The organism is Ensifer sp. Root1252, assembly GCF_001425885.1.
Classification (GTDB): domain Bacteria; phylum Pseudomonadota; class Alphaproteobacteria; order Rhizobiales; family Rhizobiaceae; genus Ensifer; species Ensifer canadensis.
In genome coordinates, this window is the sequence record NZ_LMDT01000059.1 from 1 (window position 1) to 114,201 (window position 114,201).

Annotated in this window: 102 protein-coding genes and 2 pseudogenes; 51 read left to right on the forward strand and 53 right to left on the reverse strand. The window is 62.4% G+C overall.

Annotated features, from left to right (window positions below; all coding sequences use genetic code 11):
• Both ASD02_RS39455 and ASD02_RS35750 read left to right on the forward strand, forming a co-directional pair.
• Positions 1-187, forward strand: a pseudogene (locus ASD02_RS39455) (sulfate ABC transporter ATP-binding protein); the annotation flags it as partial.
• Positions 188-292: 105 nt separating this feature from the next.
• Positions 293-1,657: an FAD-binding oxidoreductase gene (locus ASD02_RS35750; RefSeq protein ID WP_057220147.1), complete on the forward strand. Its 1,365-nt coding sequence runs from the start codon at positions 293-295 to the stop codon at positions 1,655-1,657.
• Between the two features lie 51 nt (positions 1,658-1,708).
• On the opposite strand, the gene ASD02_RS35755 is transcribed toward ASD02_RS35750, so the two are convergent.
• The 11 genes from ASD02_RS35755 to bcsN form a co-directional block, all read right to left on the reverse strand.
• Complete coding sequence (locus ASD02_RS35755; protein ID WP_057220148.1) at positions 1,709-2,506, reverse strand: crotonase/enoyl-CoA hydratase family protein; 798 nt, start codon at positions 2,504-2,506, stop codon at positions 1,709-1,711.
• The gene (locus tag ASD02_RS35760) at positions 2,503-3,372 is read right to left on the reverse strand and encodes a hydroxymethylglutaryl-CoA lyase (RefSeq protein WP_057220149.1); all 870 of its coding nucleotides are present in this window, start codon (positions 3,370-3,372) and stop codon (positions 2,503-2,505) included. The genes ASD02_RS35755 and ASD02_RS35760 overlap by 4 nt, the downstream gene beginning before the upstream one ends.
• Positions 3,369-5,357, reverse strand: a complete 1,989-nt coding sequence (locus ASD02_RS35765; protein ID WP_057220189.1) for an acetyl/propionyl/methylcrotonyl-CoA carboxylase subunit alpha — start codon at positions 5,355-5,357, stop codon at positions 3,369-3,371. Before ASD02_RS35765 ends, ASD02_RS35760 begins: the two co-directional genes overlap by 4 nt.
• Positions 5,358-5,373: 16 nt before the next feature.
• On the reverse strand, positions 5,374-5,757 hold the full coding sequence (locus ASD02_RS35770) for a RidA family protein (protein ID WP_057216170.1): 384 nt from the start codon (positions 5,755-5,757) through the stop codon (positions 5,374-5,376).
• A 10-nt stretch (positions 5,758-5,767) separates the two neighbouring features.
• Positions 5,768-7,375 (reverse strand): carboxyl transferase domain-containing protein, encoded by a 1,608-nt coding sequence (locus ASD02_RS35775; RefSeq protein ID WP_057216173.1) that lies wholly within the window; start codon positions 7,373-7,375, stop codon positions 5,768-5,770.
• Between the two features lie 53 nt (positions 7,376-7,428).
• Positions 7,429-8,592, reverse strand: coding sequence for an isovaleryl-CoA dehydrogenase (locus tag ASD02_RS35780; RefSeq protein WP_025428458.1), 1,164 nt, complete (start codon positions 8,590-8,592; stop codon positions 7,429-7,431).
• A gap of 283 nt (positions 8,593-8,875) precedes the next feature.
• Complete coding sequence (locus ASD02_RS35785; protein WP_057220150.1) at positions 8,876-11,083, reverse strand: hypothetical protein; 2,208 nt, start codon at positions 11,081-11,083, stop codon at positions 8,876-8,878.
• Entirely contained in the window at positions 11,080-12,135 is a 1,056-nt protein-coding gene (locus ASD02_RS35790; protein ID WP_082555723.1) for a glycosyl hydrolase family 8, read from the reverse strand. The genes ASD02_RS35785 and ASD02_RS35790 overlap by 4 nt, the downstream gene beginning before the upstream one ends.
• Complete coding sequence (locus ASD02_RS35795; RefSeq protein WP_057220151.1) at positions 12,132-14,480, reverse strand: cellulose biosynthesis cyclic di-GMP-binding regulatory protein BcsB; 2,349 nt, start codon at positions 14,478-14,480, stop codon at positions 12,132-12,134. The genes ASD02_RS35790 and ASD02_RS35795 overlap by 4 nt, the downstream gene beginning before the upstream one ends.
• A complete protein-coding gene (gene bcsA / locus ASD02_RS35800; RefSeq protein ID WP_057220152.1) occupies positions 14,477-16,657 on the reverse strand; it encodes a UDP-forming cellulose synthase catalytic subunit in 2,181 nt (726 codons plus the stop codon). Before bcsA ends, ASD02_RS35795 begins: the two co-directional genes overlap by 4 nt.
• Before the next feature lie 112 nt (positions 16,658-16,769).
• Positions 16,770-17,747: a cellulose biosynthesis protein BcsN gene (bcsN, locus tag ASD02_RS35805; protein WP_082555724.1), complete on the reverse strand. Its 978-nt coding sequence runs from the start codon at positions 17,745-17,747 to the stop codon at positions 16,770-16,772.
• Positions 17,748-18,115: 368 nt separating this feature from the next.
• On the opposite strand from bcsN, the gene ASD02_RS38880 reads away from it, so the two are divergent.
• Genes ASD02_RS38880 through ASD02_RS38885 form a run of 3 tightly spaced genes read left to right on the forward strand, consistent with a single transcriptional unit; the run spans position 18,116 to position 18,712 of the window.
• Positions 18,116-18,373, forward strand: coding sequence for a hypothetical protein (locus ASD02_RS38880; protein WP_156408546.1), 258 nt, complete (start codon positions 18,116-18,118; stop codon positions 18,371-18,373).
• Positions 18,370-18,492, forward strand: coding sequence for a hypothetical protein (locus ASD02_RS40495; RefSeq protein WP_277996373.1), 123 nt, complete (start codon positions 18,370-18,372; stop codon positions 18,490-18,492). The genes ASD02_RS38880 and ASD02_RS40495 overlap by 4 nt, the downstream gene beginning before the upstream one ends.
• Entirely contained in the window at positions 18,476-18,712 is a 237-nt protein-coding gene (locus ASD02_RS38885; protein ID WP_156408547.1) for a hypothetical protein, read from the forward strand. Before ASD02_RS40495 ends, ASD02_RS38885 begins: the two co-directional genes overlap by 17 nt.
• Here ASD02_RS38885 and ASD02_RS35810 read toward each other — a convergent pair.
• From ASD02_RS35810 to ASD02_RS35845, 8 genes are all read right to left on the reverse strand, one after another.
• Positions 18,709-19,296 (reverse strand): gluconokinase, encoded by a 588-nt coding sequence (locus ASD02_RS35810; protein ID WP_057220153.1) that lies wholly within the window; start codon positions 19,294-19,296, stop codon positions 18,709-18,711. The genes ASD02_RS38885 and ASD02_RS35810 overlap by 4 nt on opposite strands.
• 236 nt (positions 19,297-19,532) lie before the next feature.
• Positions 19,533-20,228, reverse strand: a complete 696-nt coding sequence (locus ASD02_RS35815) for a class II aldolase/adducin family protein (protein ID WP_057216187.1) — start codon at positions 20,226-20,228, stop codon at positions 19,533-19,535.
• 20 nt (positions 20,229-20,248) lie between these two features.
• Complete coding sequence (locus ASD02_RS35820; protein ID WP_057220191.1) at positions 20,249-21,694, reverse strand: FGGY family carbohydrate kinase; 1,446 nt, start codon at positions 21,692-21,694, stop codon at positions 20,249-20,251.
• 93 nt (positions 21,695-21,787) lie between these two features.
• Entirely contained in the window at positions 21,788-22,636 is an 849-nt protein-coding gene (locus ASD02_RS35825; protein WP_057220154.1) for a sugar phosphate isomerase/epimerase, read from the reverse strand.
• Positions 22,637-22,638: 2 nt separating this feature from the next.
• On the reverse strand, positions 22,639-23,637 hold the full coding sequence (locus tag ASD02_RS35830; protein WP_057220155.1) for an ABC transporter permease: 999 nt from the start codon (positions 23,635-23,637) through the stop codon (positions 22,639-22,641).
• Entirely contained in the window at positions 23,634-24,635 is a 1,002-nt protein-coding gene (locus ASD02_RS35835) for an ABC transporter permease (RefSeq protein WP_057220156.1), read from the reverse strand. The genes ASD02_RS35830 and ASD02_RS35835 overlap by 4 nt, the downstream gene beginning before the upstream one ends.
• Complete coding sequence (locus tag ASD02_RS35840) at positions 24,628-26,142, reverse strand: sugar ABC transporter ATP-binding protein (RefSeq protein WP_057220157.1); 1,515 nt, start codon at positions 26,140-26,142, stop codon at positions 24,628-24,630. The genes ASD02_RS35835 and ASD02_RS35840 overlap by 8 nt, the downstream gene beginning before the upstream one ends.
• Before the next feature lie 183 nt (positions 26,143-26,325).
• Positions 26,326-27,318, reverse strand: coding sequence for an autoinducer 2 ABC transporter substrate-binding protein (locus ASD02_RS35845; protein ID WP_025428444.1), 993 nt, complete (start codon positions 27,316-27,318; stop codon positions 26,326-26,328).
• 243 nt (positions 27,319-27,561) lie between these two features.
• On the opposite strand from ASD02_RS35845, the gene ASD02_RS35850 reads away from it, so the two are divergent.
• The 3 genes from ASD02_RS35850 (at position 27,562) to ASD02_RS35860 (ending at position 29,792) form a co-directional block, all read left to right on the forward strand.
• Positions 27,562-28,620, forward strand: coding sequence for a LacI family DNA-binding transcriptional regulator (locus tag ASD02_RS35850; protein WP_057220158.1), 1,059 nt, complete (start codon positions 27,562-27,564; stop codon positions 28,618-28,620).
• An 89-nt stretch (positions 28,621-28,709) separates the two neighbouring features.
• Positions 28,710-29,159 (forward strand): Lrp/AsnC family transcriptional regulator, encoded by a 450-nt coding sequence (locus tag ASD02_RS35855; RefSeq protein ID WP_057216269.1) that lies wholly within the window; start codon positions 28,710-28,712, stop codon positions 29,157-29,159.
• A gap of 3 nt (positions 29,160-29,162) precedes the next feature.
• Positions 29,163-29,792: a LysE family transporter gene (locus ASD02_RS35860; protein WP_025428441.1), complete on the forward strand. Its 630-nt coding sequence runs from the start codon at positions 29,163-29,165 to the stop codon at positions 29,790-29,792.
• A 25-nt stretch (positions 29,793-29,817) separates the two neighbouring features.
• On the opposite strand, the gene ASD02_RS35865 is transcribed toward ASD02_RS35860, so the two are convergent.
• The 4 genes from ASD02_RS35865 to ASD02_RS35880 form a co-directional block, all read right to left on the reverse strand.
• On the reverse strand, positions 29,818-30,210 hold the full coding sequence (locus ASD02_RS35865) for a GFA family protein (RefSeq protein ID WP_057216210.1): 393 nt from the start codon (positions 30,208-30,210) through the stop codon (positions 29,818-29,820).
• A 144-nt stretch (positions 30,211-30,354) separates the two neighbouring features.
• The gene (locus tag ASD02_RS35870; RefSeq protein ID WP_234908102.1) at positions 30,355-31,359 is read right to left on the reverse strand and encodes a DUF535 family protein; all 1,005 of its coding nucleotides are present in this window, start codon (positions 31,357-31,359) and stop codon (positions 30,355-30,357) included.
• 216 nt (positions 31,360-31,575) lie between these two features.
• Positions 31,576-32,748, reverse strand: a complete 1,173-nt coding sequence (locus ASD02_RS35875; RefSeq protein ID WP_200951741.1) for an ATP-binding protein — start codon at positions 32,746-32,748, stop codon at positions 31,576-31,578.
• Positions 32,745-33,440, reverse strand: coding sequence for a response regulator (locus tag ASD02_RS35880; protein ID WP_057216216.1), 696 nt, complete (start codon positions 33,438-33,440; stop codon positions 32,745-32,747). The genes ASD02_RS35875 and ASD02_RS35880 overlap by 4 nt, the downstream gene beginning before the upstream one ends.
• Before the next feature lie 342 nt (positions 33,441-33,782).
• Here ASD02_RS35880 and fabZ point away from each other — a divergent pair, with 342 nt between their 5' ends.
• Positions 33,783-34,271, forward strand: a complete 489-nt coding sequence (gene fabZ / locus ASD02_RS35885) for a 3-hydroxyacyl-ACP dehydratase FabZ (protein WP_057220159.1) — start codon at positions 33,783-33,785, stop codon at positions 34,269-34,271.
• A 277-nt stretch (positions 34,272-34,548) separates the two neighbouring features.
• Positions 34,549-35,346, forward strand: coding sequence for a phosphatase PAP2 family protein (locus ASD02_RS35890; RefSeq protein WP_057220160.1), 798 nt, complete (start codon positions 34,549-34,551; stop codon positions 35,344-35,346).
• Between the two features lie 39 nt (positions 35,347-35,385).
• Here ASD02_RS35890 and ASD02_RS35895 read toward each other — a convergent pair whose 3' ends face one another.
• A complete protein-coding gene (locus ASD02_RS35895) occupies positions 35,386-36,387 on the reverse strand; it encodes a substrate-binding domain-containing protein (protein ID WP_057216274.1) in 1,002 nt (333 codons plus the stop codon).
• Between the two features lie 192 nt (positions 36,388-36,579).
• Between ASD02_RS35895 and ASD02_RS35900 the strand changes: the two genes are divergently transcribed.
• From ASD02_RS35900 to ASD02_RS35915, 4 genes are all read left to right on the forward strand, one after another.
• Positions 36,580-37,608 carry an ABC transporter substrate-binding protein gene (locus tag ASD02_RS35900; protein WP_057220161.1) on the forward strand — a complete coding sequence of 343 codons (1,029 nt, stop codon included), beginning with the start codon at positions 36,580-36,582 and terminating at the stop codon, positions 37,606-37,608.
• Between the two features lie 136 nt (positions 37,609-37,744).
• Positions 37,745-39,982, forward strand: a complete 2,238-nt coding sequence (locus ASD02_RS35905) for an iron ABC transporter permease (RefSeq protein ID WP_057220162.1) — start codon at positions 37,745-37,747, stop codon at positions 39,980-39,982.
• Complete coding sequence (locus tag ASD02_RS35910) at positions 39,979-41,040, forward strand: ABC transporter ATP-binding protein (protein WP_025428431.1); 1,062 nt, start codon at positions 39,979-39,981, stop codon at positions 41,038-41,040. The genes ASD02_RS35905 and ASD02_RS35910 overlap by 4 nt, the downstream gene beginning before the upstream one ends.
• Before the next feature lie 122 nt (positions 41,041-41,162).
• Entirely contained in the window at positions 41,163-41,975 is an 813-nt protein-coding gene (locus tag ASD02_RS35915; protein WP_025428430.1) for an inositol monophosphatase family protein, read from the forward strand.
• A gap of 22 nt (positions 41,976-41,997) precedes the next feature.
• Here ASD02_RS35915 and ASD02_RS35920 read toward each other — a convergent pair whose 3' ends face one another.
• Positions 41,998-42,771, reverse strand: coding sequence for a slipin family protein (locus tag ASD02_RS35920; protein WP_025428429.1), 774 nt, complete (start codon positions 42,769-42,771; stop codon positions 41,998-42,000).
• Positions 42,772-42,797: 26 nt separating this feature from the next.
• Positions 42,798-44,162 carry a nodulation protein NfeD gene (locus ASD02_RS35925; protein WP_057220163.1) on the reverse strand — a complete coding sequence of 455 codons (1,365 nt, stop codon included), beginning with the start codon at positions 44,160-44,162 and terminating at the stop codon, positions 42,798-42,800.
• Positions 44,163-44,406: 244 nt separating this feature from the next.
• On the opposite strand from ASD02_RS35925, the gene ASD02_RS35930 reads away from it, so the two are divergent.
• Together ASD02_RS35930 and ASD02_RS35935 are read left to right on the forward strand one after the other, a co-directional pair.
• The gene (locus ASD02_RS35930; protein ID WP_057208940.1) at positions 44,407-45,108 is read left to right on the forward strand and encodes a DUF2161 family putative PD-(D/E)XK-type phosphodiesterase; all 702 of its coding nucleotides are present in this window, start codon (positions 44,407-44,409) and stop codon (positions 45,106-45,108) included.
• Positions 45,109-45,127: 19 nt separating this feature from the next.
• On the forward strand, positions 45,128-45,496 hold the full coding sequence (locus tag ASD02_RS35935) for a YbaN family protein (RefSeq protein WP_025428426.1): 369 nt from the start codon (positions 45,128-45,130) through the stop codon (positions 45,494-45,496).
• 40 nt (positions 45,497-45,536) lie between these two features.
• On the opposite strand, the gene ASD02_RS35940 is transcribed toward ASD02_RS35935, so the two are convergent.
• The 6 genes from ASD02_RS35940 to napE are packed head-to-tail and all read right to left on the reverse strand — an operon-like array spanning position 45,537 to position 50,136.
• Positions 45,537-46,232, reverse strand: coding sequence for a NapC/NirT family cytochrome c (locus ASD02_RS35940; protein ID WP_057220164.1), 696 nt, complete (start codon positions 46,230-46,232; stop codon positions 45,537-45,539).
• Between the two features lie 4 nt (positions 46,233-46,236).
• Positions 46,237-46,737 (reverse strand): nitrate reductase cytochrome c-type subunit, encoded by a 501-nt coding sequence (locus tag ASD02_RS35945; protein WP_038577799.1) that lies wholly within the window; start codon positions 46,735-46,737, stop codon positions 46,237-46,239.
• A complete protein-coding gene (napA, locus tag ASD02_RS35950) occupies positions 46,707-49,211 on the reverse strand; it encodes a periplasmic nitrate reductase subunit alpha (protein WP_025428423.1) in 2,505 nt (834 codons plus the stop codon). Before napA ends, ASD02_RS35945 begins: the two co-directional genes overlap by 31 nt.
• Positions 49,186-49,473 (reverse strand): chaperone NapD, encoded by a 288-nt coding sequence (locus ASD02_RS35955; protein ID WP_057220165.1) that lies wholly within the window; start codon positions 49,471-49,473, stop codon positions 49,186-49,188. Before ASD02_RS35955 ends, napA begins: the two co-directional genes overlap by 26 nt.
• Positions 49,466-49,951: a ferredoxin-type protein NapF gene (napF, locus tag ASD02_RS37880; protein ID WP_244494345.1), complete on the reverse strand. Its 486-nt coding sequence runs from the start codon at positions 49,949-49,951 to the stop codon at positions 49,466-49,468. Before napF ends, ASD02_RS35955 begins: the two co-directional genes overlap by 8 nt.
• 17 nt (positions 49,952-49,968) lie before the next feature.
• Positions 49,969-50,136, reverse strand: coding sequence for a periplasmic nitrate reductase, NapE protein (napE, locus tag ASD02_RS35965; RefSeq protein WP_038577795.1), 168 nt, complete (start codon positions 50,134-50,136; stop codon positions 49,969-49,971).
• A gap of 529 nt (positions 50,137-50,665) precedes the next feature.
• Here napE and ASD02_RS35970 point away from each other — a divergent pair.
• The 7 genes from ASD02_RS35970 to ASD02_RS36000 all read left to right on the forward strand — a co-directional run bounded on the left by ASD02_RS35970 (position 50,666) and on the right by ASD02_RS36000 (position 57,613).
• A complete protein-coding gene (locus tag ASD02_RS35970) occupies positions 50,666-51,145 on the forward strand; it encodes a GNAT family N-acetyltransferase (protein ID WP_057208907.1) in 480 nt (159 codons plus the stop codon).
• Positions 51,146-51,169: 24 nt separating this feature from the next.
• Positions 51,170-52,192, forward strand: coding sequence for a glycoside hydrolase family 3 N-terminal domain-containing protein (locus ASD02_RS35975; protein WP_057208905.1), 1,023 nt, complete (start codon positions 51,170-51,172; stop codon positions 52,190-52,192).
• A gap of 35 nt (positions 52,193-52,227) precedes the next feature.
• Positions 52,228-53,874, forward strand: a complete 1,647-nt coding sequence (locus ASD02_RS35980) for an ABC transporter substrate-binding protein (RefSeq protein ID WP_057220167.1) — start codon at positions 52,228-52,230, stop codon at positions 53,872-53,874.
• 164 nt (positions 53,875-54,038) lie between these two features.
• A complete protein-coding gene (locus ASD02_RS35985) occupies positions 54,039-55,016 on the forward strand; it encodes an ABC transporter permease (protein WP_025428416.1) in 978 nt (325 codons plus the stop codon).
• 1 nt (position 55,017) lies between these two features.
• Positions 55,018-55,908, forward strand: coding sequence for an ABC transporter permease (locus ASD02_RS35990; protein ID WP_057220168.1), 891 nt, complete (start codon positions 55,018-55,020; stop codon positions 55,906-55,908).
• Positions 55,905-56,708, forward strand: a complete 804-nt coding sequence (locus tag ASD02_RS35995; protein ID WP_057220169.1) for an ABC transporter ATP-binding protein — start codon at positions 55,905-55,907, stop codon at positions 56,706-56,708. The genes ASD02_RS35990 and ASD02_RS35995 overlap by 4 nt, the downstream gene beginning before the upstream one ends.
• The gene (locus ASD02_RS36000) at positions 56,705-57,613 is read left to right on the forward strand and encodes an ABC transporter ATP-binding protein (protein WP_057220170.1); all 909 of its coding nucleotides are present in this window, start codon (positions 56,705-56,707) and stop codon (positions 57,611-57,613) included. The genes ASD02_RS35995 and ASD02_RS36000 overlap by 4 nt, the downstream gene beginning before the upstream one ends.
• Before the next feature lie 185 nt (positions 57,614-57,798).
• Here ASD02_RS36000 and ASD02_RS36005 read toward each other — a convergent pair whose 3' ends face one another.
• Positions 57,799-58,842 (reverse strand): glutamine synthetase beta-grasp domain-containing protein, encoded by a 1,044-nt coding sequence (locus ASD02_RS36005; RefSeq protein ID WP_057216256.1) that lies wholly within the window; start codon positions 58,840-58,842, stop codon positions 57,799-57,801.
• A gap of 383 nt (positions 58,843-59,225) precedes the next feature.
• Entirely contained in the window at positions 59,226-60,623 is a 1,398-nt protein-coding gene (locus ASD02_RS36010) for a PLP-dependent aminotransferase family protein (protein ID WP_057220171.1), read from the reverse strand.
• A gap of 229 nt (positions 60,624-60,852) precedes the next feature.
• On the opposite strand from ASD02_RS36010, the gene ASD02_RS36015 reads away from it, so the two are divergent.
• Positions 60,853-61,920: an IS110 family transposase gene (locus ASD02_RS36015; RefSeq protein ID WP_025428410.1), complete on the forward strand. Its 1,068-nt coding sequence runs from the start codon at positions 60,853-60,855 to the stop codon at positions 61,918-61,920.
• Between the two features lie 268 nt (positions 61,921-62,188).
• A complete protein-coding gene (locus ASD02_RS36020) occupies positions 62,189-63,052 on the forward strand; it encodes a DMT family transporter (RefSeq protein WP_025428409.1) in 864 nt (287 codons plus the stop codon).
• A gap of 21 nt (positions 63,053-63,073) precedes the next feature.
• Here ASD02_RS36020 and ASD02_RS36025 read toward each other — a convergent pair whose 3' ends face one another.
• A complete protein-coding gene (locus ASD02_RS36025) occupies positions 63,074-63,967 on the reverse strand; it encodes a LysR family transcriptional regulator (RefSeq protein ID WP_057220172.1) in 894 nt (297 codons plus the stop codon).
• Between the two features lie 115 nt (positions 63,968-64,082).
• Here ASD02_RS36025 and ASD02_RS36030 point away from each other — a divergent pair, with 115 nt between their 5' ends.
• The 9 genes from ASD02_RS36030 (at position 64,083) to ASD02_RS36070 (ending at position 72,134) form a co-directional block, all read left to right on the forward strand.
• Positions 64,083-64,994 (forward strand): NmrA/HSCARG family protein, encoded by a 912-nt coding sequence (locus ASD02_RS36030; RefSeq protein WP_057220173.1) that lies wholly within the window; start codon positions 64,083-64,085, stop codon positions 64,992-64,994.
• Positions 64,995-65,019: 25 nt separating this feature from the next.
• Positions 65,020-65,268, forward strand: a complete 249-nt coding sequence (locus ASD02_RS36035) for a DUF2798 domain-containing protein (protein WP_198956878.1) — start codon at positions 65,020-65,022, stop codon at positions 65,266-65,268.
• 129 nt (positions 65,269-65,397) lie between these two features.
• The gene (locus ASD02_RS36040; protein WP_025428406.1) at positions 65,398-66,144 is read left to right on the forward strand and encodes a GntR family transcriptional regulator; all 747 of its coding nucleotides are present in this window, start codon (positions 65,398-65,400) and stop codon (positions 66,142-66,144) included.
• A 173-nt stretch (positions 66,145-66,317) separates the two neighbouring features.
• Positions 66,318-67,004 carry a putative N-acetylmannosamine-6-phosphate 2-epimerase gene (locus ASD02_RS40280; protein WP_038577785.1) on the forward strand — a complete coding sequence of 229 codons (687 nt, stop codon included), beginning with the start codon at positions 66,318-66,320 and terminating at the stop codon, positions 67,002-67,004.
• Positions 67,001-67,867, forward strand: coding sequence for an ROK family protein (locus tag ASD02_RS40285; protein WP_244445456.1), 867 nt, complete (start codon positions 67,001-67,003; stop codon positions 67,865-67,867). The genes ASD02_RS40280 and ASD02_RS40285 overlap by 4 nt, the downstream gene beginning before the upstream one ends.
• A gap of 28 nt (positions 67,868-67,895) precedes the next feature.
• The gene (locus tag ASD02_RS36055) at positions 67,896-69,209 is read left to right on the forward strand and encodes an extracellular solute-binding protein (protein WP_025428405.1); all 1,314 of its coding nucleotides are present in this window, start codon (positions 67,896-67,898) and stop codon (positions 69,207-69,209) included.
• A gap of 137 nt (positions 69,210-69,346) precedes the next feature.
• A complete protein-coding gene (locus tag ASD02_RS36060; protein ID WP_025428404.1) occupies positions 69,347-70,234 on the forward strand; it encodes a sugar ABC transporter permease in 888 nt (295 codons plus the stop codon).
• Complete coding sequence (locus tag ASD02_RS36065) at positions 70,231-71,052, forward strand: carbohydrate ABC transporter permease (RefSeq protein WP_025428403.1); 822 nt, start codon at positions 70,231-70,233, stop codon at positions 71,050-71,052. The genes ASD02_RS36060 and ASD02_RS36065 overlap by 4 nt, the downstream gene beginning before the upstream one ends.
• 20 nt (positions 71,053-71,072) lie before the next feature.
• Positions 71,073-72,134, forward strand: coding sequence for an ABC transporter ATP-binding protein (locus ASD02_RS36070; RefSeq protein WP_057220174.1), 1,062 nt, complete (start codon positions 71,073-71,075; stop codon positions 72,132-72,134).
• A gap of 23 nt (positions 72,135-72,157) precedes the next feature.
• Here the strand turns inward: ASD02_RS36070 and ASD02_RS36075 are convergent, their stop codons facing one another.
• Positions 72,158-73,198, reverse strand: a complete 1,041-nt coding sequence (locus ASD02_RS36075) for a dipeptidase (protein WP_057220175.1) — start codon at positions 73,196-73,198, stop codon at positions 72,158-72,160.
• 287 nt (positions 73,199-73,485) lie between these two features.
• On the opposite strand from ASD02_RS36075, the gene ASD02_RS36080 reads away from it, so the two are divergent.
• The 7 genes from ASD02_RS36080 to ASD02_RS36110 all read left to right on the forward strand — a co-directional run bounded on the left by ASD02_RS36080 (position 73,486) and on the right by ASD02_RS36110 (position 81,109).
• The gene (locus tag ASD02_RS36080) at positions 73,486-75,084 is read left to right on the forward strand and encodes an ABC transporter substrate-binding protein (RefSeq protein WP_057220176.1); all 1,599 of its coding nucleotides are present in this window, start codon (positions 73,486-73,488) and stop codon (positions 75,082-75,084) included.
• A complete protein-coding gene (locus ASD02_RS36085; protein WP_057207565.1) occupies positions 75,081-76,094 on the forward strand; it encodes an ABC transporter permease in 1,014 nt (337 codons plus the stop codon). Before ASD02_RS36080 ends, ASD02_RS36085 begins: the two co-directional genes overlap by 4 nt.
• Positions 76,091-76,993 carry a nickel transporter permease gene (nikC, locus tag ASD02_RS36090; protein ID WP_025428398.1) on the forward strand — a complete coding sequence of 301 codons (903 nt, stop codon included), beginning with the start codon at positions 76,091-76,093 and terminating at the stop codon, positions 76,991-76,993. Before ASD02_RS36085 ends, nikC begins: the two co-directional genes overlap by 4 nt.
• A 4-nt stretch (positions 76,994-76,997) precedes the next feature.
• Positions 76,998-77,828 (forward strand): ABC transporter ATP-binding protein, encoded by an 831-nt coding sequence (locus ASD02_RS36095; protein ID WP_057220177.1) that lies wholly within the window; start codon positions 76,998-77,000, stop codon positions 77,826-77,828.
• Positions 77,825-78,565, forward strand: a complete 741-nt coding sequence (locus tag ASD02_RS36100) for an ABC transporter ATP-binding protein (RefSeq protein WP_025428396.1) — start codon at positions 77,825-77,827, stop codon at positions 78,563-78,565. Before ASD02_RS36095 ends, ASD02_RS36100 begins: the two co-directional genes overlap by 4 nt.
• Before the next feature lie 39 nt (positions 78,566-78,604).
• Positions 78,605-80,119 (forward strand): serine hydrolase domain-containing protein, encoded by a 1,515-nt coding sequence (locus ASD02_RS36105; protein WP_025428395.1) that lies wholly within the window; start codon positions 78,605-78,607, stop codon positions 80,117-80,119.
• Between the two features lie 87 nt (positions 80,120-80,206).
• On the forward strand, positions 80,207-81,109 hold the full coding sequence (locus ASD02_RS36110) for a LysR substrate-binding domain-containing protein (protein WP_057220178.1): 903 nt from the start codon (positions 80,207-80,209) through the stop codon (positions 81,107-81,109).
• A 77-nt stretch (positions 81,110-81,186) separates the two neighbouring features.
• Here the strand turns inward: ASD02_RS36110 and ASD02_RS36115 are convergent, their stop codons facing one another.
• The 3 genes from ASD02_RS36115 to ASD02_RS36125 form a co-directional block, all read right to left on the reverse strand.
• Positions 81,187-82,053 (reverse strand): D-amino-acid transaminase, encoded by an 867-nt coding sequence (locus tag ASD02_RS36115; protein ID WP_025428393.1) that lies wholly within the window; start codon positions 82,051-82,053, stop codon positions 81,187-81,189.
• A 25-nt stretch (positions 82,054-82,078) separates the two neighbouring features.
• Entirely contained in the window at positions 82,079-83,134 is a 1,056-nt protein-coding gene (locus tag ASD02_RS36120) for a P1 family peptidase (protein WP_025428392.1), read from the reverse strand.
• Between the two features lie 179 nt (positions 83,135-83,313).
• On the reverse strand, positions 83,314-84,333 hold the full coding sequence (locus ASD02_RS36125) for a DUF930 domain-containing protein (protein ID WP_063963278.1): 1,020 nt from the start codon (positions 84,331-84,333) through the stop codon (positions 83,314-83,316).
• A gap of 413 nt (positions 84,334-84,746) precedes the next feature.
• Between ASD02_RS36125 and ASD02_RS36130 the strand changes: the two genes are divergently transcribed.
• From ASD02_RS36130 to ASD02_RS36145, 4 genes are all read left to right on the forward strand, one after another.
• Positions 84,747-85,790: an amino acid ABC transporter substrate-binding protein gene (locus ASD02_RS36130; RefSeq protein WP_057220179.1), complete on the forward strand. Its 1,044-nt coding sequence runs from the start codon at positions 84,747-84,749 to the stop codon at positions 85,788-85,790.
• 19 nt (positions 85,791-85,809) lie between these two features.
• Positions 85,810-87,000: an ABC transporter permease subunit gene (locus ASD02_RS36135; RefSeq protein WP_057213059.1), complete on the forward strand. Its 1,191-nt coding sequence runs from the start codon at positions 85,810-85,812 to the stop codon at positions 86,998-87,000.
• Positions 86,997-88,070, forward strand: coding sequence for an amino acid ABC transporter permease (locus tag ASD02_RS36140; RefSeq protein WP_057207556.1), 1,074 nt, complete (start codon positions 86,997-86,999; stop codon positions 88,068-88,070). The genes ASD02_RS36135 and ASD02_RS36140 overlap by 4 nt, the downstream gene beginning before the upstream one ends.
• An 82-nt stretch (positions 88,071-88,152) precedes the next feature.
• Positions 88,153-89,361: a TIGR03862 family flavoprotein gene (locus ASD02_RS36145; RefSeq protein ID WP_057213058.1), complete on the forward strand. Its 1,209-nt coding sequence runs from the start codon at positions 88,153-88,155 to the stop codon at positions 89,359-89,361.
• A 127-nt stretch (positions 89,362-89,488) separates the two neighbouring features.
• On the opposite strand, the gene ASD02_RS36150 is transcribed toward ASD02_RS36145, so the two are convergent.
• Positions 89,489-91,303: an ABC transporter ATP-binding protein gene (locus tag ASD02_RS36150; RefSeq protein WP_025428386.1), complete on the reverse strand. Its 1,815-nt coding sequence runs from the start codon at positions 91,301-91,303 to the stop codon at positions 89,489-89,491.
• A 443-nt stretch (positions 91,304-91,746) separates the two neighbouring features.
• Between ASD02_RS36150 and ASD02_RS36155 the strand changes: the two are divergent.
• Positions 91,747-92,016, forward strand: a pseudogene (locus tag ASD02_RS36155) (glycerol-3-phosphate transcriptional regulator protein); the annotation flags it as partial.
• 183 nt (positions 92,017-92,199) lie between these two features.
• Here ASD02_RS36155 and ASD02_RS36160 read toward each other — a convergent pair.
• The 3 genes from ASD02_RS36160 to ASD02_RS36170 form a co-directional block, all read right to left on the reverse strand.
• Positions 92,200-93,984 (reverse strand): diguanylate cyclase, encoded by a 1,785-nt coding sequence (locus ASD02_RS36160; RefSeq protein WP_057207553.1) that lies wholly within the window; start codon positions 93,982-93,984, stop codon positions 92,200-92,202.
• Between the two features lie 146 nt (positions 93,985-94,130).
• The gene (locus ASD02_RS36165) at positions 94,131-96,341 is read right to left on the reverse strand and encodes a TonB-dependent siderophore receptor (RefSeq protein WP_057220192.1); all 2,211 of its coding nucleotides are present in this window, start codon (positions 96,339-96,341) and stop codon (positions 94,131-94,133) included.
• A 179-nt stretch (positions 96,342-96,520) separates the two neighbouring features.
• Positions 96,521-97,405 (reverse strand): AraC family transcriptional regulator, encoded by an 885-nt coding sequence (locus tag ASD02_RS36170; protein ID WP_057213056.1) that lies wholly within the window; start codon positions 97,403-97,405, stop codon positions 96,521-96,523.
• Positions 97,406-97,655: 250 nt separating this feature from the next.
• On the opposite strand from ASD02_RS36170, the gene ASD02_RS36175 reads away from it, so the two are divergent.
• A complete protein-coding gene (locus ASD02_RS36175) occupies positions 97,656-97,862 on the forward strand; it encodes a hypothetical protein (protein WP_057207551.1) in 207 nt (68 codons plus the stop codon).
• Between the two features lie 53 nt (positions 97,863-97,915).
• On the opposite strand, the gene bla is transcribed toward ASD02_RS36175, so the two are convergent.
• A complete protein-coding gene (bla, locus tag ASD02_RS36180) occupies positions 97,916-98,776 on the reverse strand; it encodes a subclass B3 metallo-beta-lactamase (protein ID WP_057213055.1) in 861 nt (286 codons plus the stop codon).
• Between the two features lie 329 nt (positions 98,777-99,105).
• On the opposite strand from bla, the gene ASD02_RS36185 reads away from it, so the two are divergent.
• On the forward strand, positions 99,106-100,062 hold the full coding sequence (locus tag ASD02_RS36185) for a polysaccharide deacetylase family protein (RefSeq protein ID WP_057213053.1): 957 nt from the start codon (positions 99,106-99,108) through the stop codon (positions 100,060-100,062).
• Positions 100,063-100,156: 94 nt separating this feature from the next.
• Here ASD02_RS36185 and ASD02_RS36190 read toward each other — a convergent pair whose 3' ends face one another.
• Positions 100,157-101,074 (reverse strand): LysR family transcriptional regulator, encoded by a 918-nt coding sequence (locus ASD02_RS36190; protein ID WP_057213051.1) that lies wholly within the window; start codon positions 101,072-101,074, stop codon positions 100,157-100,159.
• A 449-nt stretch (positions 101,075-101,523) separates the two neighbouring features.
• Here ASD02_RS36190 and ASD02_RS36195 point away from each other — a divergent pair, with 449 nt between their 5' ends.
• Together ASD02_RS36195 and ASD02_RS36200 are read left to right on the forward strand one after the other, a co-directional pair.
• A complete protein-coding gene (locus ASD02_RS36195; protein WP_057220180.1) occupies positions 101,524-103,977 on the forward strand; it encodes a penicillin-binding protein 1A in 2,454 nt (817 codons plus the stop codon).
• Between the two features lies 1 nt (position 103,978).
• A complete protein-coding gene (locus ASD02_RS36200) occupies positions 103,979-105,718 on the forward strand; it encodes a penicillin-binding protein 2 (RefSeq protein WP_057220181.1) in 1,740 nt (579 codons plus the stop codon).
• Between the two features lie 83 nt (positions 105,719-105,801).
• Here ASD02_RS36200 and ASD02_RS36205 read toward each other — a convergent pair whose 3' ends face one another.
• A complete protein-coding gene (locus tag ASD02_RS36205) occupies positions 105,802-106,404 on the reverse strand; it encodes a nitroreductase family protein (RefSeq protein ID WP_025428369.1) in 603 nt (200 codons plus the stop codon).
• Between ASD02_RS36205 and ASD02_RS40690 the strand changes: the two genes are divergently transcribed.
• Positions 106,397-106,864, forward strand: a complete 468-nt coding sequence (locus ASD02_RS40690; protein ID WP_156407918.1) for a hypothetical protein — start codon at positions 106,397-106,399, stop codon at positions 106,862-106,864. The two genes, ASD02_RS36205 and ASD02_RS40690, sit on opposite strands and share 8 nt — an antisense overlap.
• Here the strand turns inward: ASD02_RS40690 and ASD02_RS36215 are convergent.
• The 7 genes from ASD02_RS36215 to ASD02_RS36250 all read right to left on the reverse strand — a co-directional run bounded on the left by ASD02_RS36215 (position 106,861) and on the right by ASD02_RS36250 (position 114,199).
• On the reverse strand, positions 106,861-107,457 hold the full coding sequence (locus tag ASD02_RS36215) for a DsbA family protein (RefSeq protein ID WP_057213045.1): 597 nt from the start codon (positions 107,455-107,457) through the stop codon (positions 106,861-106,863). The genes ASD02_RS40690 and ASD02_RS36215 overlap by 4 nt on opposite strands.
• A gap of 48 nt (positions 107,458-107,505) precedes the next feature.
• The gene (locus tag ASD02_RS36220) at positions 107,506-108,567 is read right to left on the reverse strand and encodes an LLM class flavin-dependent oxidoreductase (protein ID WP_057213042.1); all 1,062 of its coding nucleotides are present in this window, start codon (positions 108,565-108,567) and stop codon (positions 107,506-107,508) included.
• Between the two features lie 11 nt (positions 108,568-108,578).
• Complete coding sequence (locus tag ASD02_RS36225; RefSeq protein WP_057213038.1) at positions 108,579-109,517, reverse strand: ABC transporter substrate-binding protein; 939 nt, start codon at positions 109,515-109,517, stop codon at positions 108,579-108,581.
• A gap of 76 nt (positions 109,518-109,593) precedes the next feature.
• Positions 109,594-110,538, reverse strand: a complete 945-nt coding sequence (locus ASD02_RS36230; protein ID WP_057213034.1) for an ABC transporter substrate-binding protein — start codon at positions 110,536-110,538, stop codon at positions 109,594-109,596.
• A gap of 77 nt (positions 110,539-110,615) precedes the next feature.
• Positions 110,616-112,391, reverse strand: coding sequence for an amino acid ABC transporter permease/ATP-binding protein (locus ASD02_RS40500; RefSeq protein WP_082555727.1), 1,776 nt, complete (start codon positions 112,389-112,391; stop codon positions 110,616-110,618).
• 43 nt (positions 112,392-112,434) lie between these two features.
• Entirely contained in the window at positions 112,435-112,986 is a 552-nt protein-coding gene (locus tag ASD02_RS36245) for a GNAT family N-acetyltransferase (protein ID WP_057207543.1), read from the reverse strand.
• 25 nt (positions 112,987-113,011) lie between these two features.
• Complete coding sequence (locus tag ASD02_RS36250; RefSeq protein ID WP_057213073.1) at positions 113,012-114,199, reverse strand: M20 aminoacylase family protein; 1,188 nt, start codon at positions 114,197-114,199, stop codon at positions 113,012-113,014.
• Between the last annotated feature and the right edge of the window lie 2 nt (positions 114,200-114,201).

The window sequence follows — 114,201 nt, forward strand, 5'->3', positions numbered from 1 at the left end:
CCACCCACATGCCGAAATCGAACTGCCACCCGAGAGAACCACAACACAGGACCGCGCAAGGGTCGCATTCCGACCAACCAAGTGGAAGCTGTTCAGGGACGAGAAGGCAGTCGGCGAGCTGGCGAGCGCAGACGTCGACGCGGAAACGCAGGTCCAACAATTTGAACTGGCGCGTACCGGCACCTGACGGCTTCTCAACCGTCCGATCCCACCCTGGTTTCAAGCCGTTTCCCGTTTCTGCCGAGATGCGCTACAGCACCTCATGCGGTGAGAGAAGCGGGAGACGAGGCGCATGTCCGTTATTGAAGATCTGAAACAGGCACTCGGCGATGCCGTGCTGACCGGCACTGACATCGGCGAGCGCTATCGCAGCGACGCCAGCCTCACCGGACGTTATCTTCCGAAGGCCGTCATCCGCCCTTCCAACACAGAGGAAGTCGCAGCGACCCTCCGCATATGCAACGCCCATGGCCAGGCGGTCGTCGTACAAGGTGGGCTGACCGGCCTTGCCGGCGGCGCGAACCCGGACGAGGACGCGATTTCCATCTCGCTCGAACGCCTGACCGGCGTTGAGGAAATCGATCCGCTTTCCGCAACCATGACCGTCCTTGCCGGCACGCCGCTCGAGGTCGCCCAGCGCGCCGCCGACGATGCAGGCTTCCTGTTGCCGATCGACCTCGGCGCACGCGGCTCGTGCCAGATCGGAGGCAATCTCGCCACCAATGCCGGCGGCATCCGCGTCATCGGCCATGGCGTCACGCGTGACAACGTCCTGGGGCTTGAAACCGTGCTTGCCGATGGCACGATCCTCTCGTCGCTCAGCAAGATGATCAAGAACAACACCGGCTATGATCTGCGCCAGTATTTCATCGGTTCGGAGGGCACGCTCGGCGTCATCACGCGCGCCGTCCTGCGGTTGAAGCCGCGGCCGTTCGGACGGCTGACGGCGCTCTGCGCGCTTCAGACCTATGACCAGGTCGTCGCCTTCCTGACGCGAGCGCAAAGAGGACTTCCTGGCCTCTCGGCCTTCGAGGCCATGTGGGAAGACTATTTTCACTTCAACTGTGAGGCGGAGGGACAGAGCTTTTTCGAGACGTCCCCCGCCTTTGCGGTGATCCTGGAACAGGATGTCCAAGGCCACGAGACCGACAGCGAGGAATTTGAGACCTTCCTCGGCGCCGCACTGGAAGACGATGTCATCGTCAATGCTCTGATCGCCCAGTCGGACAAAGAAAGCCGGCTGTTCTGGCAGGTGCGCGAGGGCCACGCGATGGACCGTCTGCTGCCGGCGCTGATCAATCTCGACGTCAGCCTGCCGATCGGCGAAATCGGCCGCTTCGCAGCGGAATGCGGGCCGGCGCTCGCCGCCCGTTTCCCGCAGGCGCACATCTCCTTCTTCGGTCATGTTGCCGACAGCAATCTGCATATCGCCTTTTCCACGCCGGGAAGCGACGAGCACACACAGCACGCGGTCGACGGCATCGTCTATGACATCGTTCGCCGTTATCGCGGCTCGATCTCCGCCGAACATGGCATCGGCACCTTGAAGCGGGAGTTCCTCGGCCATTCTCGAAGTGCGGCTGAGCTTGAAGTCATGCGCCGGATCAAGCACGCGCTTGACCCGAAGGGCATCCTGAACCCCGGTAAGGTTCTTTGACGCACGCGAATCGGCTTTAAAGCCAGGACGCCGGTGTCCTCGGCTAACGGCTCACGGAAGCGGTACCTGTCGCCAGGAGGGCTCGCGCCGCTCGAAGAAGGCGGCAACGCCTTCGCGCGCCTCATCGGACTCCCAGCAATCGGCAAGCTGCTCGATCGTCGCGGCAATAGTCTCTTCGGTGATCGGCTGTCCGAGCGAACGGGCAAGCCGTTTCGCCCGTCCGGTCGCACCGGGCGCCGTCTGGAGATAGGGTTCGACCTCGGCCGCAATTGCCGCATCAAGCGCATCGGGGGCAGCAATGGCCGTCACCAGACCGGCGTCCCTTGCCTCTTCGGCGCTGAACAGGCGTGCGGACATGAACAGAGGCCGCGCCCTGCCCTCGCCGATGCGGGCAACGACGTAGGGGCTGATGGTCGCCGGAATGAGGCCGAGCCGGGTTTCGGTCAGGCCGAAGCGCGCATCGGACGACGCAATGACGGCATCGCAGATGCTCATGAGGCCGACGCCGCCGCCGAAGGCATTGCCGTGCACCCGTGCGATGACCGGCTTGGCGATCTCGTTCAGCGCCTTGAACATCAACGCCAGACGGGTCGCCTCGGCGATCCGGGTCGGCCGGCCCGCGTCGAACTGCTCGCGCATCCAGCCAAGATCGCCGCCGGCGCAGAAACTGCGGCCTTCGGCATCGAGCACCACGACGCGGACGGTGACATCCGCTGACAGTCGCTCCGCCGCCTCAGTCAGTTCACCGATCATGATTGCGGAAAGCGCGTTGTGCTTCTGCGGCTGTGCCAGCGTCAGCCGGGCGACGCCCTTCGCATCGACGGCGTATCGGATCGATTCGAACATCAGCCAGCACTCCTCAGCGATCGTGCGAAAGCGGCGGCATCTTCAAGCCTTGCCGCATCCAGCCCCGTCGAAAACCCGCGCCCGGTGACAAAGGCGTTGACATCAAGCGTATCGACATTCCCTGCCGCACCCGGCGCATAGGGGCAGCCGCCAAGGCCACCGGCCGAAGCGTCGAAGACACGCAAGCCGCGCTCGAGCGCGACCCCGATATTGTCGAGCGCCCGCCCGGAGGTGTCGTGAAAATGGCCCGCTAGTCGCGCGGCTGGCACATGAGCCAGCACGGCCGCCAACATCGCGTCGACCGCCTCGGGCGTGCCGCGCCCGATCGTGTCGCCAAGGCTGATCTCGTAACAACCAAGCACCATCAAGGCGGCGGCCACTTGGGCAGCGCTCTCCGGCGCGATCGCGCCTTCATAGGGGCACTCGACGACGCAGCTGACATAGCCTCGCAACGGCACCGCGTTGGCGCGGCAGGCTTCGGCGACCGGGCGAAAGCGCTCGATGCTTTCGGCGATCGAACAATTGATGTTCTTCTGCGAGAAGGTCTCGGACGCCGAGGCGAAGATCGCAACCTCGTCGGCCTTGGCCGCCAGAGCCGCATCGAAGCCCTGCATGTTCGGCGTCAGCGCCGCGTAGCGTGTACCCGGTCGACGCTTTATCCCGGCCATCACCGCCGACGCATCCGCCATTTGCGGCACCCATTTCGGGCTGACGAAGCTCGTGACCTCTATGCGCTGATAACTACAGTCCGACAGCAGATCGACAAGGTGGATCTTGTCCGTCGTGTCGACAAGCCGCTTCTCGTTCTGCAGGCCGTCGCGTGGCGCCATTTCGACAAGTGTGACATGTTCTGACGCCAGCACGCTCATTCGCTGCGCTCCGGTTGCAACACGACGAGGATCGCGCCGGCGCTTACCTGTTCGCCTGGCGTTACCAGCGCGCTCTCGATGACGCCCGCACGCGACGCTGCCAGCGTCAGCTCCATTTTCATCGCTTCCATCACCACGAGCGGTTGGCCCTTCGTGACCACGTCGCCGGCGCGAACATGGATGAGCTTGACGATGCCGGGCATCGGAGCGGCAAGCTCGTCCTCCGCCGCCTCACCGGCGTGGGCGGTGGCGAGCGCATCGGGAAGGCGAAGAACGAAGGTCTCGCCACTGACGAAGAGCGTGATGGTTTCATGCTCGCGCAGGAAGCGGAAGACGCGTTGCTCGCCGGAGATCTCCACACGGGCGCCATCGTCGAACCGATCGAGCACAAGCACCGGAAAGGTGCTTTCGCCAGCCCGCACTGCGAACTGATCGCGCCCGCGCGCGGCAAGCGTGACGACCGATCGCCCGCCGGCGTGGTCGACGGCAATGCTTCTATGAGCATCCCCCCAGATCTGCCAGTGACCGAGCGACGACCAGGGATCGTCGGATTTCATCGGCTGCAGCACGCCGGTGGCGGCGATCGCCGCCAGTGCCAGCGCCTCGTCACTCGGCACCACAGGCGTCGTCAATTGATCGATTGCCCGGTCGATAAGGCCGGTATCCGGCCGCCCGGCGCGAAACTCGGGCTCTGCAGCGAGGCGGGCCAAGAAATCGAGATTGGTGATGGTACCGCCGATACGGCAGGCTTTGAGGGCGCTCTCCAGCCGCGCCAGCGCCGACGAGCGGCTCGGCCCGTGTACGATCAGCTTGGCGATCAGCGGGTCGTAGTAGGGGGCGATGACGTCGCCCTGCCGGACGCCGGCATCGACGCGGACGCCGTCTACAGGAAAATCGAGCGTTGCGAGCCGCCCGGTTGCCGGCAGGAAGCCGCGCGCCGGATCCTCGGCATAGATCCGTGCCTCGAACGCCCAGCCATCAATGGCGATTTCATTCTGTCGCTTTGGCAGGGCCTCGCCGACAGCGGCGCGCAACTGCCACTCGACGAGGTCAATGCCGGTGATCGCCTCGGTGACCGGATGCTCCACCTGAAGCCGGGTGTTCATTTCCATGAAATAGAACTGGTCCGGCCAGAGCCCGTTGGTGACATCGGCGATGAATTCGACCGTGCCCGCACCGACATAGCCGATGGCGCGCGCAGCCTTGACCGCGGCCTCGCCCATGGCGCGGCGAACCTCCGCCGTCATGCCGGGCGCCGGCGCCTCCTCGATCACTTTCTGATGGCGGCGCTGCAGCGAGCAGTCGCGCTCGAACAGATGCAGGATATTGCCGTGGCGGTCGCCGAAGACCTGGACTTCGATGTGACGCGGCTTGGTCAGGTATTTCTCGATGAGCACCGCGCCGTCGCCGAAGGCGGCTTCGGCTTCGCGGCGCGCTGCTTCAAGGGCCGCAGCAAACTCGTGCGGCTGCTCGACCTTGCGCATCCCCTTGCCGCCGCCACCGGCGCGCGCCTTGATGAGTACGGGAAAGCCGACGTCAGCCGCCCGGTCCGCCAGGAAGGATGGCTCCTGCTCGTCGCCGTGATAACCGGGGACAACAGGCACGCCGGCCTGTTGCATCAGCGCCTTGGCCGCATCCTTCAGCCCCATCGCGCGAATTGCTTCCGGCGACGGGCCGACGAAAGTCATGCCCGCGGCCTCGACCGCCTCGGCAAAATTGGCGTTTTCCGACAGGAAACCGTAGCCCGGGTGAATGGCATCCGCGTTGACGGACCGGGCCGCAGCCACGATCCGCTCGATCGAAAGATAGCTCTCGGAGGCCGTTGGCGGTCCGATGCGGATCGCCTCGTCAGCCAACGTCACATGTAAAGCGTCGACATCGGCATCGGAATAAACGGCGACAGTGCGGATGCCCAGGCGCCGGGCCGTGCGGATGACGCGGCAGGCGATCTCACCGCGGTTGGCAATCAGAAGCTTTGAAAACATCGGCATATGGCCCGCCCTATTGTGCCGCGATCACTTCGACTTCGAGCAACCAGCCAGAATCGAAGATGCCGGCAATCACCACGGTCATCGCCGGCGCGAGCGGACCGAGATATTCGGCACGGGCCGCGCGGTTGGCCATGGTGTGGTTGCGATCGGCGAGAAAGGTCGTCACCTTGACGATATCGGCCTTGCTCATGCCGGCGGCCTTCAATTGGGCGTCAATGTTCAGCCAGACCTGGCGCGCCTGTGCCTCGAAGCCGTCGGGCAGCACGTCGTCGGAATTGAGCGGCACCTGGCCGCTCACGAAAACCAGCCGCTCGAAACTCTCGAGCCGCACGGCTTGCGAATAGCCGCCGCGCGGTTGCGGCGCATTCTTGGCGTTGACGTTTTCGCGCTTCATCGCGATCTCCCTACATTCTGAACAGGCCGAAACGCGTATCTTCTATTGGCGCATTGAGCGCCGCCGACAGGGACAACCCGAGAACGTCGCGGCTCTTGCGCGGGTCGATGACGCCGTCGTCCCAGAGCCGGGCCGAGGCATAAAGCGGATGGCTCTGGCGCTCGAAGAGATCGAGAACCGGCTGCCGGAACTTGGCTTCCTCTTCCTCGTTCCAGGGCGTTCCGGCGCGCTTCAGCGCCTCGCCGCGCACCGTCGACAACACGCCGGCCGCCTGTTCGCCGCCCATTACAGAAATCCGGCTGTTGGGCCAGGTCCAGAGGAACCGCGGCGAGAAGGCGCGACCGCACATGCCGTAGTTGCCGGCACCGAACGATCCGCCGACCAGCATGGTGACTTTCGGTACCTGCGCCGTCGCCACGGCCGTGACCAGCTTGGCGCCATGCTTGGCGATGCCTTCGGTCTCATATTTGCGGCCGACCATGAAGCCGGTGATATTTTGCAGGAACACCAGCGGGATCTTGCGCTGGGCGCAAAGCTCGACGAAGTGCGCACCCTTCAGCGCCGATTCCGAAAAAAGCACGCCATTGTTGGCGATGATGCCGACTGGAACGCCGTGGACATGCGCGAAACCGCAGACCAGCGTGGTGCCGTAGCGCGCCTTGAACTCATCGAAGCGGGAGCCATCGACAAGACGGGCGATGACTTCGCGGATGTCATAGGGCGTGCGCAGGTCCGCCGGCACGATGCCGGCGATCTCCTGCGGATCGTAAAGCGGCGGCTCCGGGCTCTGCAATTCCACCGACGTCGGTTTGCGGCGGTTGAGTGCGGCGACCGCACGGCGGGCAAGCGCCAGCGCATGCGCATCATCGCGCGCCATATGGTCGGCAACACCGGAGAGACGCGTGTGCACGTCGGCGCCGCCAAGGTCCTCGGCCGAGACCACTTCACCGGTCGCTGCGCGCACCAACGGCGGGCCGGCCAGGAAGATCGTGCCCTGCCCCTCGACGATGATCGTCTCGTCCGACATGGCCGGCACATAGGCGCCGCCTGCGGTGCACGATCCCATGACAACGGCGATCTGCGGAATTCCGGCCGCCGACATATTGGCCTGGTTGTAAAAGATCCGACCGAAATGCTCACGGTCGGGGAAGACCTCGTCCTGGTTCGGCAGGTTGGCGCCGCCGGAATCGACCAGGTAGATGCACGGCAACTGGTTCTCGGCGGCAATCTCCTGCGCACGCAGATGCTTCTTGACCGTCATGGGATAATAGGTCCCGCCTTTGACGGTCGGGTCGTTGCAAACGATCATGCATTCGCGGCCGGACACCCGGCCGATACCGGTGATGAGACCCGCTGCCGGCGCATCGCCGTTATACATGCCGTGTGCGGCCGTCGAGCAGATTTCGAGGAAGGGCGTTGCCGGGTCGATCAGCGAGGCGACGCGGTCGCGCGGCAGCAGTTTGCCGCGGCTGACATGGCGCTCGCGCGCCGTCTCGCCTCCACCGCCGGCCGCCATCTTGACGGCGTCCTCCACAGTCGTAATCGCCTCCGCCATCGCCGCCTGATTGGCCTTGAACACGTCGGACGAGGGCGAGATGTGAGATTTCAGAACAGTCATGAAGTCCTCATTCGATCGAGCCTGATTGTGGCTTCGGAGGTCTACCCTGGCGTCTATCTGGTCTCGGTGAACAGCTCGCGGCCGATCAGCATGCGGCGGATTTCACTGGTTCCGGCACCGATCTCGTAGAGCTTGGCGTCACGCAACAGCCGCCCGGCCGGATAGTCGTTGGTGTAGCCGTTGCCGCCGAGCGCCTGGATGGCTTCGAGCGCCAGCGCCGTTGCCTTCTCGGCCGCATAAAGAATACAGCCGGCCGCGTCCTTGCGGGTGGTCTCACCACGATCGCAGGCTGCAGCCACCGCATAGACATAGGCCCGCGCCGCGTTCGCCGTCACATACATGTCGGCGAGCTTGCCCTGCATGAGCTGGAACTCGCCGATCGCCTGGCCAAACTGCTTGCGCTCGTGGAGATAGGGGACGACGACGTCAAGGCAAGCGGACATGATGCCGAGCGGTCCGGCGGACAGGACGACACGCTCATAGTCGAGGCCCGACATCAGCACGCGGACACCGCCGCCTTCGTTGCCGAGAATATTTTCGGCCGGCACCTCGCAATCCCGGAAGATCAACTCGCAGGTGTTAGAGCCGCGCATGCCGAGCTTGTCGAGCTTCTGGCCGGTGGAAAAGCCAGCAAAGTCTTTTTCGACGAGGAAGGCGGTAATCCCGCGCGGACCGGCACTTGGGTCCGTCTTGGCGTAGACGACCAGCACGTCCGCATCCGGGCCGTTGGTAATCCACATCTTGCCACCGTTGAGAACGTAGCGGTCGCCGCGCTTCTCGGCCCGAAGCGTCATGGAAACGACGTCGGAGCCCGCGCCCGGTTCGGACATGGCGAGTGCGCCGACATGTTCGCCGGAGATCAGCTTCGGCAGATAGCGCGCCTTCTGCGCCTCGTTGCCGTTGCGGCTGATCTGGTTGACGCAGAGATTGGAATGGGCGCCGTAGCTCAAGCCCACGGAGGCGGAGGCGCGGCTGATCTCTTCCATGGCGACGCAATGGGCGACATATCCCATGCCCGCACCGCCATAGGCCTCGTCGGCGGTGATGCCGAGCAGCCCGAGATCTCCCATCTCACGCCAGAGTGGCGTCGGGAAAGCGTTGTTGCGATCGGTTTCCGCCGCCAGCGGCGCGATACGCTCAGTCGCAAAACGGCGCACGCTATCGCGCAACGCGTCAATGTCCTCGCCGAGCGCGAAGCTCAATCCGCCCTGAAACATCTCTCGTCTCCTCCCCTCGACCCTATCAGTGATCTCCTCACCACCAACTGGCCGGTCTGCGCTCCATCCTCTACGCGCAACGCGGCGATTGCAATGATATCAACGCCGCGATGTCGAGCGACGATAACACCGCGTCCCGCTAATTTCCTTCCAAAGAGGAAATCCGGGAAGCACGATCTGCAAAGTTTAGGAACGTTTGGCGATACATCCGCTGCGCGAAGCTGCTTCGGCCAATCTGGCTCGCGGCAACTGTCGTGTCGCGACGGAATCGCGTGCGAAGCGTTTACTTGTTCGGCCAGATTTCCTGCGCCTTGCCGACATCGGCAAGGCCGCGCTGCGCGTCGCGATTGCCGGTGGCAGCGACTGCCTCGAAGATGCGCCGGGCTTCGGCGTAATACTTGAGATTGAGATAGGCGTAGCCGCGCAGCACCATCAGGTCGGACCGCTGCGTCGAGATCTGCCCCAACTGATCAAGGAAAATCAGCGTTTCGCGATAACGTTTGGCATCGAAAGCGGCAATCGCCCGGTCGGCGAGGATCGCGCTCTGGAGTTCTTCGGCGCGACCACGGCTCTGTGTTGATTTCGTAGCGGCGACCGCGGCCTTGTTGGTCAGCCCGGCCCTGAGATAGGCGAGGCTTTGTCCGTAGGCAGCATCCTCGCGCATTTGTGATGCCGGCGCCTGCAGGGCGACCTCGAAGGCTTCGGCCGCTTCCAGCGGGCGGTTCAGATCCATCAGGCACCAGCCGCGCGTCAACGCCGCCTGCGACGACAGCCGCGCCGGGTTGATGGTCGTCCGGCATCCCGTTGCGGCCCTGCCGGCCGCTTGTGGTCGGCGCGCAACGATGACAGGCTGCCCGACATAGCGTGCCGTCGTTCGTGGCGCAGCCTCCGTCACGACGGCAGGTGACCTTCGCTCCGTACCGACTATGGGTGCCGGCTCTCGTGCAAGCGGCTGTTGTTGCCGGGCGATGGCGTCACGCCGTTCCTCCTCGGTCTCGCCCAGACGGGCGATGCGCTCGGAGCGCCCCGCCCAGAGCCGCTGGATCTCGGCGACGCCGGCAGCATCGCCCAGCTGGTTGCGGCTGAGCGCCAGGCCATAGGCCGAAGGTTCGTCATCGGGCTTCCAGCGAAGCGCGGTGGCAAACCATTGTGCGGCCGTCGCCGGTTGTTCCATGGCACGGGCATACCAGCCGAACTGCTGCGCCGTGGCCGGATCACGCCCTTTGGTCGTCTCCTGCGCGATCCGGGCCAGTACTTCCTCGCTCAGCGTGACCGGTGGCTCGATCGCCAGCAGGTTTGCCGTCGCGGCAAAATAGGTCGCCTTGGCATCGGTCGACGTATCGCGCCAGGGATACAGTACTTTTTCCGCATCCTCATGCGCCTTGCGGGCGATCAAGGTCAGCGCCAGGCCTTGCGACGCGGAGGCTGAATCTTCCTTGTCGTGGGCGCGACGGAACCATTGTTCGGCCGCGCTGATATTCTCCCGGCGAAGCTGGTACCAGCCCAGGAGCAGCGCGTCACTCGCCATGCCCTCGGTTTCGACCAGGCGTTCGAGGCGCTGGATATATTTGGGATCGACCGCCAGCTTGCCATCCGCGTCGCCTTCCGCAACGAAGCGGCGCGCCAGGTCGTCGCGAATGCTTTCGAACTCGGCAGCGCCTCCAGGTGCTGTCCGTTCGTGGGCCAAAATCTCCTGCGCCATCTCATAGGGCAGTCCGGAAACCGCCTTCTGCACCGTCGCCAGCCGCTCCGGAGCGTTCTCGCAATTCTTCAGCACGTAGAGATAGGCGTCTCGGGCGCGATCGGGACGTTTGGTCTCGGTGAAGGCACCCGCCACCCGCCACAGCACATCCACTTCCGAGCACGTCAACAGGCTCGGTGTGCTCGCCGCAACCTCGATGACCGTCTCGTACTGCTTGAGATCGGAGGCATTCACCAGGCGCGCCCGTGCTTCGGCGACGTTCAGCCGCTCGAGCAGATCGGCCGGCGGTTTCCAGGCGGCCTCGCTTGCCTGGCGCTCGGCGATCGCCTTTCGAACCTCGGCGTAGCGCCCCTCCGAATAGAGCTGCCACATCGTTTCGAGCTGGACATCCTTGTTACGCGGAACCGCAAGTGGGTCCTTGGGCGGCGTCCAATCGGGATAGAGCGCCCTCAGCCGTGATATCTCGGCCTGCAGTCGAGCGGTATCACCCTTGCTGGCGAAGTAGCGCAGTGCCGATTCGTCTACCACCGGCGCCGTTGCCTGCGACCGCCTCGCATCGGCGGGCTGCGTATTCTGCGTGACCTGCCGAAACTCAGGCGCTGCGCCTCTCGAACCTCTGTCCACGACACCGAACGACGCCTCGTCGGGAAGCGCGCCTCCGTCAGGGCCCGTCGCTGGCGCACCGGCGTTGCCGGCCCAATTCTTGCGCAGAAGCCCATCGTCGGTAAATCCGACAATCCCGACCGCCGTGAGGATGATTCCGGCGATGACAACGGTTGAGGACTTCATAGACACTCCGGACGCTTCTCCTTCGCATAAGACAACCCGAGGAGGTGCAGTGTCGAAGGGTAATATTGCGTCGGGCTGAACACCTTGACGCTGTCGGGCAACGGAGCCCGCTCCATGAGACAGGCCAGAATATGGTTAACAAATTGATAACCGGGGTCCGTCAGCGTCGCCCGAACAGCCCCTGTCGTTACGTCGCTGATGAGCAATTCGCCATTGGCACCAAGCATGCCCTGCCGCAATCTTGAAAGCAATTCGGCGTCATCGATGTCTGCCCGAACCAGGTAGAGCGGAATGCGCAGCGAATTGTAGCCGAATTCCGCCGGGAAGCCCTGCGCCGCCTTCAGGCGCGTTTTGGCGCTGATCCAATCGGCCGGCATCTTTCGCGGGCCGAGCTGCAGTTGATCAAGCATCTTGCGACCATCATTCGCCAGCGCCGCCCATATCGGCGAAGGCGCGACGCGATCAAGGACAGGGAAGGCCTCGAAGATCCAGTAGGAAGGGTTGACGACGGGACCGTCTTCGCGATCGGTTGCGGAAAAACCGGCGACCCCTGGCAGCAGCAAGGTCCGACCGCCGTAGTCGATCACGGTCCGGCCGAGGATTGCTTTGGCAATCTTGGATGCCGCCGAGAGATAATCCTTTCGCTTCCAGCGTTCGCCGGCAAGCGTCAGCGCATAGGCGATCAGGATATCGCCGTCGGTCGCATTGTTGATATCGACCACATGCGGCTTTTCGCTCGGGCTCCATTTCCAGGCGGCAAGTCCGTCGTCGCGCAAAAGCAGCTCGCGACGGGTAAAGGACCAGATCAGCTCGAAATCGGCAGCGCTGCCGGCAAGCACCGCCAGCCACAAACCATAACCTTGTCCCTCGCTGTGGCTGATGCCGCCGTTACCGTCATCGATAATGCGCCCACCGGGATCGAGGAACTTTGTCTTATACTTCTGCCAATCCTCGGCGCTCACGGTCTCGCCCCGTCCCTGGGCTGCCGCGCGCGTCTGAGGCAGAGCGACGACAAGAGCCAGGGTGAGGAGAAGAACCGTGCGCCAGATCATGGGCGGCGCCCGAGCCGACTGAGCATGGATGACGTGGCGAGGCCCAGCAGCACCGATAGTGTTACGAGCAGCACGGCGTAGAAAAGAATGTTGCTCGACAGCCAGTTGGTAATGATCAGCCGGTAATTGCCAAACGAGGCCGGCCTTGTCTGCACGAAACTGAAATTGGCGACCGGCACCACCTTGACGGCGTTGGTTGCCGGCTCGTAGGTCGAGATGTGCCCGGCGATCTCTCGCCATTGATCGATGTCGGCAAGTGCCGACACCCCATCGCTCAACTGTTTGGCGGACGGCGCTGCAATCAGCGTCCACGTGGCGTCATCCGTGGGGTTTGCCCCTTGAGCGAGGAGCAAGGTTGCCGTTTCCGGAGGGACAAAATCGCTTTGTTCCTGCGGCAGAATGCGTAGCGAACTCAGGGAGATGTCGAACTCCTGCTTTACCCAATCCTGAAGAGCCGTGATCTGGGTGCGCCAGGCGCCGCCACTCAGGCGCGTCTGCCATTCATCGATCGCCTTCTGGGTATCCGCGCCGCGCCCGACGGCCTGTGCGCTGCCCCAGGACATCTGGCGGCTGGGATCGATACCGACTTGCGTCAGCACAGTTTTCGGCAATTCGGGCAACGTACCGATGAAGAGCGCATTGCGCGTGCCAGCGGCCAAAGGCGAGGCAATCATCTCGACCGCGATCGGCCTCCCGCCGGCCACCGCCAACCGTGCCAGGAACGTGGCTGCGGCCGACAAGGTGTCGGCATCGGCCCGGTCAATGAAGAGCGGGATCACGCCGGCGCTGTTGCGGTAGGGTGCCGCCGCGCCCGACATCGCGGCGAGATTGGGCCGCCGACCGATCCGCGCGAAGTTGGGCATATGAAGTTCGGACGTGTCGAACAGTGCAAAACGCGGATCCGTCGAGGCTGGCGCACCCGGCGCACAGGCCTTGTCCTGCTCCGTCAAAAGCACGGCCTCGAGCTCGATCAGGTTGGGCCCGGGCTTGAAATGGCGCATGGTCACATTGATCGGCAAATGCCGCTGGATGCCGCCGGTCGCCGAATCGAACGGGACCGTCGAGGCGATGTTGCCGTTGACATAGATGTCGATCCGGCTGCCGGGCCGCACCGTCTCGGTATAGGCCGCATCCAGCAGGATCGTCGCCTCGCCATAGGCGTCCGCGTAGAAATCCGACGGGACCGCCACCGAAAACCTGGATCGGAAGCGGCGACCGGTGAATTCACTGGTCTCGACGCCGAGCTCGGAGAAGCGCAAGCGCGCGTTGCCGGCAACGACAGGTGTTTCCGGCAAGAGCCAACGTTCGGTGTTGATGACGTCGCGAGGGACATCGCTCGGCCGGTCCATTGGCTCGGCGACAGCCTCGATTGCGGCCTGAACGGCCGGCCAGTCGGGGCCGCTGAGAACCAGAACCGGTGCATTCGTCTCGCCATCGCGGACGAAGGCCGCGACCGACCCGCTGGCAGCGCCATCGGGCAGCGAAGGGAGCAGCGGCGATACCTCATCGACGGTGCCAGCAACCACGGTCAACTCACCGGGCTTGCCCAGCTCCGGCAGTTCTTCGCTGAGAAAGACCCGCTGCGCCGGCATATGGCCGCGCAGGGCCAAGCCCTGTGCAAGCCGCATCAGGCTTGCAGCGCGGCTCGGCTGCTGCATTCCCGGAACGACAAGATTGAACTGCGTGTGTCCCCTGTCGTCCAGACCGACGGCGCGGATATCGTCCACGCTCGCAAATGCCGCGCTCTGCGCATCCGCAAAGCTGATGAAAGCCGTCTCCGGCGCGATTTCGGTCCAGAGTTCATAGGTGGATTCGATGGTGCAGTCGGTACGGTGGTGCTGCTGCGCCCGAAACCTGATGTCATTGGAACCGGCCCGCAGCAGACCGGCAGGCAGTGCGTAACTCCGGGTCTCGGCGGTGCCCGACGCCTTGATCGGCCCCTCGCCGACCAGCTCGCCGTTGACGAAAACCGAAAGGGACGAAGCCTCCGGCGCGATCACGATCGCATTCTGATAACCGAAATTCAACGTTGCAGCCGATTGTGCCTGGGCCGGCGTCAGATACATCGACCAGGCGCGTTCGTCGACCTCACCGGTGAGCGACAGCGCGCTGAAGGGAATGATGTACCGCCTGAAACCATCGGGCTCGCCGCCAACCGCTGCGGGACTGCTTGCGTCCGCGCCGGGCTCGCTGGTCGGCTGGCCCTCATCCGTCCCTTCCGGCAGTTCGATAGGCGGCTCGACGGCCGGCCGCTCCGGCGACATGTCGAACGGGTTCGACTGCGCGAACGTCTGTGTCGTCGCGGCAAGGAACATGATGAGGAGGGCAACCAGCATCCGGTTCATCGCCGCGCCTCCGCTTGCCTGTCGGAGGAGCGCAAGCTGCGCGCGAAATAGATCAGGCCGCGGCTCATCTGATAGAAAGCCAGCCACAGGAACCAGGCCGTGCCTGCGACCAGTCCTGGGTTTCCGCGCCGCGCCTTCTGGAATTCGCTCCATTGCTGGGAGTTCGCAAAGATCAGATCCGCCACCAGACTGTGGTGACGCGCGACCTGCGGCAGATAACGGCAGCCGATCGTGGTGATGTCGCCGGCACTCTCCTTGTTCTTGATCGCGACCGGCAAGGTCTCGGAGGTGCCATCGCCACTATAGGGCTCGAAACGAATGAGCCCGTCCGTGTCGACGGGTAGCGTCGCCGCATCGACGCCATAGACCTGAATTCGGGCGCCGTTGGCCGATACGTCTTCGATCGTTGCCGGATACCATTGATCTGCGACACCGAATTCGCAGCGCCGGCTGACCTTCACGCGCCGCGATGACGCCTTTTCCCCGCGTTCCGAGACCACGCCGAGCGCGCAGCCCGCCATGATCAGATTGAGGAGGTTCCAACCTCCCACGACCAGGGTTACGTCAGCCTTGTAGGGCTCGGTGTAGACCCGGTAGACCGTCATCAGAAGGGCGATGAAAAGCACGGCGAAGATGACGAAGAACGGTCGGCTGATTTCCGACAGGCGGCTCTCCAGGATCGACTCGTCCTTGGCCGTCACCTTGAAGGTCGGCCGGCTCGGGCGCATCAGGACCGAGATGACCGCCGGCAGCAGATGCACGGTCTGAGCATATTCGTAGAGTTCCGAGATCCACGGCCAACGGAAGGCGCCGTAGAGATAGTTCTGCATCATCAGATTCACGAGCATGTAGGCGAGCGTATAGGCAAGGAACTCACCACCCGACGCGGTGAAGATTTCCAGGTCGAAGAACAGATAGAACAGCGGCGCAAACAGAAAGATCGTGCGCGACACCGGGAAGAGCCAGAACAGCGTCGACGACATGTAGCAAAGCCGCTGCGGGATCGACAGCCCGCGCTTGAACAGCGGAAAACGGAACAACAGGATCTGCATCATGCCCTGCGCCCAGCGACTGCGCTGGCCGATGAAGCTGGCAAAGGTTGCCGGTTGTAGCCCGGCGATCAGCGGCCGATCGACATAGATGCTGTTCCAGCCGCGGCCGTGCAGCGCCAGCGCCGTTTCGCAGTCCTCGGTGATGCTCATGCCGCTGAAGCCGTCGGTATCATCGAGCGCCTTGCGCCGGAGCACGGCAGCCGAGCCGCAGAAGAAGGCCGCGTTCCACTTGTCGAGGCCGCGCTGGATGATGCCGTAGAACATTTCGTTCTCACTCGGCATCTTTTCGAAGGTTCGCAGATTGCGCTCGAGCGGATCAGGATTGAGAAAGAAGTGCGGCGTCTGCACCAGGAAAAGCTTCGGGTCGCTTTCGAAATAGCCCACCGTTTCCAACAGGAAATCGCGAGCTGGCGCGTGGTCGGCGTCAAAGACGGCGATCAACTCGCCGTCTGAATGCAGCATGCCGTTGTTGAGATTACCGGCCTTGGCATGTTCGTTGCGCTCGCGGGTCAGGTAGCGCGCACCGAGATCGTCGCAGAGAGCCTGCAATTCCATATGCCGGGCCGAGGCGCGCTGCGCCTCCACCAGATTCATCGAGTAGCGCTTTTGCTGGGTGCCCCCATCATCAAGCAGCCAAACCTGCAGCTTGTCGGCCGGGTAATCCATGCCTTTGGCGGCAGCCAGCGTATTGGCCAGCAACCCTGCATCCTCGTTATAGGACGGCACGAAGACGTCGACCTTCGGAAACGCCCCCGGCGAGATGGCCTTGGCCTTGCGTGGCGGCAGCGGCATCGCGACGACGAACAAGCTCAGTGATAGCATCATCACGCTGTACATTTCTGCGAGATAGAGCAGGAAGCCGGGAATGAAGTTCTCAAGCTGGTTCAACGGCGGCAGCGTGCTGGTCGTGCGCCAGTAGACATAGCGAAGCACGATAGCCGTTCCGAAGGCGAGCGCGATCAGGCGCCAGCGACCTTCGGCCTTGATGAGCTTCAGTATCGCCATGAACGTAACGACGAGCACGCTCACGATCAGCTGGGTCTGAAGATTGACCGGCAATGTGATGACGGCAATGACGCAAAGGGAGAAAAACGCCCACGCTGCAACGGGACCGATCTTGCTCATTCATTCTGCCTTCCAGCATTCGGCATCATGCCACTGGTATCGCTTGACCTGACTTCATCTGGGCTTTTGCAAGCCCGATACGAGCCCATACCAAACGATGGTTAGGAGCTGATTAAGGACAATTGCCCCCCGCCGGTGCATCGCAGGCAGGTAACGGCACAATCACGGTCGCTCCAGTCTTTGCCGCGCCACCCGGTTCCGGCAACCTAATCGAATTCGCCGTCGCCGGCACGGCGACTGGCTGCTGACGCGCCGGTTGCTCGACGCGGACCACGCGCCTGGTCGGCGCAGGCGCCGTCATCACGGTCACGGGTCGCGTGTCGGTGGGCGCCGGCTCCTTGCGGTAAATCGGGTTGCCAACGCGGCCGATGCCCGCCTCCAGCGGCGGCGGGGCGCCGTAAGGGTTCCAGGCGGGGTCGCCGAATGTGCCGACGATCGTATAGCCATAGACGGGCGCGAGAAGGTCGTTTTCGCTTGCGCCAGTTGCGCAATAGCGGAAGCGGATCTGAATGGTGCCGTAGCCTTTAAGGGGAGAACGATGATTTTCCGCCCCGCGGATCTGCTGCCAGGCAAAAATGCAGGCGTCGCCGCCGCGGCCACGACCATAGGCATAACCGAAGGGCCCGTAATTGTTCTGCAGAAAGTCCGACGACTGCGCCAACGACACACCGGGAAGCGCACGCCGCGCCTGCCGCATCATCTCGGAACTCCTAACCGCCACGTAGCCGCTGCTCTTCTGCTGGTCGAACCTGGTCTCCATCGGCCCGAAGAATTGCGCGCGCAGGAAGTTCTGCCCCGGCGTCGCGGCCGAAGTGTAGAGGTAGATATCCTGCTCGATGGCGTTGGTTCTTCGCCGCTCGACCACATTCAGAACGGCGGGCCCGCCGGGCGGCGGCAGGATCAGCGCATTCTCGGCCGGAACGATCGTCGCATTGGTCGGCGTGCCGACGTCATTGTGCGTCGCGCAGCCGGACATGAGGAGGCCTGCCGCAAGCAGAGTTGCAGGCGCGACCACGCCCAGCGGCTTGTTGGTGATCGTGGAGCGGTCGTTCGATACGTCGAATCGCCTGCTGAAAAATCGTCCTGCCATGCCCGAGCATTAGGTGATTCAGGCAATTTCGCAAACCCGCAAAGGATAGGGGATGGCTTTTCGAGCTCTGGTGGTGGTGTGACCGTTGCAGCTATTACCGTTGGCACCGTAGCGGCCCGCGAAAATGCGTCCATCAGCAGTCGCCAACTCGGGCATTCCGGCGCCACCTACAGCGCCATTTCAGATCAGCCGCCGCGAGCCCGCCGCAATGTTGAAAAAGGCGACATAAACGGCTCTATCGCCGAATAGTTGGCGCACCTCATATACAAAGACTGCGTGAAAATCGGAAAAATACCTAAATAAATTCTCTCACCACATAGGTAATAATAGAAAACATCAGGCGCGACGCAATCCATGAAGATTTGCAATTGTCAGATGTTTACTTATTAATATCCGAAGCGCAGGATGGAAAAACTTTCTGCGTACAAATTATTTGGCGACGCTCATCTGTGACAGAAATCCGCGCCGAGATTTACGCTGGAATAGATTTGATCCGCCTGATCGAATTCTTGAATGAGCCAAAGCCTCTGCTGCGGGTTCCTTTGAGGCATTTTCGTCATCGCAGCGCGCTGCCCGCACCTTCCGGCGGCCGTCGCAAGCAGAGTGAAAATTGGAGCTCGCCATGAGAAACCTACTTCCCGCCCGTTTCCATGACTACGATTTCACCCCCATCTTCGTGGGTGCCGGGTTTACTCTCGCGATCGCCGTCATCGCCTACGGCTCCTTGTTTGGTCGCATCCTCTAGCGAGGCGCACCAACGGCGCGACGTCACCGGCAGGGCAAGCAGCAGACCTGTTTATGCGATCTGCGCCTTCAGCGTTGCTCGCATCCAGACGGCCATCCATAGCGGTACTGCCGGTTTCTCTGTCGGGACTGCCGCACTCGACGGTACCGTTCCGACACCCCGGTCGGAGCTGACACAGCAATTGCTGGAGATCCAGATGCCGATGGCGAAAGCGGTCTAGCGCGACCCGAAACCGGAATCAGATGACGCCGCATTGTTCGACAACCCCAGGCCGTCGAGTGCGGCAAGCGTTGCCTTGACCACGTCGGCAGCTGGCTGATCGACATCGACGACGACCGTCAGGGGCTCGCCGATCGGTTCTTCAAGCGTCGCCAGTTGCGTGTCGAGCAGCGATGCCGGCATGAAATGCCCTTCGCGATGCTGCATCCGGCCGGCGAGAACATCGCGGCGGCCATGGAGATAAACGAAGACAAGATCTCCCCCTGCACTCTCGCGCAACAGATCGCGATAGCTCCGCTTCAACGCCGAGCACGAAACGACGAGCGGGTCGGCGCTCGAGGAAAGCTGCCGTCCGATCTCACGGAGCCAGGGCCATCTGTCCTCATCGGTGAGCGGGATGCCGACGGACATCTTGGCGATATTGGCTTGCGGGTGCAAAGCATCGCCTTCGATGAAGCGATAGCCAAAGGCCCGCGCCACCGCCTCGCCGACAGAAGTCTTGCCGCTGCCGGAAACGCCCATGACGACAATCGAGCAAGGGAACTTCGGCGCATGACCACGGGATGACATGTCGGGGCTCGCCATGGATCGCTCGTCTCTCCGGTGCTGATTGCGACTGACATCGCTGATAGCGCCGCCCCATCAACGACACAAGGCCAGCTGACGCTCGTGCGGTTCCCGTCGAGACGGAACCGCGGCAACGCTCTCCAGCGCCGTGCGTCCTATTAGACGCGCAAAGGTCACTGTAGCACCTTGATTTGCTGCCTGTTTTTACGCATTTCCTAGGACGGAAAACCGTTTCGCACTTTTCCTGGAAATTCCTAGCTGGCGACCCGCGGGCGGGCGATGTCGTTGACACCCTCATCATCGGGTGCCTGGCCATAGCTCATCCGGCGCATCTGGGCGATGACCCGCTCCATCTCATCGTCGGGCAGAACCGGCGGCTCGCCGAGCGTCAGGGCCTGGACATACATGCGCGAGAGGGTCTCGATTTCGATCGCCATCCACAATGCCGATTCCAGCGTCTTGCCGAGCGAGATCTGACCATGCTGACCGAGCAGGCAGGCGGTGCGGTCCTTGAGCGCCACCAGCGCGTTGTTGGACAGCGCCTGGGTCCCGAACGTCGCATATTCGGCGCAGCGGATCGTCGTGCCACCGGCAATGCCGGTCATATAGTGGAAGCTGGGGATGGTTTTGTGGTGGCACGCAAGCGTGGTGGCATAGATAGAGTGGCAATGAAGAACCACGTTGATATCCGTGCGCTCGCGCAGGATATCGCGATGGAAACGCCATTCGGATGACGGTCGAAGGCCTGTGTAGTTGCCCTTAAAATCCATCTCGACCAGATCTTCCGGCTGCATCGTCTCATAGGCGAGCGACGAGGGCGTGACCAGGAAACCATCGCCGATGCGCACCGACAGGTTGCCGGCCGTCCCCTGGTTGATGCCGCTCGAATTCATCCGGCGGCAGATATCCACCATCTCGCGGCGAAGGGAGAGTACATCGGGCTGGTTCATCAGTCGTTCCTTTCGAAGTGTCAGTGGAAAACGGGTTCGGCTGGCTGACGCGCCCTCGCACGCCACTCAGTCGCGTAGTCGGAGATCGCAGCCGTGAGTGATGCGACATCGCTGGCCTCGGCCAGCGAAAGCGGCGCTGGCCGCCTGCGGGAATGTTGGCCGGCAAGCAGGGCCGCGCCGGATGCAACGCCGTAGGCATCGAGATTGAACCGGACCTGTCGGTCCGGCAGCAGTGCGGCGACAAGGCGGGCATAAAGCGGGTCGCGCAGGAAGCTGCCGTCGAGAACGACCAGAGGACCCGCCCCCAGGGCCTCGATGCATTCGGCGGTCAAGAGCGCACAATAGACGAGCGCCACCGCCTTGCGCTCCGTGGCAGTCTCCGGCTTTGGCCCTGATATACGTCCCCGCCCGGCGCTGCCCGGAAACAGGCCGTTGTCGTCGCCGAAGGAAGGCAGCGCCATCGTCCGGTCGGCGATCAATCGCCGGATGGTCTGTTCAGGCACAGGGTCGCTCGGTTGCCCGGGCCCGGCCACCAGCGAGAATTCGCGCCCGCCCATGGTCAGCACGCCGCCGAGCGGATTGCCGAAGACGTCGCTGTTCAAGGTCATGCCCCTGTTTTCGTCGAGCCTGTCGAGCGAGGTCTGACCGGAAAAACCGACAATCCAGGTGCCGGTGGAAATGACGGTGAACTCGTGCAGCCCGGCGGCATGATAGCGGTAGTGGTTGAGGCTGCTGTCATGCGCACCGACCAGGATACGAAGCCCCTGCGGCAAGCCGTGACGCCGCGCCAAATCTGCGCGCACCGGCCCGAGATCCTGCCAGGCGTCGGCGAAGGGCGGCATCAGCCGGCCCCAGCCACGCGCCGCGACGATCGGTGCGAAATGCCGCTCCGCCACGTTCCAGAGATGCGACTGCGCGCCAAGCAGGCTCGCCTCCGAGGTCGCCACGCCCGAAAGCCGCCATGCCCAGTATTGCGGCAGACCGAGATACCAGCGCGCCCGCGAGAAGGCTTCCGGTTCGCACTCCTGCATCCAGTAGAGCTGCCGGGCCTGATGGGTTGCCGCATGCATCGTCGCGCTGCCGCGGTCGAAGAACGATCCGGAGAGCGGGACATAACCGGCTTTGATCGCCTCCGGCAGCGGCTGTTCATAGTCGATCATCGGCAGGGTGGCGCCCTCGCCGATCTCGGGATCGTCACCAACAAGGACGCCTCCGGAACCGTGTCCGGAGGCAACGAAGGCCGAAAGTGGGTGACGCCGGCAGAGTTGTCCGATGCCGGAAAAGACCCACTCGCTAATGGCGCCGAGATCGTGATGGCGCCAGGGTGGTCCGGGCAGCACCGGGTTGGGGATGCTGAGCGTCTCAAGCACGACACCATCTGCCGTGACGGCATTGAGCTTGACGTTGGTCTTGCCGACGTCGAGCACCGCGATCGTGCCCTGCTCGTTGCGTGATGGTGTTGGCATGATGTCCGCACCTCCCGTCACATGCCCGGCCGCCAAGAACCGGATCGCCGCCCAATTTGAGCGTTTCCGGTTTAAACGAGGCCCGGAAACGCTCTAGATCAGCCCGTATTGCTTGGCCTTGTTGCGCAGGAACGGCAGGCCGTTGCCCATCACTTCTTCCTCGTCCTTGGCGACGGGGCGCCAGACGGCGAGGCCATAGGCGACTTCCGGCGGCATGTTGATGAAGCTCTCCATGGCAAGGCCACCCTTGAAGCCGATCGCGGCAAGCGTCGCAAAGATCTCGTCCCAGGCGCAATTGCCATAGCCCGGCGTGCCGCGATCGCTTTCGGAGAGGTGGATGTATTTGATGTGCTCGCGCGCATCGAGAATGCCGGTGCCGATGCCCTTTTCCTCGATGTTCATGTGGTAGGTGTCGAGATGCACGAAGACATTGTCGGCGCCGACGCGCTTGATCATGTCGACGGCCTGCTTGCCGGTGTTGATCAGGTGGTTTTCGTAGCGGTTCACGGCCTCGACGCCGAGTTCGATGCCGCGCGATTTGGCGTGTTTTGCCGCCGCCGTCAGCACGCGGGCGATATTGTCGTATTCGGCTTCGGTCGGCGGTACGCCGGTACGCTCGCCGATGCCGCCATAGATGACGCCGGACAGCGCTTCGCCACCGAGATCGGCCGTCTTGTCGATCGCGACCTTCAGGTGCTCGATCGCCGCATCGGGCCGGACGGAAGCCCAGGCGCGCTCGGGCAGGCCGAGCGAGCAGACCGCACGCAGCTTGTTCTTCTCCAGCAGCGCCTTGGTGTGGGCGGTGTCGACGGCCGGCGGATTGAGCATGGGGATCTCGATGAAGTCGACCTTGTACTTGACCGCCGCTGCGACCGCACGCTCGGCACCGGGCCGGTCCCAATTCATGGTCCACATGCTCGTATGGACGCCAAAACCCTGCATGATCACGTTCCTTTTCTGACAAATGAAATCTTGAATTTGGAAGCGGCGAAGCGCAGCACCATGACGCCGACGAGCAGCAGGCCCCAGACCGCGGTGGCGAGATGCTGGTTGGCGCCGATGAGGTTGAGCCCCGATGACAGCAGCTGCAGCACGACGAGCGCCACGAACACCGGGATGACCCGGCCAAAGCCGCCGAACGGATTGACCCCGCCGAGGAAGCAGGCAAGCACGGTGATCAGCAGATAGGACTCGCCATGGCCGATGCGCACCGAGTTGAACCGCGCCAGCATGATGATGCCGGCGATCGCGCACATGGCGCCCGAGAGCGTGTAGACGAGCACGATCACCTTGCGGGTGTTGATACCGGAATAGCGCGTTGCCTCAAGGTTTGAGCCGATCATGTAGGTGTTGAAGCCGAGCCTGGTCCGGGTCAGCAGCACATGCCAGGCCAGCACGCAGACGATGAAGACGATCAACGGCACCGGTATGCCAGCAATCGAGCCATGCCCGAGCGGCCCGATGAAGGCCGGAAAACCGGAGACGTCGCCGCCGCGCGTCAAAAACTCGCCGAGACCGCGCAGGAAGATCATCATCGACAACGAGACGAGGATCGGGTGTGCGCGGGTAAAGGCAATGACCAGGCCCATGACGATGCCGCTTGCGGCCCCGACTGTGACAGCGAGCACACAGCCGAGCGCAAAGGCACCGGCACCGGCATCCGCGCCACCGTTTGCCTGCAGCACCCAGGCAAGCGTCAGCCCGGCAATGTTGGCGGTGGAGGTTACGGCAAGGTTCAGGCCGCCGGTCAGGATCGGCAGCAGCATCGCCAGGGTCAGCAACCCAAGTTCGGGCAGCTGGAACGCCACCGAGCCAAAGGTCGCGGCACTCAGAAACTGAGGCGACGCCAGGCCGAACACCAGGATGACGGCAACCAGCGCCAGCCCCGGCCCTGCCATTTCCGGTCCGAACCACGCCTTCAGGCGATCCGAAAAGCTTGTCATCGGCGTGCACCTTTCTGGCTTGGGAAGGGCAGGAGCCGTTCGATGCTGGTGCTGGAAAGGGTGATGGCGATCAGGATGATGGCGCCGACGATCATCTTGAAGGCAAAGGGAGAAACGCCCATCAGGTTCAGCCCGTTCTGGGTGATCGCGATCAAGAGCACACCGAGCACGCAGCCGAGCACCGAGCCCTTGCCGCCGCCGAGTCTGGCGCCACCGAGAACGACGGCGGCGAGCACGTCGAGTTCTCGTCCGTAGAGCGCGTTCGGCACGACCTCCTGCGCATAGTGCGCCTGCACCAGCCCGCCGATGCCGGCCATCAGGCCGAGCCAGCCGAAGGCGATGAACTGCATGGCACCGATATTGATGCCGAAGCGGCGCGCACCTTCCGGATTGTCGCCGAAGGCATAGAGCTGCCGACCGGTGGTCGTGCGGGTGATCAGCACCCAGGTGGCGATGACGCACAGCACCATTACCAGCACCGGAAGGGTGATCTCGATCCAACTGCCGTCGGCCATTTCATGCTCGAAGAGCACGACGCGATCCGTCAGCCATTCCGGCAGATCGTAGATCGACACGCCCTTGGTGAAGAACATCAGCAGGCCGAAGTAGATATTGAAGGTCGAGATCGTTGCGACGATCGAAATGATGCGGAAACGGTGGATCAGCAGCGCATTGATGGCGCCAAGGCATATGCCGATCGATCCGGCGATGATCAGGCCGGAGATCCAGCCGCCGCCGCCGATCCAGCCAAGCGCGATCGCCGTACCGTACTGCACCACCGAGGCGGCAACAGCGAAGGAGATGTCGATGCCGCCGGCGATGAGCACGACCAGCAGGCCGACGGCAAAGATGATGTTGACCGAACTGGTGTTCAGGAGATCGAAGGCGTTGCCGAGCGAGAAGAAATTGGCCGTCGCCAACGACAGCACCGTGCAGATGATGGCGATGACGGCGAGCAGCGCGACTTCCGTCGCGTGGGTGCGGGCGAAGCTATGCATAGACCGCCCCCTCGATTTCGGCGAGCGGAACGCTGCGGGGATCATAGCTGCCGACGATGCGACCCTGCGCCATGTGCAGGACGCGGTCGGCGTTGAAATAGACCTCCGGAACCTCGTCGGAGATCAGAATGATCGCAAGCCCCGTCTCGGCGAGCTTGGCGACGATGTCGAAGATACCGGCGCGTGCGCCGACGTCAACGCCGACGGTGGGCGCGTCGAGGATGAGCAGCTTCGGATCGGTCGCCAGCCACTTGGCGATGGCGATACGTTGCTGATTGCCGCCTGACAGCGTCGAGATCGCGTCGCCTTGCAGGCCGATCTTGACGCCGAGATCGGCAATCCAGCCGGCGACGAGCTTGCGCTTGCGCTCATCCGAAAGAAAGCCGCCCGAAACGATCTTGCCGAGCGAGCTGATGACGAGATTGTCGGCGATCGACTGCGGCTGGATGAGGCCGAGCGACAGCCGGTCTTCGGAGAGATAGGCGACGCCCGCCTTGATGGCATCGCGATTGGAGGCGAAACGGACCGGCTTGCCCTCGAGCGTAATCGTACCGGCCACCGGTTGCAGCATGCCGAAAAGCGTCTGCGCGAGTTCGGTTCGACCGGCGCCGAGAAGACCGGTAATCCCCAGCGTCTCACCGCGCCTGACGGTCAGCGATATGTCATCAAACTGGCCGGGGCGGCTCAGGCCCTTTACCTCCAGCACGACGGGCTGATCCTGCCCGGATTTGGCGCGGACCTGCTGGTCGAAGGTCTTGCCGGTCATCAGTTCGGTGATGCGCGATTGCGTCATGCCGGCGGCGGGGTAGACGCCGACCAGCGCACCGTCGCGCAGCACGGTGATGCGGCTTGAAATTTCCAGTACTTCCGCAAGGCGGTGGCTGACGAAGACGACGGCGACGCCGGAGGCCGAAAGGCCGCGAACGATGTCGAGCAGATGATCGGTCTCCGACTGGGTCAGCGATGCGGTCGGCTCATCCATGAAGACGAGCTTCGCTTCGCCGACAAGGGCGCGGGCAATGGCCACGATCTGGCGCTGGGCAATCGCATATTCCTTGAGCGGCAGGTCGACGTCGAGCGCGATGCCGAGGCGCTCAAGCGCATCCATCGCGATCTTGCGCATGCGGCCATAATCGACCAGCTTCGGCCAACGGCCGAGAACGGTCTGGAAGGCGATGTTTTCAGCGACGCTCATTTCGGGGAAAAGCGCCAGGTCCTGCCAGATGACCTGAATGCCGCGATCCTGAGCGGTCACCGGCGACATGTGCGAATAGGTCTCGCCGTCATATTCGATCGAGGCGCCTTCGGCCGGGCGGTAGACGCCGGTAATGATCTTGATCAGGGTGCTCTTGCCGCAACCGTTTTCGCCCGCGAGGCAATGGACCTCGCCCGGACGAACGTCGAAGCTCACATTTTTGAGCGCCTTGACGCCACCGAAAGTCATGTTGATGTCGTGCAGGGACAGAAGCGGCATTTCGCTGCCTCCCGCGGTCGCAAGCTGATGCATGAACGTGTGCCCCGAATACCGTTTTGAAGGGACGTGCCAGGCCGGCCGAAGCCGGCCCAGCAGCCGGGAGAACCCACTGCATGTTTCCTTAAATCGCTGCCGATCTAGGGATAAAACATGCAACAATTCATAGCGTTACAGCGGTCTTTGCGCGTCCAATAGGACGTGCGACGCTGTAGCGGGTCAGAGACCCATGGCCGCAAGGTCCGCGACTGTATCCTTGTTGATCGGCACGAGCTGATCGACGATGATGTTGTGGTTCTCGAAGTCCGGCTTGACCTTGCCGAGACCTTCGATCTCGTCGCCGTCCTTGACTTCCTCACCCTTCATCAGCTTGTCGGCGAGCGTCACGAACACTTCGCCCGCCTGCTTCGGATTCCACATGAAGCCGCCGGAGATCGCGTCCGACTTCACCAGCTTCTGCCCCTGGCCCGGCGAGAACGGGCCGAGCACGAAGATCTCGCCGACCTTGCGGCGCTCTTCGACGGCGCGGCCTGCCCCGATCGGTCCCTGACTGCCGAAGGCAAGGAACCCCTTGAGATCCGGATGGGCGGAAATCAGATCGAGCGCGGTCGAGCGGCTCTTGTCGACGTCTTCGGCAACGCCGTAGCGTTCGCCGACCAGCGTCATATCTGGGTGGTTCTTCTTGATGTAGGCAATCGCTGCATCGGCCCAGGCATTGTGCAGCGGCACGGTCAGCGAGCCGACGAAGACGGCATATTCGCCCTTGCCGCCCATCTTCTCGGCGAGCAACTTGCCATGCGCTTCGCCGAAGCCGGTCGAGGACGCCAGCTCGAAATCCCAGTCGGCGCCCTTCTGGCTCGGCGATTCATGCGTAATGACGATGATGCCCTTTTCCTTCGCCTTGGTCAGAACCGGCTCCAGAACCTTGGCATCGTTGGGCACGACGCCGATGACCTTCACGCCCTGGGCGATCAGATCCTCGATGGCGCGTACCTGCAGCGCCGGGTCGGCGCTCGTCGGGCCGACCATGAAGGCGTCGATGCCGAGCTTTTGGCCACGTTCCTTGATGCCGGCCTCCATGGCGTTGAACCACGGAATACCGCCAATCTTGACCACGACGCCGACCTTTCCGGCGTCCTGAGCGAATGCCGCAGCCGCGCCGGCAAGCGACAGCGATGTCGCCAGGGCGGCGACCAGAATTTTCTTGATCATGTCTCTCCTCCACTCGTCCCCCATAGGGAACACGCCCGGCTGCGAAAGCGCCGGCCTCCAGTTTCAAATCGCAACTGGCTAGGAACGAATTCCCGCCTCCCTGATCGCCGCCTCCTCAGACGACACCATCGCATGCACAATCGATATTTCTTGTTTGCACAATCGATGGTGCAAAGACTATTGTGCAGACTTAATCTTTCGTCAAGGGGAAATCGGCACTAAGACGATGAGGGAGGCACGTGGATGACGAAGAGCAGCAAGAAGAAGGCGACGATCTACGACTTGTCGGTGCTATCAGGCAGTTCGCCTTCAACCGTGAGTGCGGTTCTGAACGGGACCTGGCAGAAACGGCGGATCAAGGAGAGCACGGCGGCGCTGATCCGGGACCTGGCCGAAACCCACCAATACACCGCCAACCGCCAGGCACGCGGCCTGCGCAGTTCGCGCTCGGGCCTCATCGGCCTGCTGCTGCCCGTCCATGACAACCGTTACTTCTCTTCGATGGCGCAGACCTTCGAAGCGCATGTCAGAAGCAAGGGACAATGCCCGATCGTCGTCAGCGCCAGTCGCGACCCGGAAGAAGAGCGCCGGACTGCAGAGACGCTGATCTCCTACTCGATCGACGAGCTATTCATCTGCGGAGCGACAGACCCGGACGGCGTGCACGAAGTCTGCGAGACCGTGGGCCTGAAGCATATCAATATCGACCTACCCGGCACCAAGGTTCCGTCCGTCATCAGCGACAACTACGAAGGCGGCCGGATGCTGACCGAGGCGATCATCCGCCATTTCCCGGCGGATCAGCCACTGCGGCCGGATGAGCTCTACCTCTTCGGTGGCCGCGACGACCACGCCAGCCGTGAACGCATCCGTGGCTTCCGCGCCGTCAAACGCGAGCTGTTGGGAGAGGATCCGGACGGCTGCATCCAGCCGACAGGCTACGCTCCCAACAATGCCAGGCTCGCCTTCGAAGCCTTCTACGAAAAACACGGCAAGCTGCCGCGCGCCCTGTTCGTCAACTCCTCGATCAACTTCGAGGGCCTGTTGCGTTTCATGGCCGGTCATCTGCACGAGAACTTCGCCGACCTCACCGTCGGCTGCTATGACTACGACCCCTTCGCGTCCTTCCTGCCCTTCCCGGTCATCATGATCCGGCAGGACGTCGAGGGCATGATCGCCAAGGCGTTCGAGGTCATCGAAGAAGGGCGGCCCCAGCCACGCATTCACCTGATCAGCCCCGAGCTGGTCCAACCACGCACGGCGCTGACCGGCCCGCTCGATGCCCTCAAGGACATCGACTGAGCTACGATCTCCGTTGATTTTTCGGCTGCGCAATATTTCCACCGATGATTTTTCTGTACATCTATTCTATTTCCACGTATTCATTGGATATGGACGAAATAGACAGAAAAATCATTGGAATTCTCGCGCAGGACGCCCGCCGGTCTTTGACCGACATTGGTGCTGCGGTCGAGCTTTCGCCCTCCTCGGTCAACGAACGTATCCGCCGGCTCGTCACTAGCGGGGTGATCCGCCGCTTCACCATCGACGCCGACCATAGCGCGCTCGGGCTCGACGTGCTCGCCTATGTCTGGGTCGGACTATCCCCCGATGCGGATGAAGCCGCGTTTCGCACCTTCATGGCCGATCACCCCTCGGTTGCGGAGTGCCATCACGTCACCGGCGCCTGGTCCTATTGCGTCAAGGTACGCATGCCATCGCTCGGCGATATCGAGCCCTTCCTGGCAGAGCTCAAGCACCGCCGCTTCCTGGCTCGTAGCGAGACGGTGATTGCCTTGTCGACTGTAAGGGAAACCCAGTTCACCAGCCCGGAGCGCTGATCCATGTCTGCATTGCTGTTTGGAAAAGGCCTGTTGCTCGGCCTGGCCATTGCTGCCCCGCTCGGCCCGATCGGTGTGCTATGCATCAACCGCACGCTCGAGCGCGGCTTCTGGGCCGGTGTCGCCGGCGGCTTGGGCACGGCGCTTGCTGACGCCAGCTATGCACTGCTGGCGGCCGCCGGCTTTGCTGCCTTTGCGACCCTGCTCGCCACGGTATCGACACCGCTCAGCCTGCTCGGCGGCGCCTTCATGATCTGGCTTGGCTGGCGTGGGCTTCAACCGAGCCCGGTCACAGCCGCGGCCCAGGTCGGTGCGCGCGACCTCATCCAGACAACCGCGGCGACCTTCGCGCTGACGATCGCCAATCCGCTGACGATCCTGTCCTTTGCCGCTTTCTTCGCCGTCCTCGGCCTGGCGAAAGCCGGTGGGCTTGCGAACGCCGCCATCGTCGTTGCCGGCGTATTCCTCGGTTCACTCGCCTGGTGGATGCTTTTGAGCGGCGGGATCGCCCTTGCCCGGCAACGCCTGCCCGATCGTTTTGTCAGCTGGGTCTCACGCCTTTCGGGTATCGTCCTGATTGCCTTCGGTGCGATAGCCATCGGCTCGGTCGTTGTGAACCTCGCCTCAGATTAAGAGCTACGCCAACAGCTGCCAACGGCTATTCAGCCGCTGGCTTGACGCATTCGACATGCCACCATTTCGGTCGTCCGCCGCGGTAGCTATGCGAGACCGGGATCAGATCAATGGCACCGGTCTTGTCGAAACAGCCGAGCACCAATGCCACGACGGGTGCGTCATCGAGCGCACCGATCGTGCTCCCGCACTTCCCGCAGAAGGCGCGACTGGAATAGTCCGAGGAGCGATAGGTCGAGGGCGCACCGCCCGGCCCGATCCAGGCAACAGCTTCCGTTGGGAATTCAACCCAGGCGACGGTCAGTGCACCCGAATGCCGCTGGCACAGTTTGCAGGAGCACGTGTGCGGCTTTCCAGCCGGCCCCTGCGCCTCAAAACGGATCGCCCCGCAAAGGCATCCACCAGTATGTGGTTTCATCCTCTTGGTCACGGCTCTTGTCACTCTTTACCCTCAGTTGCAGTTTCGATTCGCACAACATAGCGTGCAGCACGCAACTTGGCGTAGCGCTGTATTGACACACTCCGTCAGAGGTCCAGGAAAAGAGCAGTCATGCGCCGGCGGTCAGTAGAACCACGCGCCGATGTCGCGAAACGCACGTTTGCTCTGGTCGCGCCTGTTTCCGCCTTGCGCGGCCTGGCCCTCGCCGGTCGGAAGACTGAAGCCGAACGGATCAGACGGCTCGCCTCCCCTGTCGCGCCAATAGGCATCGAGATCGGCCATCATCATCCGGCGGCGTTTGCGCCGCCTGCGATTGATCACATGCCTTTCGTTGGAGACGGCATAGACGTGCGGAGCGTTGCCCTCGGAGGCGAGCCCCTGAAGCGTCAGCAAAACGGCGTCCTTGGGCCGCAAACCACCAAGATCGCGGGTCGCGGTAATCAACGCACGTTTCGCATCGCCTCCGCGCGGCCCCTGCATACCGCCGATCGCCAGGCTATAGGCGCCTTCACCGCAGCGCACGAAGGCAAAACTGACGGTACACAGCGCATAGCGATCGCTTTGCCGGCTGAGCCTGATCGCAAAGGCGCCCTCATGGCGGCCGCCGCAGTGGTCGGCCAGCAGCAACTGGATGCGATAGTTTTCGTCGCGCCCGCCAACGGTGCCCATTTCCATCGGTGTGCCGCGCCAAAGCGCCATCAGCGAGCGGCGGGACAGGACTTCGCTCGCCACATCGAAGTGGTCCATCAACAGTTCAAGACGCCGCCGCGAGGACGCGCCATGCAGCAGAAAGGTCGGGACCGACTTGCGGATGAGATCGTCATGCGGAAGCCCCAATTTGTAGCGATCGCCGAACGCGCCGAGAAAGGCGAGCCAGCGCGTCGTCAGCACCGGCTGAAGCAAAAGGCGCATCGAGAACACGGCCGCTCGCTTCAACGTGAGCCGCCCGCCGAGTTTGAGGACCTGCCACAGGATCTGCCGGCCCGAGCGACCGCGCTCCGGCATATTGGCGGCAGCGACAAAGCCCACCGATGGCGGCAGGGCCTCTACTGTGTCACCGCCATCTAAGGGGAGCGATGGCAAACCCGATCGAGCGCTGTATTCCTGCAAACGACCTTCCAGGGACATGATGCAATTCCTTGAAAGCAAATGCTTGTCCAAGCATCGCCGGGATATCCGGCGCCGCTGGGTTTGCCTTCTGTTTGTCAAGGGAATGCGGAGATGTGATCGGGAATTGAGCGCCGTTTGTGGCGCATCCATCTCCGCGTGCAAATCGCCGCTCGGCTTTCGCCGAACGCTGCACAGGACCTGACCCGGCCCTATTCAAGGTCATTCTGATAGTGATCAGGCGGCGCTTTCGCGCGGCAGCATTATGGTGATCATCGCTCCGCCGCCGGGGCGCGCTGCGAACTCCAGCCGGCCGCCGTGGGCCTTGGCAATCGCCTGCACGACGGAGAGGCCAAGGCCTGTTCCGCCGGTTGCTCGCGATCGTGACGCATCGCCGCGCCAGAACAGGTCGATCGAATGGGTCGACACGTCGTCCGGGAGCCCTGGCCCGCGATCGAGCACGCGGATGAAGGCTTCATCGGCTCCACGCGCACCGGTTTCGCAGCGAAGCACGCCACCGGAGGCCGCATAGCGGCAGGCATTTTCGACGAGCGCGAGCAGGGCCTGGCGCAGGCGCTGGGAATCGCCCGACACGACCGCTGGTTCGAGCGCTGCCTCAAGCGAGAGGCCTGCGGATGCCAGAATGGTGCGGGAGGCGCCGAGCACCTGTGTCGCCTCGGCAGAAAGATCGACGGCGCTGCGCTGGGTGACCAGCTTCTGGCCCGCCGCCAGCGAGAGTGTGCGCAGATCCTCGACCAGGGCGGACAACCCTTCCACCTGCACGAGGAGCTGCCGCACACGCTCCTGTTCCAGCGGAAAGACCCCGTCGGCCATGCCCTGCAGATTGCCCTGCAATATCGTCAGCGGTGTGCGCAGTTCGTGGGCCACGGCCATCGTGTTGAAGCGCAGACGGCTTTCCATGCTTTCAAGTTCCGCCGCAAGTTCATCGAAAGTCCTGATCAACGTCGCCACTTCCTTCGCCCCCTTCCGCACGGATCCAACACGGACTGCGAAATCGCCCGCGCGCAGATCCTCGGTTGCCTGCGCGAGCAATTCCAATGGGCGGCTGATTTTGCGGGCAAGCCAATAGCCGATCAGGCTGCAGGTTGCCGCAGCGATGACACCGAACGTGATAATCGACAGGTCGATCTCGTTGTTGCCCCATTCCTCAATCTGCGGGATGTTGGTGACGAGCGACCGAAGGTGCTCCTCCTGAGGCATGCGGCCGGCATTGAGGTCGGTATATGCCTGGGCCGCGCCAGACGGCATCCGCTTGAGCATCCGCTCCTCAAGGTCCGACTCGACCCACATGACCCCGAAATAGACGATACAAACACTGACCACGAGCAGGACCGCCTGAAGCATGGCGGTGAGAACGCTGAGCGGCAGCCGCGACATTCTGATTTTCATCTCGGCTCCACGAACCGGTAGCCGACGCCGCGAACCGCGGTGAAGAATCCGCAGGCTCCGAGATCCTCAAGCTTGCGCCGAAGGTTGGCGACATGGGTATCGACGGTGCGCGCCAGCGCGTCACTATCCGGAAGGCAGGCGTCGAGTATGTCGGCCCGATCAAAGGCGTGCGTCGGGCGGCGGATCATGTGGGCCAGGATACGGAACTCGCTGAGCGTCAGCGGCAGGGACCGGCGCTTGCCGCTGTTGTCGATAAAGGCGGCATGGGCGTCGAGGTCGACCTCGACGTTTTCGAAGCGCAATATCGTGGCGCCGGCGCCGTTTCGCGTCCGCCGCAGCACCGCATTGACGCGAGCCACGACCTCCTGCGGATTGAACGGCTTGACGACATAGTCGTCGGCGCCGAGCCTAAGGCCAGCCAGTCGATCGAGATCCTCGGCAAGGGCCGTCACCATGATCGTTGGAGTGTTGCTTTCGCGACGGATGCGCGCCAGCACTTCGAAACCGTCGAGCCGCGGGATGCGCACGTCGAGAAGAATGAGGTCGGGCGAAAGCACGGAATGGTGGGTAAGCGCGGTTTCACCATCCGCAGCACGCACAGTCCTGAAGCCATCGCGCACGAGATAGGCATCGAGGATCTGCGCGATCTCCGGTTCGTCCTCGACCAAAAGGATGAGCCCCTTGTCGACCATCTGCAAATTCCTCGCGCATGTGTTGTGGTCTCGAGCTTATGGGACGAAAAAATCCGGCATGCAATTCATCCGAGCAGTGCTCGACAGCATCACAGAGCGTTCCGCATCAAGCGTTCTTCGTTTCTCCGCCATTTCTTGACAAATCGAACCGAGTGTCCCCGCCGACGCCCCCGGACCATAGCTGTCGAGCACGGTGCATGTGCCTTGCGGCCCCATCCAACACGACCGATCGAAACTGCACACGCCTGGCTCGCTCATCCGGATCGCGCCGAATGGCGGGCCGCCACCTCTTCTCGCATGGCCGGACGCGGGCCAACCATTAAAAACCACAAGGAAACTTTCATGCCTCTTGAAACGAACGATCTTACGTCGGCCGACATTGCCAGGATTCTGCAATGCATCCCGCATCGCTATCCATTCCTGCTCGTCGACAGGCTCGTCTCGATCCGTGGCGAAGAAAGCTGCGTAGGGATCAAGAACGTTTCGATCAACGAGCCGCAGTTTCAAGGGCATGTCCCAGGCAATCCGGTATTCCCCGGAGCGCTCATCATCGAGGGCATGGCGCAGACGGCGGGCGTCATGTGTGCCGCCTCCAAGCTGGCGCAAGGGTTGACGCCCAAAATCATCTACATGCTGACGGTGGACAAGGCACGGTTCCGCAAGCCCGTCCGCCCCGGCGACGCCATCGCTTATCACATGACCAAGCTCGCCTATCGCCGCAATATCTGGCGTTACCGCGGCGAGGCCCTGGTCGACGGCGCGCTCGTTGCCGAGGCCGAGATTTCGGCATACCTGGAGACCGAAGGGAAGCAACCCGTGGCGGCGGCTTGAGCTTGCGATGACAGCCACGCGTGGCGATCCGATGGGTCGCCCGTTTCTCATCGATGCTTAGGTTAACCGCTTAGCAGCCACTTTGGCCCTCGCGGTGGCGCAGCCTTGCCCAGCGCCGCGTGGGGAGGAATGCCTGCCCCAGCGGCCCTAAGCACCACTTCGAATGGTTGATTTTCCGTCCGCTCCGAGCCTTCTCGAGTTCCCCGCCCTTCCTTGACAGACAACCGCAACTCTCCCGCTCGCACCTCCTCAGATTTTTTCATCGCGAGCATTCGGAATGTCCAGCTTCCTGCAATCCACCACCACACCTGCCGCCGGCCGCCGGTGGCAGGCTGCCAATCCCCAGACATGGCTTGCGCGATGCTACGCCTACGTCCAGGAACAGCCGATCCAGGCAGCCGCATCGGCAACGATCTTCGTAGGCTTCAGTTTCATGGCGTTTCCCGGCATCGATCTCACCGTGTCTCGCTGGGCGGCGGCCGGTGACGCGGATTTTCCGCTATCGCGAGAACACGCGCTGCGTTTGCTGCGCGATTTCAACCGTCTGATCCCGATTTTGATCCTGCCTGCCGTAGCAGTCATGCTAGCCGTGCAGATGCGCGCGCCGCGCGCCTGGTTGCCACGCCCGCACAAGATGTTGTTTTTCCTGACCTTCTATGCGCTCGGCCCGGGCCTTGTCATCCAGCTCCTGAAAAGACTGGTCGGCCGTGCCCGGCCCTCTGAAGTCATCGAGTTCGGCGGAACCCTGCCGTTTACGCCCGCCTGGCAGGTGTCCGGTGCCTGTTCGCGCAGTTGTTCGTTTGCCTCCGGCGAGGCGGCGACAGCGATTGCCTTGATTGCATTGGTGGTCTTTCTACCAACACGATGGCGCTTGACGACGATAATCGCCTTGATCCCCGTCGTGCTCGCCTTCTCGCTCAACCGCATCGCCTTCGGAGCCCATTTTCTCTCGGATGTCGTGCTCGCCTGGTTGCTGATGCTCTGGATCATGCTGTGGCTATGGTCGGCCTTTGCAGCCCATGGCACGCGCATCGATGCCGCTCTGACACGCGGCCAACGCCATCTCGAAACATGAGATCGGCGGCAGCCTCGCTGCCGGTCGGTTTCTGCTTACTCAGGCGCTGCGCACGGACCGGCGCCAGACGAAGGGGGCGTTGAGCCGCAGCGACTGCGATTGCCCGACATCATCACTCATCAGCCACGCGACCGCCGCTGCCGCGATCTCCTCGATCGGCTGGGCAAATGTCGTCAGGTCATAGGAGTTCCAGGCCGCCTGCGGAATGTCGTCGAAGCCGACGACGCAGAGATCGTCGGGGATCGACAGCGAAAACTGATGTCGCGCCGCGTCCATGAAGCCGAGAGCCACGAGATCGGTGACGCAGAAGACCGCATCCGGGCGCTCGCGGCGGGTCATCAACCGCTGAGCGAGAACCTTGCCGCTTTCGTAACCCGTCGGGCCGAAGCGCTCGACGGTCACATCGAGCCCCTGCTCCCGCGCGGCGGCAACGAAGCCCACTTCCCGCGCCATGAGGCTCGGCGTTCCCGCTTCCGAATTGGCAAAGGCGAGACGGCGGCAGCCTGCCCGCAGGAACGCCGTCACGACGCTCTGCGCCGTGTCGTCCTCGTCGAGGTTTATCCGGAGCGGTCCCTGATGCTCGTCGTTTCGATTGATCAGGACCAGCCGCTGGCCGTTCCTGACGCAGAGATCGACGAGCGACTTGTCCGGCATGCCGGACAGCACGATCGAGGCATCGGCCCGGTACCGGATCGCCTGCCGCAACGCCATATCGACACGTTCGTCGGAGCGGTCGGTGTTGACGAGCATCGCGATCTTGCCGGCGTTCTGCAGTTGCTGCGTCAGCGCCTTGATCAGCGCAGAACGATAAGGCGTGCCCATATCGGAAACGACGAGGCAGACGATGCCGCTTTCGTTGCGCATCAGTCCGCGGGCAAGATGATTGACGTGATAGCCGAGCGCTTCAGCCGCCTCCATGACCTTGCGGCGCGTCTCCGGTGCAATGCTTGCACCCGCTGTAAACGCGCGTGAAACGGCGGACCGGGAAACGCCGGCCTTCCTTGCTACTTCCTCGGCACTGACGAATATCTTGTCGCTCATCGGGAACCAATCTTGCACGGCCTTGCAAACTTCTTGCAACAAATCTCAAGTCTGTGCAAGCTCGATCAAACCCAATAGATTAAACTTTCCGTATTTGTTTGGACTTGGATTGACAACATTCCAATCCATGTGACACCTTGCACGCGCTTGCATTACTGCGGTGTGGAGGCATCGCATCATTGGGAGGAAGTTATGAAAGCTGTATCCATTTCGGTTGCGCTCGCCGCAACCGGCCTAGCATTCGCGGCGTCTGAGGCGCAGGCGGCAGGCAGTCTCAATCTGATTTGCTCGGCAGACGTCGTCATTTGCGAGCAGATGACCGCCGATTTCGAGAAGGAAAGCGGGATCAAGGTCAACATGGTTCGCCTGTCTTCTGGCGAAACCTATGCCAAGGTTCGCGCCGAGGCGCGCAACCCCAAGACCGATATCTGGTGGGCAGGCACCGGCGACCCGCATCTGCAGGCCGCATCCGACGGACTGACGCTCGAATACAAGTCGCCGATGCTCGACCAGCTCCAGGATTGGGCGAAGAAGCAGGCCGAAGGCTCGGGCTATCGCACCGTTGGCGTCTATGCCGGCGCGCTCGGCTGGGGATACAACACCGAGATCTTCCAGAAGAAGGGCTTCAAAGAGCCGAAATGCTGGGCCGATCTGCTGGACGCGTCGCTGAAGGGCGAGATCCAGATGGCAAACCCCAACTCGTCGGGTACAGCCTATACGGCGCTTGCATCGCTGGTGCAGATCATGGGCGAAGACCAGGCGTTCGATTACCTGAAGAAGCTCAACGCCAACGTCGCGCAATACACCAAGTCAGGCTCGGCGCCGGTCAAGTCGGCAGCACGCGGCGAGGCCGGCCTCGGCATCGTCTTCATGCATGATGCCGTCGCCCAGACGGCCGAGGGTTTCCCGATCAAGGCGATCGCCCCTTGTGAAGGCACCGGCTACGAGATCGGCTCGATGTCGATCATCCGCGGTGCCAAGAACCTTGACAATGCCAAGGCCTGGTACGACTGGGCGCTGAAGGCAGACGTTCAGTCGCGCATGAAGGACGCCAAGTCCTTCCAGCTGCCGTCCAACAAGAGCGCGGAAGTGCCGAAGGAAGCACCCAAGTTCGAGGATATCAAGCTGATCGACTACGACTTCGCCACCTATGGCGATTCCGAAAAGCGCAAGGCACTGCTCGAGCGCTGGGACCGCGAAGTCGGCGCCAGCGCCAACTGACGGCATTCGGTTTGCGATCGGCCGGATCGAACGATCCGGTCGATCACATCTCGAAAGACCGCACGCGTTTCCGGCGGCCGAAAGCCGGCCCTGCAACAAATCGACATTCCAATATTGAAGAGACGCGAGGACCGTGATGGAACATCGCAACCGTAGGCTCGACCTCACACTCGGGCTCGGGCTGGCCGCATTCCTGGCTGTGCCCTGGTACCGCATCGAGGGAGGCTTCTTCGGGCTTGGCTGGCTTTCCGGCTTCCCCTCCGATGCTGCCGTGGCACCCGGCCTTGCGCAAATCTTTGCCCACGGGCGTTCATGGCTCGTCGTCGCGCTTGTCCTGCTCGGCATCTGCGCGGTTGCCCGGCTCGTCCGCGATCCGGCCCGCCGCGGCCTGGTGTTGGCGGCAGCCGGCGCGCTCGGCCTTCTCTTCATCGCGGCCCAGGGTCTGGCGATCGGCTTTACCGGTTGGACCTGGACGATCAGCGAAAGCCTGTTCGGCCCGCTTGCCGACGGACAGCCCTCGATGGGCGCCGGCGCCGTCCTCGCTTCCCTCGCCTTCGTCCTCATCTTCGCATTTGGGCTGGCGGAGCGCGGCGTCATGAAGGGCGATGCCTTCATCGTCGCCTCGATCGCGCTGCTCGTCTGCCTCGTCGTCGTCTTCGTCTTCTATCCCGTCGGCAGCATGTTTGCGGCTTCAGTCCAGGACTTCGACGGTTCGTTCAAGCCTGATGGTTTCCTGCGCAACATCCAGGACGGCTCGATCTGGAGCCTTGGCTGCGTCACCGGGGGCGAGCGCTGCGGCGTCGCCTGGCGCACGCTGTGGCTGGCGCTGATGACCGCTTCCGGCTCGACCTTGCTCGGCCTAGCGTTTGCCCTTGTCGCAACGCGCACCCGCTTCCCCTTCAAGAAGGGTATGCGCATGCTGACGGTGCTGCCGATCATCACGCCGCCCTTCGTCATCGGCCTGGCGCTCACCCTGCTCTTCGGCCGCGCCGGCGTCATTACGGAGTTCCTGTCCGATGCTTTTGGCATCGAACCGGGCCGCTGGCTCTACGGCCTCACCGGCATCTGGATCGCGCAGGTGCTGTCCTTCACCCCGATCTCGTTCCTGGTGCTGATCGGCGTCGTCGAGGGCGTCAGTCCCTCGATGGAAGAGGCATCGCAGACGTTGCGGGCCGACCGCTGGCGGACATTCTGGAACGTCTCGCTCCCCCTGATGAAGCCGGGCCTTGCCAACGCCTTCCTGATCGGCTTCATCGAGAGCATGGCCGATTTCGGTAATCCGCTCGTGCTTGGCGGCAGCCATGGCGTGCTTTCGACGGAAATCTTCTTTGCCGTCGTCGGCGCGCAGAACGACCCGTCACGCGCCGCCGTGCTCGCCATCATCCTCTTGTGCTTCACTTTGTCGGCGTTCCTTGCCCAGCGCTATTGGCTGGCGGGCAAGAATTATTCGACCGTGACCGGCAAGGGCGATTCAGGCTCGCATATCGCTCTGCCCCGCTCGCTGTCGATCGGCGTCCACGCCGTGGTGATCCCGTGGATGATCTTCACGGTCGTCGTCTATGGCATGATCCTGTTTGGCGGCTTCGTGAAAACCTGGGGTCTCGATAACTCGCTGACGTTTGAGCACTATATCAAGGCCTTCTCGTTCTCGGTCACCGACGGCGTCATCGCCTGGACCGGCGTCGCCTGGAATTCATTCTGGACGACGATGGAAATCGCGCTGATCTCGGCGCCACTGACGGCCCTCGTCGGGCTGTTGACCGCCTACCTGATCGTCCGGCAGCGATTTGCCGGGCGGGATGTGTTCGAATTCGCCTTGATGTTGAGCTTTGCCATTCCCGGCACGGTCATCGGCATCAGCTACATCATCGCCTTCAACCTGCCGCCACTCGAAATGACCGGCACGGCACTGATCCTCGTTGCCTGCTTCGTCTTCCGCAACATGCCGGTGGGCGTACGCGGCGGCATCGCGGCGATGAGCCAGCTCGACAAAAGCCTGGACGAGGCATCGCTGACGCTCCGGGCAACCAGCTTCCGCACGCTGCGCAAGGTCATCCTGCCGCTCTTGCGTCCGGCGATCGTCGCCGCCCTCGTCTACTCCTTCGTCCGGGCGATCACGTCGATCAGCGCCGTCGTCTTCCTCGTCAGCGCCGAATACAACATGGCGACGTCCTATATCGTCGGCCTCGTCGAAAACGGCGAGTTCGGCGTGGCGATCGCCTATTCGTCGGCCCTCATCGTGGTGATGATCACTGTCATCACCGGCCTGCAACTGCTTGTCGGCGAGCGCAAGCTTCGGCGGGAGAACCGCGTCTTCGGCGCGGCTCCGGCCCGCGCTGCCACCAAGACCCTTTCCCAGGAGAACCCCGCATGAGCACCCCACGCACCGGCTCGGTCGTCTTCCAGAACGTGCGCAAGCAGTTCGGCGCCTTCACCGCCATCCACGATCTGTCGCTGACCATCGAACCCGGCACTCTCGTCACCCTGCTGGGGCCATCCGGCTGCGGCAAGACCACCACGCTGCGCATGCTCGCCGGCCTGGAGCATCCATCCGCCGGCCGGATCCTGATTGGCGGCAAGGACGTCACCATGCTACCGGCCAACGAGCGCGATGTGTCGATGGTGTTCCAGTCCTACGCGCTGTTCCCGCATATGACCTCGCTCGACAACGTCGCCTACGGCCTGGAATCCTCGGGCATGAAGAAGAAGGAGGCACGCGATCGGGCCGAGGAAGGCCTGAAGCTCGTCGGCCTCGGCGGCCTTGGCCAGCGGCTGCCGGCCGAATTGTCCGGTGGGCAGCAGCAGCGCGTCGCCGTCGCCCGCGCGCTGGTGCTCGAGCCGCAGGTGCTGTTGCTCGACGAACCGCTTTCCAACCTTGACGCGCGGCTGCGCCGGCGCGTCCGCACCGAAATCCGCGAGCTGCAACAACGGCTCGGCTTTACCGCCGTCTACGTCACGCACGACCAGGACGAGGCGCTTGCCGTCTCCGATAGGATCATCGTCATGAAGGATGGCGAGATCGCCCAGGAGGGGGCGCCGCGCGAACTCTACGAGGCGCCGGCATCGGCCTTCATCGCCGACTTCATGGGCGAGGCCAACGTACTGCCGTGCGAAATCACCGCATCCGACGCCGGCCTTGCCACCATCCGTGTCGGCGGCCTCGAACACAGGCTGCCATCGCGCGATGCTCGGCCCGGCCCATCGAAGCTCGCCGTGCGCCCCAATGCCGTGACGCTGACGCCGGCGACTGGTGCAGCACTGCCCGGTACGATCAGTACCGCCGCCTATCTCGGCGGCCACATCGAGTATGAAGTTGAAACACAGAATGGATTGCTATTCGTGGTTGATGATGCGATCGAGGAGATGTTATCTCCCTCGACCGAAGTCGCCATCGGCTTCCGCAACCGCGGCCTTGCTTTGATTACTGCATAACTCCTTAAACCCGGGAACATTATGCAGCAAATTTAGAGCGTTACAGCATCTTTTGCGCGCCCAACTGACGCGCGGCTCTGTAGCGTATGATGTCTTGAGATCGACACAGGAAGGACTATTGCATGACTTCGCCAATCGCGGGCCTTGAAGCTCGCTTCGCGCTCACCAAGACCATTGCCGAGGAAGCCGGACGGCTTGCCCATGACTACTTCCTGCAGCGCGAGACTCTGGTCATCGAAACCAAGGCCGACGCCCATGACGTTGTTTCAATCGCCGACCGGAACGTCGAGACGCTGATCCGCGATCGCATCAGCGCCTCGTTCCCGGACGACGGTGTGCTCGGCGAAGAACACGGCCTTGTCAGTGGCACTTCGGGCTTCACCTGGGTGATCGATCCGATCGATGGAACGACGCCCTTTGTCAACGGCATGCCCAATTGGTGCATCTCGATCGCCGTGCTTTATGCCGACAAACCCGTGATCGGCGTGATCCAGTCGCCGTGCCACGACGAGCTCTATGCGGCTGCTTCCGGACTGGGCGCGACGCTCAACGGCAAGACCCTGCGCCTCGATGCGACACGGACGATCCGCGATGCCGTCACCGGACTTGGCGCCAACAATCACGTGACGCCGGCCGAAGTCGCGGGCATCGTCGAGCGCCTTCTTGCCGCCGGCGGCAACTTCATGCGCAACGGTTCGGGCGCGCTGATGATCGCCTATGTGGCCGCCGGTCGGCTCGTCGGCTACTACGAGCCCTACATGCATGCCTGGGATTGCCTGGCCGGCTATTGCCTCGTCAACGAGGCAGGCGGCTGGTCGCTGCCCTTCCCGACACAGGGCGAAGCCCTGACCCGGGGAAGCGCTGTTCTGGTCGCAGCGCCCGGTGCTATCGACGACCTGCTCAAGGTCGCACAACTCGAACGCAAGGCAGCCTGAAACATCGAGACCCCAAACGTGATCAGCTCGTCGACTTATCGACCTTGGCCGACAGCAGGTTGACGAGCTCCATCGGGAACGGAAACACGATCGTCGAGTTCTTTTCGCCGGCGATCACGTTCAAGGTGCTCAAATAGCGCAACTGCATGGCTTCGGGCTGCCGGGCGAGGATCTCGGCGGCCTCAAGCAGTTTTGCGGCCGCCTGCTGCTCGCCTTCGGCATTGATGACCTTGGCGCGACGTTCCCGTTCGGCCTCTGCCTGGCGGGCAATGGCGCGGACCATGCTTTCGTTGATGTCGACATGTTTGATCTCGACCGTGGCAACCTTGATGCCCCAGGCATCGGTCTGGCTGTCGAGGATCTTCTGGATGTCTTCGTTCAGGCGGTCGCGTTCTGCCAGCATCTCATCGAGGTCGTGTTTGCCGAGTACTGAGCGCAATGTCGTCTGGGCGAGCTGGCTCGTCGCCATCATGAAATCCTCGACCTGGATCGTCGACTTTTCGGCATCTATCACCCTGAAGTAGATGACCGCGCTGACGCGGACCGACACGTTGTCGTGCGAGATGACGTCCTGGCTTGGAACATCGAGCACGCGGGTTCTAAGATCGACCCGCACCATCTGCTGGACATAGGGAAGAAGCAGGATCAGCCCCGGACCCTTGACGCCCGTGAAGCGACCGAGTGTGAAGATGACGCCGCGCTCATATTCGCGCAGGATCCTGATCGCATAGGCAATGACGATCAGGAGGAACAACAGGATCGCGAGATAGGGAGCGAGGCTCCCAAGTATGTCCATGATCTTTACTCCTTCTACCGCATGCGTCAGGCTTTTGCCTCGTCGCGCGCGACCTCAAGCGTCAGCCCGTTGCGGCCGACAACCTTCACATTTTCTCCCGCATCCAGTGTCTGGCTGCTGACAGCCTGCCACCGTTCGCCGTGGGCGATCACATAGCCGTTTGCGCCGGACCAGCTATCGACCTTGCCCCGCAGCCCGATCATCTGCTCGCCGCCGGTCACCACCGCATGGCGCCGCGCGCTGAAGGCGAGACGGGCGACGAGCAGGCTGAAACCGAGGCTGGCAATGCCGACGCCGGCAAGCATCGCCCATGAGACCTGCAGCCCCGGAGTGTCGGTATCGAAAAGGATCGCAGCGCCGAGAACCAGCGCCAGGGCGCCGCCGGCACCGAGCACACCGAAAGAAGGCGAATGCGCCTCCGCGACCATCAGGCCGATACCGAGCAGGATCAAACCGAGACCGGCATAGCTGACCGGCAAGACGGCCAGAGCGTAGAGCCCGAGCAGCAGGCAGATCCCGCCGACGGTGCCGGGCACGACCGATCCGGGGGTCAGGAACTCGAAGATCAGTCCATAGACGCCGATCATCATCAGAATGATCGCGATGTTCGGATCGGTGATCACCCCAAGCAGGCGCGTGCGCCAGTCGGGCACAAAAGTCTCCACGCCGAGCCCAGCCGTTTCAAGCGCGATATCCGTCTGCCCGACACGGACAATTCGTCCCTGCGCCCGCTTCAGCAGATCGTCGACCGAAGTGGCAGTGAAATCGACGACTTTCTCCTGAACGGCAGCCGCCGCAGACAGGCTCGCAGCCTCGCGCACAGCCCGTTCGGCCCAATCGGCATTGCGCCCGCGCAACTCGGCCAGCCCGCGGATATAGGCGACGGCATCGTTGATGAGCTTGGCCTCGATTGTCGTCTGGGTTGGCCGAGATTGGGCAGCAGTATCTTTGTCGTTCTCGTCGGGACGCTCGTCCTTCTGGCCGCCGAACATGTCTCCGCCGATCGCGATCGGCGTTGCCGCCCCGAGATTGGTTCCCGGCGCCATGGCAGCGATATGGCTTGCATAGAGAATGTAGGTGCCGGCGCTTGCCGCACGTGCTCCGCTGGGTGCAACGAAGCTCGCGACTGGAACGGATGATGCCAGGATCGCCTGGATGATTTCGCGCATGGAGGTATCGAGACCACCCGGCGTATCCATTTGGAGAACGACAAGCGGCAGGTGCCGATCATTGGCCTTCTGCAAGCCGCGTTTGATATATTCAGCCGATGCCGGACCGATCGCCCCCTTCAAAGACAGCACCAAAACAACCTTCTCGGTTTCTGGCGCGGACGCGGCGGGAAACACGAATGCTGATATCAGCGACAGCAACAGGGTGAGGACTCGCAACATCTGTCGTCAAAGCCTCGGATACCGGGCGCCCTCCGGCGAAGGCCGCCCACGCAGCAATATTAACACACCATAAAGTTAAGACGAAGCACAACGCACCACCGCGCTGCGACCGGACAACCGGATGACAAAGCCCCGGATCGGGGCTATCTGCATGTCAGAACAATTGCCCCGGCTCGCGTAACAAACGACCATGGCGGCACTTGCCAAGACGAACCGCCTTCGATCTCGACAGGAACCCATCCGCTTGGAGACAACACTTTATCTTCCGATCAAGCGCTTCCTCGAAGAGGCGGGATACTCCGTCAAAGGTGAGGTCGGGGGCTGCGATATCCTTGCGCTCAGCGACGACGAGCCGCCGCTCGTCGTTATCTGCGAGCTGAAGCTGACGTTCAATCTGGAACTGGTGCTGCAGGCAGTGGATCGCGCCAATGCCGGTGACGAAGTTTGGATCGCAGCGCGTGTCTCGGCCAAGGGCAAAGGGCGGGAGAGCGACCGCCGCTTTCGCGATCTCTGCCGCCGGCTCGGGTTCGGCATGCTCGCTGTTGCCGACAACGGCACGGTCGACGTGATTGTTGCGGCATCGGCCGCCATGCCGCGCAGGAACCTGAAAAAGCGAGCGCGTCTCATCAAGGAACACCGCCGTCGCAAGGGCGACCCGACGCTCGGCGGCAGCACGCGCGCGCCGATCATGACCGCCTATCGCCAGCAGGCCCTCGCCTGCGCGGCGGCATTGCAGGATGGCAATCTACGTCCTCGCGACCTGCGTGAGGCCGCACCCGATGCCGCCAAGATCCTGCAAGGCAATGTCTATGGCTGGTTCGAACGGGTCGACCGCGGCATCTATGCGCTGACCGAAATGGGAGCTGAAGCACTTCGGCGCTGGCCGCAAGGCCGAGTATCGGGTGAGAATGATACCGCGGCGATGTCGACATGTTCCGAAGATTGACCCGGCTTGGAGACCAGCTATGAACCTTCCTCTTCGGCTGCTCTGTCTTGGTCTTGGATGGCTGATGATCGGTTTCGCCGTCGCCGGCATCTTTTTGCCGATCTTGCCAACCACGCCCTTTCTTCTCCTGGCGGCCGGCCTGTTCGCTCGCGCGTCGCCGCGACTTGAGCGCTGGCTGCTGGAACACCCGACCTTCGGTCCATCCTTGCGGCTCTGGCGGGAAAAAGGTGCGATACCGGCACGGGCAAAGATCATAGCCATTTCGCTGATGGCTACGAGCTTCGCCTTCTTCTGCATCGTCAGCAAACCGAGCCTTCCGCTTGCGTCGGTTGTCGCCGGGGCGATGCTGCTCCCGGCCCTTTTTATCATCACCAGGCCGACCGCCTGAGGGGTCACCCACTTCGCGGCGCATTTACCGGAAGCGACGATCAGAGATTGCTGGCGTGAAGCTCCATCATCGCGCGGCGAAGATCGTCGATCGGCGTCATGCCCGAGGTGCTTGTGCCTTCCAGCTCCTTCGGCATCTTCCAGCCGGGATCGATACCCTGCATGTTCGGCAGTTCGTGCGCGATGCCCTTGTGGCAATCGATGCAGGTCGCCTTGCCCGATAGCAGGTAGCGCGTGTGAATGGTGGCGGCCCGCTCCGTCTGCTTCTGCAGATCCATGGCAACAGAGGAATGGCAGTTGCGGCATTCCAGGCTGTCGTTGGCCTTCAGCCGCGCCCATTCGTGCTGGGCCAGTTCAAGCCGTTTTTCCAGAAATTTGGGGCGGGTGTTGATGGTGCCGAAGATCTTGCCCCAGACCTCCTTCGACGCCTGCATCTTGCGGGCGATCTTGTCGGTCCACTGATGCGGAACGTGACAATCCGGGCAGGAGGCGCGCACGCCGGAACGATTGGAAAAATGGATCGTGCGCGTCAGTTCCTCATAGACGTTGTCTTTCATCTCGTGACAGGAAGTGCAGAACTTCTCGGTATTGGTGATCTCCAGCGCCGTATTGAAGGCGCCCCAGAACATCACGCCACCGATGAAGCCGCCCAGCGTCAGAAAGCCGAGGCTGAGCGTGCCCGCCGGCGTGCTGACAAGCCGCCACACCCACAGGATAAGTCTCCGGGTCCGCTGCATGGGCTCACTCGCTTCCGGCTGGCTTGACGCCGAGTTCGCTCATGTCCTTGAAGACATTGTCGACCAATGGGCGAACATCCGCCTGCGGCACATGACATGCCGTGCAGAAGTAGCGCCGCGGCGAAACGTCGGCGATCATCTGCCCGTCGCGCGTCATGTAGTGCGTCACGCTGATCATCGGTGCCCCGCTATCCTGCGTGAACTCGCGTTTGTGGCAGGAGAGACAGCGGTTGGTATTGACCGAAAGCTGGTAACCCTCGATCGAGTGCGGGATGATCGGCGGCTGGTCCGGGTAGGCGCGCATCTTGCGTTTGTCATCGACCACCCATTTCGGCAAGCTCGCGGCAGCCCCGGTTTCCATCTGTGGTGTCGGGCCTTCAAGCTGCGGCACCATTTGCTGGACGACCTGGGCAATCGCCGTCGTCGTGACAAACATGACGAGGCCGATGGCAACGACCACCCATTCTGGTCGCTTCAAGCGACTGAGACGATCTTGACTGCGCATTTTTTGAAATCCGTCTGTTTGGAGATGGGATCCGTTGCGTCGAGTGTCACCTTGTTGATCAACTGGCTCGCATCGAACCACGGCACGAAGATCACGCCGGGCGGCATGCGATTGCGTCCGCGCGTGTCGATGCGTGAGCGGATCTCGCCGCGCCGCGACATGATCCGCACCTCCGCTCCCTGATTGATGCCGCGCTTGCGGGCGTCATCCGCATTCATGAAGCAGCGGGCGCCCGGAAAGGCGCGATAGAGCTCCGGCACACGCATCGTCATCGAACCCGAATGCCAGTGTTCGAGCACGCGACCCGTCACCAACCAGAGATCGAATTCCTCGTCGGGCGATTCCGCCGGCGGCTCGTAGGGCACCGCAAGAATGACCGCCTTGCCATCCGGGCGGCCGTAGAATTTCACGCCCTCGCCGGCCTTGACGTAGGGGTCGTAGCCCTCGCGATAGCGCCAGCGCGTCTCCTTGCCGTCGACCACCGGCCAACGCAGACCGCGTTCCTCGTGGTACCGGTCGTAGGGCGCGAGATCGTGACCATGGCCGCGACCGAAGGTGGCATATTCCTCGAACAGCCCCTTCTGGAGGTAGAAGCCGAAGGCTTCGGCCTCGTTGTTGGCGTAGTCGCCGCTGACTTCGCTTAAGGGGAAGCGGTTGACCTCACCGTTCTGGAACAGGACGTCATGCAGGCTCTTGCCCTTGAACTCTGGGTTGGCAGCGAGGATTTCGGCCGGCCAGACTTCGTCGGTTATGAAGCGCTTGGAGAACTCGACCATCTGCCAGAGATCCGAGCGCGCCTCGCCCGGCGCCTGCACCAGCTGGTGCCAGACATGGGTCCGCCGCTCGGCATTGCCGTAGGCGCCTTCCTTTTCCACCCACATGGCCGCCGGCAGGATGAGGTCGGCGCTCATGGCCGTGATCGTCGGATAGGCATCCGAGACCACGATGAAATTCTCCGGGTTTCGATAGCCTTGGTAGGTTTCGTTGCTGGTATTGGGGGCGGCCTGGACGTTGTTGTTGACCTGAACCCAGTAGAAGCTGAGCTTGCCATCCTTGAGCATGCGATCCTGCTCGACAGCGTGATAGCCGGGCTTTTCCGGGATGATCCCATGCGGAACGCGCCAGATCTCCTCGGCGTGCTTGCGGTGCTCCGGATTGGTCACGGTCATGTCGGCAGGCAGACGGTGGGCGAAGGTGCCGACCTCGCGCGCGGTGCCGCAGGCTGACGGCTGGCCGGTCAGCGAGAACGGGCTGTTGCCGGGCTCCGAGATCTTTCCGGTCAGAAGGTGAATGTTGTAGACCATCTGGTTGGCCCAGACGCCCCGCACATGCTGATTGAACCCCATGGTCCACAGCGACATCACCTTGCGCTGCGGATCGGCGTAGAGCTCGGCGAGTTCTTCCAGAAACGCCGGGTCGACACCGGTCATCTCGGCGGTCTTCTCCAGAGTGTATTCCGAGACGAACGCCTTGAACGCCTCGTAGTCCATCGGCTCCATCTTGCCGGGGTCGGATGAATTGGCCGCCTTAACTTCGATGGGATTGTCCGGACGCAGGCCATAGCCGATATCGGTGACGCCGCGCATGAAGGTGGTGTGTTTGCGAACGAAGTCCTCGTTCACCCGGCCCTTCTCGATGATGTAATTGGCGATGTAGTTGAGGATCACCAGGTCGGTGCCGGGTTTGAACACCATCGGAATGTCGGCGAGGTCCATGCTGCGGTGGGTGAAGGTCGACAGAACAGCCACCTTCACATGCGACTGGCCCAGGCGACGATCAGCAAGCCTGGTCCACAGGATCGGATGCATCTCCGCCATGTTCGAGCCCCAGAGCACGAAGGCGTCCGCATGTTCGAAGTCGTCATAGCAGCCCATCGGCTCGTCCATGCCGAAGGTTCGCATGAAGGCGTAGGCCGCCGAGGCCATGCAGTGGCGGGCATTGGGGTCGAGGTTGTTCGAGCGGAAGCCGGCGCGCATCAGCTTCGTCGCAGCATAGCCCTCGAAGATCGTCCACTGGCCGGATCCGAACATGCCGACCGCCGTCGGCCCCTTTTCCTTCAGCACCTTCTTGCACTGTTCGGCCATGACGTCGAAAGCTTCGTCCCAGCTCACCGCCTCGAACTCGCCGTCCTTGCTGTAGGCGCCGTTCAGCTTGCGCAGCATCGGCGTCTTCAGCCGGTCGGAGCCATACATGATCTTGGAGAGGAAATAGCCCTTGATGCAGTTGAGGCCGCGGTTGACCTCGGCCTGCATGTCGCCATGGGTGGCAACGACCTGCCCCTCCTTGACGCCGACCATGACGCCGCAGCCGGTGCCGCAGAAGCGACAGGGCGCCTTCGACCACTTGATTTCGAGCGCGCTGATACCGCCGGGCACCGGTTGAGCGGCGGCGGGCAGTGCGATGCCGGCGGTGGCGGCGGCGATGCCGGCCGCGTGCGCCTTCAGGATATCACGCCGCGTCAGTTCGGTGGTCATCGTCCGTCACTCCTTCCGTTTCGACATGTTCGAAAACCATATTGGCCGCTACCACGCCCTCGAGCGTGGAGATCGTCGACAGGCATTCGCCAAGCATGCCGGTACTCGTTCCCTCGATGACGACGACAATCTTGCCGCCCTCATGTGCGTAAACCTCGACATTTGCCATGCGCGCCAGCGCGGCAAGGACAGCATCCTTCATCGCCGGAAGAGCGACGACGACGGCGCTTGAGATATGATAGTGCCGGGAGAGATCAGGCATGGACGCCCTCCTGAACCCGATCCGCAATGCCGATTGCACCGACAGGACAGACGCCGATGCAGGCACCGCATCCGGTGCAGCTGTCGACGTCCACCTCCGGCAGGAACGGCCCGCCGGTCCGCGGCCGAAATCGGATCGCCTGCTGCGGACAGGCATCGCGACAGGATTGGCAGGCGACATTGTTGCGCGCGAGGCAGCCGTCGCCGATCGCAACGACATGGGCAAGCCGCGTTACGGCCTCCGCTGCGAATACCTGCTCCGGACAGGCCCGTGCACAACCGCCGCAGAACGTGCATTCGCCGCCTGAAAAATCGAGCGACGGACGTTCGTCAAGCAGCACGATGATTTGGGTGGGACACTTTTCCACACATTGGCCGCAGCCGGTGCATGCCGTCAGGCTTTCAAGCGTGACGCCCGGCGGCAGGACGCGCCTCCGCTCCGCCTGCCGGCCCAGGAACAATCCTCGTCTGGTTGTCATCGCCCCCATGGATCACCTCAATGCCCAAGCGGGCCGGGAGGGCCGTAAACGATCTGCAGCATCCATACGATGAAGCCGTAACCGCCGACCACGCCGACGGCCACCAGCGGCCAGATGCCAAAGGCAAGAACAAGAAATGTCAAAAGCTCCTGGCGCCGGCGAGATCGCGGCTCCTGCTCGGTCAAGTGCTGTGGAGGTAACTCTGACACGCCTGGCTCCCGGGCTCGTTGAACCGAAAGCATAGTAACAATCCGTGACGGAAAATAAAGCGGAACAAACTCTACTTTTGTAATCAAGAATAAAAATAACATCTGTCAATTCAATGAGATATTTGCCCTGGGAATTGCAGTGGTTCCTTGAAAAAAACAGCGAAAATCAAACTTAGTATTTTTGTAAATTACAATATGAAAAGAACAACAAGAGAACGAAGAGCGGCGGCGACAGCTTGGCGCATGTGCTGGCAGTGCGCGCATGTTCAGTCTCGAAGCCATTGGTTTTTGAAGGCAACTCGATGATTCGTCGTTTGACCGCCGACGAGTTCGCCGGAGCCAAGGCTCTGTGGCGCGATAATACTATGCGCAGCCGACTGTTCTCGCTGTCAACCCTCCCACCCCATCGCCACGATTGCCGGTTGACAACCCGCCGGAGATGAGGACACATATTGCATTACAAAGGGATCAATTCCTTAATAAGGGAATATACGGAGGACTAGGGGTGCCGGACTTGCTTGTGAGCTTGTATTCGCCGACGCTCGCCAATCTCAAGCGGAAAACCGACACGACCGGCATTCGCATTCGCCCGGCGCTGCCGCCCGAAATGCACGTCGTCGTCGACTGGGTAAGGCAGAACTTCAGTGAGAATTGGGCGAGCGAGGTTTCGGTCGCCTTCTCCCGCCAGCCGATCGCCTGCCTGATCGCGGTGGAAGGTGGTAAGCTGCTCGGCTTTGCCTGCTACGACACGACGGCGCGCGGTTTCTTCGGCCCGACCGGGGTCGCCGGCGAGAGCCGAGGGCGCGGTATCGGCGTTGATCTGTTGACCGCATCGCTCGAGACCATGAAGACGCTCGGCCATGCCTATGCCTTTATCGGCGATGCCGGCCCGGTCGATTTCTACGCCAAGACCATCGGCGCCGTTGCCATCCCCGCCGCCGACAAAGGCATCTACGAAGGCATGCTTCGTAATCCATCCAAATAATCATCTGAACATCGGAGCTCTCCAATGGCATCGACACCGCTCGCCCTCTTCGTCGGCCTACCAAACCCAACACTCTCGGACGACGAGTTCGCCCTGTTTCGCGAAACCAACCCGCTCGGCCTCTTCGTCGGCCGACGCAATCTGCGCGAGCCCGGCCAGGTCAAGATCCTGATCGAGCGCTTCCGCGAGGCCGTTGGGCGCGACGACGCACCTGTCTTCACTGACCAGGAGGGCGGTCGCGTCCAGCATCTCGACGCCGGTCCCTGGCCGCTTTTCCGCAGCTTCGGCCAGTTTGCCGAACTGGCGCGCCATGACCTTGCGCTCGGCAAAAAGGCGCTTCGCCTGTCGTCCCAGGCAATGGGCACGATGATGAGCGAACTCGGCCTCACCAGCGGCTGCTCGCCGGTCCTCGATCTCGTCTTCGAAACGACCAGCGCCGTCATCGGTGCGCGCTCCTTCGGTTCGGATCCGGACTTCATCGCCGCCCTCGGCCGCGAGGTGGTCGATGGCCTGCTTGAGACCGGCAACATGCCTGTCATGAAGCACATCCCTGGGCATGGCCGCGCGACACGTGATTCCCACAAGGAACGGCCCGTTGTCGACGCATCGCGCGAAACGCTTGTCACAACCGACTTCAAGCCCTTCGTTGCCCTCAAGGACACGCCCTGGGCGATGGTCGCGCACGTCGTCTACTCCGCCTATGACAGCGAGCTGCCGGCCTCGATCTCGCCGACGATGCATGAAGTGATCCGCAACGACATGGGCTATGAGGGCGTGCTGGTGTCCGATTGCATCTTCATGGAATCACTGCGCGGCACCTTGCCCGAGCGTGTGAAGCAGGTGCTCGACGCCGGCTCCGACGTCGCACTTCACAGCCACGGCGATCTGGCCGAGAGCGAGGCTGCCGCCAAGGCCGCCCGTCCGCTGACAGAGGCAGCCCAGAAGCGTATCGCCGCCGGCCAGAGCCGGCTCGGCAAGCTCAAGGTCGACATTCGCGCGGCGCACGCCGAAGTCGAAGAGATGTTCAAGAGCGTTCTCGTCGCCTGACGAGACGCCACTCACCAATCAAGAGGGGAGAAACCATGAAAAAATCCATTCTCTGGGCAGCGACCGCGCTGACCCTTTTCGCTGCACCGGCCGTGGCGCAGTCGATCCTGACGGTCAATATCGAGCCGGCCACGACCTGGGTTCGCAACTTCAACCCGTTCAACCAGACGTCGGCGCGCCAAAGCACGCTCGACTTCATCTACGAGCCGCTGGTCGTCTTCAATCGCTTCGATGACAACAAGCCGGTCTTCCGCCTCGCCGAAAGCTTCAAGCTTGCCGACGATCTGAAGAGCATCGAGTTCAAGCTGCGCCCAAACCTGAAATGGTCTGATGGCAAGCCGCTGACGGCTGCTGACGTCAAGTTCACCTACGACTACCTGAAGAAGTTCCCGGCGCTCGACTTCGTCAGCATCTGGACCTTCATCACCGGCGTCGAAGCCGTCGACGGCCAGACCGTTCGCTTCACGCTCGCCAATCCAAGCTCGCTTGCTGCCGAACAGCTTGCCCAGCTGCCGATCGTGCCGGAGCATGTCTGGAAGGACATCGCCGAACCGGTGACCTTCGCCAACGAAACACCTGTTGGCAGCGGCCCGATGACGGAGATCCCGCGCTTCACCGGCCAGACCTACGACCAGTGCCGCAACCCGCACTATTGGGACGCCGCGCTCAAAGTCGATTGCATGCGCTTCCCGCAGCTTGCCGACAACAACCAGATTCTGACCGCGACCGCGTCGGGCACGCTCGACTGGGGCGTTTCCTTCATCCCGGATATAGAGAACGTCTACGTCGCCAAGGACCCGGAGCACTACCATTTCTGGTATTCGCCGAGCAGCATGGTGGCGTTCCTCTTCAACCAGGAAACCGCCAACGAGAACAACCGCAAGGCCTTCAACGACGTGAAGTTCCGTCGTGCGGCCAGCATGGCGCTTGATCGCGGCACCATGGTCGACGTCGCCGGCTACGGTTATCCGACACTCAACGAAGACCCTGCCGGCATGGGCGAACTCTATAAGAGCTGGGCGGATCCGTCGGTCGCGACCGATTTCGGCACCTACGGCAAATACGACGCCGATGCCGCCAAGGCCCTGCTCGACGAGGCCGGCTATGTCGACAAGGACGGTGACGGTTTCCGCGACAATCCGGATGGCAGCAAGATCGCCTTCTCGATCATCGTTCCGAGCGCCTGGACTGACTGGATCGACACGGTCACGATCGCCGTCGAGGGCCTGCAGGCCGTCGGCCTCGACGCCAAGATCGAAACGCCGGAGGAAGCCGTATGGACCGGCAACCTCATCAACGGCACCTTCGACGCGGCGATCAACAGTCTGCCGGCCTCGGCCTCGCCCTATTATCCCTACAAGCGCGCCCTCAGCGCTTCGGACAAGGGCAAGACGCGCTTTACCGCGCAGCGTTGGTTCAATGACGATGTCGAGAAGCTTTTGACCGAGTTCACCCACACGGCTGACCTCGCCAAGCAGAAGGAAGCCATGAACAAGGCTCAGCGCATCGTCGCCGAGAACCTGCCGATCATGCCGGTCTTCAACAATCCAAACTGGTACCAGTACAACACCAAGCGCTTCAAAGGCTGGGTGACGGCCGAGACCCCGTTCGTCAATCCGTCGATCTCGCGGACCAACCCGGCGCGCCTGCTGCATTTGCTGGCACTCGAACCGGTCAACTAAACACCCCCAGGACTGGCGGGAGTGGCTCATCACCGGGCCGCTCCCGCTTTCGCGCCGGCCTCGGGAGCACAATAGCTCCGCGATTAAAGGCTTGCGCCATTTCAAAGCGTTTCTGCCGCCTTTCCTGCCGGTAACAGGGCCAGGGCGCAGTCGATGGAGTCCCCATGGCTTTCCTGCTTCGCCGCCTATGCTTCTATCTGGCAGCCTTCGTCGCGGCGGCGACGATCAACTTCTTTTTGCCGCGGCTGATGCCGGGCGATCCCGTGCAGATCATGTTTTCGAGCGCGGGGGCGGAGCTTCCACCCGAAAGTCTGCAGGCGCTGAAGCTCACCTTCGGCTTCGTCGATGGCCCGCTCTGGCAGCAATATCTGACCTATCTCGGCAGCATCTTCAGCGGCGACCTCGGCCGATCGATCAAATATTTCCCGCTTCCGGTGACGACGGTTCTCGGCAACGCGCTGGTGTGGACGGTCGGCCTGATGGGCACGGCGACCATCATCAGCTTCACGCTGGGAACCTTCCTCGGCATTCTCGCCGCCTGGCGCCGCGGCAGCCTTTTCGATGTCATCGTTTCAGTCGGTGCGATCTTCGCGACCTCGGTTCCGGCCGTCGTTACGTCGCTGATCGTCGTCTTCTTCTTCGGCTTCACGCTGAACTGGTTCCCGACGGGCTACGCCGCCGATCCGGCACTCGACCCGGCCTTTACGCTGCAATATCTCGGTAGCGTGCTTTATCACGGCATTCTGCCGATGCTGACGCTCTGCACGGTCTTGACCGGCGGTTTCGCCGTCACCATGCGCAACAACATGATCAACCTGCTCGGCGAGGATTATATCGTCATGGCCCGCGCCAAGGGCCTGTCGGACGGCCATGTGATGCTCTGGTACGCGGCGCGCAATGCGCTGCTGCCGACCGTGTCGAGCCTTGCCATCGCCATCGGCACGATCCTCGGCGGCTCGCTGGTGACCGAAGTCGTGTTCAACTATCCAGGCCTTGGCAACATCCTCTACCAGGCGATCCTTGCCCGCGACTACCCTGTCATCCAGGGGCAGCTGCTGATCATGACCGCGACCATGCTGGTTGCCAATTTCATCGTCGACGTCAGCTATGTGCTGCTCGACCCCCGACTGAAGAAGGCGTGAGATGAAGACCAACCCCTTCGGATTGATCCGCAATCGCAAGGCTCTGGTCGGCGTCGCCATCATCGCCTTCATCCTCCTCGTGGCGATTGCCGCACCGCTGCTCACCCCTTACGATCCGGGTGCCCGCGTTGGGCGGCCGCATCAGGCGCCGTCGCTTGCCCATTGGCTCGGCACCACCCGCATCGGCCAGGATGTGTTTACGCGGCTGATCTACGGCGCGCGCACCTCGCTTGCCGTCGGTTTTGGGGCCGGTCTGCTGATCACCTGTGTCGGCACGGCGCTCGGAATCCTTGCCGGCTACCGCGGCGGCAAGGTCGACGAGGTCATCAGCTTTTTCACCAACATGGTGCTGGTCGTTCCCAATCTGCCGCTGCTCTTGGTTCTCGCCGCCTTCATCGGCCAGGCAAACCCCTGGGTCATCGCGCTGATCCTCGGCGGAACCTCCTGGGCCTGGGGCGCCCGCGTCACCCGCGCCGAGACGCTTTCCGTCAAGCAAAAGGACTACGTCAAATCGGCGGAGATGATGGGTGAGCCACGCTGGCGCATCATGACCTTCGAGATCTTCCCCAACCTGATCTCGATCGTCGGCATCAACTTCATCGGCAGCGTCATCTTTGCGATCATCACCCAGGCGACGCTAGAGTTTCTCGGCCTCGGCGACCCTAAGGTCGTCTCCTGGGGCACCATGCTCTATGCCGCGCAGAAGGCCTCGGCGCTTTCGGTCGGTGCCTGGTGGGACATTCTCACGCCCTGCTTCGCGCTTGCCTTTCTCGGCATCGGCCTGTCGCTTCTGAACTTTGCCGTCGACGAAATCGCCAATCCGCGGCTGCGCACCGGCAACCGTCTCGGACGCTGGTCCGCGCTCATTCGCTCCGGGGAGGGTCGCCTGTGACCGCGCCATTGCTATCGGTGAAAAACCTGACGATCGACTATATCGGCGAGGAAAAGGACTTTCGCGCCGTCGACAATGTCTCCTTCGACGTTGCGCCTGGCGAAGTCTTCGGCCTTGCCGGCGAATCCGGTTGCGGCAAGAGCACCATCGCCTTTGCCATCAGCCGGCTGCACAAGCCACCGGCGCTGATCCGGCGTGACAGCACCATCCTGCTCGACGGTCGCGATGTGCTCGACCTCGACGACAAGGCCCTGCGCGATTTTCGCTGGCGCGAGGTCGCCATGGTGTTTCAGAGCGCGATGAACTCGCTCAATCCGGTGCTGCGCATCGAACAGCAATTCTATGACGTGCTGAAGACCCACAAGGGCATGAGCCGTGCGCAGGCGCGCGACCGCACCTCCGAAATGCTGAAGCTCGTCGATATCGCGCCCGACCGCATGCGCGACTATCCGCATCAGTTTTCCGGCGGCATGCGCCAGCGCATCGTCATCGCCATTTGCCTGGCGCTCGATCCGAGGCTGGTGGTCATGGATGAACCGACGACGGCGCTCGACGTCGTCGTCCAGCGTGAAATCCTCCAGCGAATCAACGAATTGCGGCGAACCCTCGGCTTCGCCGTTCTGTTCATCACCCACGATCTCGGGCTGATGGTGCAGTTCTGTGACCGGATCGGCATCATGCTCGCCGGCAAGCTCGTCGAGCAGAACACGGCGGAGGCGATCTACGGATCGCCGCAGCACGACTACACAAAACAACTTTGGGCCTCCTTCCCGTCGCTCCATGGAGGTGTCCTGCTATGACCGCCCAGCCAACCCCGATCCTTGCGCTTGACAGGGTCACCAAGACATTCGGCCACGGTCCGGGCGCAGTCCATGCGGCCCGCTCGATCTCGTTTTCGCTGCATGCAGGCCGCGCACTCGCCCTCGTCGGCGAGTCAGGCAGCGGCAAGACCACCTGCGCCCGTATGGCGATGCGCGAATATATGCCGACGGAGGGAAAGATCCTCTTCAGGGGCGAGCCGGTCGACGGCGCCAGCCCGGACGAGACGGTCCTCTACCGACGCGCGGTGCAGATGATCTTCCAGGACCCGTTCGCCTCGCTCAACCCGGCTCATACCATCGCCTATCATTTGAAGCGGCCGCTGCTGCTGCACCGCCCGGATATCAAGCGTACCGAGATCGACGCGACGGTTCGTGCGCTGCTGCAACAGGTGAAACTCGACCCCGACCTCGTCGCGCCCAAATATCCGCACGAGCTTTCCGGCGGCCAGCGCCAGCGCGTCAATATCGCCCGCGCGCTTGCCGCCAAGCCGGAAGTGATCGTCGCCGACGAGCCGACGTCGATGCTCGACGTCTCTGTTCGCCTCGGCGTGCTCAATCTCTTGAGCGAGATGAAGCAGCAGATGAAGCTCGGTCTGCTCTACATCACCCACGACATCGCCACCGCCCGTTATGTCGCCGAGGATATCGCCGTCATGTATGCCGGCCAGATCGTCGAATGGGGCAATGTCGGCAAGGTGATCGACAACCCCGCTCACCCCTACACCAAGCTGCTGCTCTCTGCCGTGCCTGACCCGGATATCCGCTTCGACGACCCGAGCGTTCGGCTGCGTCCGGAGGATGTCGAAGAGATCCGGCGCAAATCCGCGATGACGCAGGACCGCATCGTCGAAGTGGATACGGACCACTTCGTTCGCACCGCCTGAACCGCGGCGCCGCCGCCGGCATTGCCGCCGGCACCCACCCTCCCCGAAGCTATCCTCCCAGGACAGCAAAAGACAAAACGCCCCGCTCGAAAGCGGGGCGTTTTGTCTTTGCAACCGTTAGCGATTGCATATGCTTGGAGACAGAGCGTGCATGGCGTGCCGCTACAGCACGCCATGACACATGCTCAGGCCGCCTTCATCTGGTTTTCGACATCGGTCGGAACCGTCGAGATCGTCTTCAGGATCTGCGAAGCGATCTGGTAGGGGTCGCCTTGCGAGTTCGGGCGGCGATCTTCGAGGTAGCCGCGGTAGTCGTTGTTGACGAAGCTGTGCGGGACGCGGATCGAAGCGCCACGGTCAGCCACGCCGTAGCTGAACTGGTGGATCGACTGCGTCTCGTGCTTGCCGGTCAGGCGCATATGGTTGTCGGGTCCGTAGACGGCGATGTGGTCCGCACGGGCGTCCTCGAATGCCGACATCAGGTTTTCGAAATAGTCCTTGCCACCGACTTCGCGCATGTAGGCGGTCGAGAAGTTGGCATGCATGCCCGAGCCGTTCCAGTCGGTGTCACCGAGCGGCTTGCAGTGGTATTCGATGTCGATGCCGTATTTTTCAGTCAGGCGCTGCAGCAGGTAGCGCGCCAGCCAGATTTCGTCGGCGGCCTTCTTGGAACCCTTGCCGAAGACCTGGAACTCCCATTGGCCCTTAGCCACTTCGGCATTGATGCCTTCGTGGTTGATGCCGGCCGCCAGGCAGATGTCGAGATGTTCTTCGACGATCTGGCGGGCGATATCGCCGACATTGCTGTAGCCGACACCGGTGTAGTACGGGCCCTGCGGTGCCGGGAAGCCGGTTTCCGGGAAGCCGAGCGGGCGGCCGTTCTTGTAGAAGAAGTATTCCTGCTCGAAGCCGAACCAGGCGCTATCGTCTTCCATGACGGTTGCGCGGGTGTTGGACGGATGCGGCGTCTTGCCGTCGGGCATCATGACTTCGCAGAGCACCAGAACGCCGTTCTTACGCTCGCTGTCGGGATAGACGGCGACAGGCTTCAGGACACAGTCCGAGCTCTTGCCTTCCGCCTGCATCGTCGAGCTTCCGTCGAAGCCCCAGAAAGGAAGCTCATCCAGCTTCGGGAATGCATCGAATTCCTTGATCAAGGTTTTTCCGCGGAGGTTCGGGGCCGGTGTGTACCCATCGAGCCAAATGTACTCGAGCTTATACTTTGTCATTGCGTTCTCTCACATGGCGCCATGATCTGGCTAAGTTCCGAAGCGGCCCGGCAACCCAATTCAGCTGCCCAACAACCGGTACTCACAAGAAAGCATTAATCGTGCCAGTTTGCGTTTGCGCCGCCAAAGATCGAAAAATCAATGCCCACGCCACTCGCGGCGATGGAGCGAAAGACGCGCCAAGACTAAGGATGAAGCGGATTGCACATAAAATAGGCATTGAACGCCGCGGTTTGAGGCATAGGCCCGGCGGAGTGCCGTAAACACCGGCGAATTGAGGCGGCGCGGCCGCGCGGTCGACAACAACCTGCGTCAAAAGGGTTGCTCGAAGAACAAGCACCGTCTCGCGGCTCGCTCAAATCGGCCGCTATGGATATGAGTGGTTATCGAGCAATCTCAGCCAGCACGCGATAGAGCCGCTCATCAATCGATTGGGCGACGTTGAAGCGCAGAAATCCTGCCGCCGAACCCGAATGGCTGAAAGCATTGCCGGGGGCGAGGACAATATCGTGAGCCAGCGCCTTCTGGGCCAGCTCCGAGGCATCAAGACCTTCCGGGAGCCGACACCAGAGGAACATGCCGGCCTGCGGCTCGATCCAGGGCGTGATCCCGACCGTGGCCAGGCGCGCTACCGTCTCGGTCATCGTCCGCGTCAGCCGCAGCCGCAGCGCCTCCATGTGCTTTCGGTAGCTGCCATCGCGCAAAAGGGTCAGCACCAGTTCGGCTGCAAGGCTCGGGCCGCCGAAAGTGGTCGCGATCTTGAGATCGGTCAGCCCCTCGATCCAGCCTCGGGGGGCGGCGATATAGCCGCAGCGCACCGAGGCGGAGAGCGTCTTGGAAAAGCTGCCGATCTGCACCACACGGTCGAGCCCATCGAAGGCGGCAAGGCGCGGCGCCGGCACATGCTCGAAATCGGCAAAAATGTCGTCCTCGACGACAGTCAACCCTGCCTGCTCGACAAGTCGCAACAGGCGGTGGGCAATCACGGGAGAAAGCGTGGCGCCGGTCGGATTGTGCACGGCGGAATTGGTGATGTAGAGGCGAGGACGGTAGGCCTCCAGCGCCTCGGCGAAGCGATCGAGATCGGGACCAACAGGCGTATAGGGCACGCTGACGACATTGACGCGATGCGCCCGCAACAGCGCCTGGAAATTGAAGTAGCATGGATCGTCGACGATGACGGTATCGCCCGGTTCGAGCAGGAACCGACAGAGAAGATCGATCGCCTGGGTGCCTGACTCGGTCAGGATGATCTGATCGGGCGATGCCTCGACACCATGCTCGGCCAGCCTTCGCGACAGCAACTGCCGCAGCGGTCGCAAGCCGAGCGGCGTGCCGTAATCCGTCAGGCTCGCGGCATCCGTGCGCGCGAGCGAGCGCAGCGCCCGCCTGAGCGCTGCCTCCGGCATCCAGGACGCCGGCAACCAGCCGCAACCGGGCTTCAGAACGTGGGCGTCCGTTTCAAGCGCCTGACGCGAAACCCAGAGAGGGTCGACTGCGCGGTCGAGCCGCGGTCCGACTTCCGTGAGCGACAACGGCGCCAGGGGGGCAGACACGAAAAAGCCGGAGCCGGGCCGCGACCGGATCACGCCTTCGGCCGCCAGACGCTCGTAAGCCTCGACAACCGTCGATTTGGAAACCCGCATCGTCCTGGCAAGCGCCCGAATGGACGGAAGCTTGGCGCCCGGCGTCAACGACCGGCTGGCAATGCGCTGCCGGATCGTGCCCATGACCCCGTCGAGCAAGGTTTCGCCACCGATCTCCGTTTGTTGAAACGCCATCTGTATTGGACCTTCGCACAGGACAGTTTGGCGTAACTGTACCGCATTGTCTCTGGAAGAACCATCGCCCCCAGCCGATACAGGTGGAAAGGAGTTGGCATGAAAGCAGCCGCGTCCCAGGAGAGAACGGACCATTGAGATGCAGGTGATGATCGAGGGACAGTCACGCTTCCGGCCTTTCGGCTTACCTTATTGGGGTTTCGAAGATCTCAACAAGGGAGTTGGAAGCATGACTGCCTCTTATGATTACCATATCGGCGTCGACTACCACAAATCCTATAGTCATCTGGTGGTGCAGGACAGCAGCGGCAAGACGCTCAGATCGGGCCGGGTGAAGAACGATCGCCAGTCGCTCGGTGGGTTTCTGGAACGCTACCGCGAGAACTCGCATGCTGTGGTCGAGGCGACGCGCAACTGGATGGTGATGTACGACTGGCTCGACGACATTTGCGATGATGTCGTTCTCGCCCATCCCTTGAAGGTCAAGGCGATTGCCGACGCCAAGATCAAGACCGACAAGATCGATGCGACGGTGCTCGCGCATCTGCTCAGGGCCGACCTGGTGCCGGAGGCCTGGGCGCCCAGCGAACGAGCAAGAGACCTGCGCGTCGCCCTGCGCGAGCGGATGTTTTACGTGCGGCTGCGCACGATGACGAAGAACCGCATTGTCACGGTGTTTGATCGCTATCCGGAGCAGACGGCACAGCTGAAGAAGCTCGGGGATCTGTTTGGCAAGGCCGGCCGCGTCCAGCTGGCGCAAGTCAACGTCTCGGAGATCGACCGCATCCAGATCGACCGTGGCCTCGCCTTCATCGGCGACATTGACGTGCGGATCAAGCAGTCGGAAGCAACGATCCGGGCGATGACCAAGGCCAATGCCAACGTCAAGCTGTTGAAGACGATCCCCGGCATCGGCGAGTTCTTCGCCCGGCTGATCGACGCGGAGATTGACGATGTATCCCGCTTTCGCAATCCGAAGAAGCTCGCCGCCTATGCCGGACTGGTGCCCTCGACCTATTCCTCCGGCGGCAAGACCTTTCACGGCAAGATCATCAAGCAGGGCAACAAGTGGCTGCGCTGGGCTTTCGTCGAAGCCGTCACCCCCGCCATCGCCAGCGATGCGCAACTTCATGACCAGTACGAGCATCTGAAGATCAGAGGAACCAACAAGGCGCGTGTGGCGATCGCGCGCAAGCTTTTGACGATCGCCTTCCAGATCCTGCGTGACCAGCGCGCTTACGAGCCGCGCGGCACCAGCACCACGGAAGGCGCGTCGACGATATCCCGGCTGTCCTGATTGTCGTCTAGCGAGCCCGGCAGGACTGGGCTGCGCTCCTCAAGGAGAATGGGAAGCCGGGAGCCGAACGCCACTCTGTGACCGAAGCCAGCACGGCATCAGGGTCACGCATTGGAGACTGGTTCAAGAACCGAACGGCAGATGCCTGTCGCGCGGAAGGAAGAGATTTAGCCGATCGGCGCAAATGCCGGTCAAAACACAACCGAACCCAAGGAAAGCCGCCAATCGAAGGCGTTTCGCCCCTTGTGTTCTTTCATTGGAGACGACAATGGACAGAACGACGACCGGCTGGATAAACGGCTTTCTGGGTGTGTTGATTTTCAGCGGCTCGCTGCCGGCCACACGCGCTGCCGTCATGGACTTCGACCCGGTGTTCCTGACGGTCGCGCGCGCGGCCATCGCCGGTGCACTTGCGCTCTGCCTGCTCCTTGTCTTTCGCCAACCCAAGCCGACACGTGCCGATCTCTTCTCGTTGGCGATCGTTGCCTTCGGCGTCGTACTCGGTTTTCCGCTGCTGACCGCGCTGGCGCTTGAGCATGTGACATCGGCCCATTCGATCGTCTTCGTCGGATTGTTGCCCTTGGCGACCGCGGTCTTCGGCGTGCTTCGCGGCGGCGAGCGACCGCATCCGGCCTTCTGGCTGTTTTCCTGCCTCGGCAGTGCACTGGTTGCCGGTTTCGCGCTCACGCAGGGCTTTTCGGCCTCGCCGGTCGGCGACCTCCTGATGCTTGCCGCAATCATCGTCTGCGGTCTTGGTTATGCCGAGGGAGCAAGCCTGTCGCGCAAGCTCGGCGGCTGGCAAGTGATCTGCTGGGCGCTGGTACTGTCGCTGCCGGTCATGATCGGTATCGGCCTCTTCACGAACCCGCCGTCCTTCGAGATGGTGAATGGCGCGGCCTGGACCGGGCTTGCCTATGTCTCGGTCTTCAGCATGCTGATCGGCTTCGTCTTCTGGTATCGCGGACTCGCGCTTGGCGGCGTCGCCGGCGTCGGACAGTTGCAGCTGCTTCAACCGTTCTTCGGCCTCACGCTTGCTGCAGCGCTTCTCCACGAGCCGGTTAGCTGGGCTATGCTGGCTGTCACCGGCGCCATCGTGCTGTGCGTAGCTGGCGCAAAGAAGTTCGCGAAGTAGACGGCAGGTGCGCAGCCTCCGTCAGAGATGATCGAGTTTGAGCCGTTTGCTGAGGAGGTCGATAAATGTCCGGACCTTTGCCGTCGGCACCCTGCCCTCGCGCCACAGCACGTGGATCGGAACGGGCGCAGGCTCGAACTCTTGAAGTACAATCTCGACCCGACCCTCGGCGATCAAGTGCTCGATCTGCCAGAGCGGAGAGTAGCCAAGACCGAGCCCCTCGCAGACGGCGGCATAGATTGCCGTCATGGCGTTTACCCGCAACGGGCCGGCTACTTTGACCTCACGCGGCTTGCCGTCGATCGAGAACATCCACGCGCCGGGCCGGTCGCCACCTGAACGAACGACACAATTGTGCTGCTTGAGTTCATTTGGATGCATCGGCCGGCCATGGTCGGCGAAATAGGACGGCGTGCCGAAAACCACACGGCGCAGCGCGCCCAATCGCTTTCCCATCAGACCGGAGTCAGCAAGGTCTCCAATCCGCACCACCATGTCGAGCCCGCCGTCTGCGAGGTCGACGAACGCATCGGAAAGGTCGAGTTCGACCTCGACCTTTCGATGTTGCCGCATGTACTCGGCGACGATCGGCATCAGGAAGCGCGGGGCAAACAGCGCTGGCGCGCCGATCCGCAGCACGCCTGAAGGCTCCATCCGTCGCTGTGCCGCCTCAAGCCTGGCTTCGCGGATTTCATCGACGGCAGGTTTGATCCGGCGATAGAAGATTTCGCCAGCCTCGCTCGGCGTCGAGCGGCGCGTCGTGCGGTGGATGAGTTCCACGCCAATATCGTCTTCAAGAGCGGCAAGCGCACGGCTGACGGTTTGCAACGGCCGCGCAAGACGGCTGGCCGCAGCCGTCAGGCTGCCGAGTTCCACCACGGCGACGAACACTTCCAGGTCTTCGATACGGCTCATTCCATTATCCCGCTTTTGTAGAGAATAAATCGCATTTTTGGATGATTGTCCAAATTTTTGCCGAACGATAATCTGCGTTCACATTGAAGTGACGAGCACAGGAAGGCGAAATCGCATGACAGCGAGAGGCAAGAAAGCGACCGGAAATAGGATACTTGTCGTCGGGGCAACCGGCCGGTTTGCCGGGCTTGTCATGCCCGAACTGGTCCGCCGCGGCGCCGTCTTGCGCGCCCTGATCAGGGATCAGTCCAATATCGGCCTGGCGCAATCACTTGGCGCCCGACAGGTTGCGGTCGGCGACCTTAGAGATCGCGACAGCCTCGACATCGCACTGCAGGGCGTCGACGGCGTCTTTCATCTCGGACCGGCTTTCGCGCCGGACGAAACGGCGATGGGCATCGCGATGGTCGACGCGTCGGTCCGTGCGGGCGTGAGGAAGTTCCTCTTCTCCTCGGTCATTCAGCCGACGAACACGCGGCTGAAGAACCATGCTGCCAAGATACCGGTCGAGGATGCGCTCTATTCGTCCAATCTCGAATACACCATCCTGCACCCGGCAAACTTCATGCAGAACATCCGCTCAGCCTGGCCGACCGTCGTCGAACAGGGCGTCTTTTCCGAACCCTTTCCGAAGACCGCGCGTGTGGCACGCGTCGACTATCGTGACGTCGCCGAGGTGGCGGCGATCGCGCTGACCGAGGACCGGCTCGCCTACGCCAGCCTCGAGCTCTGCGCCGATGGTCGCCACAACAGGGAAGAGATCGCCGAGATGATGGCAAAGGCGCTTGGCCGGCCGATCGCGGCCGGTGAGATCGGCTTCCACGAATGGGCCGCTCCGGCGCGGGCAAAATACACCGAGCACCAGCTAGGCCTGCTCGCCAAGGTTTATGAGCACTACGCAGCCGTCGGCCTTGGCGGCAACAGCCTGTCGCTCAGGGCCGCTCTTGGGCGGGAACCCCGGAGCCTGCAGTCCTTCATCGAAGAGCTGGCGGCCGGCGCCAATCCCCGCCTTCAGCCCCACGCCTGAACCTTGAAACCGGAGCATGACCCAAATGCCGAAGAAACTTCCTCCGCGCTATAACGCCGTCGCCATGCCACTGGTGCTGTCGGTGCTGATGTCCTGCCTCGTCTCGGCCGTCTCGACCACGGCCAATGCCGGCTTCAGAGCCGATCTGTTCTCCCTGTGGATGAAGGCCTGGGGCATTTCGTGGCTGGTGGCGTTTCCAAGCCTGCTGCTCGTGCTGCCACTGGTACGCCTCATCGTCGCGGCGATCGTGCAGGCACCGCAGGCCAGACGTTGAGTCTGGCTTGATAAACGGTCGAGCCGTGCACCGACTTGGTAAAAGCCGTAAAATTCGGCCCCCAGTACAATACCAGTTTAACACCGGGCAAAAATATTGCATAAGGAGGCATCTCAAGCAGGTGTCTCCATGAGCGATCAGGCAACTCTCGATTTTCTGTTGCAGACCATGTCCGGCGAGAGCGGCGAGCCGCTCTACCGCCGGCTCGGCGAAGCGATCAAGGCGGCGATCGGCGCCTCCGTCATACGGCATGGTGCAGTCATTCCGAGCGAGCGGGACCTGAGCGAGGGTCTGGCGATATCGCGCGTGACAGTGAGAAAAGCCATTGAGGGCCTGGTCGCCGAAGGGCTATTGGATCGGCGCCAGGGCGCAAAGACCGTCGTCTCTTCGCGTGTCGAAAAATCGCTGGCGACGATGACAAGCTTTTCGGAGGATATGCGGTCGCGCGGGCTCGAACCCGGATGCGTCTGGATTTCGCGGGAGATCAGCCGCCCGTCGCCGGCAGAGATGATGGCGCTCGGCATTCCCGTCAGCGAAAAGATCGTTCGCCTGCGGCGGCTGCGCACCGCCGACAACACCCCGATTGCCATCGAGACCGCGGCACTCCCCGCCCGTTTCGTGCCGCAGCCTGAGGCGATCGGCGCCTCGCTCTACGAGTATCTGGCCGCCCATGGCGCCCTTCCCGTCCGGGCGCTGCAGCGCATGCAGGCAAAGCCGGCGAGCGAGGAAGAACGCCGCCTGCTCGCGACACCCGAAGGCACCAGCCTTTTGATCATGGAGCGCCGCTGCTTCCTCGCCGACGGCCAGATCGTCGAGTTTACCCAGACCAAATATCGCGGCGACGTCTACGACTTCGTCATCGAATTGATGCGATAATACCAGTTTAATTCCTGTTGCAATCTGGTCTTTCCCTGTTACCGTAATGGCCTGATCGGGTCGCAACGGTACGGGCTGACACAGCCTCAAAGCCATGATGCGGCCGAGTAGCAAATGCGTGCGGGGAGCGGCTGATATCGCCAAAGGTCGTTACCCGCGCCAGAGGAGCCGGCGTGACATTCGAGATCCAAAGCCTGAAGAACGGACTGATCGTTTCCTGCCAGCCGGTCAAAGGCGGCGTCATGGACAACGCGGCGATGGTCGTCGGCTTCGCCTTGGCGGCGCTTAATGGCGGTGCGGCGGCGCTCCGGATCGAATCTGCCGACTACGTCCGCGCCGTTCGCCAGGCGACCGACCGGCCGATCATCGGCCTCGTCAAGCGCGACCTGACGACCTCGCCTGTTCGCATCACGCCGCTGATCGAGGATGTAGATGCATTGGCCGCGGCGGGCGCGGATATCATCGCCTATGACGCCACGCAACGGACGCGCCCGGTCGAGACCAGGCGCCTGATCGAGCGCATCCAGGCAACTGGAAAGATCGCCATGGCCGATTGCTCTGTCAGCAGCGACGCGGCGCAGGCCTTGCGCGAAGGCGCCGAAATCGTCGGCTCGACACTCGCCGGCTACACCGGACCGGTGGAGCCGACCGAACCGGACTTCGCGCTCATTGCCGCCATGCGCAGGCTCACACCCTTCGTCGTTGCGGAAGGCTGCGTCCGCACCCCGGAACAGGCGTCGCAAGCGCTGCGGGTCGGCGCCTTCACCGTCGTTGTCGGCTCCGCCATTACCCGGCCGGAACACGTGACCTCCTGGTTCCGCACAGCGCTCGACGAAACCCTGGCATCGAGCGGGGCATGAATGTGATGGCGCAGGCGCAGGCCACCCTCTCCATCGACCTTGGCGGCACGAAGATGCTGGCGGCGCTGGTGCGCGACCGGACCGTTCTCGAAACGCACAAGATGGCGACACCCCGCGGCGGCGATCCGGCCGAATGGCTGCAGGCTTTGTTCGACGCCATCGCCATGTGGAACGGTCGCTACGACAAGGTCGGCGTCGCCGTTACCGGCATCGTCGACGATGGCCATTGGTCGGCGCTCAACCGCAACACGCTCGATATCCCCGATCGCTTCCCGCTGACCGACGTGGTCGCGGCACTTTCGGGCTCGCCCGTCCTTGCCGCCAACGACGCCCAGGCGGCGGCCTGGGGCGAGTTCAGCTTCGGCGCCGGCCGGCGCGAGGACATGGTTTTCCTCACGGTTTCAACAGGCATTGGTGGCGGCATCGTCGTCAACGGCCGTCTGCTCGGGGGCCTTGCCGGGCACTTTGGCCAGTTCCGCCTTGATGAGGCGACGCACCATACGCTCGAAGACCAGGTTTCCGGCCATTGGATAGCCGGGGAGGCCAGCGTCCATCAAAAGGATGCCACCGCCCGCGAGGTCTTTGCAGCGGCCGACGCCGGGCAGGAGTGGGCGCGCCGGATCGTCGAGGCCTCGGCACGCCAAACGGCTTTGCTGTGCCGCAATATTCAACTCGCGCTCGATCCGAAGCGCATCGTCATCGGCGGCGGCATTGGGCTGGCGCCGGGCTACCTGACATCCATCGAGCGCGCGCTGGGCGACCTTCCGCCGCGCCTCAAGCCATCGATCCACGCCGCCGAACTCGGGGAGAACGCTGGCGTGGTCGGAATCGCAGATCTTGCAGAGCGTCAACAACAACTTTGAGGGAGAACCAAAGATGACACTTGCGACCATGAAACGAGGAGCGCTGCTCGCAGCCAGTATCGCCGGCCTTCTGGCAAGCCCGACACTGGCAGAAGTCACCGTGCTCGGCTGGCCCGGCGGCCCGGAGGAAGTGGCGCTGCGCGCCGCCGCTGACACCTACAACGCAAAGCCCGACGTTGCCGACAAGGACAAGGTCGAGCTGCTGTTCTTCAACCGTGAGGGCTTCTGGGACAAGCTGCAGGCCGACCTTGCCGCCGGCTCCAAGGCATTCGACCTCAACCTGCTCGCCACCTACTCGATCGGCCGCTACGCGCCGTTCATGGAGCCGGTCGTACTGTCTGAAGAGGCCAAGGCCGTCTATGGCGACTCGGTGCTTTCGACGATGCAGTATGAAGGCAAGCAGTACGGCGTGCCGACCGACCTGTCGCTGCATTTCATGTACTTCCGCAAGGACCTCATCGACGCCCTGATGAAGGACGATGCGGCAAAGGCGAAATATGCGGAGATCTCGGAGAAATACCTGGGCAAGAAGCTGGAGCCGAAGGCTCCGGACGAATGGACCTGGGACGACTATGCCGCAACGGCGCTTTACTTCACGCAAGCCGTCAATCCGGACAGCCCGACGCGCTACGGCACCGTGCTGCAGCTCAAGAACCTGCTGTTCAACATCATGATCTGGCAGTCGGTGCCGCGTGCCTACGGCGCCAACTGGATGGACGACAGCGGCAAGATCACCGTCAATTCCGACGCCTATCGCAAGGGCCTGGAAATCTACAAGCTGCTCTACGACAACGGCGCAACCCCGCGCGACTCGCTCTCCTACGAGTTTGCGGAAGCGAACGCGGCCTTTGCTTCCGGTCAGGTGGCGGCCATGCTGCAATGGAACGCCGCCGCCGGCGATCTGACCAGTAAGGAAAAGTCACCCACTGTGGCCGAGGTCACCGATACCGTAGCCCCTCCCGCCGGTCCGGAAGGGCGCTTCACCCATATCCACGGCCTCGGCTTCGGTCTCAACAAGAACGCCGAGAACAAGGAAGGGGCGGCCCTGTTCCTGAAATGGCTGTCTTCGAAAGAAGCGGCGCTGATCTATGCCAGGAACAACGGCGCACCGGCGTTGACACCCGAGGTGGTCGCCGAAGTCGCGGAAGCACGGCCGGATCTGGTCAAGCTCGGCGAATTCGCCGGCAAGTACGGTTACGTCATGAACGGCGGCACCTCGGCCAAGGCGCTGTCGGTCTATGAACTGCAGGCCAAGGAGTTCACCGGTTACTGGTCCGGCCAGCAATCGATCGACGATGCGCTCGCCAATACCGAAAAGGGCATGGCCGAACTGCTGAAATAAGCGAAAGCACCGGCGGCGGGTGACTGTCGCCGGTGCCCTTCGGCAAGACCGGTAGTTAAGGAGTGACAGGCGCCCGCCGGGAACTGTCTCTCCGTGAGCCGCCGACACCCTAAGACAGGTAGACACAGATCGGTCCGATGACGAAAGCCTCGCAACGCCCCCTTGTCCAGGAATTCAGGTTACTCGCAACGCCCGTGGTGCTGTTCCTCCTTGTCTTTCTCGGCTTTCCCGCGATCGTCAACCTGATCTATTCGGTCTCCGACGTCTCGTTCGAGACGTTGCGCCAGCCCGAATTGTCCGGCTTCAAGAATTTCGCCGCCGTGTGGAGCGATAGCGCCTTCTGGCAGGCAAGCTGGTTCTCGTTCCGCTTTGGTCTTCTGACGGCCGCACTCGAATGCACACTCGGGCTTTTCCTCGCCATATTCCTGTCGCCGCTGATCGAGCGGCGCAGCTGGCTGATGGCGATCCTGATGCTGCCGCTGATGGTAGCGCCGGCGCTGGTCGGCCTGATGTATCGGCTCGTCCTACACGAGTTCGTCGGCCCCGTGCCCTATTATCTCTGGACCTATTTCGGCGCGAGCCTGTCGTTTCTCGGCCCCGGCTCAGCCTTCTGGACGCTCGTGGTCGTCGAGACGCTGCAGTGGACGCCGTTCGCGCTGCTGCTGTTCTACATGGCCTACCAGGCGATCCCCTCCGAGATCGCCGAAGCTTCGGCCATGGACGGCGCCAAGAGTCATCATCGGCTCTGGTACATCGAATTGCCCTTGATGCTGCCGACGATCGTCGTGGCCTTGCTCATCCGTTTCATCGACGGCTTCCGCGTCTTCGACAACGTCTATGTCCTGACCGGCAGCGGCCCCGGCGGCTCGACGGCATCGCTGTCGATCTACATCTACGAGGCGTTCTTCAAGCAGGGTGCCATCGGCAAGGCGGTCGCCGCCTCGGTGATCCTGTTCGTCGTCTCCTTTGCCGTCCTCTACGGCCTCAATTTCATTGCCAGCCGGCGGAAGGGAGCGGCCCGATGATGACAGCACTTCGCTGGCTGGTATTTGCGATCGCCGCATTCGCCATGAACTTTCCGATCCTGGTGACCCTTTCGACCTCGTTCAAGAGCACCAGAGAGCTGTCGACCAATCCCGGCCTTTGGGTGCAGTCGCCAACGCTCGACAACTATCTCGCGGTCTTCCAGGTGACGGACCGGTTGAACATCTTCCTCTATCTGTTCAACAGCCTCTCGGTCGCCTTGATCGGCACGTTGCTGGCGGTGGCGCTCGCCCTTCCCGCGGCTTACGCGATTGCCCGCGGCCGGCTCGGCGAGCGGACGCTGCTGCCGTTCATCGTCAACCTGCGCGCCGTTCCGCTCATCATCTTCGCGATCCCGCTCTATATGATGTTCCAGTGGCTGGCGCTGCTCGACACCCGTCTCGGCCTCGGGCTGATCCTGACCATCGTCAACCTGCCGCTGGCGCTCGTTATCCTCGTCAACGCCATCCGTGACCTGCCGGCCGAGCTCGACGAGGCCGCGCTCATGGATGGCGCCAGCCGGACGCAGATCCTCTTCAAGGTGATCGCCCCTGTCTGCCGCCCTGCCATCGTCACCAGCCTGATCTTCGGCTTCATCACCGCCTGGAACGAGTTCCTGTTCGGCCTGATGCTGACGACGTCCAAGGCCGTACCAATCACCGTCGGCGCCTCGTTCTTCTTCGCCGCCAGCGGCGGCGGCGTGCAATGGGGCGTGGCGTCTGCCGTGATGATCGTCGGCGCGCTTCCCCCGGTCCTGCTCGGCCTCATCATGTATCGCCAGATCAGCGGCTCGATGACAGCAGGCGCGGTCAAGGGCTGACCTTTATTTCGGAGACAACCATGGCTACGATTTCACTTAAAAAGGCCGGCAAGCAATACGGCAACCTGGAGATCATCCGCGAACTCGACCTCGACATCGCCGACGGCGAATTCGTCGTCATCGTCGGCCCTTCCGGCTGCGGTAAGTCCACACTGCTGCGCATGATCGCCGGGCTGGAGGAGACCACCTCCGGCCAGCTCTTCATCGACGGCCGCGACGTGACTGCGGCCTCCCCGATCGAGCGCAAGCTCGCTATGGTGTTCCAGTCCTACGCGCTCTACCCGCACATGACGGTCCGCCGCAACATGGGGTTCGGCCTCAAGCTGGCAAAGCTGCCCACTGGGCGGATCAAGGCCAAGGTCGAGGCGGCCGCCGAGACCTTGAAGCTCACCCACCTGCTCGAGCGTTACCCGAAGGAATTGTCCGGCGGCCAGCGCCAGCGCGTCGCGATCGGCCGAGCGATCGTTCGCGAACCCGTCGGTTTCCTCTTCGACGAGCCGCTCTCCAATCTCGATGCGGCGCTACGCGTCGACATGCGGCTCGAAATCGCCAAGCTGCACCGCACCCTCGGCGCGACGATGATCTACGTCACCCACGATCAGGTGGAGGCGATGACACTTGCCGACAGGATCGTGGTGATGAAGGACGGACGCATCATGCAGCAGGGCAGCCCGCAGGCGCTCTACCAGACGCCCGCCAATCTGTTTGTCGCCCAGTTCATCGGCAGTCCGAAGATGAACCTTCTGGCCTGCCAGCCCGGCGCTAGCGGGCTCGACCTATCCGGCGAAGGCAGCATTCAGCTGCGAGTATCCGGCGCTGCAGCGCCAGCGCATCTGGGCGCCCGGCCCGAACATCTGTCTCTGGTTTCGCCCGAAAGCGGCCATTGCCGGGGCACCGTCGAGGTCAGCGAATATCTTGGCGGCAACACCAGCGTCTTCGTGCGCGCCGGCAAACTCGGGTTGATCAACGTCAGCGCCCCCGCCGATACGCCCTATCGCATCGGCGAGACCGTGGGCATCAGTATTGATGCGGCGAGATCGTCGCTGTTCGACGAGGCAGGAGCAGCAATCGCAGCGAACTGATAAGGCTCGCTGCGCGCCCTATCTTACGCGCCCCAGGTCGTTTCCAGCACCCGGATCCAGTTGCCGTGGCAAACCTTGGCGAGCGTCGCCTCGTCGTAACCTCGCTTGCGGAGCACGTCGACCAGTTGCTGCAGGTCGGCCGCGTCGCGCATCGCCGCGGGGATCGTGGTGCCGTCAAAGTCGGAGCCGAGCGCGACATGATCGATGCCGATGCGGTTGGCGATGTAGTCGATGTGATCGGCCAAAAGCTCGAGGCTGGTGTCCGGGTTCTTGATGCCATCAGACCGCAAGAACAACACGCCGAAATTGATGCCGGCAAGGCCGCTGGTATCCTTGATGGCGTCGAGTTGGCGATCCGTGAGGTTGCGGCTGTGCGGGCAAAGCGCATGCACGTTGGAATGCGAGGCGACCAGCGGCGCATTGGACAGAGCGGCAATGTCCCAGAATCCCTGCTCGTTCATGTGCGACAGGTCGACCATGACCCTGAGCTCGTTGCACGCCCGGATCAGATCCTTGCCGCTTTCCGTCAGGCCGGGACCCATATCCGGCGACGACGGGAAACGGAACGGCACACCATAGGCAAAGATGTTCGGCCGGCTCCAGACAGGCCCGAGCGTGCGCAGGCCGGCGGCGTGCAGCACGTAAAGCGCATCGAGATCGGCGGCGAAGGCTTCGACACCTTCGACGTGGAGCACCGAGGCGAACACACCGTCGGCGATGGCCTGGCGGATATCGGCTGCCGACCGGCAGATCTTCAGACGGCCGCTCGCTCGCCGCTCAAGCCGCATGAGCAGGCTTGCCATGCCGAGCGTGCTCTTCAGCGCATCCTGCTGATCCGGCGTTGCGAAGTCGCCATTGGCATCCTTCTGCATGCTGGGCGACGCGACATAGACAGCGCAAAGACCACCGGCGAGCCCACCTTTTTCCGCCTTGACGAGATCGATATGACCGCTGCCGCCGCCGTCAACGAAGCGGGCCTCGGCGTCTGCCTGCTGCGAGTGCCACAAGCGGGACAACACATCGTTATGTCCATCGAAGACCGGAATTTTCGCCTGTGTTGCCAATTGGGGACCGCCTTTCAACTTGTTTGCCGCCCACGGCGGCCGACTGCGCACGACTCAAACTGGCCGTCGCGCGCGAACATAATCATCTGACAGCCCTAGGGGAAAGCCGTCCATCGGCGCAAATGCAAACCATGCATAGGCCCTGCCGAAATCGGAATTGGTAGCACCAAGCCATGTTGTGCTTAATCCGGCCACTAACAAGGGAACACGGTTGGCGGTGAGGTGAACTGCGAAAACCTCACGACGGCCGTTCGCATGACGTTAAGTCCGAGAAGGGGATATTTCCGATGATTTCCAGACGCAACCTGTTGATCGGCGGCGCTGCCGTGCCGTTTCTGTCCTATGTCAGCCTGGTTCCGGCCTTCGCCGAAACGCCGAAGGACATTCTGGTTGTCGCTCAGCAGCTCGACAACATGACCAGCCTCGATCCGCATGAGAGCTTCGAGGCAGTCGGCAGCGAAATCTGCGGCAATATCTACCAGAAGCTCGTTCATCCCAACCTTGATGATGCCAACAAGGTCGACCCGATCCTGGCTGAATCCTGGGAAACCGATGCCGACAGCAAGGTCTTCACCTTCAAGCTTCGCGCAGGCGCAACCTTTGCCAGCGGCGCGCCGGTTACGTCAGAAGATGCGGCCTTCTCGCTGCAGCGCGCCATCAAGATGAACAAAGGCCCGGCCTTCATCATCGCCCAGTTCGGCTTCACGCCGGAGAATGTCGAAGAGCGCATCGTCGCCGTCGATGCTTCGACCCTACGCCTGACGCTCGAGGTGCCGGCATCGCTCTCCTTCCTGCTCTACTGCCTCTCGGCCAATGTCGGCAGCATCGTCGAGAAGAAGGCCGCGCTCGAAAACGAAGTCGACGGCGACCTCGGCAACGCCTGGCTGCAGAAGAACACCGCCGGTTCGGGCGAGTTCGCGCTGCAGTCCTGGAAGCCGAGCGAGAGCGTCGCGCTGACGGTCAATCCGAACGGCCCCTACAAGGGCAATATCAAGCGCATCATCCTACGCCACGTTGCCGACCCGTCGTCGCAGCTGCTGATGCTGCAGAAGGGCGACGCCGACATCGCCCGCAACCTCAGCTCCGAACAGCTGCGCACCCTGCAGGGCGACGAGAACTACACGCTGGTTCGCAAGGGCGTCGCCTCGCTCGTGCTGATCTCGCTCAACCAGAAGCAGGCAAACCTCGCAAAGCCTGAGGTCTGGCAGGCGATCAAGCACGCACTTGACTACAAGGGCATGCAGGAAAACATCGTGCCCCTCACCCACAAGATCCACCAGAGCTTCCTGCCCGAGGGCTATCCGGGCGTCGTCAACGATACGCCGTTTACGAAGGATGTGGCCAGGGCCAAGGCGCTGATGGCCGAGGCGGGCCTCGAAGGCGGTTTCGACATCGTGATGGATCATTATTCGGCACAGCCCTATCCGGATCTGGCGCAGGCGATCCAGGCAAACCTTGCCGAAATCGGCATCCGCGTGCAGCTCCAGGCGGCCGAGAACCGCCAGGTGCTGACCAAGATGCGCGCCCGTGAGCACCAGATGGCGCTCTCGGCCTGGGGATCGGACTACTTCGACCCGCACGCCAATGCCGACGTCTTCAACATCAACCCCGACAATTCGGATGATGCCAAGTCGCGCCCCTTCCTGTGGCGCTCATCCTGGCAGGACGCCGAGATGGCAAAGAAGGCCGAGGCCGCCCGCGACGAGCAGGATCCGGCAAAGCGCATCGCGCTCTACGAGGAGCTGCAGCGCGCCCATATGGAGCACAGCCCCTTCATCTTCATGCTGCAGACGACGACCACGGCCGCCTGCCGCAAGTCTGTTGCCGGCATCCGGCTCGGCACGCTGTCGGACTCCCATTCCTATGCAGAGGCGTCCAAGGCTTGAACAAGCGTATCCGAAGCTTTTCCGCCACGTTGAGCAGCGTCTTCCTGACGCTGCTCGGCCTGACGATCGTCACCTTCATGATCGGCCGCGTCATGCCCGTCGACCCGGTGATTGCCGCGGTCGGCGACAACGCCTCCGAGGCGGTGATCACCCGCGCGCGCATCGAAATGGGCCTCGACCAGCCGCTGATCGTGCAGTTCTTCCGTTATCTCTGGCAATTGCTGCACGGTGATCTCGGCATCTCGATCCTGACACGCAACCCGGTTGCGACCGATATCGCCCGGTTCTTCCCGGCTACGCTGGAGCTGGCGACGGCGGCGCTGCTGCTGTCGGCGGCAATCGGCATTCCGCTCGGCGTCTGGGCGGCCGTCCGGCAGGGCAAGTTCGTCGATCAGGCGATCCGCGTCGTCTGCCTCGCCGGTCATTCCGTTCCGGTGTTCATGCTGTCGCTGATCTCGCTGTTGATCTTCTACGCGACGCTTGGCGTGGCACCGGGACCCGGCCGCCAGGACGTGATCTTCGACGGCATGATCGATCCGGTCACCGGCCTGTTGACGATCGATACACTGATCGCCGGCGACTGGGATGCTTTCCGTGACGCCGTGGCGCACATGGCGCAGCCGGTCTGCATTCTCGCCTATTTCAGCATGGCCTACATCACCCGCATGACCCGAGCCTTCATGGTCGATGCGCTGAAGGGCGAGTTCGTCATCACCGCGCGCGCCAAGGGTCTCTCCGCATCGACCGTCATCTGGAGCCACGCCTTCCCGACGGTAGCCGTGCAACTGGTGACAGTCTTGGCGCTGACCTATGCCGGACTTCTCGAAGGCGCCGTCGTTACCGAAACCGTGTTCAGCTGGCCGGGCCTCGGCCAATACCTGACGGTGTCGCTGATGAACGCCGACATGAACCCCGTGGTCGGAGCGACCCTTTTGATCGGCCTCATCTATGTCGGCCTCAACCTCATCGCCGACCTTCTCTATCGTGTACTGGATCCCCGCGTCCGATGATGCTTACGACCTTTCGAAACTGGGCGCTGGATGAAACGCCCGCCTCCCGCACCCAGGCCTCCTGGGGTCATCGCTATCGAATCTGGCTGAAGCTCAGGTCCAACCCGCTGGCGATGATCGGGCTGACGATCATCCTCGTCTTTTCGCTGCTTGCCGTGTTTGCGCCGGTACTGGCGCCGCACGATCCGGCGATCCAGAACCTGGCCAACCGGCTTGCCGCCCCAAGTGCTGCCCATTGGCTCGGCACCGACGAACTCGGCCGCGACATCTTCTCGCGCATCCTCTTCGGCGGTCGCGTGACGCTCGGCATGGTGGTTTCCGTGGTCGTTCTGGTGGCGCCGATCGGGCTCGCTGTCGGCTGCATTGCCGGTTATTTCGGCGGCATCGTCGATACGGTGCTGATGCGGGTCACCGACGTGTTTCTCGCCTTCCCGAGGCTCATTCTCGCGCTTGCCTTCGTCGCGGCGCTGAAGCCGGGCGTCGAAAGCGCCATCCTCGCCATCGCGCTCACAGCCTGGCCGCCCTATGCGCGTCTCGCCCGCGCCGAAACCATGACCGTGCGCCGCAGCGATTTCATCGCCGCCTGCCGGCTGACCGGTGCATCGCCATGGCGCATCATCATGCGCCATGCAGCGCCGCTCTGCGTGCCGAGCCTGATCGTGCGCATCACGCTCGACATGAGCTCGATCATCATCACCGCTGCAAGCCTCGGCTTCCTCGGCATGGGCGCGCAGCCGCCGTCACCGGAGTGGGGCGCGATGATTGCCACCGCCAAGCGATTCATCTTCGACCAGTGGTGGGTCGCCACCGTTCCCGGCATCGCGATCTTCCTCGTGTCGCTCGCCTTCAACTTTCTCGGCGACGGATTGCGCGACGTGCTCGATCCGAAGGGGGACTGAGACCATGCTGGTTGATATCAAGAACCTCCGCATCGCCTTCGAGAACCGCTCCTCGCGCTTCGAGGCGGTGCGCGGCATCTCGCTTTCACTCGGCGCAGAGAAACTCGGCATCGTCGGCGAGAGCGGCTCGGGCAAGAGCCTGACGGCACGGGCGCTGATGAAGCTGCTGCCCTCCAATGCCGCCACATCAGCCGACCGGCTCTCCTTCGACGGCATCGATTTGCTCTCTGCCTCGGAAAAGCAGATGCGCCAGATCCGTGGCAAGCGGGCGGGCTTCATCCTGCAGGATCCGAAATATTCGCTCAACCCGGTGATGAACATCGGCCGACAGGTGGCGGAAGCCTGGCGTGCCCACAAGGGCGGCAGCAAGAGGCAAGCGCTCGAGGCGGCGATCCATCTCCTCGACCAGGTTAAAATCCGCAATCCGCGCGAAGTCGCCGCCGCCTACCCGCACGAAGTCTCGGGCGGCATGGGCCAGCGGGTGATGATCGCGATGATGCTGGCACCCGATCCGGAGCTGCTGATTGCCGACGAACCGACGAGCGCGCTCGATGCGACCGTGCAGGCAGAAATCCTGCGGCTGATCGAGGAGCTGGTGTCGGAGCGCAACATGGGCCTCATTCTCATCAGCCACGACCTGCCGCTCGTGTCGCATTTCTGCGACCGCGTCGCGGTGATGTATTCCGGCCGCGTGATGGAAGAGCTGAAAGCGTCCGAGCTGCTGAACGCCCGCCACCCCTATACCAAGGGGCTTCTCAACTGCATGCCTTCCCTCACGCATCCCAGGGACCGGCTGCCTGTTCTCAACCGCGATGCATCGTGGCTCACCGCATGATCGACGTTGAAAATCTCCGCATAAGATTCGGCGACCGCGAAGTCGTCAAAGGTGTCTCGTTTTCGGTGAAGAAGGGCGACAGCTTCGGCATCGTCGGCGAAAGTGGCTCGGGCAAATCCACGATCCTCAGGGCGATGGCCGGGCTCAATGAAAGCTGGGCCGGTCGCATCGCCTTTGGCGGTGAAGCGGCGGCACTGAAGCGCCCACCCGCCTTCTTCCGCCGGGTGCAGATGGTGTTCCAGGATCCTTATGGCTCGCTGCATCCACGCCAGACAATCGATCGCATTCTCAGCGAATTGCCGCTCGTGCACGGCATGGACAATATCGACAAGCGGATCGTTCAGGCGCTGTCCGACGTGGCGCTGCCGCAGGCGGCCCGCTTCCGGTTTCCGCACCAGCTGTCCGGCGGCCAGCGTCAGCGGGTGGCGATCGCCCGGGCGCTGATTGCCGATCCGCAGGTGCTGCTGCTCGACGAGCCGACGAGTGCGCTCGACGTTTCGGTGCAGGCTGAGATCCTCAACCTATTGTCCGATCTTCGCGAAGCGCGAAATCTCACCTACATTCTCGTCAGCCACAACCTGGCGGTGATCGCCCACCTCTGCGGTCAGGTCGGCGTCATGCTGAACGGCGAAATGGTGGAGCAACTGAGCGCGCAGGACCTTCGAGCGGGCAAGACACACCATGCCCATACGACGGAGTTGCGTATGCTGAGCGTCGGGCTGGAAGAACCGGCCTGACTTCGCCCCTTGGTGACAACTAGGACAATGGAAGAAAACATGCCGGCACATTTCGATTGGCACGCCGCATCCGCCACAGCCGAAGGATTCGCCAAGCAGTGGGCGGAGAACGAACCGGGCGGCGCCATCGTCGGTTTCGACGATAGCGGCATCCGCTTTTCGCATGCGCGCGGCGTCGAAAGCCTGGCAACGTTTGCGCCATTCTCGGCCGAAAGCGTCGTTCGCTATGCCTCGGTCACCAAGCATTTCTTCTGTGCCATGGTGCTTGGCCATGACGACATCATCAAGCTCGACGACCGGCTTGGGCACCATCTGCCCGAACTCGTCTCGCCGCTTGCCGACGTGACGGTCGGCCAGGCGCTGGATATGAGCGGCGGCCTGCCGGATACGCGCGAATGCCTGTCCCTGCTCGGCCTCTCCGTCTACACGGACACACAGGCCGCACCGCTTCTGGCGTTTCTGGCGCGTCTGCGGCGGCTGAATTTCGATGCCGGCAGCGAGGTCTCCTACTCCAACACCGGTTATCGCCTCGTCGAGGCCGCGCTGGAGCGCAAGGGCTTTGCCTTCGACGACTTCATCCAGAACGACGTTGCCGGACCGCTCGGCGTCACCTTCAAGGCGCCCGACGTCTGGAACGATCCGGTCGCGAGCCTGGTGCCTGGTTATTGGCACTCTGGCGAGCGCTGGCAGCTTTCCGCCGCCGGCCTGCATATCTCCGCTTCCGGCAGCCTGACAGGAAGCGCCAATGCGCTCACTGCCTGGTTGCAGGCATTGATGGGCGGGCACGGTCGTTACGAAGGTTTGCTGGAAAGGTTGCAGACGACCCGTTTCCTGGCGGACGGACGGCCGAGCGGCTACAGCCTTGGCCTGCGCTCGTCGACGCTCGGTGAACGTAGCTTCGTCGGCCACGGCGGCTCACACCCCGGCTACAAGACTTACTTCCTGCTCGACCCCGAAAGCCGCTCGGGCTTCGTCGTCGTCTCCAACCGTGAGGACACCAACGGCAACAAGATCGCGCTCGAAAGCATGGCGGCGCTGACCGGCTTGCCGCTGCCAACACCGGCAGCCGGCATTCCCGACGGCCTCTATATCACCGAACAAGGTCCCTGGTGGCTGGAGATCAAGGGCAGCGTCTGCACCTATCTCGATGCCGACGACACGCTTTACGACGACGGCGACGGGTGGGTTTCCTCGCGCTCGGCCTCGTCGCCGATGCGGCTGCGGCTGGAGGGATCGGCGCTTGTCGGCGAGGCGGGCCATGCGGCGCGGCGGTTCCTGCCCGTCGCCGGCCAGCACGTTGTGCCGGCGTCTCTCTCCGGAGCGTGGCAGTCCCCTGAAGGGGCAGAGTTCGAGATCCGCGACGGGGCGGTGGTTATGGGTGTTGGCCCGGTGCGCAACGTCATGCCGCTGACGGCGCTCGGCAACGGTCGCTTCCTGTTCACGCTGCATGACGGCCCCTGGACGAAGCGTGTCTGCCTGCATGCCCTCGACGATAACCGGGTGGAACTGGTGCTCAACCGCGCGCGGATGATGGAATACCGCCGTCGGCCCTGATTTTTCTTGAAGCCTGTCGAACTGTGCCTAAAAGGGGTCAGGTTCCCGCTGCAAGGCGGGAAATGACGTTCTTCAGGAGTGCATGCGTTGGAAATCAAGTGGCTCGAAGACTTTCTGGCACTGGCGTGCACGCTCAATTTCTCGAAGGCGGCCGACGAACGGCACGTCACCCAATCCGCCTTCAGCCGCCGGATCAAGCAGCTCGAAGCCTGGGTCGGCGCGAGCCTTGTCGACCGCGCCACCTACCCCTCTCGGTTGACCGAGGCGGGCCTGAAATTCGTTCCGGTGGCGCAGGAGACCCTTCAGCACCTCTATCAATCCAGGCGCAACCTGCAGAAGGAAGAGGGCTCGGACGCCAAGACGATCAAGGTGACCGCGCTCCACACGCTCTCCTTCACCTTCTTTCCCGACTGGATGAACCGCATCAACAGGAAGGCCGGCCCGGTCTTCTCGCGGCTTCGCCCTGACTCCGGCAGCATGGAGGAGAACCTCAACTCACTGGTCGATGGCTCGTGCGACTTCCTCCTGACCTATGCCCACACCCAGGTGCCGCTGCTCCTGGACCCGCAGGCGTTCGAACACCGCTTGCTCGGCCATGAAAAGATCATCCCGGTTTCGGCGCCTATCGAAACCGGAGCGGCCGCGCACCTGCTGGAGGGCGGTGCAAAGCCCTTCCCTCATATCAGCTACGAGAAGTCGTCATTCTTCGGGCAATTGCTGGGAGAGCTGGTCGGCGCCGACCTGCCGCCCTTTCAGCGCGTGCATGAGGGCAGCATGTCCGTCGGCCTGAAAGCGATGGCGCAGGCCGGCTGGGGCATTGCCTGGGTGCCGGAAAGCCTGATGACCGCAGAGCTTTCGTCCGGCACGCTGGTGCGCGCCGCCGATCCCCGTTGGGATATCAGCGTCGAAATCCGGCTCTATCGCGCCAAGGACAACCGGCGCCCCGTCGTCGGCCGTATCTGGCAGTCGCAAGAAGCGGCTGCCCTTTGAGGAAGGTATGAAGCGGTTCCGGTCAGGATTCGCTTCGCACTCCTGTCCCATCGACTGCCCCTCCCGCTAATCGGCCGCTAGATCGCCGTACGGCGGGCATTTTCCAGATAGAGTTCACGCAGCCGCTTGACCATCGGTCCGGGCACGCCGTCGCCGACAGGCTTTCCGTCGATGCGCGTCACGGAGACGACGAAGTTCGACGCGCTCGTCAGGCATGCCTCGCGGGCGCCCAGCGCCTCATCGAGCGAAAACGGCCGCTCCTCGATCGTAAGCCCCTGCTCGCGCGCCAGTTCCAGCGCGGCAAGGCGCGTGCAGCCGGGCAACGTCGCACTGCTGTTGCCGCGGGTAACGATCCTGCCGTCGTCGGTAACGATATAGGCGGTGGAGGACGCGCCTTCGGTCACCAACCCGTCCTCGATCATCCAGGCTTCGTCGCAGCCTTCGGCCTTGGCGATGCGCTTCGCCATCACCTGCGGCAAGAGACATACGCTCTTGATATCGCGTCGCGCCCAGCGCTGGTCGGCGACCGATTTGACGGAAACACCGTTGTCTACCGCTGCGACGTGCTCGAGCGTCTTGACCTGGGTGAAGAGCAGCAGCGTCGGCTTGATCTCTCCTGAAAACAGGAAGTTGCGATCCTCGGCGCCGCGCGTGAGTTGCAGATAGACCACGCCCTCGACGAGGTTGTTCTCGCGCACCAACCGGCGCTCGATCTCGACGATCTCGGAAACGGGGACCGGAAGCGGCACGTCGATCTCGCGGGCGGAGCGTTCGAGCCGCGCCATATGCAGCGCGCTGTCGATAAGCTTGCCTTCGAGCACGGCGGTCACTTCATAGATCCCGTCGCCGAACAGGAAACCGCGGTCGAAGACCGAAAGATGCGCCGCGTGCTCGGAAACGAACTCGCCGTTCAGATAAACGATACGGCCGGTCGGGTTGGACATGGTAACTCCGTCTGAGGGAAGAGAATTAGGCTTTGAGGGCTGCGAGGCGGACGAGCGAAATCGCCTCAACCGAACTCACCTTGCCGGTGGCCGCATTGAAACCGCTTGTGGATTGCGCCGTGACCAGCGAATTGAGGATCGCCTCTTCTGTCGCCTCGATCGTCGCTTCGAACAGCGGCGAGATCAGGTCGTTCGGCAGGTCGGGGTAGCTGGAGATCGCTGTGCGCCGCTCGCGCGTCCGGCGGACAGCTTCCGCGGTGGAGAATGCCAGCGCATAGTCGCCGGATCCATTGCTGAGGGCGGCACCGGTGCGGGAGAGGCCGCCAAAGGCGCGCTCGGCCAGCCGTTCGAGGCTGCGCGCCGACAACGGCGCGTCGGTGGCGACGACGATGACGATTGAGCCGTCGCGATCATGTCCCGACGGCGCATCATAGGGATGCCCGCAAATCAGCAGCCGGCCGCCATAATTGGACTGCACCAGCACGCCGACTGTGAAGGTTTCGCCTGCCGCCTTGACGCGGCGCGAACTGGTGCCGATCCCGCCCTTGAGACCGAAGGCCACCGTGCCGGTGCCGGCGCCGATGGCGCCCTCTTCGACCGGACCGGGCGCCGCCGCGGCAATTGCCTTGCCGATCTCATCGATCGTCGGGCGGCCGGCGCGGATATCGTTCAGTCTGGAGTCATTGGTCTCTCCGACGACGGCGTTGAGCGACACAACCTTTTCGTTGCCCGGCTGGGCCAGCGTAAAACGGTTGATCGCCTCGATCGCCCGCCCGGTTGCGAGCGTATTGGTCAGAACAACTGGCGTTTCGAGCTCGCCCAACTCGGCGATCTGGGTCGAACCTACGAATTTGCCGAAGCCGTTCAGGACCGCCAGCGCCGCCGGCACCTTGTCCTGAAACAGATTGCCCTGGTGGGGAAGGATAGCAGTCGCGCCCGTGCGGATCCTGTCGCCCTCGACCACAGTCGCGTGGCCAACGGCTACACCGGCAACGTCGGTAATCGCGTTCAACGAGCCGGTTTCATATACGCCTGGGCGGAATCCGAGGTCGCGAAGCCTTTGGCGCGTGTTTGCCGACATGTAGCCTTTTCCCCATTTTGCCAAGTGGCGATCCGCCGCAAACGACCGTCGCCCTATTTGGCTGGAAGCTACTCTGCCCTGCGACAAAACGGCATCGCAAAAATGGAATAGTTCTATGAGAAGTCCGCAAGACGACCGGACGTCTCGCGTTGCAGAGCACGGGCGGCTCGAAGATCGGCTCAGTTGGGCGGCAGACGGCGGCTCTTCCAAGCCGTTTTCGGAACGATGTTGCCGATGGCGAAGCTGAAAGATGTGACCTCGACCGTCTCGAGATCGACCTTGCATTTGAAGTCGACGTCGTACCAATTGCCCTTGCTGCGATAGGCGCCGCCGCTTGCGTCGATCTGCTCCTTGCCGATGAACCCGCCAGATGGCCCGAAGGGCACGAGTATATCAGGAAAGTCCTCCGGCCGCTGATGGCGGATCTGCTCCAGGGCTTCGATGTTGCAGAGTTGGAGGATACGCTTCTTGACCGGAAGTTGGCCCATCGCCTGCTTAACGCGCGGATCGGCGATCGACTTCGCCGAGAAAAGCTCCTCGGCCTTGACAAACCGGTCGGACGGCAACTTCGCCGTCGCTTCGGCCTCGCCTTCCGTCTCGTCACTTTTCTCCTTGTCGTCGGCAGGTTTGCGCACCGGCACCGAATCGGCTTTGGACACCGCCTTCTCGGCATCCGCCTCGGCAGCCGGCTTCTTCTCAGCAGCACTATTATCGCCGTTGGCAGGGGTCGACAGGACGGCAAGCTGCTGCGGTGTCGGCTTTTCCGTCTCCGGTTGCTTCTGCGCCTGCGCCTCCTCTTTCTCCACCTTCTTCGTGGCGGCGTCGGCCGCCTCTGCCTTCTTCGGCTGGTTCACCACATCCTTCTTCTCGGCCTTCGCAGTGGGCGGAAGCTGAGCAGCTTTAGCCTCCTGCTTGATCTTGGCCGCAGCCGACTCGAAGGCCTGTGGCTGCTGACGAGAGGGAGCCGGTTGTGGCTTCGGCTGTTCCTTCTTCGGCTGAGCCTCCTGCTTGGGCTTCTCTTGCTGCTTGGGCTGCGGTGGAGAGACGAGTTCGACGTTGATGCTCTGCTCGCCCTGCGGTTTGGGCGTTTCCTTCGGCAGTTGGATCAGCAGCAGAGCGATGACAAGCAGGTGCAGAGCCACCGAGGTCGGCGTGCCCCATCTGATCTTCTCCCACCATTTTTCTGAAAACAGCTGCATCGCTTACGAGATAATGGACCACATGGGCGGAAGCTAGGTGCTTCGGCACATCTCAACAAGTGGCCGCAATAAAGCACACACAAACCGGAGACTTGACCGGTCGTAGCCTGGCCCGGTCAAGATGCGCACAGCGGTGAACGAAAAATCATCCGTCACCCGAAGAAAATGCGCGGGGCCATCATGAGCTGAGCACACAGCCAGTCAGTGCGAATGTCTTTGCGAGGTTAAGGCCCAGCAACTATCGAAATCATTTCACCGACACTGAAAGGCGAGAAATTTCTTCCCGAAATGGCAGATATTCCGCATAATCATCTCTATTCTATATTTTCTATAGATTTAAAACATAAAGGCAGTCGCGGCCCGGGATTTGTCGGGCGGCGCGACGGACGAACACCATGGCCAGGAGCCTCTTCATGCAGCGAAATTCTATCGGCAGCAGATTTTTCACAAAGGCATTTACAGCCACGGCGGCCCTGACGGCAGCCCTGATCGCCTCCTCCGCCCTTGCGGGCGAGACCCTCGACAAGATCAAGGCACGCGGGCTCATCAAGGTGGGCGTCGGCACCACGCCCGGCTTCTTCACGCCGGATAGCAGCGGCCGCTGGCAGGGTTTCTTCGTCGATTTCGGTCGCGCGCTCGCAGTCACCGTCTTCAACGACACCGAGAAAGTCGAGTTCACCAACTCCTCGCCGCAGCAGCGCCTCCCCGCCCTGCAATCGGGCGAATTCGACATCCTGCTCTCCGGCGTGACCCAGACAGTGACCAGAGCGTTCAAGCTCGGCTTCCATTTCGGCCCGGTGGTCTTCTATGACGGCCAGGGCCTGCTGGTGCGCAAGGATCTTGGTGTCGGCAAGGGCGAGGAGCTCGACGGAGCGACGATCGGGGTCCAGAGCGGCACGACCGGCGAACTCAACATCGCCGATTTCTTCCGCAAGACCGGCAAGACCTTTACGCCTGTGACGATCGAAGAGACCGGCGAATTCCTGAAGGCACTCGATTCCGGTCGCGTCGATGCGCTGACCCAGGATGCGACCGACCTTGCCGCCAAGCGCACGCAGCTTTCCAAGCCGGACGACTATGTCCTTCTGCCAGAGCGCCTGTCGAAGGAACCACTCGCACCGGCCATTCGCGCCGGCGACGACCAGTGGCTGGAGATCGTCAACTGGACCGTCTACGCCACGATCCAGGCGGAAGAGTTCGGCATCACCCAGAGGAATGTCGACAGTTTCCTTACGAGCGAAGATCCGGGCATCAAGCGCTTCCTCGGCGTTGATCCGTCGCTCGGCGAAGCCATCGGGCTTGACCCGAAGTTCGCCTATAACATCGTCAAGGCGGTCGGAAACTACGGCGAGATCTTCGACCGCAACGTCGGCAAGGGCACGCCGCTCAATTTCGATCGCGGCTACAACCAGCCCTGGACCGCCGGCGGCCTACTCTATTCGCCGCCGTTCCGTTGAGTCTTTGCCGGTATCTGCGATGACATCCACTCTTCAACCGGGCCCGCTAGGGCCCGGACTTCCCTCGCGGTTGCGCACCTGGCTCGGCCCCTCGCCCTTTCAACAGATCGTCCTGTTTATCGGCGTGCTGGGGATCTTTGCGCTCTTCGGCTCCAACACCGTCGACAGCATGCAACGCATGGGCCTCACTCCGGGTTTCGGCTTTCTCTTCCATCAGGCGAATTTCGAAATCGGCGAAACCGTGCTTCCCTATTCGGCGGGAGACACCTACGCCCGCGCGCTTGCGGCGGGCCTAGCCAACACCGTCAAGGTCGCCGTCGTCGGCTGTGTGCTCGCCACGTTTCTTGGCGTTGCCCTTGGCATCGCCCGGCTGTCGGGTAACCTGTTGCTGGCAACCTTCGTTCATGCCTATGTCGAACTGCTGCGCAACACGCCGCTGCTGCTGCAGCTCTTCCTCTGGAGCGCGATCATCCATGCGCTACCGCCGCCGCGCGGCGCCTATCTCTTCCTGGAAAGCGTCTATCTCAGCAATCGCGGTGTCTATGTCCCGTCCATTTCGCTACACGGCCTCTCCTGGGCGATCTGGCTGCCGGCCATCCTGTTGACGGCTTACGCGTCGCTGTCGCTCGCCCGGCGCCTGCTGACAGGTGCGACCTTCTATATGCGGAAGGCAACCATGACCGTGTTCGGTTCGCTGGTCGTCTGCACGCTCGCGCTCACCTCTTTCGGCCTCGCTGCCACCATCGATCTGCCAGCCAAGGGCGGCTTCAATATCAAGGGCGGCCTGTCGCTGACGCCGGAATTCTTCGCGCTCTTGATCGGCTTGGTCGTCAACGCGTCCGCCTCGATCTCCGAAATCGTGCGGAGCGGCATCCAGTCGGTAAAATCGGGCCAATGGGAAGCGGCGCGTGCGCTGGGCCTGAAGCCGGCGCAGATCATGCGTCTCGTCGTCTTGCCGCAGGCGTTGCGTGTCATCACGCCGTTGATGATCTCAAGCTTTCTCGACCTCACCAAGAATTCCAGCCTCGCGGTGGCGATCGGCTATCCCGATATCGTCAGCGTCGCCAACACCACCGCCAACACCACCGGCCAGGCGCTGGAAGCGATCTGCATCATCGCCGCCGTCTATCTCACCCTGAGCCTCTCGGTGTCGGCACTGATGAACTTCTACAACAGCCGCATCGTCCTTCGCGGGGAGACACGGCGATGAGCCATATCGAACTGCCACCACCTGTTGCGCCGGACTGGCATCGCTGGCGAAGCGGCCTCTTCGGCGGTTGGGGTAACAGCCTCATCACGCTCGCTACCCTCGGCGTCTTTGTCTGGTTTCTCCAACCTTTCCTCCGTTGGGCAATTTTCGATGCGGTATGGACGGGAACCGCGACAGATTGTGCGGTTGACGGGGTCGGCGCCTGCTGGGCTTTCATCGGCGCCAAGCTGCGTTTCATCCTCTTCGCGTTCTTTCCGCCCGTGCTGCAATGGCGCCCTGCCCTTGTGGTTATAACCGTGCTCGCCCTGCTGGTGTTATCCGCCCTGCCGCGGTTCTGGAGTTTCCGGCTTGTGCCGCTCTGGATCGCCGCACTCGTCTTGAGCTGGCTTTTGATGGCGGGAACGTTGACGCCACCAGTGGTGTCGACCAACAATTGGGGCGGGCTGCCGATCACGCTGGTCGTCTCGATCGCTGGCCTCGCCTTCGCATTCCCGATCGCGCTCCTGCTGGCTCTTGCCCGACAATCGAGCATGGGGATCGTCCGGACGCTAGCGATCACCTTTATCGAGACGCTGCGCGGCGTGCCGATGATCGCAGTGCTCTATGTCGCCATGCTGATCGTTCCGCTCGCCCTGCCGAGCGGGGCCGCCATCGACAAGTTGTTGCGCGCACAGATCGGCGTAACGCTGTTCTTCTCGGCCTATCTCGCCGAAGTCATCCGTGCCGGCCTACAGGTGGTGCCGTGGGGCCAGCGGGAGGCAGCACTTTCCCTTGGTCTGGGCTATGTCCAGACGATCCGCCTCGTCGTCCTTCCCCAGGCGCTGCGCGCCGTCATCCCGGCGATCGTCAATCTTTCGATCGGCATCGTGCTCAACACGTCGCTTTTGGCGGTGATCGGCATCTACGACCTCCTGAATGCGGCAAGGACCTCGGCCACGGATCCGACCTGGCTCGGCTTCTATACCGAAGCCTATGTCTTCGCCGCCGCGGTCTATTTCATCATCTGCTTTGCCGGCTCGCGCTACAGCATCTGGCTCGAGAAACGTCTGAACGCCGCGAGCAGGCATTGAAGCGCGCCCTTCGCCCCGCCTTGCGCGAGGCGCCGTGACGGGCCAAGAGTCCCCGTAACGGAATCGGACGCCGGACGGGCACATGAAACGAAGCGAAATCGCGATCATCGGCGGCGGGCCGAGCGGGCTGATGGCGGCAGAGATCCTGTCTATGCAGAACCATTCGGTGACGGTCTACGACAGCATGCCGACCGTTGCGCGCAAGTTTCTGCTTGCCGGCAAGTCCGGCCTCAATATCACCCATTCCGAGGATTTCGAGCGCTTTGCCGATCGCTTCGGCGCCGCGTCGCAACAGTTGCGCCCGGCACTCGACGCTTTCACGCCCGCGGACGTGCGCGTTTGGGCGGAAGGTCTCGGGACCGAAACCTTCGTCGGCTCGTCCGGCCGGGTATTTCCGAAGGCGATGAAGGCCTCACCGCTGCTGCGCGCCTGGATCAAGAGGCTTGAGGCGCAGGGCGTGCGGATCCTGACGCGGCACCGATGGACTGGCTTTGCCGGTCAGACACTGACCTTCGACACGCCGGATGGGCATAAGACCGTCCACAGCGATGCCACGCTTCTCGCACTCGGCGGGGCAAGCTACCCGCGCCTCGGGTCGGACGCCGGATGGGCGACGGCTCTGAAAGACGCCGGCGTCGATGTCACCGACTTCCGCCCAGCCAATTGTGGCTTCGATGTCGACTGGAGCGATGCGTTCCGTGAGCGCTTTGCCGGCGAAGCGCTGAAATCGGTGACGGCGACTTCAGAGGCAGGCACGATCCCCGGCGAATCCGTCATCACCCGTCACGGTATTGAGGGCAGCCTCGTCTATGCCCATGCGGCGCATTTGCGCGACCGTCTGGAGATGCAGCGCTCTGCGGCATTGTCAATCGATCTTGCTCCGGGACGAACGGTCGAACGCCTGGCCAAGGACTTGGCGCGCCAAGACGGCAAGATGAGCTTCTCCAATCGCCTGCGCAAAGGTGCGGGCCTGGAGGGCGTCAAATCGGCCTTGCTGCGCGAAATTGTTCCCGAGGCCACACGCACCGATCCGAACGCGCTTGCCGAACGCATCAAGTCGCTGCCGATTGCCGTCCTTCGTCCCCGTCCCATTGCCGAGGCGATTTCATCGGCGGGCGGCGTGCGTTGGAGCGCCATGGATGACGCCTACATGCTCACCGCGCTGCCGGGGATTTTCGTTGCCGGCGAGATGATCGATTGGGAAGCGCCGACCGGCGGGTATCTGCTGACCGCCTGTTTCGCCACGGGTCGTGCTGCGGCACACGGCATCGACGCATGGCTGCGACGGTAGGCAAGCGTCGCCCCCCCGCAAAGCGGTATCACTGACGACGCGGGATAACAGATAAAGAAACGCAAGACGCCGGCACACTCAGGTACCGGCGTCCTTGCATTTCGGCATTTGCGGCTTGCGCCCGGCCTTAGCTGTCGTTGAGGACCAGGCCCTTGGTCAGTTCCAGCGCCTGCCGCTCGAACAAGCCGCGGTAGATGCCGCCGTCGAGGCGGATGAGTGCCTCGTGCGTGCCCTCCTCGGCGATGCGGCCGTGGCTGAACACCAGCAACCGATCGAGCGCGCGTACGGTCGACAGCCGGTGCGCGATCACCAGGGTGGTGCGACCCAGCATCAATCGCTCCATCGCCTGCTGGATCAGCACTTCCGATTCCGAATCGAGGCTCGACGTCGCCTCGTCCAGAATGAGGATCGGTGCATCCGCCAGGAAGGCCCGGGCGATGGCGATGCGCTGGCGTTCGCCGCCCGACAGCTTGACCCCGCGTTCGCCCACCAGCGTGCCGTAGCCTTTCGGCAGGCCCGTGATGAAGTCGTGAGCGCTCGCAAGCCTTGCGGCTTTTTCGATCTCCGCTTGCGTGGCCGTCGGCCGGGCATAGGCGATGTTCTCCGCAAGCGAGCGGTGGAACAGGATCGGTTCCTGCTGGACGATCGCGATCTGCTGGCGCAACGAAGCCTGGGCAACGCCGGCGATATCCTGACCGTCGATCCGAATCTGGCCGGACTTCAGGTCATGCAGGCGCTGGATCAGCTTGACGAAGGTCGTCTTGCCCGAGCCGGAATGTCCAACAAGGCCGACACGCTCGCCCGCCGGGATCGTCACCGAGAACCGATCATAGAGCGGCTTGCGATGGGCGCCGTAGTGGAAGGTCACATCGTTGAATTCGATGCGACCGTCGGTGATGCGGATCGGCTTTGCTTCGGCCTTGTCTTCGATACCGAGCGGCTGGGCGTGGATGTCGACCAGCTCTTCCATATCGTTGACGGACCGCTGCAGGTTGCGGATGTGCATGCCCACTTCACGCAGGTAGCCCTGCAGGATGAAGAAGGAGGTCAACACGAAGGTTATATCACCGGCTGTTGCCTGCCCGCGCGACCAGAGAAACAGTGCAAAGCCGATGACCGCCGCCCTAAGTACGAGCAGCAGGGCACCCTGCGTCGTACCGTTCACCGTTCCGCGGACCCAGGTCCGGCCCGTGCGGTCCCGCCATTTGGCCAGCACCTTGACCAGCCGCGCATCCTCGCGCTTTTCGGCCCCGAAGCCTTTGACAACGTTGTTGCAGCTGACGGCATCGGCAAGCGAACCGCCGAGCTTGGTATCCCAGCTGTTGGCCAGGCGTGCCATCGGCGCGACGTAGCCGAGCGACAACGTGACCGTCGCAGCGATGAAGACAAGCGAGCCCACGCCGATGATGACACCCATCATCGGCCAGTACCACGCCATCAAAGCGGTCGAGCCGACCAGCATGATGATCGACGGAAACAACGCGATCAGCAGCGTGTCGTTCAACAGGTCCAGCGCCCACATGCCGCGCGTCACCTTGCGGACCGTCGAGCCGGCAAAGCTGTTGGCATGCCAGTCGGACGAGAAGCGCTGGATGCGGAAGAAGGCCGCCGAGGCAATGTCGGACATCATCTTGAGCGTCAGGTCGACGACACCCATGAAGGTGACATGCCGGAAAATGATGGCACCGAGCGACAGCGCCATCATCGTCCAGAATGCCGCAAGGGCCGCGTCCCAGGCCACCTGGTCGGAGGCAGCACCGGTCACGACCGCGTCGACCAGCCGACCGGAGTAAAGCGGCGTCAGGACATCCGCGAGCGTCGAAAACAGGACGGCACCGAGGATGAAGGCAAGGCGAAGCGGCTGGCGCTTCCAATGAACCCAGGTGAAACCGAGAACGCTGCGGAACGCACCGCCGCGCAAGGCGAAACGAGTAAAAGCCATAACGATTGCCCAATGCCTGGAGCATTGGCCTCAAAATTCAGGTCAATGAAACATGCCGAGAAAGGGAAACTGTTTTCCGATCGGCATCAATGGATTGGTAGCTTCCGCATCGAGGGAAGACCAAAGTCAGCGAGAAAGGTCCTGACTTGCAACTGCTAAAGAGCCCGAAGCCCCCCAGCGTCTCGTTCAGAACTGTACGCCGCCCCGTAGGGAGAAAGAATAAGCTGGCATCTGAAACCTCCCTGATCTGTTGCCGGAGATCGACTTATAGGCGAATCGCCCGCAACCGCCAAGCGAGGAAATCTAGCCATGCGCCAAAGTGCAACCGGTGCGGCTTGCTTGCAACAGTGTACAAGACGCCCCGGGGTTTACGGCGACACGGTCTTCGTAGCAGAGTAAACCGTCGGCCGATGGCGGGATCAGACGGCCGACTACATCCGGAATTCAAGTTCGACATCGCCGTCATCTCGGTCAGCGGCATCGACCAGGATGGCGACATCGGCGACGACGATCACGCTGAGGTCGCCGCCGTCTCCGCCGCAATGAAGCAGGCCGAACGCATCATCCTTGCCGTCGACAGCAGCAAATTTTCCAGGCGCGCGCTCGTGCGCCTTGCCTCGCTCGCCGACGTCGATGCGCTCGTCACCGACAGCCTGCCAAACGAGGGCATTGTCGCACTGCTGCAAAAACACGGCGTGAGCATTCACCACTAGAGTATTTCCAGGAAAAGTGCGAAGCGGTTTTCCGTCAGGAAATGCGTAAAAACAAAGAGATAGAGCGCTTGTTCGATTCCGTCTAAATAGGAAACGGCTCTACCGCCTTATCGCACAACGCCCGCGGTGGCCGGCACGGGGGGACCCTGGTTGCCGGCGGAATGCGCTCCTTCACAACGTGTTTTAGGTAACAACCAAGCCCGACGAGCAAACCGTCATATTCCGCCCCCGCGCCTTGGCGTCGAGCAAGGCGGCATCGGCCCGTGTCAGAAGCGTCGCGACCGTGCCTTCGCGTGGCGACGAGGCAATACCGATCGACACGGACACGGAGCCGAGGATACGGCCGCGATGAGAAAGCGGTGTCGTGCCGATCTTGTCGCGCAGGCGCTCGGCGAATTCGAAGCCCGCCGCCTCGCTCATTTCAGGCAGCAGCATCGTGAACTCCTCGCCACCGAAACGGTAGGTCGCGCCCAGCTCGCCGGCCGCGTCAAGCATGATCTGGGCAACATACTGCATCACCACATCGCCGGCGTCGTGGCCGAACTCGTCGTTGAAGCGTTTGAAGTGATCAATGTCGATCATGAGGCAGACGAGCGGCCGGCCGGCCCGCTCCCGCAATTGCTTGTTCAGCGCTTCGTCGAGGCAGCGCCGGTTAAGGAGGCCCGTCAATGCGTCGCGGACCGCCAGGTTGGTCAGCTTCTCGCGCAGCTGCAGGTTGGCCACAGCCAGGCCGATATTTTCCGCAATCAGCTCGAGATAAAGCCGCGACGTCTCGACGGCCGGCTGCTCGGGCGAGCGTTCCTCGAAATAGAGCAAACCGATCGTATCGCCCTGAGCGGTCAGCGGCACGCACAGTCCAGCGACATCGCTCTCGTCCAGATGCTGGCAGGCAATATCGCCCTGCCCGCCATTGCTGACATGCGGCCGGCCGCGGCGAAGCCCCCAGCAGGCACTGGAAGGGAAAGTATCGGCCGAATGTTGCGGGTCGAGCCAGGTTCCGACACGCGTCAGCGACGTGCGGTTATCGTTCAGCACATAGAGATGACCGGCAAGGTTGGGGAAGATCTGCGGTGCGAACCGGGCTACGACCTCGGCCAGTTCTTCCTGGATCTGGCACGCCTGCAGCCGATGCATCATTTGCAGGATGAGGTCCTTGGTCTGCTGATCCAGTCGGCGCTCTGCATCGAGCCGGTCCCGCTCCAGCCCGTTGGTGCGAAAGATATGGATCGCCTCGTTCATCTCGCCGATCTCGTCCCGGCGACGGTCGAGCGGAACTTCCACGTCGTAATCCTGCTTGGCAAGCCGCGTCACGATGCCCGTCATGCGCACCAGCGGCATGGCCACGCGCCGCTTGAGCACGAAATAAAGGACGCCGAGGAAGAGCGCCGCAGTCATGGCGAGCATGGTCTTGGCGGCGATGGCGAACCAGTCGCTTCGCTCCTTTGCCTGCTCCAGTGCCGCGCCGGTTCTGGCCTTGGTCAGTTCGCGGAAGCGGACCACCGTTTCAAGCAACGCCGTCTGCAGACGGTCGTGCTCCGGACCGAAGAGCACTTGTTGCGCTTTTGCCTGATCGCCCTCCTGGTAGGCGGCGATCGCCGCCACCTCGATCTTGTCGAGGGCCTCTACCTCGCGCTCGACCTCCTGAAGTGCTGCCAACTCGGCCGGTGACGCCCCGACCTCCCGCACGTTCTTGATCGCCGCCTCGTGAGCGCGCTCTTCCTCTTCCCTGCCATGGAAGCGTTCGAGATGGCGCAGGTCGCCGCGCATCACGTACAGACGGGCAGCATCGCTCCGTTCCTCAGCGCCGAGCGCAAGATCCTCGCCAAGCGTGTCGAGCACAAGATGCTGCTCGGCCGCCTGCCGCTCCTCGATCGCGCTGTTCGTCGACAGGATGAACGCTACACCGGAAAGTCCGGTCAAAAGGACCGTGACCCCGTAGGCCCAGTTTGTAATCGCATTGATTCTCATGGGATGATCTATAGCCGATGGCGACGGAATAGCCGACATTGGAAAGCGCAGCGAGCGACGCATTTGCCAGAATGTAAACGACGTCGGGACCGGTGGCAGCCGGTCCCGACGTCGTTTACATACAAACTAAAGAGGTGATGCCGTCGTTACCATTTTTTGCTGAGCTTCAGGGTCAGCGTGCGGCTTTCGCCGTAGCCGCACACCGAAAGCCCCTGGCACCCCTTCACATATTCCTTGTCTAGGAGATTGGAGACGTTGAGCGATGCCGCCCAATCGTCCTTCTCGTAGCGAATTGCCGCATCGACCAATGCGGCCGAGGGCACTTTGCGCGTGTTCTCCGCATCCGCCCAGGATTCCCCCTGGTATCTGACGCCGGCGCCAAGGCTGACCCCCTCGAGCGCTCCTGAAGGCACGGTATAGTCGAGCCACAGCGACGCCTGAGCGTTGGGAACAAGGTACGGCGTCTTTCCCACCAACGCCGTGTTCGCGTCTTCGGTCACCTCGAGATCCATGAAATCAAGACCGGCGATCAGCTTCCAATCTTCGTTGATATTGGCCTTGCCCTCAAACTCGATGCCGCGGGAACGCACCTCACCCGTCTGGGTGGAAATGCTCGTCAACGGGTCGGTCACGAGAGCATTGCGCTTGGTCAACTGATAGAGTGATGCCGTCAACACGCCGTCGAATAACGTCGGCTCGTATTTGACCCCGACTTCGAACTGTTCACCTTCCTGCGGCTTGGTATTGCCTGTTGCTGTCACCGCGACGATCGGGTTGAAGAAGGTCGCGACGCTGACATATGGGGTCAGGCCATTGTCGAACTCATAGGCAAGGCCAGCGCGGCCGCTGAAAGCGCCTTCGTTGTAGCTGAAGGCGTTATTTTGCGTCGGAGCCCAGAAGGTCGGGCCGTTTTTGGTGTTGGTGTCCACGTAATCGTAGCGACCATTGAGCGTGACGAGCCAGCCCTGACCGAACCTGATCTGATCCTGCGCATAAACGCCCAGCTGCTGCTGCGTAACCACCTGATTGATATAGGTGGCGTTTGCGGGCTGCGGCGCACCATAGATCGGATCCGTTGCGCTGATGGGTGTAGCGGCCGACGAAGCCTGCACATGGTCCAGCCGGTAGTACTTGTAGTCCAGGCCAACGAGCAGCGTATGATCCAGTGCCCCGGTTTCGAATTCTCCTTCGACACGGTTGTCGACGGCGAAGGTATCGACCTTCGATGTCGCCTCAAACCCCAGACGATAAAGGAGATTGTCGGGGGTGGCCGGCACTGTCGACGACGGGAAGGGCAGGCTCGGATCGTAGTAACCGAAGGTATATGGGCCGTTCTCATGCTTGTAGAGATGGCCGTACCGCAGGTTCTGGCTAAACTGCCAACCGCCTTCAAACTCGTGCGTGAATTCATAGCCGATCATCTGCTGGACATAGGTGCCCGTATCCAGATCCGGCTCACCATAAAATGCATCGCGGTCGATCTTACCGAAGGGTGCATCGACGACCGTGCCGACATAAGGCAGGAAGCCGTTGCCGACGTGCACCTGGTCGAGGCCCTGTAGAACACCGTAGACCGTCAGGCTTGTCGCATCATCAGGCGCGTAGGTGATCTGCGGCAGGACGAAGCCGCGCAGATCGTTGGAGAAATCGGTGTAGGTATCGCCGCCCGACATCTTGCCGGTGACGCGATACCGGATGGTGCCATCGTCCGTCAGCTTGTCGTTGACATCGAAGCCGGTGAAGGCATTGCCAAAGTTGTTGATGCCGATCTCGGTATAATAGAGCGGTTCATCGAATGGCCGCTTGCTGATCAGGCTGACGATACCGCCTGCGTTGGCGCCGCCGTAGAGCGCCGAGGCGGGCCCCTTCAGCACTTCGACCCGCTCGAGCATGAAGGGGTCGATTTGAAAACCGCCGAAACCAAAGCTGAAAAGCGTCAGACCATCGAGGAACACGCCGGTCTGCGTCGCGTCGAAACCGCGGATGTAGTACCAATCCGTATCCGCATCGGTGCCGAAAGGCTCCGTCGTCACACCCGGCGTGTAGCGCAGGGCCTCATCGACCTTGTTGACCACGCCGCGGTCGTCGAGCTCATCGCGACCGATGACGGAGACGGATTGGGGAATTTCGCTGATCGGCGTGGCCGACTTCGAGCCCGTCGTCGTCGCCTTGGCGACGTAACCGTCAACGGGGCCGGTGGCCTCGTCGCGTAAGCCCTGTGCCTGCACCTCGATCTTTTCGAGTTTCGTGGCGATACCGTCCTGGGCGACCGCCGCCGTCGACACGAGCAAGGCGATACCGGCAACGCCACTCGCAAGGAATTTTCTCAAACGCACACTTTCACCATCACGCTGCATCGTATCGTCGCCCTTTGATGCCGGACCCGCCATCCCCACGACGTGCGGCCCGACTTTCTGACTGCTGATAAGATGACCGTTTATCTCAACTATTAGGACGGGGCTTGTTTCGAACCCTGAAAGTTGAACGCTCTTGGGCAAATGTGTGCGGGCAACTGTTCAAGGCTGAAGGCATTTGCTCAGGCGAGACGGCTTCTTTTCCAAAGAGCCGGCGTCGTTCCGACTGCCTTGCGGAAGACGCGGGTGAAATGTGCCTGATCCGAAAAACCGGTTTCGGCAGCGATCGCGGTCAGCGACGCTTCATTCTTTAAAAGCAGATGCTTGGCCCGCTCGATGCGCGCGTTAGTCTGCCACTGGTGCGGCGCCACGCCTGTCGATGCCTTGAAGGCGTGGCTGAAATGGGACTGCGAAAGCCCGGCGAGACCAGCCAGTTCCTCGAGCCGGATGTTGCGAAGGCTGTTTTCCTCGATGTATTCCACCGCCCGACGCAACTGCCATGACGCGAGCTGGCTGCGCTTGCGTGCGCTGCTGCGATTGAGCTTCATCAGGTCGATGAACAGCGCCAGCGTCAGCCCGTCGCCGTAGAGATCGTGTAGTGGCTGCGGATTGAGGCATTCGGCAGCGATCAGTTGGGCGAGTTGGAGAAACCGCTCGTCGTGGAACATCAGCCGTGGCACGGCGCATTGGCCGGCGTCGAGATCCTCCATCAGCCGTCGGCTAAGGATGTCGATGTTGAAGTGCAGATCGAGATGGCGGATGTATTTGACATCAACCACATCCGCCCAGATCTCCATGCCGGCGGGGATGTAGGAGATCGCCTGTTGCCGATAGTTCTGGACGGCGCCGTTTGCCTGCGAGGAAAGCTTGACGTTGCAGCTGCTCCCACCCCGCGCATCGAGAACGATGAACATCCGCGGATCATCCGAGACGTAGTAGCCGCCGGCATGGGGGTCGCATTCCACATCCCACACGTCGGCAATGATCCCGTTCCATTCCCGGCGATGCAACTCGCCCTGGATCTTGAAACCGGCAATCTTGTTCTGCATCCGCGGCTGAAACGTCATTATCGCGTTGCCCGTCTTCGGGAAGGTCTGTCTTGGCTACTTTATTCCTTCCTCCAATACTCATCTTTAAGCCGCAACGGAAGTCCCCGGCGATTGCTTTTGGAGAGAACAGCACCAAGCGGATCTGAGGGTGAAAGACTGCGGCGTGGCATGATTTTTTTCGAGATTCCACACCAAAGGATCACACGGACAATCCCCAGCAGGGCCGATAGGGCTATAAGGCTGCACTCAAACAGATCAGGAGCTTACGATGGACACCGTCGAAATCGCAGACCGCAGCGAATTTGCCCTCTGGGCAATCCAGCGCGCACAGGAAATCGTCGTGACTGAAGGCGCGTCTTTCGCCATGGCGGCACGCGACATGGACGATACGGCGCTGACCGCTGCTGCAGCAGCACTCGGTAAGGCCATCAGCGACGCCATGATCGAAGTGTTCGACGGTCTCATGGCCGAGTAAGAGCCCGATTCGTTCGCAATGTGCAAAGGGCCACGCCAAGCGCGGCCCTTCTCTCATTTTTTCGCCTTCTGCCGTGCAAGCTCTTTCTTGAAGGCGGCACGGGACTTTTCGACGATTTGGCCCAGCAAGGCCGGATCGACGAAGGCATCTTCCTCGCCCGCATCCCGCCGCGCGGCGCGGCCGATAATGTCGGCGATATCGGGATGAGCGGGCAGGACCACATCCGCCGTCATGCCTCCCAGCCGGTCGAAGCTGGTCTCGAAGTCGGCAACGATCCCGGGATAGCGCTTGTTGCCGAAGAGCTTGTTGCCGGCGACGGTGACGCTGCAGGGAAAGACCACCTTGAGCGCACGCCCGGCCTCGCTCACCGACGTTGACCAGGTGGTGCAGCCCGGCGTGTGGCCGGGCGTCAGCGTCGCCTTCATGCTGACGTCTCCGAGCGTCACGACTTCGCCGTCGTCAAGCACATGATCGACCTTCACCGCCGGAAAGGTTCCACGCTTATAGGTGGTCTCACCATCATGCAGGCCGTTTTCCAGTGCCCAGCGATCCGCCGCGATCGCATAGAGCTTGGCGCCGCTGTCACGCTTGATTTGTGCAACGCCAGCGACATGATCGTAATGCGCATGGCTCGTGACGATGATCTTGATGTCGGAGCGTTTGAAACCGAGTGCTGCGATATTGTCCTCGACAAGGGATGCGGTGCTCTTCAACGTGCCGTCGAGCAGAATGGCCTGCGTGCCTGAGGTCATGAGGTAGGCCGCCAGCCCCTTGGTCCCGACGTAATAGATGTTGCCGACGACGCGGAATGGCTTTGTCGGCTGCGACCATTCGGCGTTATCAGCCATTGCCGCACTCGCCAGGCATACCGTGGCGACCACCGTCGCCAGCGCGCGTCGCATCATCTTTCTCATACAAGCCTCCGCATCTCGAATTTGGTTTCCATGAACCTCGGACGCGTCCTGCCTAAGGAGCCGTGGCGGGGTCGGCAAACGACGATAATTTGCGGCAGCCATTAGAATAATTTGCATTTCGATGAACCTGGACAGTCGGGGCCAGCAGCCACAGGCACTTGGCCCGAAAATCCCGACCACGCAATGCTCATGCAACCCTTGCGTACGAGGGTCGATCTCATTTCGATTAGCAGAAGAGGGACGATGATGATGGAAACCAGGCTTCATGGCGCCTGCGGCACGCAGTGTTAGGGCTAGGCGTTCGAAGGGCCCGCGCGATCGGGCGCCTCATGCTGCTTGCCTTCACGCCTTGGCTCGCGCTTGTTTTCTTCCTGGTCGACGCCCATGCCGAAACCAGCGGCACCGCCCGGGAGAAATCCGTCGCCATCACATTCGATGATCTTCCCCACGCCAATGCCGGCACCGACGGAACAGATCAACCTTCGCCTCAAAGCATCCAGGATGCGAATGCCCGCATTCTTGCCGCCCTCAGGGATCACAAGGCGCCGGCTATCGGCTTTGTCGTGGAAAGCAAGGTTCGCGCGATCGGTCCGTTTGCGAAAGATATCCTGAAGGATTGGACCGGCCCGCGGCTGACGCTCGGCAACCATACCTTCTCGCACGCGGACACCAACACGCTCGACATCGCCGGCATCGAGCGCGAGATCGTCGATGGCGAGAAGACGACGAGGCGAACGCTAAAGGCGGCGGGCAAGCAGCTGCGTTTCCTACGGTTTCCCTACAATCACACCGGCGACACAACGGAAAAGCAGAAGGCGATCGCGGCGCTTGCGGCGAAGCTTGACTACACGATCGCCGCCTCGACCATCGATACCTCCGATTACGTCTTCGACCGCGCCTATGAGCGCGCGCTTGCCGAAAACGACACGGAAGCCGCCCACCGCATCAGGACGGCCTATCTGATGCACACCCAACAGCAGATCGCCTATTACGCCGGTCTCAACGAGCAGGTCCTTGGCTACGAGCCGCCGGCAATCATGCTCTTGCATGTCAACCGGCTGAATGCCGACGCGATGAAGGGGATCCTGTCGCTGTTCGAAGAGAGCGGCTACAGTTTCACAACGCTCGAAAAGGCGCAGGCCGACGCCGCCTATCGGCGACCGCTGTCCTACGCGACGAAATTCGGTCCGATGTGGGGTTACCGCTGGGCGAAGGACAGGAACGTGCGCGTTGACGGCAGCCTGGAACGAGAGCCGCCGGAATGGATCGTCAGCTACGGCGAATAGCTCGGCACACCGGTCGCAGGTTGACCTTCAGTATCGAGTTGCTCCCAGCAGATCCCCTTTCGCTGACGGCACTCCCCCGCCAACGCATTGCAGCCTATGCCGAGTTGCTCGCCGCCGGCTCATGCAATCGGGCGGCGCTATCCTCCTTCGCCGCCATCAGCCAATCGTGGAAGGCGGACATCGCCAGTGTCGGCGCGCGGGACCGCAGCCGCGTCAGCCAGTAGCTCCCCATCGAGGTATAGACGTCGAAGGGCTGCCGCACTGTGCCGTTCGACAGCAGTCGGGAAAACATCAAAGGCGGCGCAAGCGCAACACCGATGCCCTGGGCGGCTGCCTCCATCATGGCGAGCGACGAATCGAAGACGACGCCCTTGAGCAGCGGCGCCGGATAGGTGATGCCAGCAGCGGCAAACCAGTTCACCCATTCGTCCGCCCGATAGGACCTGAGCAGCGTCTGGCTCAGAAGATCGGCGGGACGGCGCAGCGTATCGGCAATCTCAGGAACGCACAGCACCGAAAGCGGCGCCTCGAACAGCCGCGTCGCCTCGATGTTGTGCCAGGAACCGCTGCCGAAGCGAATGGCGTAGTCGAGCCCCTCGGCGGCCATGTCGACACGATTGTTGTTCGTCGACAACCGGACATCGATGAAGGGATATTTTTCCTGAAAATCCGCAAGGCGTGGCAGCAGCCAGCCGACGGCAAAGGTGCCGACTGCGCCGATCATCAGCACCTCCCGCAGATGGCCGCCCTCGAACCGTTCGAGCATATCGGCCATGCGATCGAAGGAATCCTGGAGTACCGGCAGCAACGCCTCGCCCTCGGCGGTGATCATCAAACCGCGCGGCAGCCGCTTGAACAGCGTCACGTTGAGACGGCTTTCCAGCAGCTTCACCTGGTGGCTGACCGCCGCCTGCGTCACGCACAGTTCGATCGCCGCGCGGGTAAAACTCAGATGTCGCGCGGACGCCTCAAAGGCCCGCAGCGCATTGAGGGGGAGATATGGCCTGACCATGGATGCCCTAATTCAGCTAATGGGTCCTGCAAATAAACGTGGTTTGCCGCTGCGGTGCAACCTCTTTACGGTGAACTCACGTCGGCACCCTGTTTCGCCAGGACGAGACTGCCAACATATCGAGGATCCGGCCCCTCAGACATACTTCCCCGTGGAGGACCCAACCATGTGTCGTCTCAACTGAACGCCCCATAGGCACGCGCCCAACACGTTTCGCACCGTCAGATCCGCTCCGGCCGCAGCAGCGGACCAAGGCGGCATGTCACAGCCCTTGGTGGTGAAACTGAGGCGACGAACCGGCCGCGACGGGATAGGCGAAACATCGGGCTTCTAGGCCCGATCCGCCGCCCCGCACCGCCTTCACGCCACAAACTGATGCGCGTCAGCCGCTCCCTTGGATCGGATGGCGAAGCCATGTCCTTCGAAATTCGAAAGCCCCGACATCCGCCATGAAGTTCATTGCAAACCTGCTCGCAACCCTGATCAATCTGGCAACGCTTCTCGGCGTCGGGCTGGCATTCTGCGCCGCGGCCCTGACGCGAGACCTGCCGGATCATCGGGCGCTGGCGAACTGGGAGCCGGCGGTCACGACCCGGCTTTACGCCGGCGACGGCGCCATGATTGCGCAATATGCCCGGGAACGCCGTCTGTTCCTGCCGATCGGCGCCATTCCCGCCCGGGTCAAGCAGGCTTTCCTTTCGGCCGAAGACAAGAACTTCTACCTTCATCCGGGCATCGACCTGACGAGTCTTGCCACCGCGCTCTGGTCGAATGTCGCCAACTACGGCTCGGGTCGGCGCATGATTGGCGGATCGACGATCACGCAGCAGATCGCCAAGAATTTTCTCCTGTCCTCCGATCGAACGGTCGAGCGCAAGCTGCGCGAAGCGATCCTTTCGATCCGCATCGACCAAACCTATTCCAAGGACCGGATCCTGGAACTTTATCTCAACGACATCTATCTCGGTCTCGGCGCCTATGGCATCGCGCAGGCAGCGCTTACCTATTTCGACAAGCCGGTCGATCAACTGACGGTGGCCGAAGCGGCCTATCTCGCCGCCTTACCAAAAGCGCCGAACAATTATGACCCGTATCGCCATCCTGACCGAGCCGTCACCCGGCGCGACTGGGTCATAGAGCAGATGCGCCGCAACGGCGTCATCGACAGAGAGGTTGCAGCCGCAGCCACCGCCTCGCCCCTCAGCATCAAGCCGAAACGACTGGAGACATCCGCCGACAAGGCGGACTACTTCACCGAGGAGGTGCGCCGCCAGTTGGGCACCCGCTATGGCGAGGCAGCGCTTTACACTGCCGGGCTCTCGGTTCGCACGACACTCGATCCGCGGCTGCAGCAAGCGGCCATGCGGGCGTTGCGAAAGGGACTGGTTGGCTACGACCAGGCAAAGGGGTACCGGGGGCCGATCACCCGCCTGCCTTCGCTTGAAGGGTGGCAGCAGGCGCTCGCCAAACGTCAGCCGCTCTCGGACGTTCCGGAATGGCAGCTCGCCGTCGTCCTCTCCGCAAGCAACGACAAGGTCGAACTCGGCCTCAGACCGTCAGGACCAGAAACGGCGACGGCGGCCGCAGACACGGCCATGATCGACCGCGATGACACAGCCTGGGCTCTGTGCCGGCTCGCCGAAGGCAAGCGTCGTTGTGCCTCATCCCTCAACGGCGTGTTGCAGCCGGGCGACGTCGTCTATGTCGAAAAGCAGGAGACTGGCTATGTCCTGCGCCAGCCGCCGCAGGTGCAGGGAGCGCTGGTCTCGATGGACCCGAACACTAGTCGGGTGCTCGCGGTCGCCGGCGGCTTTTCCTACGCGCAATCCGAATTCAATCGCGCGACCCAGGCCTACCGCCAGCCCGGCTCGTCGTTCAAGCCGTTCGTCTACGCCGCGGCACTCGATACCGGCTATGCGCCGACCACGCTCGTCATGGACGCGCCGATCGCCATCCCTGATGGCACCGGCAAGACATGGCGGCCGAAAAACTATGATGGGCGCTTCAGCGGTCCTTCGACCCTGCGAACGGGGCTGGAAAACAGCCGCAACCTGATGACCGTGCGCCTTGCTCGCCATCTGGGCATGGACCTTGTCGCCGACTACGGCAAGCGCTTCGGCATTTACGACGAGCTTCGCACCTACCTACCGATGGCGCTGGGCGCCGGCGAAACGACGTTGCTGCGGCTCGTTTCCGCCTATGCCGTCATCGCCAATGGCGGCAAGGCCATAACCCCGTCGATGATCGACCGTATTCAGGATCGATATGGCCGGACGATCTACCGGCAAGACAGCCGCCAGTGCGCGGACTGCAATGCGCTTGCCTGGGAAAACCAGGAAGAGCCTGATCTCGTCGACATCAGGGACTATGTGCTCGACCCGATGACGGCCTATCAGATCACTTCGATGATGCGTGGCGTAGTGGAAAGAGGCACCGCCAGAAATGTCGCCACGCTGGGTGTCCCGATCGCCGGCAAGACCGGAACGACCAACGACGAGAAGGACGTCTGGTTCGTGGGTTTCACCCCCAATATCGTCACCGGCGTCTTCCTCGGCTACGACACGCCGAAGCCGATGGGTTACGGCGAAACCGGTGGCGGTCTCGCCGCACCGATCTTCATCGACTTCATGAAGGTGGCACTTCAGGGAAAACCGGCGGCCGATTTTCATCCGCCGCCCGGCATGTCCTTCCAGACAGTCGACAGAAAGACGGGGCGAGCGGTTGAGCAAGGAACGCCTGGCGCGATCGTCGAAGCCTTCAAACCGGGAACCGGCCCCTGCGACGGCGGCTGCACCGTCATCGACGACAAGGAGATGGCCGAGCTGCCAGCTGGCGGCGCCGACCAGGGCCTAACACCTGAATTGCGGCAGAAGCTGCTCAGCAATACCGGCGGGCTCTACTGATATGGTGCAACGGCTTCAATCGCGCGCGGATCGCCGCAAGCGCATCCTCTTTCTGATCGCCGTGTTTATCGTCGTCTTCCTGACGATGCTCATACGACTGATCCAGCTCGGCACGGCCGAAATCGAGACCACCGGCTATGTGCCGAAGCGCCCCTCGGTCGGTCGCCCTTCGATCCTGGATCGCAACGGCAATCTGCTGGCGATCGATGTGCCGAGCTCCGGCGTCTATGCCGAGCCCCGCTTCCTCGTCGACGTCGACGAGGCGGTGGAGAAACTGACGGCCATCTTCCCCGATCTCGATGCCCGCGAACTGCACCAGCGGCTGAAAAGCAAGGCGCCCTTCGCCTGGATCAAGCGTCAGGTGACACCGGCTGAGGAGCAGGCGCTCTGGGACGCGGGCATTCCGGCCGTCGGCTTCCAGCGGGAAAAGCGGCGTGTCTACCCCAATGGTTCGCTTGCCGCCCACGTGCTCGGCACCGTCGATATCGACAATATCGGCATCGCCGGCATCGAAAAATGGATCGAGAGCCAGGGCCTGGACGTGTTGCGCCAGACCGGCATGGATCTCTCCAACCAAAACCTGCAGCCGGTCACGCTGACACTCGATATCCGCATCCAGCACGCCCTGCAGATCGAGCTTGCCAAGGCGATCGAGAAATTCGGGGCAAAGGCCGGTGCCGGATTGGTGCTCGATATCACCAATGGTGAAGTGCTGGCGCTTGCCTCCGCGCCGGATTTCGACCCCAACACCCCCGCCGATGCGCTGAAGCCTGATCGTATCAACCGCATTGCCGCCGCCACCTTCGAGATGGGCTCCACCTTCAAGGCCCTGACGACGGCCATGGCGCTCGATTCAGGGCAGTTCAACATCCGCTCCGTCATCGATGCCAGCAGGCCGCTGGCCTTCGGCCGGTTCCGCATCCGCGATTATCGCGGGAAATACCGGCCGCTCAGCCTGCCGGAAGCCTTCATCTATTCCTCCAACATCGCGATGGCCAAGATGGCCATCGCGCTCGGCCCTGAGAACTTCCGCGCCTTTCTCTCTCGTTTCGGACAGATGTCGCGACTGACGACCGAGTTGCCGGAGAGCGCGCATCCGCAACTGCCGCGCTCCTGGCGCGAGATCGATACGGCAACCGCATCCTACGGCCACGGCATTGCCGTGACGCCGCTGCAGGCGAGCATTGCGGTTGCGGCCCTCGTCAACGGCGGGCGCCTGATCAGGCCGACATTGATCAAAGGCTCTGATGTCGAAGAGCGGGTGCTGGCCGCCGACCTCATCAAGCCGGAAACCGGCGAGGCCATGCGTTTTCTGCTCCGCCTCAATGCCAGAACCGGATCGGCGCGAAAGGCCGAAGTCAAAGGTTATTTCATCGGCGGCAAGACCGGCACGGCCGAAAAGGTCGTCGCTGGACGCTATGCCAAGGATCTCAATCTCACGTCCTTCATGGGTGTCGTTCCGGCCGACGATCCGCGCTATCTGCTCCTGACCATTCTGGACGAGCCCAAAGGGTTGCCGGAAACCTATGGCTTCCGCACCTCCGGCTGGAATGCCGCCCCGCTCGGCGGTGCTGTGTTCGAGCGCATCCTTCCGATGATGAGCCTGATGCCGTCCTTCGACGTCCGGGACGTGAGCTTTCCGTCGATCGTTGCGCAGCAGGCCTATGGTTCCGAGCTGTTTTCAGGCGCGACCCTGCACGGCGCGTCCGGCCATGACACACCCATTGAAGAGCCACTTTGAGGTAAGACGGCAATTGTGACCTGTCAGCCGAATTGCGGCCGAGGGCGAGACCCGCCCTCGGCAAAGTCATCGGAGCAATGCGTTCAAGACCGCTCGAAACGACCCTCGGACACGATCTCCGTCAGGGGTTTCCGCGGGCTCGGCACTTCGCGCTCCCGCAACCCCTCGGGCAATTGCGCCTTGTCGCCGATCCTGCCGATCGCCACGGCGGCTTCAACGCGGTAATCGGACGGCACGCCAAGCTCGGTCCGCGCCCTGTCGTAGTCGAGGCCGGCCATACCGTGCGCCTGCCAACCGGAATAGGCGGCCTGCAGCGCGAGCGCACCCCATGCGGCCCCCGTGTCAAACGAGTGCGTATAGGAAGGCACTTCCTCGCTGGCGCCAGGAGGCAGCAGCGACGTTTTCGACAGCACGAAGATCAGTGCGGAAGCCTCCTTGGCCCAGCTTTGATTGAATGCGTTGAGAATGCCGAACAGTTTGTCCCAATGCTCGGTGCCTCTGCGGGCATAGATGAAATGCCAGGGCTGGGCGTTATAGGCCGACGGCGCCCAGCGCGCCGCCTCCAGGATGCCGAACAGCTCGGCTTCGGAGATCTCCGCTCCGGCATAGGCGCGCGGCGACCAACGCTCGAGAAAGAGCGGGTTGATCGGGTGGCCGGCGATACGCGAATTGATTTCGATGGTCATGGCTTTCCTGTGTCGTGGCGTTGGTTTCAGCCTTCAGCCGCAATCGAAATCACCAGGTTTCGTACCGTTCGCGCCGACGGTTGAGATTGGAAATCTCGTCCGAAAGCTCTGCGATGCGGTCTCGAAGTTCGTTCGTTGTTCCGTCTTCGAAATCATCGATCCCGAAACAATCCCGCGCTTCGTAAAGCTCAAGCTTGCCTTGCAGGACATCTCGGATCGCGCTCAGGCGTTCATATTGCCGCAGGACACTCATGGCACACCTCATCAAAAGCCATCGTTGTCTAGGAAATGCGCAAACAACGGAAAAGGTTTCATTCGACTGCTCGGCTTCAAGCATCCTGAAAATTATCGAGTTAAACAGTGGATTAAAGGAACCTCGACCCAAAGATCGTACCAGGCTTGGAAAAGTGATCCGACGGCGTGCCGCGAGCGCTCGATCTCCGCGCCCGCCGATGCCTAAGGCCGCTCGCCTTGCAGGTGTTGCTCCAGAAACGGCAGATTGTCCTGGCCCCAATAAATCTCGCCGTCATAGGCGAACGTCGGGAACCCGAAGACGCCGCTCTTGAGAGTATGCTCCCGATCGGACGCCCATTTCTCGACAACGTCTGCGGCACTTTCCCGCGCAAGCAAGGCACTGCCATCGAAGCCTGCGCGCGTTGCTACTGCCTCGCGCACCTCTGACCGGCCGATGTCCTCGGCTCGGACCCAGAAGGCTTCCTGCAAAATCTCCGTCAAGGCGAACCAGTCCTTGCCGTCGAGATAGGTGGCAATCACCATCCGTGACGCAGGCGTGGGATCGGCGAGCGGCGGACGGCCGTCGAGCAGAAGTTCCCTGCCCCGCACATGGCTCCAGCGCTTCAGGTCGCGCGTGCCGTACGCTCGTCGCGCCTGCGGCCGATTGCGCGAGAAGATGCCGCCGTTTTCCTCGACCACCGTGGCCATGTAGGGCGTGATTGCCGCTTCGTGCCGGCGTGCGAGAGCAGCAAAGGCTTCAAGCCCGATGAACGACCAGGGCGAGCCGATCGAGAAGAAGTAGTCGATGCTTTTTGTCACTGTCAGATCTGCCTCATGGGTTTTGGATCTGGGATTGTAGGCAGCGGCCTAAGCCGCCGCCGGGTTCGCTGACAGCGTTCGAGCGGCCTCGCCCTTCGTCGGCGACCAACCAAGCTCCGGTGCGATGCGCGTAAAGACATCATCGAGGATCTGGCGATACTCGTCGTGTTCGAATTCGTAGGGCAGTTCGAGCCTGAGTTCGCGCACATGCGGGAGGATCGGATCGGCCAGCAGCCGTTCGAGGATCTGCTCGGACGTACCGACGAGATCGCGGGCAAACATCGTGCGCCGCTCGCCCTGCGGTGTCAGCGTGCGCTCATGCCGGCTGGCGGCGTAGTCGAGATAGCGGCGCCGGGTGCTGGCATCGGCGCCATCGAGCGGCACGATGACGCGCCCGAGCGCGACGCGTTTCTCTGCGCCCCCAGCCTGCCGATAGGTTTCGAGCTGGCGTGCCTGCGCCTCGAAAAAGTCGTTGGTCTGCTCGCCTGTCGTGACGTTGCCGATCAGGAGATTGAAGCCATTCTCACCGGCCCAGCGGGCGGAGCGCAAGGATCCGCCACCGTACCACAGCCTGTCGACAAGCCCCTTGGCATGGGGTTGCAGCCGCGGGCGCTGCGGGCCGAAAGGCGTCTTTATGACGGTATGCTCGTCGCCGAGAAACGCTCCACGCAGATTGTCGGCGAAGCGAAGAACGCGCTGATGGGAGAAATCGTAGGCGGACCAGTCTCCATCAAAGGCGAGCGGGCCAATCAAATCCACATGTGGCGGGCGGCCCGCACTCAGGCCGACATTCAGGCGACCCCGCGACAGAACGTCAACGGTCGAAAGGTCCTCGGCCAGCCGATAGGGGTTCTCGTAGCCGATCGGGATCACTGCCGTGCCGAGCTGAATGCGATCGGTTCTCTGGGTCGCCGCCGCCAGAAAGGCGGCGGCCGACGAGATGCCGGGCTCCAGGTGGCGCTGCCGCACCCAGGCGCTGGCGAAGCCGAGCCTCTCGCCATACTCGAGCAGGCGCAGCGTCTGCTCCAGCCCCGCCAAGGGATCGTCGCTCGCATAGTTTCCTGGCGTGAGAAAGCCAATGTGACCGATCGAGATCTTATGCTCTGTCATCGTTGCGCGCCTCAGGATTTCGGCAGGCCGGGAGGATTGGTTTCCGATTTCGGCAGCGCTTCTTCCGCCAGATGCCAGCGATCGAGAATTTTGGCATAGGTGCCATTGTCGATGAGGCCGTTGGTGGCGGCGGTCAGGGCATTGGCTAGGCCACTGTTCTTGCGGGTGGTGATCGCCACGTCGGATCGCTCCGGCCAACCGGCGCTCAAGGTGCCAACGCGCTTGATGTTCCGGTCGCGGGCGGCGATGAAGACGAGCTGCGCATGCGGCTGGACGATCACGTCGGCGCGGCCTGCAGCCAATGCGACAAGGCTCGTCGCCTCGTCGTCATAATATTGCAGCTCGAGCGGCTTCAGCCCGACGGAGACGTTCTCGTCGTTCCATTTGAGAAGAATGCGCTCCTGGTTTGTCCCGGCGCCAACGATGATCCTCAGGCCGGCGGCATCCTTCGGTTCCTTGATCGATGTGACTGCGCTGTCGGCCTTGACGAAGAAGCCATGCAATCCCTGACGGTAGCTCGAAAAGTCGAACTTCTCCTTGCGTTGCTCCGTCACGCCGACATTGGAGATCACCGCATCGTATTTGCCCGAGGTCAGGCCGAGCGGCCAATCGATCCAGGCAATCGGCATGAGCTCCAGCGTCAACCCCAGACTATCGGCGACGGCCAAAGCATAGTCCGGATCCGCGCCGATCACGGTCTTTGCGTCGGTCGCATAGGTCGCAAGCGGCGGCCCGCCGGGGCTGACGGCGACGGTGAATTTGCCGGGGGTGACGAATTTGAAGCTTGGCGGTATCGCCGCAATCGCCGCCTCGTTTCGTTCGGCACGGATGCGCCCCGGTTGTTCAGGACTGAAATCGAAACCGTCGGCGGCCAGCGCCGGGGCAAGGTGGAAAAGTGCCGTCGCAAATGCGGTGATGAACGAGGGGCGTAATGCAGCTAGACCAAGCATTTCTGTCGTCTCCGGAAGGGATGTTGAACGAACGGGCCGGCGACAAAAGCAGGCGCCGACCCGCAACAGGCAATGATCAGGAGCCGCTCTTCGGCAGGCCCGGTGGGTTGGTCTGCGACGCGTCCACCGCCTCGTCGGTCAGGCTCCAGCGCTTCAGCACTTCGCCGTATTTGCCGTTCTTGATCAGGTCGTTGATGGCAAGGGTGATCGCGTCGGCAAGGCCACCACCCTTGCGGGTCGTCACTGCGATCTCGGCCGTCAGCGGCCAGCCGCCGCTGGCGATGCCGACGACCTTGGTGTCGTTGCGGATCGAGGCGGCATAGGCGCGCGTCGCATTGGGATTGAATTCGACATCGGCGCGGCCGGACTGCAACGCCAGATCGCCAGCCGCACGGTCGTCATAATATTGCACCTCGATCGGCTTCAGCCCGGCGGCGACATTCTGCCTGTCCCATTCCAGGATGATCTTTTCCTGGTTGGTGCCGGCGCCGGTGATTACCTTCAGGCCCGCCACATCCTTCGGCTCCTTGATCGAATTGATCGGGCTATCGGACTTGACGAAGAAGCCGAGCACGTCGCGCCTATAGGTAGAGAAATCGAACTTCTCCTTGCGCTCTTCGGTCACGGTCACGTTGCTGATCACCGCATCATATTTGCCCGAGGCGACGCCGAGCGGCCAATCAGCCCAGGCGACCGCGACGAGATCCAGCTCGAGACCGAGAGAATCGGCCACCAGCGAGGCGAGATCGGGATCGGCGCCGACGACCGTTTTGGAGTCCGATGCATAGGTCGCGATCGGCGGATCCCACGGATTGACGGCAACGGTGAACTTGCCGGGATTTACGAACTTGAAGTCGGGCGCGATCGCCTTGATGGCCGCTTCGTTCCGCTCGGCCCGCACCCGGTTGGACGTATCCGGGCTGAGATCGAACTTCTCCTGCGCCTGAACCGAAGCCGTACCGAGCGTCGCTGCGGCGACCACTCCTGCCAAAAGCAGTTTTGCTCTATCGAAAAATGCCATGTACTTAAACTCCATTTCATCTTTGGGTTGCAGATTGTGTCGGCACGATCCAGCGTGCCCATGCACGCCTGGAATTTTCAGAGAACCTTGGCGAGGAATTCGCGGGTGCGCGGATGTTCCGCGGTGGTGAAGATGCGGGACGGCGGCCCGGCCTCCAGGATGCGTCCCGCCTCGATGAAGACGACGGTGTCGGCAACCTCGCGGGCAAACCCGATCTCGTGCGTGACGATCACAAGCGTCGTGCCGGTGCGGGCCAGTTCCTTGATGACATCAAGCACTTCGCCGACCAGTTCCGGATCGAGTGCCGAGGTCGGTTCGTCGAACAGGAAAACCTTCGGCTTAAGGGCCAGAGCCCGTGCGATCGCCACGCGCTGCTGCTGGCCGCCCGAGAGCTGCCGGGGATAGGCGTTGATCTTGTCGCTGAGGCCGACCCGCGCCAGCAGTTCCTGCGCCAACCGAACAGCGTCGTCGCGCTTGAGGCCGCGCACCTGCAACGGTGCCTCGATGAGGTTTTCCAGCACCGTCAGATGCGGGAAGAGATTGAAATTCTGGAACACCATGCCGATGTCGGCGCGGCGCTTCAAAATATCCTTCTCCTTCAGTTCATAGAGCGTGTTGCCCTTCTGGCTGTAGCCGACGAGATCGCCGTCGATCGAGATGAAGCCGTCATCGACCCGCTCCAGATGATTGATGGCGCGCAGCAAAGTCGACTTACCCGAACCCGATGGCCCGAGGATCGCCGTGACGCTGCCGGCAGGCAAGCTCAGCTCGACGTCATCTAGCACTTTCAGCGGACCGAAACTCTTCGAGATGCCATGGATGCGGACGGCACCGCCGGCGCGGAATGCAGTCGCGTCATGAAAACCGGTCTTGCGGGCGATGGCACCACTGCTCGCAACCTCGGCCAGCGGACGCCGAAACCGCGAGAAGAAGGCCTGGAACGGCAGCGGCACCGGATTGCGAACGGCCCCCTTGGAGAAATGGCGTTCGATATAGTGCTGGGCGATCGACAGCCCGGTCATGATCACCAGGTACCAGACGGTGGCCACCATCAGGAGCGGAATGACTTCGAGATTGCGGCGATAGATGACCTGAACGGTGTAGAAGAGCTCCGGCAGCGCCAGCACGTAGACCATTGATGTGCTCTTTGCGAGCCCGATGATCTCGTTGAAGCCGGTCGGCAGGATCGAGCGCATCGCCTGTGGCAGCACGATACGGAATGCCTGGCGATGACGGGGAAGACCGAGTGCAGCCGCGGCCTCGTGTTGCCCGTGATCGACGGAGAGAATGCCGCCACGCACGATCTCGGCAAAGAAGGCCGACTGATTGAGCGTCAGACCGAGAAAGGCTGCTGCAAACGGCGTCAGCAGCTGGGTCGTCGGGTAGTTGAAGAGCGTCGTGTCGGTGAAAGGAATCCCAACCGAGATCGTCTCGTAGAGATAGCCGAGATTGTTGAGCACGAGCAGCAGCACGATCAGCGGAATGGAGCGCAGCAGCCAGATGTAACCGAAGGACAGGCCACCGAGCAGCGGCGACTTCGACACCCGGGCGAGCGCCAGAGCCGTTCCAAGTAGCGAGCCTGAAACGGTCGCAAGTGCCGTCAGGAGCAGCGTCCGCCCAAGGCCCGCAAGCACCGGTTCTGCAAAGAACCATTCGGCAAAGACCGGCCAGCCCCAGCGAGGATTGGTCAGCACCGAATAAAGCACGCCGGTTATGACGAGCGCAGCAAACAGGGTGCCGAGCGCCCTGCCAGGATGGCGGGCCGGCACGATGCGATAATGCGCGTAGCCCGGATTGGGTTCGCTTGCTCGCCCGGTTCCGGCAACGCCGGCATAATCGGTCAAAATGGCCATGATGCATCCTCTCTGGATGGTTGGCGCCCGTTGGACGCCGGCGTTACGGGTGGCTCACTGCCTGCGGATGCGATGGGCGCGGCTCTCCGAGAAGCGCGAGCGACGCGACGAGATGGGTGATGTCCTTCTCGAACGGCAGCGTCTTGTAGACCTCCGGATCGGCAGCGACGTCGAACAGCGCCGTGTAGCCATTGACGAGATAGAGACCCACTGCCTCCGGCTGCCGGAAGCCGGTGGTCAGATAAATGCGGGAATAGCCTTGCCTTGCTGCTTGCGCTTCGAGTTCGAGCAGAACCCTGCGCGCCAATCCCTGGCGGCGCAGGTCGGAGCGCGTCCAGATGCGTTTGAACTCCGCGGTGCGGTCGTCGTAGTGCTTGAACGCACCGCCGCCGATCGTCTCGCCGTTGCGGATCAGCAGCACGAAATTGCCATGCGGCGGCGCGAAGGCATCAGGTGGATAGCGGTTGAGTTCTGCCGCAGCACCCTCGTCGCTGAAGTAGTTGCCGTAACGGCTGTCATATTCGATGATCAGTTCGTCGATCAGCGGCTTGGCACGCGGGTCGAGGGGGGTGGTGTAGAGAAACGTATCGCTCATGGTTTCGCCAATCCCGTTGTCGTCATCATGCGAGGAAGGTTTCGACCAGCCGCACCCAATAGCGGGCGGCAGGCGCGATGATTGCGTCGTTGAAGTCGTAGTTGGCGCTATGGAGCGACGCGCTGTCGCCATTGCCGACGAAGAGATAGCTGCCGGCCTTCTCCTCCAGCATGAAGGCGAAGTCTTCGCTTGCCGTGCGCGGCTTGAAGTTGCTCACGATCTGGCCGGGGCCGAAGGCTTCTAGTGCGACACTGCGGGCAAGCTCCGTCTCGGCGCGGTGATTGATCAGAGCCGGGAAGCCGCGGCGATAATCCACCTCCGCGGTGGCGTCGAAGCTTTCGGCCTGAGCGCACGCCAGTGCAGGTACCCGCTCGCCGAGCAGTGCGCGGGTCGCCTCGTTGAAGGCCCGCATGGTCAGCTTCAGCGCCACGCTTTCAGGAATGACGTTGGATGCCGAACCGCCATGGATCGAGCCGACGGTAACCACCGCCATCTCCTGCGGGTCGACATTGCGCGAAACCACGCTCTGCAGGGCGGTGATCAGCGACGCGGTCGCTAGCACCGGATCGACGGTCAGCTGCGGTTCCGCCCCATGGCCACCCTTGCCGACGATCGTGATGTTGCACTGGTCGACCGAAGCCATGGCGGCACCGGCAACGAAGCCGAATTGCCCTGTTGGAACGCCCGGCCAGTTGTGCAGGCCGAAGACGGCGTCGACGGGAAACCGTTCGAACAGCCCTTCGGACAGCATCTTGCGCGCGCCGGCGCCGATCTCTTCGGCCGGCTGGAAGATCAGCCGCACGGTGCCGTCGAAGCGGCCTGCTTCCGCCAGATAGCGTCCGGCGGCAAGCAGGATTGCCGTGTGGCCATCGTGCCCGCAGGCATGCATGACGCCGCGATGGACGCTGGCATGGGCAAGACCCGTTGCCTCCTCGATCGGCAAGGCGTCCATGTCGGCACGGATGCCGATGCTGCGTTGGCCTTCACCCCGGCTCAAGGTGGCGACGACACCGGTTCCGCCAATTCCCGTTGCCACCTCGTAGCCCCAGGAAGAGAGCCGACTGACGACGATTTCGCTGGTGCGGTGTTCGTGAAACGCAAGTTCCGGATGGCGGTGGAGATCGTGGCGTAGCGCGACGATCTCATCGAGATAGGCGCCGATGCCTCGCTCGACCGCGTCCCCCGCCTGTGTGTCCTTGACGATCATGTTCATCG

What these genes read in the sequence shown, in the direction of transcription:
- napA (WP_025428423.1), bottom strand. Translation starts at nt 49,211, where the DNA reads ATGACCACCGAACTGACGCGGCGTGATATCCTGAAGGCGCACGCGGCC.
- ASD02_RS36005 (WP_057216256.1), bottom strand. Translation starts at nt 58,842, where the DNA reads ATGACAAAGTATAAGCTCGAGTACATTTGGCTCGATGGGTACACACCG.
- ASD02_RS36070 (WP_057220174.1), top strand. Translation starts at nt 71,073, where the DNA reads ATGGCTACGATTTCACTTAAAAAGGCCGGCAAGCAATACGGCAACCTG.
- ASD02_RS36230 (WP_057213034.1), bottom strand. Translation starts at nt 110,538, where the DNA reads ATGGCATTTTTCGATAGAGCAAAACTGCTTTTGGCAGGAGTGGTCGCC.
- ASD02_RS35890 (WP_057220160.1), top strand. Translation starts at nt 34,549, where the DNA reads ATGTCCAGCTTCCTGCAATCCACCACCACACCTGCCGCCGGCCGCCGG.
- ASD02_RS35865 (WP_057216210.1), bottom strand. Translation starts at nt 30,210, where the DNA reads ATGAAACCACATACTGGTGGATGCCTTTGCGGGGCGATCCGTTTTGAG.
- ASD02_RS35810 (WP_057220153.1), bottom strand. Translation starts at nt 19,296, where the DNA reads ATGGCGAGCCCCGACATGTCATCCCGTGGTCATGCGCCGAAGTTCCCT.
- ASD02_RS36040 (WP_025428406.1), top strand. Translation starts at nt 65,398, where the DNA reads ATGAGCGATCAGGCAACTCTCGATTTTCTGTTGCAGACCATGTCCGGC.
- ASD02_RS35925 (WP_057220163.1), bottom strand. Translation starts at nt 44,162, where the DNA reads ATGTTGCGAGTCCTCACCCTGTTGCTGTCGCTGATATCAGCATTCGTG.
- napF (WP_244494345.1), bottom strand. Translation starts at nt 49,951, where the DNA reads ATGACAACCAGACGAGGATTGTTCCTGGGCCGGCAGGCGGAGCGGAGG.
- ASD02_RS35830 (WP_057220155.1), bottom strand. Translation starts at nt 23,637, where the DNA reads ATGACAAGCTTTTCGGATCGCCTGAAGGCGTGGTTCGGACCGGAAATG.
- ASD02_RS36185 (WP_057213053.1), top strand. Translation starts at nt 99,106, where the DNA reads ATGCTGCTTGCCTTCACGCCTTGGCTCGCGCTTGTTTTCTTCCTGGTC.
- ASD02_RS35880 (WP_057216216.1), bottom strand. Translation starts at nt 33,440, where the DNA reads ATGGTCGACAAGGGGCTCATCCTTTTGGTCGAGGACGAACCGGAGATC.
- ASD02_RS36220 (WP_057213042.1), bottom strand. Translation starts at nt 108,567, where the DNA reads ATGACAGAGCATAAGATCTCGATCGGTCACATTGGCTTTCTCACGCCA.
- ASD02_RS36125 (WP_063963278.1), bottom strand. Translation starts at nt 84,333, where the DNA reads ATGCAGCTGTTTTCAGAAAAATGGTGGGAGAAGATCAGATGGGGCACG.
- ASD02_RS35910 (WP_025428431.1), top strand. Translation starts at nt 39,979, where the DNA reads ATGAGCACCCCACGCACCGGCTCGGTCGTCTTCCAGAACGTGCGCAAG.
- ASD02_RS40285 (WP_244445456.1), top strand. Translation starts at nt 67,001, where the DNA reads ATGAATGTGATGGCGCAGGCGCAGGCCACCCTCTCCATCGACCTTGGC.
- ASD02_RS35840 (WP_057220157.1), bottom strand. Translation starts at nt 26,142, where the DNA reads ATGCATCAGCTTGCGACCGCGGGAGGCAGCGAAATGCCGCTTCTGTCC.
- ASD02_RS40500 (WP_082555727.1), bottom strand. Translation starts at nt 112,391, where the DNA reads ATGGCCATTTTGACCGATTATGCCGGCGTTGCCGGAACCGGGCGAGCA.
- bcsN (WP_082555724.1), bottom strand. Translation starts at nt 17,747, where the DNA reads ATGGCAGGACGATTTTTCAGCAGGCGATTCGACGTATCGAACGACCGC.
- ASD02_RS35820 (WP_057220191.1), bottom strand. Translation starts at nt 21,694, where the DNA reads ATGCCAACACCATCACGCAACGAGCAGGGCACGATCGCGGTGCTCGAC.
- ASD02_RS35895 (WP_057216274.1), bottom strand. Translation starts at nt 36,387, where the DNA reads ATGAGCGACAAGATATTCGTCAGTGCCGAGGAAGTAGCAAGGAAGGCC.
- ASD02_RS36245 (WP_057207543.1), bottom strand. Translation starts at nt 112,986, where the DNA reads ATGAGCGATACGTTTCTCTACACCACCCCCCTCGACCCGCGTGCCAAG.
- ASD02_RS36025 (WP_057220172.1), bottom strand. Translation starts at nt 63,967, where the DNA reads ATGAGCCGTATCGAAGACCTGGAAGTGTTCGTCGCCGTGGTGGAACTC.
- ASD02_RS35870 (WP_234908102.1), bottom strand. Translation starts at nt 31,359, where the DNA reads ATGTCCCTGGAAGGTCGTTTGCAGGAATACAGCGCTCGATCGGGTTTG.
- ASD02_RS35990 (WP_057220168.1), top strand. Translation starts at nt 55,018, where the DNA reads ATGAAGACCAACCCCTTCGGATTGATCCGCAATCGCAAGGCTCTGGTC.
- ASD02_RS36035 (WP_198956878.1), top strand. Translation starts at nt 65,020, where the DNA reads ATGCCGAAGAAACTTCCTCCGCGCTATAACGCCGTCGCCATGCCACTG.
- ASD02_RS36095 (WP_057220177.1), top strand. Translation starts at nt 76,998, where the DNA reads ATGCTGGTTGATATCAAGAACCTCCGCATCGCCTTCGAGAACCGCTCC.
- bla (WP_057213055.1), bottom strand. Translation starts at nt 98,776, where the DNA reads ATGAGAAAGATGATGCGACGCGCGCTGGCGACGGTGGTCGCCACGGTA.
- ASD02_RS35785 (WP_057220150.1), bottom strand. Translation starts at nt 11,083, where the DNA reads ATGAAGTCCTCAACCGTTGTCATCGCCGGAATCATCCTCACGGCGGTC.
- ASD02_RS36135 (WP_057213059.1), top strand. Translation starts at nt 85,810, where the DNA reads ATGACATCCACTCTTCAACCGGGCCCGCTAGGGCCCGGACTTCCCTCG.
- ASD02_RS36115 (WP_025428393.1), bottom strand. Translation starts at nt 82,053, where the DNA reads ATGTCCAACCCGACCGGCCGTATCGTTTATCTGAACGGCGAGTTCGTT.
- ASD02_RS36060 (WP_025428404.1), top strand. Translation starts at nt 69,347, where the DNA reads ATGACGAAAGCCTCGCAACGCCCCCTTGTCCAGGAATTCAGGTTACTC.
- ASD02_RS35780 (WP_025428458.1), bottom strand. Translation starts at nt 8,592, where the DNA reads ATGTTTCAGGGCGGATTGAGCTTCGCGCTCGGCGAGGACATTGACGCG.
- ASD02_RS36200 (WP_057220181.1), top strand. Translation starts at nt 103,979, where the DNA reads ATGGTGCAACGGCTTCAATCGCGCGCGGATCGCCGCAAGCGCATCCTC.
- ASD02_RS36065 (WP_025428403.1), top strand. Translation starts at nt 70,231, where the DNA reads ATGATGACAGCACTTCGCTGGCTGGTATTTGCGATCGCCGCATTCGCC.
- ASD02_RS36145 (WP_057213058.1), top strand. Translation starts at nt 88,153, where the DNA reads ATGAAACGAAGCGAAATCGCGATCATCGGCGGCGGGCCGAGCGGGCTG.
- ASD02_RS36105 (WP_025428395.1), top strand. Translation starts at nt 78,605, where the DNA reads ATGCCGGCACATTTCGATTGGCACGCCGCATCCGCCACAGCCGAAGGA.
- ASD02_RS36020 (WP_025428409.1), top strand. Translation starts at nt 62,189, where the DNA reads ATGGACAGAACGACGACCGGCTGGATAAACGGCTTTCTGGGTGTGTTG.
- ASD02_RS35750 (WP_057220147.1), top strand. Translation starts at nt 293, where the DNA reads ATGTCCGTTATTGAAGATCTGAAACAGGCACTCGGCGATGCCGTGCTG.
- ASD02_RS35860 (WP_025428441.1), top strand. Translation starts at nt 29,163, where the DNA reads ATGTCTGCATTGCTGTTTGGAAAAGGCCTGTTGCTCGGCCTGGCCATT.
- ASD02_RS35980 (WP_057220167.1), top strand. Translation starts at nt 52,228, where the DNA reads ATGAAAAAATCCATTCTCTGGGCAGCGACCGCGCTGACCCTTTTCGCT.
- ASD02_RS35825 (WP_057220154.1), bottom strand. Translation starts at nt 22,636, where the DNA reads ATGCAGGGTTTTGGCGTCCATACGAGCATGTGGACCATGAATTGGGAC.
- ASD02_RS36175 (WP_057207551.1), top strand. Translation starts at nt 97,656, where the DNA reads ATGGACACCGTCGAAATCGCAGACCGCAGCGAATTTGCCCTCTGGGCA.
- ASD02_RS35835 (WP_057220156.1), bottom strand. Translation starts at nt 24,635, where the DNA reads ATGCATAGCTTCGCCCGCACCCACGCGACGGAAGTCGCGCTGCTCGCC.
- ASD02_RS36010 (WP_057220171.1), bottom strand. Translation starts at nt 60,623, where the DNA reads ATGGCGTTTCAACAAACGGAGATCGGTGGCGAAACCTTGCTCGACGGG.
- ASD02_RS36015 (WP_025428410.1), top strand. Translation starts at nt 60,853, where the DNA reads ATGACTGCCTCTTATGATTACCATATCGGCGTCGACTACCACAAATCC.
- ASD02_RS35975 (WP_057208905.1), top strand. Translation starts at nt 51,170, where the DNA reads ATGGCATCGACACCGCTCGCCCTCTTCGTCGGCCTACCAAACCCAACA.
- ASD02_RS40495 (WP_277996373.1), top strand. Translation starts at nt 18,370, where the DNA reads ATGAGAAACCTACTTCCCGCCCGTTTCCATGACTACGATTTCACCCCC.
- ASD02_RS36190 (WP_057213051.1), bottom strand. Translation starts at nt 101,074, where the DNA reads ATGGTCAGGCCATATCTCCCCCTCAATGCGCTGCGGGCCTTTGAGGCG.
- ASD02_RS36080 (WP_057220176.1), top strand. Translation starts at nt 73,486, where the DNA reads ATGATTTCCAGACGCAACCTGTTGATCGGCGGCGCTGCCGTGCCGTTT.
- ASD02_RS35760 (WP_057220149.1), bottom strand. Translation starts at nt 3,372, where the DNA reads ATGAGCGTGCTGGCGTCAGAACATGTCACACTTGTCGAAATGGCGCCA.
- ASD02_RS36195 (WP_057220180.1), top strand. Translation starts at nt 101,524, where the DNA reads ATGAAGTTCATTGCAAACCTGCTCGCAACCCTGATCAATCTGGCAACG.
- ASD02_RS36140 (WP_057207556.1), top strand. Translation starts at nt 86,997, where the DNA reads ATGAGCCATATCGAACTGCCACCACCTGTTGCGCCGGACTGGCATCGC.
- ASD02_RS35850 (WP_057220158.1), top strand. Translation starts at nt 27,562, where the DNA reads ATGACGAAGAGCAGCAAGAAGAAGGCGACGATCTACGACTTGTCGGTG.
- ASD02_RS35935 (WP_025428426.1), top strand. Translation starts at nt 45,128, where the DNA reads ATGAACCTTCCTCTTCGGCTGCTCTGTCTTGGTCTTGGATGGCTGATG.
- ASD02_RS35855 (WP_057216269.1), top strand. Translation starts at nt 28,710, where the DNA reads ATGGACGAAATAGACAGAAAAATCATTGGAATTCTCGCGCAGGACGCC.
- ASD02_RS36160 (WP_057207553.1), bottom strand. Translation starts at nt 93,984, where the DNA reads ATGAGAATCAATGCGATTACAAACTGGGCCTACGGGGTCACGGTCCTT.
- ASD02_RS36030 (WP_057220173.1), top strand. Translation starts at nt 64,083, where the DNA reads ATGACAGCGAGAGGCAAGAAAGCGACCGGAAATAGGATACTTGTCGTC.
- ASD02_RS35915 (WP_025428430.1), top strand. Translation starts at nt 41,163, where the DNA reads ATGACTTCGCCAATCGCGGGCCTTGAAGCTCGCTTCGCGCTCACCAAG.
- ASD02_RS36250 (WP_057213073.1), bottom strand. Translation starts at nt 114,199, where the DNA reads ATGAACATGATCGTCAAGGACACACAGGCGGGGGACGCGGTCGAGCGA.
- ASD02_RS35940 (WP_057220164.1), bottom strand. Translation starts at nt 46,232, where the DNA reads ATGCAGCGGACCCGGAGACTTATCCTGTGGGTGTGGCGGCTTGTCAGC.
- ASD02_RS36130 (WP_057220179.1), top strand. Translation starts at nt 84,747, where the DNA reads ATGCAGCGAAATTCTATCGGCAGCAGATTTTTCACAAAGGCATTTACA.
- ASD02_RS35985 (WP_025428416.1), top strand. Translation starts at nt 54,039, where the DNA reads ATGGCTTTCCTGCTTCGCCGCCTATGCTTCTATCTGGCAGCCTTCGTC.
- ASD02_RS35765 (WP_057220189.1), bottom strand. Translation starts at nt 5,357, where the DNA reads ATGTTTTCAAAGCTTCTGATTGCCAACCGCGGTGAGATCGCCTGCCGC.
- bcsA (WP_057220152.1), bottom strand. Translation starts at nt 16,657, where the DNA reads ATGAGCAAGATCGGTCCCGTTGCAGCGTGGGCGTTTTTCTCCCTTTGC.
- nikC (WP_025428398.1), top strand. Translation starts at nt 76,091, where the DNA reads ATGATGCTTACGACCTTTCGAAACTGGGCGCTGGATGAAACGCCCGCC.
- ASD02_RS35920 (WP_025428429.1), bottom strand. Translation starts at nt 42,771, where the DNA reads ATGGACATACTTGGGAGCCTCGCTCCCTATCTCGCGATCCTGTTGTTC.
- ASD02_RS35900 (WP_057220161.1), top strand. Translation starts at nt 36,580, where the DNA reads ATGAAAGCTGTATCCATTTCGGTTGCGCTCGCCGCAACCGGCCTAGCA.
- ASD02_RS35790 (WP_082555723.1), bottom strand. Translation starts at nt 12,135, where the DNA reads ATGATCTGGCGCACGGTTCTTCTCCTCACCCTGGCTCTTGTCGTCGCT.
- ASD02_RS36100 (WP_025428396.1), top strand. Translation starts at nt 77,825, where the DNA reads ATGATCGACGTTGAAAATCTCCGCATAAGATTCGGCGACCGCGAAGTC.
- ASD02_RS35905 (WP_057220162.1), top strand. Translation starts at nt 37,745, where the DNA reads ATGGAACATCGCAACCGTAGGCTCGACCTCACACTCGGGCTCGGGCTG.
- ASD02_RS40690 (WP_156407918.1), top strand. Translation starts at nt 106,397, where the DNA reads ATGGTCATGGCTTTCCTGTGTCGTGGCGTTGGTTTCAGCCTTCAGCCG.
- ASD02_RS36000 (WP_057220170.1), top strand. Translation starts at nt 56,705, where the DNA reads ATGACCGCCCAGCCAACCCCGATCCTTGCGCTTGACAGGGTCACCAAG.
- fabZ (WP_057220159.1), top strand. Translation starts at nt 33,783, where the DNA reads ATGCCTCTTGAAACGAACGATCTTACGTCGGCCGACATTGCCAGGATT.
- ASD02_RS35945 (WP_038577799.1), bottom strand. Translation starts at nt 46,737, where the DNA reads ATGCGCAGTCAAGATCGTCTCAGTCGCTTGAAGCGACCAGAATGGGTG.
- ASD02_RS35955 (WP_057220165.1), bottom strand. Translation starts at nt 49,473, where the DNA reads ATGCCTGATCTCTCCCGGCACTATCATATCTCAAGCGCCGTCGTCGTC.
- ASD02_RS36055 (WP_025428405.1), top strand. Translation starts at nt 67,896, where the DNA reads ATGAAACGAGGAGCGCTGCTCGCAGCCAGTATCGCCGGCCTTCTGGCA.
- ASD02_RS35875 (WP_200951741.1), bottom strand. Translation starts at nt 32,748, where the DNA reads ATGAAAATCAGAATGTCGCGGCTGCCGCTCAGCGTTCTCACCGCCATG.
- ASD02_RS35770 (WP_057216170.1), bottom strand. Translation starts at nt 5,757, where the DNA reads ATGAAGCGCGAAAACGTCAACGCCAAGAATGCGCCGCAACCGCGCGGC.
- ASD02_RS35795 (WP_057220151.1), bottom strand. Translation starts at nt 14,480, where the DNA reads ATGAACCGGATGCTGGTTGCCCTCCTCATCATGTTCCTTGCCGCGACG.
- ASD02_RS36205 (WP_025428369.1), bottom strand. Translation starts at nt 106,404, where the DNA reads ATGACCATCGAAATCAATTCGCGTATCGCCGGCCACCCGATCAACCCG.
- ASD02_RS36165 (WP_057220192.1), bottom strand. Translation starts at nt 96,341, where the DNA reads ATGCAGCGTGATGGTGAAAGTGTGCGTTTGAGAAAATTCCTTGCGAGT.
- ASD02_RS36170 (WP_057213056.1), bottom strand. Translation starts at nt 97,405, where the DNA reads ATGACGTTTCAGCCGCGGATGCAGAACAAGATTGCCGGTTTCAAGATC.
- ASD02_RS36120 (WP_025428392.1), bottom strand. Translation starts at nt 83,134, where the DNA reads ATGTCGGCAAACACGCGCCAAAGGCTTCGCGACCTCGGATTCCGCCCA.
- ASD02_RS35775 (WP_057216173.1), bottom strand. Translation starts at nt 7,375, where the DNA reads ATGACTGTTCTGAAATCTCACATCTCGCCCTCGTCCGACGTGTTCAAG.
- ASD02_RS36225 (WP_057213038.1), bottom strand. Translation starts at nt 109,517, where the DNA reads ATGCTTGGTCTAGCTGCATTACGCCCCTCGTTCATCACCGCATTTGCG.
- ASD02_RS36150 (WP_025428386.1), bottom strand. Translation starts at nt 91,303, where the DNA reads ATGGCTTTTACTCGTTTCGCCTTGCGCGGCGGTGCGTTCCGCAGCGTT.
- ASD02_RS35815 (WP_057216187.1), bottom strand. Translation starts at nt 20,228, where the DNA reads ATGAACCAGCCCGATGTACTCTCCCTTCGCCGCGAGATGGTGGATATC.
- ASD02_RS35845 (WP_025428444.1), bottom strand. Translation starts at nt 27,318, where the DNA reads ATGATCAAGAAAATTCTGGTCGCCGCCCTGGCGACATCGCTGTCGCTT.